Origin of the sequence: Planomicrobium sp. MB-3u-38, assembly GCF_002836425.1 — a bacterium.
Taxonomy (GTDB): domain Bacteria; phylum Bacillota; class Bacilli; order Bacillales_A; family Planococcaceae; genus Planococcus; species Planococcus okeanokoites.
The window spans coordinates 1-115343 of record NZ_PJBO01000034.1; the positions used below are offsets into that span (position 1 = coordinate 1).

Sequence of the window (115343 nt, forward strand, 5' to 3'; positions counted from 1 at the left end):
GTATAATTAATACAATTAAGCCATAAATTTCTGAAGGGAAGTGAAAATATTGACTATAATTCTGGAAAAGAAATACATTCCTTTAGCAAATTACTTTTCATCTGCCACAAATCCAACAATCAAGCTAAGCTTCAATGAAATCGAACAGATTATGGGCCAGCAATTGCCTAACGCTGCTTATTTGAATAGAAGCTGGTGGAAAAAGACCAAAGCGCCTGCCAAGCATTTCCACGCCTGGATGGATGCCGGTTATTTTGTCAGTGAAGTGGAGACGAATCGTTATGTCGTATTTGAAAAAATCGATTCTTCCAAAGGTAAAAATGCTAAGGATGGCAATGGTGATGAAGATATCCTATTGATCCGCAATGCTGAACACGGCGACGCACGCTCCCTTGCCGCTTTGATGAAAACGGTGGAAGCTGAATCCGAGTTTATGCTGTACGGGAAAGACGAACGTACCCAGTCCACCCAAAAAGTCCGCAAACAAATCATTGAATGGCGCCAAAGTGGCCATTCCACAATCTTTATCGCTATTTTGAACGGTGAACATGTGGGCTTTTTGACAATCATCGGCAACGCAGCGAAGCGCGCAGCACATCGCGCTGAAATGTGCGTAGGCGTTCAAGCGGATGCCCGCCGCAAAGGCATTGCCACTAAACTGCTTCAAAAAGGCGAAGAATGGGCAGCTTCGAAAAACATCAGCCGCCTCGAATTGACTGTGGTCGAGAATGATAAGCCAGGCAGGAAATTATTCGAAAAAGCCGGTTATGTTTCCGAAGGGATTCGACAGGATTCCATGTTTATCAATGGTAAATATTATGATGAAATCTATATGGCTAAGTTTTTGGATTAAGCAAAAGAAAAGCGGAAGTGCCTGTTCAGCTCTGACGGGTATAAGACGAATCAGCGTAGTGGCGATCTTTGCCACGCAGCTGGTTTGACTTATATCCCGAAGAGCTAGGCACTGGAGACTAGACACAAAGTGGCTTATGATCCGAAGAGCTGGGCCGCTGGAGTCTGGACAACGTAAAAACAGGCACTCTATTTCTAGGGTGCCTGTTTTTTTATTATCAATAAAGTGAACCGATTTCACTTTTACTCCCAACTTCTATCGGTTTATTCCCAACTTCTATCGGTTTATTCCCAACTCTCCCGCTTTTATTCCCAACTCCGCCAAAAGGCCAAAAGAGGTTCACCGTAACAGGTGAACCTCTTTTATTTATTTAGTTCAGGATTGTCAGCCACAAATACAGGCCAGTCAACGTGATGAACAATGTCGGAATCGTCAGGATGATCCCGATTTTGAAATAATAACCCCAACTGATGGTGACGCCCTTTGTTTTCAGGACGTGCAGCCATAATAATGTAGCGAGCGAGCCGATCGGCGTGATTTTCGGACCGAGATCCGAGCCAATGACATTGGCATAGATCAACGCTTCCCGCACGACGCCTGTCGTATTGGTTTCAGCGATGGCCAACGCATCGATCATGACGGTCGGCATATTATTCATGACTGACGAAAGGATTGCCGCGATAAAGCCCATGCCGATTGTCGCTGCATATAGTCCGTGCCCCGCCGTCCACTCGATTGCAGTTGCCAAAACCGAAGTCAAGCCGACATTGCGCAACCCATAAACGACTACGTACATACCGATCGAGAAGAAAACGATCGCCCAAGGCGCACCCTTCAGCACGGTCATCGTCTCGACTGCTTCACTTCTGCGCGCAATGGCCAGGAAAATGATGGCGACCGCTCCCGCGATGAACGAGACCGGAATATCCAACGTTTCGCTCGCAAAATACCCGATCAGCAATACCGCCAGAACCACCCATGACAGTCGGAACATTTTCAGATCCTTAATAGCCGAGGCAGGAGTTTTCAATACACTGGCATCGAATTCTTTCGGAATATCTTTACGGAAATAAAGGTAAAGAACCAGCATGCTGGCCAGGATACTGAACAAGTTAGGTACAACCATGCGAATCGCATATTCAGTGAATCCGATATTGAAAAAGTCCGCTGAAACGATATTCACCAAGTTACTGATGACAAACGGCAATGATGCCGTGTCCGCAATGAACCCGGAAGCCATGATGAACGGCAGAATCATCGCTTCCTTGAAATTCAAAGCTCTCACCATCGCCAGAACGATCGGCGTCAAAATCAATGCCGCTCCGTCATTGGCGAAAAGCGCCGCAACAATGGCGCCAAGAACTGTCACCAGAAAGAACATCCGAAGGCCGCTCCCTTTAGCCAAGCGGGCCATATGTAATGCCGCCCATTCAAAAAATCCGATTTCATCAAGTATTAAAGAGATGATGATCAAAGCGACAAACGTCAATGTCGCATTCCAGACGATGCCGGTCACATCCCAGACATCACCGAAATCAACCACTCCGAATAATAATGCTACCACTGCGCCGGCAATCGCCGACCAGCCGATTGACAACCCGCGCGGCTGCCATATGACAAAAATTAATGTGACGATAAAGATAAAACTTGCTAATCCAACTTCCACTATCCAAACAACTCCTTATTCACAAACTACTCTTTTTCCTTCCGCTTCCAGAGATTCCACTGTAATTTCCGGTTCAGGAAGCAGGCTGAGCAAATGGATCAGCATCGGATAAAGCGCATGACGAACGTTCAGTGACCAAATGGTCCAACGCCCCCGCTTTTCTTCAGTCACCAATTCAGCCGTTTTCAACTTGCGCATATGCTGGCTCACAGCCGGCTGCGTCATATCCAGCAATTCCGTAAATTCACATATACAAAGTGAGTCTTTCGACAAGTACTTCAGTATCAGCATCCGATTATGATCGCTGATTGCCTTCAAATAGGATTCCATGTATGAATAATCCAAAGCATTCACCTTCTTTCAAGAGTTCCGTCACCCATTATATAAGTGTTTACTTATTTAATCAAGGTAAAATCCAGTGGATTTGCTGTTGTTTGTGCGATAGCAGAGGTTGTTTGCGGGATAATTACCGTTGTTTGCGTTATAGCCCCGATTGTTTGCGTTAACCCGGATTTTCCGCACCCAAAAACCCCGGCAGCCGAAGCTGCCGGGGTTTCTTTACCTAGATTATTATTTTGACGAATACTGTTCAAGTACACGCAATGATTCACGGTTGAATGCCGGGATGTCATCCGGTTGGCGGCTTGTCACCAATTGATCCTGGCAAACGGCCACTTCTTCATCCACTAATTTGGCACCGGCGTATTCCATATCTGTTTGGATCGATTTATAACCTGTCGCCTTGCGGCCTTCAAGCGCTTTTGCTGAAATCAGCAATTGCGGACCGTGGCAGATGGCAAATACCGGTTTCTTCGCATCCATGAACGCTTTCGTGAAATTCACGAAACGATCGTCCGCACGCAATTGGTCCGGCGAAAATCCACCAGGCAGGAACAGCGCGTCATAATCGTCCGGATTCACGTCGTCGATGCCCTTATCGATAGACACAACAGCTTCACCCTGCTTGCCTGTCACTTCCTTGCCTGCTTCTTTTTCAATCGTGAAAACTTCGTGACCTGCATCGTTGAATGCTTTCGATGGGTCGGTATATTCTACATCCTCAAACATATCAGTAATTAGCGTTGCAATTTTTGCCACTGTCTTCCACTCCTTTAGTTTAATACTCTCCCTTATTATTCCACATAGAGAAATTACTAAACATGGCGCTTACCGGAATTTCGAGACATAAGGATTGTCCTGTTCCCAAAATCGATATGGGTAATGGACAGCTTCCTGCGAATTGCCGATGCCGACCCTCGGTCCGACAGATACGGCATGCACCGGATCTCCTTCAGCGATATACAATGGACGCTCTGTAAAATGATGGCCATAATAATCCATTGAAATCCCCATCGCCTTTGTCAGTTTGCCGGGACCGCTCGTCCATTGCTTGATCGGCAGGTGCCGTCCGCGCAGTTCCGCCATCAAATCGATTCCTTCGACCGGTTCCACTGCCCGGATCAGAATGGCGCGCGGCGTATCAATCGGTCCGCTCACAACATTGATCAGCGTATGGGTATGCATTTGATACGTATAGACAAGCCCTGCTTGCCCAAACATGATTTCAGTCCGTTTGGTGCGTCTATTGCCGAAGCTGTGCGCCGCCCGGTCCTCCGCCCCCATATAGGCTTCCGTCTCAACGATCCGTCCCGCGACGATCCCTTCCGGAAGCTCGTGTACAAGCAGCTGCCCCAGCAGGTTGCGCGACAAATCAAGAGTGGGCATATCAAAAAAATCAGCTGTGACTGGTTTGAACATCTTACATCCCTCCGGCATCCATTATACCGGGTTGCGCTGGGTCACTGCATGGATGAGGGGTTCGATGTCTTCGATTTTATTGTCGTGAAAAGCTTTAACAATCGCCGACCCCACGATGAATCCGTCGACGTCATCCCGCAGCATTTCAATATGTTCAGTTTTCGAAATCCCGAAACCCGCGTAAACCGGCACGGGGCTCTTAGAGCGCACCGTTTTCATGAATTCCCGCACTTCTTGCGTCATTTCGTCACGCACACCGGTGATGCCGGTTACCGTAACGGCATAAACAAATCCTTCAGCCGCCGCCAAGATGTCTTCGAGCCGATTTTCAGTGGTGGTAAGCGTAACAAGCTGGATCAGTGTGATGCCGGTCTTTTTCAAATAAGGTTCGACCAGCTGCTGGTGCTCAAATGGCAGATCCGGGATGATGACCGCTGAAACGCCGGTCTCCCTGCAGGACTCAGCGAACCGCTCCGCGCCGTAGCGGATGACCGGATTTAAATATGTCATGACGATCAATGGGATCTTTAAGTCGAAATCCCAGCTCTCCATTTCGAGTAAAACCTTATCCAGTGTCACACCTTCCGCGAGCGCACGGTTTCCTGCTTCTTCGATGACCGGTCCATCTGCGACCGGATCGGAAAAAGGAATGCCGATTTCGATCGCTGTTACACCTGTCGTCTGCAGATACTCCACTTGGCCGCGCAATTTATCGAGTCCTCCATCTCCCGCCATGATATAAGCGACAAATGCTTTATCTCCATTATCTTTCAAATCCTTCAAGCGTTTCATGCCAGTCCCTCCAATTTTTCCGCGTAGGTCGCCATGTCCTTATCACCACGTCCCGAAACGCAGATGATCAATATTTCTTCCGGCCCCATCGCAGCGGCTGCCTTTTCCGCTTCCGCCACGGCGTGCGCCGATTCAAGCGCCGGAATGATGCCCTCGAGTCTCGACAGCTTGATGACCGAAGCCAGCGCTTCTTCATCTGTTACCGCCTTATATTCAACTCGGCCGATGTCTTCCAAATGGACATGTTCAGGGCCTACACCCGGATAATCCAAACCAGCCGAAATCGAGTGCGCTTCCTGAACCTGTCCGTTGTCATCCTGCAGAAGCTTCATATAGGCTCCGTGCAGCACGCCTTCTGTTCCTTTTGTCAGTGTCGCGGCATGCCGGGCCGTATCAACGCCTTCGCCTGCCGCTTCCACTCCGATGAGCCTCACGGATTCGTCTCCCACAAAAGGATGGAACATGCCGATTGCGTTTGATCCGCCGCCGACACAAGCCAGGATGACATCCGGCAAGCGCCCTTCCTTGTCGAGAATCTGCTCACGCGTCTCACGGCCGATCACACTTTGGAAATCGCGGACCATTGTCGGGAACGGATGCGGTCCGAGTGCAGAACCGATGAGATAATGAGTATCTTCCACATTCGTCACCCAGTAGCGCAGCGCTTCATTCACCGCATCTTTCAAAGTGGCACTGCCTTTTGTGACACTCTCGACTTTCGCTCCCAAAAGCTTCATCCGGAATACGTTCAATTGCTGCCGTCTGATGTCTTCTTCTCCCATGAAAATGACGCATTCCAAGTCAAGCAGCGCACAGATTGTGGCTGTCGCCACACCGTGCTGGCCGGCGCCTGTTTCCGCGACAATTTTGCGTTTGCCCATCCTGATCGCCAGCAGCGCCTGACCGATTGCGTTATTGATTTTATGGGCCCCGGTGTGATTGAGGTCTTCCCGTTTCAGATAAACTTTCGGGCCGCCCCATGTTTCCGTCAGCCGCGCCGCATATGTCAGCGGCTGTTCACGTCCGACATATTCTTTTAAATACTTATGATAATCGGCCTGGAAAGCGGCATCTTCTTTCGCTTCCGCATAAGCCGCTTCCAGCTCCTTCACAGCTTTCATCAATGTCTCCGGCACAAATTGGCCGCCGAAACGCCCGAAAAACCCTGTTACGTTCTCTGTTCCCGTTGCTTGCCGCATCGAATCACCCTTTACAGTTTTTATGAAACTTTTTATTTTATCTGCGTCTTTCTTGCCTTCAGTTTCGACTCCACTGGATACATCGACCATATACGGAGCCAGAGAGCCGATTGCCTGTCCAACATTTGCCGAATCCAGTCCGCCCGCCACAATCAGTCTTGCGGGATCGATCGAGGATTTTTCCAGCAAGCTCCAATCGAAGGTCCGCCCGCTCCCCCCGCGAAAGTCGATTCCAGGTGCATCAACCAGCACATAATCCGCAATCGATTTTTCAAGTTTTTTTACATCTTCAATGTCACGGACCGAAAATGCCTGTATGACTTTTACGGGAATACTGCGAATAAACTCATCCGTTTCATCTCCGTGCAGCTGTACCATCGTCAACGGGACTTCTCGAACCGCTGTCAGCACTTCATCCAGTTCCGCATTTACAAAAACACCTATTTTTTCTACTGATCCGGGCAGCTCGTCAGCCAGGCGGGCAGCCTGTTCCACCGTTACCCGCCTGCGGCTCGGCGCAAAGACGAATCCTGCCGCATCAGCAGCCGATGCAGCGCGGACATGCACTTCTTCCTGCAAGCCGCATATCTTCACCTTCGTCATTTCCCCACCTCCAGCGACGTCACCGCTGTAATCCAGCCACCTGCATCTTCCGACCGCATCAGCGCTTCACCGACCAGAATGCCAGCCGCACCTTTGCCGAATGCAAATGCCGCGTCGTCTTCTGTAAAAATACCGCTCTCACTGATCAATAAAGCGTTGCTGTCCGACGGGAAACATTCGGCGATTTCCGCTGTCTGCTGCAGTGATACTTCGAACGTTTTCAAATTCCGGTTGTTGACGCCGATCAATTCGGCTCCCAAGTCCACTGCAGCCTGAAGTTCTTCGGTGTCATGCACTTCGACGAGCACTTCCAGCCCTTTTGTCTGCGCATATGAAAACAGGCGCTCAAGTTCTACTTGCTGAAGTGCCGCAACGATCAAAAGAATGATCGTCGCTCCCGCATCTTTCGCCCGGTCTATCTGAATTTCATCTATGATAAAGTCTTTACAAAGCACCGGCACTGAAACGAGCTGCGCCACATTTTTCAAATCTTCAATCGATCCTTTGAAATAAGATTTATCCGTTAAAACCGAAATCGCGGCAGCTCCTGCCTGTTCGTATTGCTTCGCCTGCCCCGCGACATCAACGTCCAGCCGGATATCGCCTTTTGACGGTGAAGCCCGTTTGATTTCCGCGATGACACCCGGCCCTTGCCGCAATCGTTCGGCCAAGCGGAATTTCTGAGGAAATGCACTTTCTTCCACTCGTTTAACTGGTGAATAACTTTTTATTTCTTCACGTTTTGCCACAATGATTTCATCCAATATATTCATACCAACACCCCCACTGCCTGACGGTGGGCTTCAAACACACGACCTGTTTCTCCGGAAAGGATGGATTTTCTTGCCGCATGTACACCTTCCGCAATCGTGCCCGCTTTGCCACTCGCGAAAAGTGCGACTCCCGCGTTCAGCGCCACTGTATCCAGGTATGCACTTTCGCGTCCTTCCAGCACTTCCATAAAAATCGCCGCATTGCGTTTGGCGTCTCCGCCTCGGATTGCCTCAACCGGCGCCAGCTTCAAGCCCGCTTCTTCCGGATGAAACTGAACCACCTTCTTGCCATCTTCATCAAAAAACAGCAATTCATTGGTGCCCGCCAGCGAAAGCTCGTCCATGCCGCCTGCTCCGTGGACCATCACACCGCGTTTTCTGCCGAGCCGCATCAATGCATCCGCCATCGGCTCCAGCATATCGCGCCGGTACACGCCGGTCATCTGCACTTCAATCGGTAACGGATTGGCGAGTGGCCCGACCAGATTGAAGATGGTCGGTGTCGCGATGCTCTTCCGCACTTCCCGCAATTTTCCGAGCGCCGGATGGATAGCTGGCGCGAATAAAAACGCGATTCCCGTTTGTTCAATCAATTCAGGAATAATTGCCGGATCCGCTGTCGTCCCAATCCCCAGTTCTTCCAGCACATCCGCGCTGCCCGTCTTGCTCGAAACACTGCGGTTGCCGTGCTTCGCCACTTTCATGCCGCAACCCGCAAGTACGAACGCCGTCAGCGTGCTGATATTAAAACTGAACGAACGGTCGCCTCCCGTGCCGCATACATCAATCAGCAGCCCCTCCGTTTCCGGCAAAGCAACCGCTTTTGAGCGCATCGCTTTTACAAGGCCCACCATCTCGTCAGCCGTTTCTCCTTTAGCATGCAAAGCCACAAGAAACTCCCTGATTTCACAGTCTTCCATCCGTCCGTCCAATATTTCCATCGATTTGCTGTACATTCTGTGCTCACTTAAATTCTCTGCTCGTCTCATCTTCATCTCTCCTCAGCTCTTTTGGAATACAAAAATCCCCGCAACCGGAAATAGATCCGGTTGCGGGGACGGGTTTAAAAAACCGCGGTACCACCACGCATTAATGCATTTCTGCACTCACTCAAACAGGCTTTTCGCCTTTCCCTTTAACGCAGGGCATACGTCTGCCTTACTCATTTCCATTTTCAGGCCAGCTCTCCTAAGTCCATTCGCGCAAGAATTCCAATCAGCTCCCACCAGCCGCTGACTCTCTAAATAGAATCCATTGCCTACTCGTCTCAATCCTCGATTTTGCTCTCTGCTATTCTAGTCTTCTCTGGGCTCTTCTCTCAAATAGACTTGCCGCTCTTCCAACAAGTTGATGTTCAGATTAAATTAGTTTGTTTATTCTGTCAAGCAGAAGGTTCAAAGACCCATCCGCTTCGCGACAATCGTTTTCATGATTTCATTGGATCCGGCATAGATCGCTGCCACCGGAATGTCGCGGTAGCGGCGGGCGATTTTGTATTCTTCCATATAACCGTAGCCGCCGTGCAATTGCATGCATTCGCCCGAGATTTTTTTTGCGGTATCCGTCAGCCAGTATTTGGCCATCGATACTTTGGACACGATATCCTTGCCCGCCATATGCTCTTCGATCAACGACTCAAGGAATGAATGCCCCAGTTCCACTTCAGTAGCTATTTCAACCAACTTGAATTGCGTGTTCTGGAAAGCGCTGATCGGCTTGCCGAATGCCTGTCTTGATTTTACATAGTCGACGGTCATTTCCAGCATATCTTCTGAAGCCGTCTGGGCTGCCATCGCCACCACGAGGCGCTCCTGCTGTAATTTTTCCATCAAATAGGTGAAGCCTTTGTTCTCTTCACCGATCAAATTCGCTGCCGGCACGACACAATCCTCAAAATATAATTCGGATGTATCCTGTGCGTGAAGGCCGACTTTATCCAGTTTGCGCCCTTTTGTAAAGCCCGGCATCCCTTCTTCGATCATCAGCAAGGAAATTCCACGGTGCTTCGGCTCCACTTTTGTATCGGTTTTTACGACAACAACCACATGCGTCGAATTGATGCCATTGGTGATAAAGGTTTTTTGGCCATTGACGATATAATTATCACCGTCACGTACAGCCGTAGTTGATATATTAGCCAGGTCAGAGCCCGCTCCAGGTTCCGTCATCGCGATCGCCGTGATGTAATCCCCTGAAATGCAGCCAGGCAGCCAGCGCTGTTTCTGTTCTTCATTGCCGTAGGATTCGATATACGGCACAGTGATATCGTTGTGAAGTCCGACACCGGTGAGGCTGGCTCCAACCCGCTCCATCTCTTCGCCGATGATGACGGCGTAACGGAAATCAAGCCCGAGGCCGCCATACTGCTCTTCAACCTGCGGGCATAGGAAGCCCATGTCCCCAAGTTTCTTCCAGAATGATTTCGGAATCAGGCGATCCTGTTCCCATTGCTCATATTGTGGCACCGCTTCTTTTTCAAGAAATTTCCGCAGCGACTTACGGAACATGATATGGTCATCTTCTTCAAAACGATATTTGCCCATTTTAATGCCCCCTATTTCGGCTGCATGCGGATTGCTCCGTCCAGCCGGATTGTCTCACCATTCAGCATCGGATTCTCCACGATGCTTTCCACTAATTGCGCATATTCCTCCGGCCGACCCAGCCGCGCCGGGAATGGCACCGCCGATTCAAGAGACGCGATTGCCGCTTCCGGCAGACCGTCAAACATCGGCGTCTTCATAAGCCCCGGCGCAATGGCCATAACCCGTATGCCATCGCGCGCAAATTCTCTCGCAATCGGCAAAGTCATGGAGACGATGCCGCCTTTCGATGCGCTGTAGGCTGCCTGGCCGATTTGTCCTTCATACGCCGCAACAGAAGCAGTCGAAATGATGACGCCCCGCTCTCCGTGTTCATTCGGTTCATTCTTTTGCATGGCAGCTGCAGCCACGCGCAGGACGTTGAAACTGCCGATCAGGTTAATGCGGATCACTTTCTCGAATTGTTCGAGCGGCTGAGGCTGTCCTTTGGAAACGACCTTGCCGGGTGTCCCGATCCCCGCACAATTGACCACAACATTGACGTAACCGAAGTGTTTCACGACAGCGGCTGTCCGTTGCTCAATCTGTGCTGCATCGGTGACATCCGTTTCCGCATACCATACGGATTCTTCGCCAAGTTCTTCAATAAGCTTCGCTGCTTTGTCACCGTTCAAATCAAAAATCGCCGCTTTCCCGCCTTTTTCCACGATGCGGCGGACGGTTGCCTCGCCAAGCCCCGATGCTCCGCCCGTGATGATCGCTTTCACTTCATTGGTTTTCATCTCTTTGCCCCCGAACCTTTTATAGTCGTTCAATGATTGTCGCGTTTGCCATACCCATGCCTTCACAGATTGCGAGCAGTCCGTAGCGTCCGCCGCTGCGCTCCAATTCATGCAATAAAGAAACCATCAGTTTCGTGCCGGTCGCGCCCAGTGGATGCCCGAGCGCAATCGCCCCGCCGTTGACATTCAATTTTTTAGGGTCTGCTCCGATATCATGGAGCCATGCCAGCGGCACAGGCGCAAATGCTTCATTCACTTCATAGCGGTCCATATCCTCAATCGCAAGACCTGCTTTTGCCAGCACTTTTTTCGTCGCCGCAATCGGCCCAGTCAGCATCAAGGTCGGATCCGAACCGACTACGGCGCGGGCAATGATGCGCGCTTTCGGTTTCAGTCCCAATTCATCCGCTTTTTCACGCGCCATCAAAAGAACCGCTGATGCCCCGTCACTCATCTGGCTCGCGTTCCCTGCTGTTATGACGCCGTTTTCATCAAATACCGTTTTTAAACTGCCAAGAACTTCCACGGATGTTCCCGGCCGCGGCCCTTCATCTTTATCGACGAGGCGTTTTTCACCGTTTTCATCCTGCACTTCAACACCGATAATTTCCTTGTCATATCGGCCGGAACTGATGGCATCAATTGCCCGTGCATGGCTCTGTACCGCAAATTCATCCAGTTGCTGACGGCTGAATCCCCATTTTTCTGCGATGCGTTCTGCAGACAGCCCCTGGTTGATGATTTCGTATTGTTCGGTCAGCTTCGGACTCGGTTTGGCGCCTTGCATATTTGAAAACATCGGCACCCTTGTCATACTCTCCACACCGCCCGCAACGACAATATCCATGTCTCCCGCAAGAATGGCCTGCGCGCCGAAATGGATTGCCTGCTGGCTCGATCCGCATTGGCGGTCAATGGTTACGCCTGGCACATAATCCGGAAAACCGGCAATCAATGCAGCTGTCCGCGCAATATTTCCGCCTTGCTCGCCTGATTGCGAAACGCATCCGAGAATGACATCTTCCACATCTCCTTTGCTGATGCCTGCCCGCTCCACCAGCTCATCCAGAACCAAAGCTGCCAATTCATCCGGCCGCGTTTCAGAAAAAGAGCCTTTTCTTCGGCCAACTGCCGTTCTTACCCCTTCAACGATTACCACTTCCCGCATATATATCCACCCCATCATCATTTATCGTCAATTATAAAATCATTTTAAATTGAATGACTATTCATTCAATTTAATTGTACTCGAATTCCTTCTTTGAAACCATATAAAAATCCCGCAGAATAATCTGCGGGATTACCTCGTTATTCTTCAATTAAACCCTTTTCAATCAAAAAGTCCCTCGCTATGTCCTGCGGCTGGTCCTGGTCAACATCGACACGCGCATTCATCGCAAGCATTTCTTCTTCACTGATCTGCCCTGCAAGTTCATTAAGTAAATCTTCAAGTTCAGGATATTGTTCCAAAGCTTCCAAGCGCACTACAGGCGCCGCATCATATTTCGGGAAAAAGGACAGATCATCTTCGGTCGTTTCCAGGTCGAATAACCCGATCCGGCTGTCCGTCGTAAATGCCGGGATGACATCCACCTCGCCGTTACTCACTGCTTCATACATGATTGCCGGATCGAAGCTCTCAGTGGCCGAAAATTCAAATGGGTAAGTAGCGATCAGATCGTCATAGCCATCTCCCTGGCGCTCATAAAATGGATGCGGTGCACCGAAACTCATGTCTTCAGACTGCGAAATCTCCGCCAGATCCGAATAGGTTTCGGCATCGTAGCCGCTGTCTTTCGAGTAGGCTAATGTATAGCCATTTTCAAAACCGAGTGGTTCAAGCCATGTCGCACCCAGTTCTTCCTCGTATCCCTCACGCACGCGTTGCAATACTTCTTCGGAAGACTGGCCAGGTTCTGATTCCTGCTTCAATACGTCTTTTAACCCCGTTCCGGTATATTCAACATACAGGTCGATGTCCCCCTGCTCCAGCGCCGGAGTCAAGATGGAAACTTCTCCGAGCCCTTCTTCATATTCAACCGTATAATCCGAGTTCGCTTCGATATACTGTCCCAAGATATGCGGAAGAATGTATTGTTCCGTCCACGGCTTCCCGCCAATCACAATCGGCTCTGATTCCTCGCCGCCCGTCGAGCCACATCCCGCCAAAATCAAAGCGCCTGCTGCGAAAACACCAATCAATTCTTTTTTCATCCTTCTATTCCCCCTTTTAATTTTTCAAGCCTTTCGGCGTAGCCCTTTTCTCAATCCACTTAAGGATCAGATCAAAACCGATCGCCAGCAATGCCACCGGCAGAGCACCGGCCAGGACCAATGAATTATTATAGGACTGGAGTCCGCGGTAAATGATATCCCCCAGTCCGCCTGCTCCTACAAAAGTTGCCAGCGTTGCAATTCCCACCGTCAGGACAGTCGCTGTCCGAATCCCAGCCATGATGAACGGCAATGCCAGAGGCAATTCAATTTGCCTCAGTATCTGGGTGCGTGTCATTCCCATACCGCGTCCTGCTTCGATAGTCGAGCCGTCAACACCCGTTATGCCAGTGTATGTATTCCGCAGAATCGGCAATAATGCGTAAATAATAAGTGCAATCAAAGCTGTCGGTGAACCGATTCCAAGAATAGGCACTAAAAAACCGAATAACGCGAGACTTGGTATGGTTTGAAATATGGCGGTCACACCGATGACCGGTTCCGCGTACCGCCGATAGCGGGCGATGATGATACCTGTCGGCAAAGCGATTGCTATCCCGATTGCCACAGCTACGAAAGATAAGTAAATGTGCTCCAAAAAAGCATCCTGGATCATGTCCTGGCGGCTGACCAAAGTATCAAAAAAGTTTCTCACACATTTTCAACCTCCTCTTTTCGGAGAGCCGCTTTTACAAGATCGCGGTCACTGGCATAGGCCAATACCCTGCCATCATCCACTATCTGCAAATTGGCGTATCCGCTTGATTGGAGTTTGGAAAATGCCTCATCAATTGTCGTTTCCAATGAAACCTGCAATGCGTCACCGATCGGTTCCATTCCAAAAACAGATAGAAATTCCTTCAGTTTGCGTTCGCCGAATGTACGCTGCCGATTAATGCGATCCAATCCGATAAAACTGCGTACAAAATCATTGGCCGGCTCATTGATCAATTCTTGGGGAGAACCTGTCTGTTCAATTTTTCCATCGCGCATCACGACAACCATGTCGGCTATTTTCAGCGCTTCATCCATATCATGCGTGACAAATACGATTGTCTTTTGTATTTCCTGCTGTAAATTACGCAAATCATCCTGCAATTGTTCACGGCTGATCGGATCCAGCGCAGAAAATGGTTCGTCCATCAGAATAATATTAGGATTTCCTGCCAATGCCCGGACAACCCCTACCCGCTGCTGCTGGCCACCGCTCAATTCCAGTGGATATCGCTCCTTATACACTTCCGGTTCCAATCCGACCAGCTTCAGCAGTTCTTCCACTCTTGCCGCCGTCTTTTCTTTGTCCCATTCCAGTAAACGCGGCACTAACGACACATTATCTTCTATTGTCATATGGGGAAATAGCCCAATGCGCTGGATGACATAACCGATCGACCTGCGCAGCTTCACTTCTTCAAGACCAGTAATCGACTCTTCATCAATAAAAATATCGCCCGCAGTCGGCGTTTCCAACTTATTGACCATTCGCATCAGCGTCGTTTTTCCGCAACCACTCGGTCCGATGACGACCGTCAATTTGTGGGTCGGAAATACCACTGATACATCTTTCAAGGCTTCTGTCCCATCCGGGAACTTTTTTGTAACTCGCTCAAAACGGATCATAGCATCCGCCCCTTCCTGTAACTTTCCTACTATCTTTTCCATTACCCTATTTGCTTTGACTGTAAGCGTGCATTTTTCGGAAACCCGCCTTAATAACCAATAAACTCTACAGAGGGTGCAGACAGATCTCATAAAGAAAAAAAGCGGCTGCATGAACGCAGCCGCTTTTTGAAGGCAGTCGAAAACCTATATCAACATTTTCAATTTATATCCACTTACTATCCAACTCCATTTTAAGAAGACAAATAGCGATATGGAGCAAAACAGCGAAGACTCCCAGGTGACTAAGCGAAGTGCTGAGATCCACTCGGTCGAAGTGGAACGAGACCGAGTTAGCTCAGTGCAAGCCACCAGGAAAGCGGAGCTGTTTTGCGGAATATCGGATTCCTAGTTTTCTTTCCCAACAATCCGTAAAAAGCGGCTGCATGAACGCAGCCGCTCTTTACACTAATGATTATTTTTTCCGATCATCTTAATGGAAGCAGTCAATTCATTAAATCGCCGGTCCAATCCTTCATACTCCTTGTTCACCGGTGTCATGAAGCTCAATTTCCCCAACACTTCCTGCCTTTCCCTCTCCAGCTGCATCAAATCCAGCCGCTCCGCAGCACTCTCCCGATCCATCCACTCTGAGTAGCCGCCTTCATATTTAGACAATGTGCCTCTTTCGAAAACAAGTAATTTATCGCTCAGCTTTTCCATAAAATAGCGGTCATGGGTAGCAATCAGCATCGTCCCCCCAAAAAAGCTGAGCGCACGCTCCAATTCTTCCCTGGAAGGTAAATCCAAATGGTTCGTAGGTTCGTCCAGCAGCAATACATTACATTCCGACAACATGAACTCCATCAGCTTCAGCTTGACGCGTTCGCCCATGCTCATATTCAGAATCGGCTGGTCCCAATGCACTTTTTCGAAACCCAGATGATCCATCAAATTGCGGATCTTGCCTGTTTCTTCATAACTCGGAGCCCAAAACAGCTCAGAAGGCGTCTTTTCTTCCGGCAAGTCAAAAACATCCTGGCTTAAATAGCCGATTTTCATGCCTTTGCTCAACCAGACCTCCCCGTCGTGTCCACCACTGCCGAGCATCATTTGAAGGAGGGTCGTTTTCCCGCTGCCATTAGCGCCAAGCAAGCCGACCCGTTCACCATGCTGTATGGTGAATGTGGCCCGGTCGAACAGCAGTCTGTCTCCATAGCTTTTGCTTACATTTTTCAAGGCGATGACTCTGCGTCCTTTCTTCGCAGCATCATTGATATCAAATGAAATTTGCAATTCTTCTTTCGGCTCAGACACCTGCTCCTGGTCCAGTTCCGCCTGAAGACGCTGTCGTTTGCTGCGGATTTGAATATCTTTTTTCTTCGCTTTCATACGGAAATATTCTTTTGCACCATCTTTTTTCGTTGATTCGGCATGCGCTTTGTCAGACCATGATTGTAATTGGACAATCTGGTTTTCCACCTGCGCAATTTTCGCCTGTTGTTTATCGTATTTGCGTTTCTGCGTATGCCGCTGGTGCGCTCTTTCCACTCTGGATGCAGAATAATTCCCTTCATACTCAATCAAAACCGCGTCTTCTATTTCCCAGACATGCGTTGCTACCCTGTCGATAAAATGGCGGTCATGTGAAACAAAAATCACTGTTCCTTCCATTTCTTTAATGCTGTCCGCCAGGGTCTCCAGACTTTCTGCATCCAAATGATTGGTCGGTTCATCCAGCAGATAGATATCTCCACTCTGCGCCAGCGCATTCGCGAGCCTCAGCTTCATGGTTTCCCCGCCACTCAGTTTATGCCGTTCGGCAGGAACACGCCACTTCCTTTCCATCGCCCTTGTTTCCGCATCCAAATTTGCCTTCTCGACATCTCTGACCTCTTGCCCCATATAAACAATTTCAGGGTCACTTCCCAGCCAATGGACTCCTTGCGCACCTCGCGCTATCGCTTCAAGAACACTGGTCTTTCCTGAACCGTTTGCTCCGATCACAGCAATTCTTGATTGCTCATGGATAACGGCTTTAGCTTCTTCTACAATCACTCGATCCATATAACGGATGGTCAATTTGTTTAATTTGCCTACGATGGCCATATCAATCTCTCCCTTTTCGGAGAAATAAAAAATTCCTCCGATTGATTTTCGGAAGAATTCGGCAACCCAAATAAACTGCATTAATTCGGATTAAATAAAAATTGGGCAGACGAATCCTATTTCTTTCAAGCTGAAAAAACTTCAGTTGCTCAGAAAAAGGATTTTATTTCATCGTCCACCCGTCACCTCGTTTTCATTGATATTGATATTTTACCATTATTCAGATTAATTGCCACCCTTATTTAAACCGCAAGTGGACCGGGTTGGCAATTTGTTCATAGCCGATTTCACTGTAGATCTTATTGGATGTCGGATTTTTCAAGTCTGTGTACAGCATGACGAAGTCGAATTCCAGCAGCAATTCTTCCGTCACTTCTGCCACCAGTGTCCGTGCATACCCCTTTTTTCTGTATTTTTGTGGTGTAAACACAAACCCCACTGAGATTCCGTGCTTCGAAGGCCGTGATTTCTTCATGCAGGAAACCACTTCCCCTTGGACTTCCCATACATAAATTTCTTTGTCATCCAGAAACTGCTCGATTTTCGCCGCCGCTTCTTTATGGCTCGATGAACCAATGCCCGTGTCCCTTTCAAATAACAGATACCATTCTTCCAATAGATCAGCATCACGTTTATTGGCGACCCGCCAAGTGCCGGGACTTTTTTCGAGACCTTTTGTCACCGCATCAATGCGGTACAGCCCTTCATCCATCTGCAGTTCAATGGCAACTCCTGCTTCAGCTGCCCATGCTTCCGCAAATTTCTGCGTCGCAGCCTTATCGCCGATCACTCCCGGAATATCCGCATTTTCTTTTTTCAGCTGTCTCGCAAGCGATGCCGCTAACTCCGGTGTTTCATTCAAAATGATCAATTGCAGCGGGTGCGGCGGTGTCATCATCACTGCCGCCAGCACCTGAGCGCCTTCGGTTGCCAGACCCAGGAAATATTCCTCGTATCTGCCGTTTCTTATCTGGCTGAGTATCCCAAGGAACAGGCTGTTCCTGTCTTCACCTTTATACAGCAGACTTTCAATCTGTTCACTGAAAGCCATTGGATCTTCGTATCTTTTCCAGTCCATAAATCCACACTCTTTTCTTATTAATTCATTTGTTAAGTATTGGCTATCGCCTTAATTTTTCCTGCCGGTTTCCGGAAAAAAATAAAAAAAGCCGCCGGCAGCTTATAGACTGCCGGCAGCCGTTCAGAAATTTCATTCCAATTCTTTCTGCTTGGTTTCAGTGCCGAGAAAAGCCACCGCCAATGCCGCAATAATGATGGCAGTGCAGAATATCGCAAATATCACATTGACACCGATTCCTGCGGTCAGCATGAATCCGACGAGGAGCGGCCCAAAGATACCGCCGATACGACCGAACGAAGCGGCCATACCCGTACCCGTTCCTCTTATGACTGTAGGATATTGTTCCGGTGAATAGGCATACAGCGCTCCCCATGCTCCGAGATTGAAGAAGGACAGGAAGGCGCCCGCTGCAATCAGCATCGCAAGCGACTCCGCGTTGCCGAATGCAAGCGCACTTGCCGCTGTACCCAGCAAATAAGTGACGAGCACAAATTTACGGCCGATTTTTTCAATTAGCCAGGCTGCCGTGAAATATCCCGGGAGCTGTGCCAATGTCATAATCAGGACGTACTGAAAACTCTTGATCAACGTAAAGCCTTTCAACACCATGACGCTTGGCAGCCACAGGAACATTCCGTAATAGGAAAAGACGACCATGAACCATACAATCCAAAGCATTAATGTGGCTTTGACATATTTCTTCGACCAGACATCTTTGATATTCACCGAAATTGAGCGAAGCACATTTTTCTTCGCCGTAAATTGCGGAGAATCAGGAAGATTGATCCGGAGGTAGAGCGCATAAAGAGCCGGCAATGCCGTGATCAATAATGCGATTCGCCAGCCATATTCTGAGGCAGGTATAACAAAATAAGAAATGATTGCCGCAAGCAGCCAGCCGGCCGCCCAAAAACTTTCCAACAGAACGACGACACGCCCGCGCTCTTTTGCAGGAACACTTTCCGACACTAATGTCGAAGCCACCGGCAATTCACCGCCGAGTCCCATGCCAACAAAGAAGCGCAAGATCATAAACGCTGCCAAAGTCGTTGTAAAAGCGGAAATGCCGCTTGCCAACGAGAACAACAGCAACGTGATGATGAATATTTTCTTTCTTCCCACACGGTCCGCATAAATTCCGAAGACGAACGCACCTACAGCCATTCCGATGGAATTAATGCTGCCGATCCAGCCCATCTGATCAGTAGACAGATTCCAATCCTGCTGGAGAGCTGCGATGATGAAAGACAGAATCCCTACATCCATGGCATCGAACAGCCAGCCGAGCCCAGCTACCCATAATAATTTGTTGCGCGAAATCGGCGCAGTACTTTTTTCATTGCTTGTAATTGCAGACATTTGCATTCTCCTTGTCATAAGCATTCACTTAGGTGTCTTTACACCTTATTACTATAACCGTAAGGAGAAAATGACACAAGTTTACATTTCTCTTCATCTCCACATAAATAAAAAAAACGCTTCCGCGCTCCAGAAAAGGAGACGGAAGCGTCCAGATTTGTCAAACCAATAACACAAGACTCACAGCCATCACGGCCATACCGGCCACCAGGCCATAAATCGACAGGTGAGCTTCATCATACCGTTTCGCCGCCGGCAATAATTCATCCAAAGAGATGAAAACCATAATACCTGCCACCGAGGCAAAAACGATACCGAAAAGGGTGTCACTCAAAAACGGCATCAGGAACAGCCAGGCTGCAATTGCGCCAACCGGCTCCGAAATCCCGGAAAGCACACTATATAACAATGCCTTCTTCCGGCTGCCGGAAGCATAATAAATCGGCACAGAAACCGCAATACCTTCCGGAATATTATGGATGGCTACAGCGATGGCTATCGCAATGCCGAGCGCCGGATCCTGGATGGCAGACATGAATGTCGCGATTCCTTCCGGAAAATTGTGGATGCCGATGGCAAGAGCCGTAAAGACCCCCATTTTACGGAGTCTGGCATATTCGTCATTGCTCGGCCCTGTATCCATATCTTCCACCGTTTTAACTTCGTGCGGATTCCCAAGCTGCGGCAGGAGTCGGTCCAGCAGGGCCATGAAGACCATCCCGCCGAAAAAACCAGCCAGCGTCAACCAATAACCAGTCGCTTCACCATGCGCCCCTGTTAAGGAATCTTTTGCTTTAAAGAAAATTTCAATCATCGATACATATATCATTACACCCGCTGAAAAACCCAACGAAACTGATAAAAATTTTGTGTTGGTCCGCGATGCAAAAAACGCCAGCAAACTGCCGATACCGGTAGCCAAACCGGCAAAAAGCGTAAGCCCCAAAGCAAATAAGACCGTATTGTCCATATTCCATGACTTCCTTCCACTTCTGCTGAATATGGTTATTGTACGCCTAAAGTTTCCTTAGTGCAACATTTTTTAACAAAGAAAGATATTCGACTATTCCTTCATCTTTTCAACTTAAGAATTTCACCCAGTTTCCGCCAATCGTCTTCTTTTAAATAGCGTACAGGCGGATTATAAAAAACACTTGCCGGATGGAAAGTGGGGAAAATGTGGTAATTCTCCATGGTTTCCTTGAAAGCCCCTTTTTCTTCATCCCACCTTAAGATTGGCGTTTCCAAAAGCACGCCATGCAATTCTGTCACTTTTGCCTGAGAGCCGATCAGGCGTTGCAGGCCGACATTGCCCAAAGTCACAATCAATGGCGGCTGGATATCGCTTATTTCCGTATCGAGAATCGGCGCATGGGCGATAATCTCTTTCTTCGTCGGTGCACGATTGTATTTTCTTTCTACAGTTTCCCCGTTCCGCTTTTTCTTCGTTCCCCATTTATAGGGCCGGCTTCTTACAGCACTTGTTATATAGACATCATCCCGGCTCAGGCCGACACTCGATAAAGACTCCATCAATTCTTTTCCTGCTCTGCCTGTAAAAGGGATGCCGGTTTCCAGCTCATTTTCACCAGGAGCTTCCCCTACAAGCATGACTGCCGGCTTCAAGGGGCCGCTGCCTCTGACAAACCCTTCCACTGGAAAGCCTTCTATTCGCTTCAATCCAAGAGCGACAAGTTCTTCACTGATTTTATACATAAGAATCACCTCAATTTCATTTTATCATATCCATTATGTTAACTTTCCTAACGTTAATTTAAATTAAAACTTGATTTATCAGAAATATTTATATAATATGTTAAGAAACCTAACATTAGTTAGAAGATTATGAAAAAGGAGGAGAAGAATATGAAGAAAATCGAGACAATTATTCGACCGACCGTCTTTGAAAATGTTCGGCAAGCTTTGGCTCTTGAAGGTATTGATGGCCTGACCGTCACTGAAATTGCCGGCATCGGCAAACAGGAAGGGCGCATCGGCATGTTTCGCGGAAATCCTTATAAAATGGAATTTTCACCAAAGCTGAAACTGGAAATGGTGGTGGAAGATGCTAAAGTCGAAGCTATTATTGAAGCAATACTTGAATATGCAGGCACAGGCGAAGTCGGTGACGGAAAGATATTCATCTACCCAGTGGAGGAAGCGATCAGAATACGAACGAAAGAACGCGGCAGAGTCGCGATCGGATAAGGAGGAGATTGGATGGAAGCAGTTCAAAGTTCAGTAGATATGATTTGGGTGATGCTCGGAGCCATGCTCGTGTTCTTTATGCATGCAGGCTTTGCCATGGTGGAGACCGGCTTTACGCGCTCTAAAAACACATTGAATATTTTAATGAAAAATCTGATCACCGTTTCACTTGGCTCTATTTTATATTTCATCATCGGCTTCGCTTTAATGTTCGGAACTTCCGCTTTCGGTTTGATCGGCACCGAAGGATTTGCGATGCTCGGGCGTGAAGACGTCGGCTTCTTCGTGTTCCAGGCGGTGTTCGCCGCAACTTGCGCAACGATTATTTCCGGCGCCGTAGCCGAACGCATGAATCTCGGCGCCTATATTTTATTGACAGTCGCCATGACAGCGATCATCTATCCGATAGTCGGCCACTGGGTTTGGGGCGGCGGCTGGCTGGCTGAAATCGGCTTTATCGATTTTGCCGGTTCGACTGTAGTTCACTTGACCGGAGCTGTTGCAGCTTTTGTTACTGCCTGGAAAATCGGTCCACGGATCGGCAAATACAGCGGCAAAATTGTCAATTCCATTCCCGGCCACAATATTCCTTTAGGCGCTTTGGGCGTTTTCATCCTTTGGCTTGGCTGGTTCGGATTCAATGGCGGAAGCACATTGGCTGCAGATCCGGCACTCGTGCCGCCAGTCATCGCCAACACGCTTCTTGCCGCATCCGCCGGCGTACTGGCGACAGCGGGTTACACCCGTTTGCGCTACGGCAGAATTGATCCATCGCTGACTTTGAACGGTGCACTTGGCGGTCTCGTCGGCATAACTGCCGGCGCAGCCAATGTCTCATTTATCGGAGCAATCGCCATCGGCCTGATTGCGGGCATCATCATGACCGAGGCCATCCACCTTCTCGACACAAAAATTCGCATCGACGATCCCGTCGGCGCAATTTCGGTTCACGGCATCGCCGGAATCTGGGGCACACTGGCAATCGGACTCTTTGACACAAGCGGCGGTCTTCTTTACGGGGGCGGTGCAGAGATTCTGGGCATCCAAACACTCGGTGTTCTGGCAGTAGTCGCCTGGACCGCCGCTGCCACTGGACTAGGCTTGCTACTGATAGGAGCCATTATCCCACTGCGCGTATCAGCGGAAGATGAAGAAAGCGGATTGGATTTTGCCGAACACGGTTCACAAGCTTATTCCATGCAGGGTGTATTAAAAGGAAATTTTGCAGCACCGGAAAACTCTTTCGCTCACCGCTTGAATCAATTGGGCGATGATCCCGAAGTCCAGAAATCCTGAAGATTGGGAACTTAAGAAACAGAAAAAGGGCGACCCTATAGCGGTCGGCCCTTTTTTCAACTTATTCAAAACTTTCTTCTTCAATTTCTTTTTTGAAACTTCTCTCCCTCATCTCATACCAAACCGCTACGGCTGCAAACAGCGAATAGCCGATAAACCAGCCAGCCAGCACATCTGAAAAGAAATGCTGTCCGCTTGCAACTTGAGATAAGCCAACAGCTGCAACGAATAATGTTGTGAAGATCCAAATTGCCCAGCGGACACCATTATTGCGAATGAGGCCAGTTATGAAATAAACGGCTGTGAACAAGTATAATAGCCCAACCATTGCATGGCTCGAGGGAAAACCGAACGTTTCAAGCCCTCTCGGAAGGTCGGCTCTTTGCTCAGTAAAGAAATATTCCATCAGCTGACTCAATGCGTTTCCGATACCGACTGTCAGGAATACAAATAGCATGCCCCTGTAATTCTGTCTTTTGAGCCAAAGGAAAACCATCAAGCCCAAGCTGACAATAAAAATCATCCACCGTTCTCCAAAAACCGACAACGCATCCAGAAAAACGTTGCCATGGAGCCATTCCATCGTACGCAGATCAAGTTCCTGAAAACCATCGTTCGTATAACTCATCAAGATTGCAAAAAAACCGATCAAAGTCGCCATTCCCAGTGCGTAGAATAGACGTTTGATAGCCTTCACCCTCTTTCTTCAGTATATTCAGTTTATCACAGAAGGACTTCCGCATCATTTATTGAGACAAAAAGGCGAACCGGATCTTCCTTAGCATCGAGTAAAACCGATATTTCGCAAAACAGCTTCGAAGACATTAGCCGAAGCTGCGCGAGGCTAAGTCTTTGCGACGAAGCTAGCGCAGCGATGCAGGAGCACGGGGGTTCACCCTACCCTGTCTTCGCTGTTTTGCTTCATATCTCAGATTGTTTTCTAAAATGGAATAAGGGTTTAAGTTCATGATTTAAAGGTAATCCTGCCCTTAATAATGAGAATTAAGTGGAGCGGAATGAATGTATTCTTTCTAAAAATTTCATTACAAAAAGGCGAATCGGAAATCCGGTTCGCCTTGTGTTTTATTCGCTTGCTCATCCATGTACATGGTAAGTGTTTTGGGTGACTTCAATAATGTGGTCTGGTTTCGGCTTGCCGATTTTCGCTTTATGGCCAGCGATATGGTCGGGGTGCTTCTCCCAGTTCTTCCAGTCCTCTTTGGATTCCCATCGCACATAAAGGACCACTTCTTCATCGCCGCGGCGAACATCCTTTTTCAGGATTGTACGATCAATAAACCCAGGCTGCTCCGCCAATTTATTCTCCCCCGCAAAACGATCCAGCACAATCTGCGAAGTTCCTTCTTTTACAACAAAGGTTTTCATTTGCACGAACATTATAGTGTCCCCCTATTCATAAATGCAGAAAATATTTCCTCTGCAATTTAAACTAATTTTTTAGTAGTCGATATTCCGCAAAACAGCTGCGAATACATTAGCCGACGCTTGCGAGGCTAAGTCTTTGCGACGAAGCAGCGTAGCGATGCAGGTGCAGGGTTTTCGCCTTCGAGCTAACTTACGAATAAACTCCGAGTGGATCTCGCCCTTCGTCGAAGCGGAATATAAATGTTATTAATTCGATTAAATATATTTAGCTAAAACAATACTCAGCGGTAAGCAGCCCGCTGAGTATTGTTCGCTCTTATTCGAATGCAGATTGGATTTCTTTAACCATTTCGCTGACAGATTGCAGTCCGCCACCAGAAAGGTACCAGTAATCCGGATCAAGGTAGATGATTTTATCTTCTTTATAAGCAGTTGTTTTTTGCACCAATTCATTTTCAAGAGAGTCTTTCGCACTTGCATCTGTACCGACTGCAGCGTTGCGGTCGACGACAAACATCATATCCGGGTTTGTTTCAAGGATATATTCAAATGAAATGCTTTGTCCGTGAGTGGAAGCTTCGATGCCTTCGTCCGCTTGTGCCACACCGAAAACATCGTGGATGATTCCGAAGCGCGAAGCCGCTCCGTATGCACTTACTTTGCCTTCATTCGCCAGAACGATCAAAGCTTTTTCATCTGTTGCGCTTGCTTTAACCTCTTCAATTTGTGTTTCAATTGCAGCCAGTTCTTCTTTCACTTCATCTTCTTTACCGAAGATTTCACCAAGCGTGTTCATATTGCTTTCAAATGACTCCATGTATTTCGTCGTATCCACACCCAAGTGGATTGTTGGCGCGATATCAGTAAATTCTTCATACATAGCGGCCTGACGGCCAGAGATGATGATAAGATCCGGATCCATTGCATGGATCGCTTCAAAATCAGCTTCTTTTAAAGTACCGACATTTTCATATTTCTCAGCGTCAGCGTATTTTTCAAGGTATGAAGGTATGTTTGCCTGCGGTACACCCGCTACAGCTTCGATGCCCAGTTTATCCATCGAATCAAGGATACCGAAGTCGAATACGACGACTTTTTCAGGATTTTTATCGAAAGTCGTTTCTCCAAGTTCATGAGTAACTGTTACCGTTTCAGTGCTGGCTTCTTTCGTATCTGCCGCTGCTGTTTTTGAATCCGTCGCTTCTTCGTCCGCCCCGCATGCTGCAAGGAAAGCAGCCATCATCAATGTGAAGGCAATCAATAATAATTTTTTCATTTTTTGTCGAGCTCCTCTTTTTTAAGAATTAAAATACACACAAATCCGGCAATTGTTCATCTGCTGAATTGGAATATCCATATCGTAGATTTCTTTTAATGCTTCGCTTTGGATAATTTCTTCTGTCGGCCCGTCTTTTACGACACGGCCATTTTTCAACGCGACAATCCGGTCCGAATAGACCGAAGCGAAATTGATGTCGTGCAAAACGATGATGACAGTTTTGCCTAACTCATCCACAAGACGGCGCAGAATTTTCATGATTTGTACTGAATGTTTCATATCCAGGTTGTTCAACGGCTCATCAAGAAGCACGTAATCCGTATCCTGGGCTATGACCATGGCGATGAATGCACGCTGGCGCTGGCCGCCGGACAGTTCATCCAGATAGGTATGCTCCATTTCAGCCAAATCCATGTATGCAATTGCCTGATCGACCATCCTTTCGTCTTCTGCGTTCAAGCGCCCCTTGGAATAAGGGAATCGTCCAAATGACACCAACTCGCGTATCGTCAAACGTACATTCATGAAATTCGACTGTTTCAAAATCGATACCCTTTTTGATAATTCACTGGATTTCATCTTTTTCGTATTAGTCGAATCGATCAAAACTTCACCGGTGTCGGCATCCAGAAGCCGGCTGACCATCGATAAAAGCGTTGATTTCCCCGCTCCGTTCGGACCGATGAAAGACGTGATCTGGCCCCTCCGGATATCAACAGAGACATTTTCAACGACTTGTTTTTTTCCGTAAAGCTTGCTCAATTCACGAACTTGGATCATTTAGCCCGACTCTCCTTTAATAGTAGATAAATAAAGTAAATTCCGCCGATGAAGTTGATGATGACGCTGAGCGTCGTGTTGAAAGTGAAGAGCCTCTCCACTACCCATTGTCCGCCGACCAAGGCGAGAACACTGATGACGATGGCGCCCAACAGCAACACTGAATGTTTGTAAGATCTGAAAAATTGATAGGACAAGTTCGCTACGATCAAGCCGAAGAACGTAATCGGTCCGACCAGCGCTGTGGCAACTGCGATCAATACCGCGGACAGGATAAGCATGTAGCGGACAAGCGAATCATAATCGACTCCCAGGTTGAGCGCTGCATCCCTTCCCAGTGATAATACGTCCAGTGACGCGTTATGCCGCCAGGCAAAGGCGACCAGTATGATGATCACCAGCAGAGACAGCCAGACCAGATCGGAATTGACATTATTGAAGCTCGCAAACATCTGGTCCTGCACAATCTGGAATTCATTCGGGTCGATCAGGACTTGCAAAAAGGTTGAAATACTTCCGAAAAACGTACCGAAGATGATGCCGATCAATAACAGGAAATAAATCGGCTGGTTCCCTTTTTTAAATAGGAAATGATAGAACAATAAAGCGAAAACGACCATGGCCGCTATTGATAAGATGAAATTGACTTGTCTGTTCATGATGCTGACGTGATCGGACCCCAGGAAGAAAATCAGCAAAGTTTGGAGCAGCATGTAAAGCGAATCGAGCCCCATGATACTCGGTGTGAGGATCCGGTTATGCGTTATGGTCTGAAAAACCACTGTGGCATAGGCAATCGCTATTCCTGTCAGCACCATGGCGAATACTTTGACGCCGCGTCTCGGCAGTGCATAATCGAAACTTCCATTCAGGTCATGGAACAGGTAAACACCACAAGCCACCAGAGCCATGGCCATTAATATGAGCATCTTATGTAAATCACGCATACGCCTTCCTCCTAAACAATAAGAAGAGGAAGATGAAGCTTCCAATAACACCGACCATCAGGCTGATTGAAATTTCATACGGGTAAATTAAAACTCTTCCTAAAATATCGCACATCAGCAAGAAGATAGCTCCGAGCATCGCTGTATGCGGCAATGTTTTCTGCAGATGGTCGCCTTTGAAAATTGAGACGATGTTCGGGATGATCAACCCAAGAAATGGGATGATGCCCACTGTTAAGACGACTGTCGCCGTTATGAGGGCCACAAGGACCAAGCCGATATTGACGATGCTGCGGTATTTCAGTCCAAGGTTCTTCGAGAAATCCTCACCCATTCCGGCAACTGTAAAGCGGTTGGCATACAGATAGGCGATGATGAACACCGGGACGCTGATATAGAGCAGCTCGTAGCTCCCTTTCATGACCATCGAAAAATCTCCCTGCAGCCAGGCGGACATATTCTGGATCACATCCGCTCGGTAAGCGAAAAACGTTGTAATGGAAGAAAGGATATTACCGAACATTAAACCGACCAATGGAATGAAAATCGCATCTTTGAATTTGATGCGGTTGAGAATTTGCATAAAAAGGAATGTACCCGCTAAAGCAAATACGAAAGCTACAGCCATTTTCTCAATCATGGACGCATTGGCGAACATGAGCATTGAAACGAGAATTCCGAGCCTTGTAGCATCGAGCGTACCTGCTGTCGTTGGTGACACAAATTTATTGCGGCTCAATTGCTGCATGATGAGTCCTGCCATACTCATCCCTGCACCCGCCAGCAATATGGCAACCAGCCTTGGCAGACGGCTGATCAGGAAAATCTGTGTTTCTTCCGATCCGAAATCCAGCAGATCGAATGGACTGATACTGCTGACTCCGACAAACAGCGAAATGACAGACAGTATGAATAATGCTGGTATTAAATATCTTTTTTTCATGACTGACCCTCATCCGTGTCCAGTAAAAACTTACTTGACTGATTATGATAGTGATAATCATTATCACTCTCTCACAAATTTAAGTATAGCAGTTGGAAATTAAGTGTCAACGATTAAATGAGAATTATTTTCATTTAGATGAGAAAAAACCATTTGTCGTTCTTTTGCCACAATTGCCAGGCAATAGAAAAGACCGCGTGCTCACCGTATATGGTGTGACACGCGGCCATTCGAACCGTTTTCTTAGTAACTATTCATTTCTTCGGCATTCTCAATTACTTCTGCCGGTACAGTAATCTCATCAATTCCATTGAAATTGCTGTATTCCGCTTGCATATCGCTTTGGATATTTACGGACTCGCCTTCCATTTCCATGTCAAAATCCATCGTCATATTAATCGTATTTGGCTGGTAAGTTTCTTTATCAATGAAAATCTCGTAATAGATTTTATTGATATTCATGCCATCCATGATTTCCTGCGCTTCGACGTCAAGTTCGCCAAGCATCTGGCCCATCTCTTCAGTAATGAGCTTTTCGTATTCTTCTCCCGCAGCGTCCAGCGTCAAAACGAATTCATCTCCGGTCTGTTCGAATGTGAAATCATCCTGAAAGGCTTCCAGCTGTTCCAATTGACCCGCCAGGTCGCCTGATTGCTGCTCCATCATCATCAATGCCTCCAGATCTTCCATCTCATCCGCCGGCAATTTGACCCACATATCCATCATCGGATCGTAACTGAAGAGACCATCAGCCGTGTAGTACATTTCTGTTTCCATGGCCGGCATATCATCCATGCCTTCCGAGACAAAAGTGGACTGGGCTTTTTGATAGAATGCCAGTGGCTCGACAGTCATATCCATGGAAACGTCCATTTTCATGTCCATATCCATTTCTGGCCCCATTGCCATGGTCTGGTTGGTCACCATATCCATGTGAAAACTTTTCGCTTCTTCAGATGCTGCAGTCGTTTCGGCAAACAATTCTTCCAATGTGAGATCGCTTGTCTCATTCGGATCTGTTTCTTCAGACGGTTCCGCCGATTCACCGCAACCAGCCAAAGTCAGGGCAATGGCACCCGCTCCCATATAAGCTATCCATTTCTTCAAATCGCTCATCCTTTCCAATTTCTGTGTTACTGAATAATACGAAGCAAACCTCAGGAAGTTTCAATAAATAATTCTATTTCCGAAATTTCAATCGTTTATTTTCCTTATTTGGACTATACTTTTCTTTGTGAGAAAAAATTTCAGCATTCAGATTCCCGTTCTGCGGGCTGTTAAATAAACACAAGAGGTGAATTTTTTGAATTTAAAACATTTTTTCAAGTACTACAAACCGCATAAACGTCTGTTTATCGTCGATTTCACGAGTGCTGTGATTGTTGCGATTTTGGAATTGGCTTTTCCGGTAGCCGTCCAATATTTTATCGATGAATTATTGCCGAGCGGTGAATGGAGCACTATCGTTACCGTAAGTATTCTTTTGCTGGCCGTATTCCTGCTCAGCACTTTCCTGCAGTATGTCGTCAGCTTTCTCGGACACAAGCTCGGCATCAATATTGAAACCGATATGCGTGAAGAACTTTTTACTCACGTACAGCGGCAGTCTTTCCGCTTTTTCGACAATATTAAAACCGGCCATATCATGAGCCGCATCACCAATGACTTATTTGATATCGGCGAACTTGCCCATCATGGTCCCGAAGATTTCTTCATCGCCATCATGACGTTCTTTGGCGCTTTCGGCATCATGTTCTGGATCAATCCGAAATTGGCTCTTGTTACACTGATTGTAGTGCCATTCCTGATTTGGCTGATCACTTATTGCAACATCAAGATGAATTCGGCATGGAGCAATATGTATGGCAAAATCGCCGATGTCAACGGACGGGTGGAAGACAGTGTTTCCGGCGCCCGCGTCGTGCAATCCTTCACCAATGAAGAATTTGAAATCAACCGTTTCAAAAAAGACAACGGCAGTTTCCGCCTTGCCAAGCTTGTCGCTTATAAAGTGATGGCTGCAACCCATTCCAGCATCTACATGATGACACGTCTTTTGACATTGATCGTCCTGGTTTACGGCGCATGGCTGAATTATCAAGGCGAATTAAGCTATGGTGAACTCGTCAGTTTCGTGCTGTTCCTGAATGTACTGATCAAGCCGATCGATAAAATCAGCGCGCTGCTTGAACTGTATCCGAAAGGAATGGCCGGCTTCAGCCGCTTCCGCGAACTGATTGATCAGGATCCCGATATCGTCGATAAGAAAGGCGCCAAGCCGATTACAGGTTTGCAGGGCAATATCACTTTCGATAATGTCCATTTCGGCTATGACGAACATAAAAAAGTGCTCAACGGCATCGATTTGAACCTGCGCGCAGGCGAAACGATCGCTTTTGTAGGCCCATCAGGCGCCGGCAAGACGACCATCTGTTCATTGATCCCGCGCTTTTATGACATCCAGCAAGGCTCGATCGCCATTGATGGAATCGATATCCGGGATATGACCAAGCATTCCTTGCGTTCCCATATCGGCATCGTGCAGCAGGACGTTTTCCTGTTCACAGGTACAATCCGCGAGAATATCGCATACGGCAGACAAGGCGCGAGTGATGAAGAGATTCTTGCCGCGGCCCGCAAAGCCCATCTTGAAGACTTCGTCAATAAATTACCGGAGGGCTACGAAACCCAGATCGGTGAACGCGGACTGAAATTATCAGGCGGCCAGAAACAACGGCTTGCCATTGCGCGCATGTTCCTGAAAAATCCACCGATCCTGATTTTGGACGAAGCGACTTCCGCGCTGGATACGGAAACTGAACGCGTAATCCAACTGGCTCTCTCTGAGCTTGCCGAAAACCGCACCACTTTGATCATCGCCCATAGACTGGCAACGATACGCGACGCGGACCGTGTCATCGTCGTAACAGAAGACGGCATTGCGGAACAAGGCGGCTACAGCGAACTCCTTGAACACGATGGCATCTTTGCAAACCTGCACAGGATCCAGTTTCAGCAATGAAGAAAAGCGACGGCACCCGTTAAGCTCTGAAAGGCATAAGACAGAATAGCGCAGCGGTCCTGACCGCGCAGCTAGGCTGGCTTATGACCCGAAGAGCTGGGTCGCCGGAGTCTGGACAATGAAGAACAGCGACAGTGCGACCGGTCCTTCCGGTCGCGCTTTTTTGCTGGTTGGGCGTATTCCCTTTGAAGTTGGGCGTATTTCAAAAATCAATCAAAACAAAAGCAGACTTCCGCGTGCGGAAGCCTGCTTTTTCGTTTTCATTTCCCTACAACGAACTCCTGGTAGCGGTCGTAATCCGCCCGGCTAAGTTCCACCCGCAGCGAAGTGCCTTCTTCTTCATACTCCGTTTCCCGGATGGTGGCTGTCTCGTTCAGGTAGGCGACTACATCACCGCGGTCGAATGGAATGACCATCCGGCAAGTCACGTAATCGGCGAAAATGCGCTGTTTGACCATTGCCAGCAGTTCATCAAGGCCCCTATCGTTTTTCGCCGAAATCCAGAGCCCGTCCCCGTTTGTCCGTGGATGCGGGATACCGGCAAGATCTGATTTATTATAGACATATATCGTTGGTATGTTTTCAACCCCCACTTCGTGGAGCGTCCGGTTGGTGACATCCATCATGTGGCGATGTTCCTCGTGGGAAACGTCAACGACATGGAGCAGCAAATCGGCATTGCGCGCTTCTTCAAGCGTCGAACGGAACGCGCGCACCAAGTGATGCGGCAGTTTGCTGACAAACCCTACCGTATCGGTAAGGAGGAAGCTCTTATTATCATTAAGCAAAATCTGGCGGACAGAAGTTTCCAATGTAGCGAAAAGCATGTCTTTTTCAAATACCTGCTTATCTTCCTGCTGTCTCGTTTTCTTAAGCAATTCATTCATTACAGTAGATTTCCCGGCATTCGTATAGCCGACAAGCGACACGACCGGCATGCCTTTTTTCGTGCGCTGTTTGCGCTGGGTCACACGCTGGTCTTTGATATGCTCAAGTTCCTTATGAAGTTTGGAGATCTGGTCTTCAATTTTCCGGCGGTCAAGTTCAAGTTTCGTTTCACCGGCACCGCGGTTCGCGACTCCCCCGCTGCTGCTGCCGCCTTGGCGGCCAAGCGAAGCGCGAAGTCCGATCAGCCTTGGCATCATGTATTGCAATTGAGCCAATTCCACCTGCACCTGCGCTTCACGTGTTTTCGCGCGGCGCGAGAAAATATCAAGGATCAGCATGGTGCGGTCGATGACCTTGCATTCCAGATCTTCCTCGAGATTCCGGATTTGGGAAGGAGATAATTCATCATTGAATATGATGAGATTCGCTTCAGTTTCCTCATAGAATGCTTTGAGTTCATCGACTTTCCCTTTCCCGACATAATGGGACGGGTTAATACGCTCCAGGTTTTGGGTAATTTCACCGAGCACTTCGACGTTGCAGGCTTCCGCCAGATTTTTCAGTTCATCCATTTCGTAATCGAAATGAGTGTCTTTCTGAAGCTGAACACCGACAAGTACCGCTTTTTCAATCAATGTATCCATATGCACATTCTCCTTTACAGCCGCTCTGCGATGCAGATTCTGTTCTTCCCATCTTATCACATGAGTCAGGGTCTTTAAATTCAGCCCGTTAAACCAGGTAAATTCCTTTTTCGTATACTATCTGTTCTTTACCATTTTGATAATGGACTTCTTCCAGCCGTTCTTTCTGTCCCGTCCGCTTACGGAATTCTATCAGGCAATTCGCCAATTGCAGGTTGCCACCAAGAAGTTTTTTCCACTTTTTGACCGCTGCCTTTTCATCATCCACTCCAAATATACAGCGCTGCAATGTCCGGTTTTCATCTGCCGGGGCAATAGCGCCCACAGCACGCAGTCCCGCGTATCGCTCATCATCCCTTTCACTCCATTCAATGAAGAAGGGGTTCGGCAGGCGGTCCGAAAATTCCTCATCGATGAACAGCATTTTCCACTCAATAAGTTTCCCTTCCGTTGTCCGCCGGCTGCCGTCTAGAATTCCACTTGTCTGAAAGCCTTCTGCCGTTAAGCGCTCTTCCAGGTCTTCAATGGATTCAACGCGGAAACACACGGTGCCAAAACCAGCTCCATTATGAAGCAATAATTTCGTCAACGGATGGGAAGCGGATTCAGCAATTCGCCGGTTCTCCAGTGACAGCCATTCAATATAACTGTCTTTGCCATACCTTAAGGCGTTCCGGGTTCCCCAGTTCTCATGGCGTCCGCCAATTACTGCATGCTGATTTTTTTGTTGCCAAAATTCGACTGCCTGTTCCGGTGTTTCTTCTATAAAATGTATGACGTGATCAAATTTCATCGTTTCCACTCCCTTTACGCTGTTACTATAAGCTTTCGCCATGTTCAGTTAAAAACCTTCCGGCTGATTCCTGTCCATCGATTTGGGCGATATACCACCTTTCTTGCCATATGGGTGGTTTTCAAGCGTTATTTTCGATAGGCTGGGGTATATAGAAAATATCTTTTCATTAACTCAGGAGGTCGACATGGACAAAAAATTATGGACAAATCCCGTTTTTCTGGTTTCAACAGCCGTGATTCTGTTGCTGGTGGTGCTCGGCGCACTCGCCAACGAACAATTCCAATCAGTATCCGACACGCTTTTCAACTTTACCACCAATAACTTCGGATGGTTCTACCTGCTTGCTGTATTCATCATTACCCTCTTCCTCATCTTTATATCCATCAGCAAATACGGCAATATCCGCCTTGGGGCAGATACGGATCGCCCCGAATTTCCCTTTTTCACCTGGATTGGCATGCTGTTTTCAGCCGGTTTCGGTGCAGGCCTTGTGTTTTGGGGCGTCGCTGAACCGATGAGCCATTTCTTCACCACCCCTTTTGGCAATGAAGCGCAAACGCCGGAAGCGGCCCGCATCGCAATGGGCTATTCCTTCTTCCACTGGGGCGTCAGCCAGTGGTCCGTGTTCGCCATTGTCGGACTCGTCATCGGCTTTCTGCAGTTCCGGAAGAAAAAATCCGGATTGGTTTCGACCGCCCTTGAGCCGGTGACCGGTTCAAAACCACTGATCAAGCAATCCATCGATTCCCTGGCCGTCATCGCAACCGTCATGGGGATTGCCACATCTCTGGGACTCGGTGTCCTGCAGATGAACGGCGGGTTGAACGCCGTCTTCGGCATCGAGAATTCATTCACCATCCAATTGATCATCATCGGCGTCATGTTTGCCGCCTATACGCTATCGTCATCGACCGGACTGCATAAAGGCATCGCCTATCTCAGCAATTTGAATCTTGGCCTGGCCCTCGTGCTGATGGTATTCGTCTTTTTCGCCGGCCCTACTGTGTTTATCATGGAAACCTTCACTCTTGCTTTGGGTGATTACATCACCAACTTCGTGCAGTACAGCCTGCGCATGGAACCATACGCGGACGGTGAATGGGTCCGCGGCTGGACCATCTTCTACTGGGCCTGGGCCATCGCCTGGTCGCCGTTTGTCGGCGCCTTCGTTGCCCGCGTTTCACGCGGGCGCACAATCCGCGAGTTTGTGCTCGGCGTGCTGGTCATTCCGCCAGCCATCGCATGTGTGTGGATCGCCGTCTTCGGCGGCACCGCTTTGTATTATGATTTGAACAACGGCACAGGAATCGCGGAAGCGGTCAATAACAACCTGACTTCGGCGCTATTCCAGACCTTCAGTGTCTTGCCACTGACTACGATTATGTCAATTCTCGCGATTCTTTTGATCTTTACATTCCTGGTAACGTCTGCTGACTCCGCCACTTACATCCTGGCGAGCATGACGAGCCACGGAAGCCTGAATCCGCCAACTGCTTTCAAAATGATCTGGGGCGTATTGATGGCTGCCATTGCAGCAGTCCTTCTTTACTCAGGCGGACTCGAAGCGCTGCAAACCGCTTCCCTGATTTCGGCCCTGCCGTTCACCGTGCTGCTCCTGCTCATGGTATGGTCGTTCGTGAAGCTGCTGCGCGATGAAACACCGCCGATTCGCAAATCGGATTTGCGCCAGTTTAAAAAGATGGAACGCGAAGCCCGCAAGGATCAGCGAAAATAAAAGAAATTAAAAAAGCTCAACCCTTTCCAAACGGAAGGGTTGAGCTTTTTTGTGGTCAGATGCGGCCCGGCTTAACGGGTGCCGTCGCTTTTCTTTGTCCAGACTCCAACGGCCAACTCCTCGGACTTAAGCTGCCCTTCCTGTGCGGCAAAAGACGCCGCTTCGGAAGTTCGTCTTAAGCCTGTCGGAGCTTAACGGCCGTTTCCGCTTTTCTTTGTCCAGACTCCGGCGACCCAGCTCTTCGGGTCATAAGCCACTTTGGCTGTGCGGCTGGAAAAATGCCGCTTCGCCAAATCGTCTTATGCCTTTCAGAGCTTAACGGGTGCCGTCGCTTTTCTAATTACTTATCTTCATTGATCAAACGTACAGTTTCATCGAACTCTGTTTCAATCTCAGGGTTCGGTTTGTAAGTGACAAGACTCACCAACCAGGCAACCAATAGACAAAGGATGAATCCTGGAATGATTTCATAGACACTGCCGATGAAATTAGTAGTCGCTGTTGCGCCAGCATCTTCTGGAGTCGTACCTACCAAATCCCAGATGATGACAATTGCGGCACCGACGATCATGCCAGCGAGTGCTCCCATGCTCGTGAACTTACGCCAGAATAATGACAACAGGATCAGCGGACCGAATGCGGCACCGAAACCTGCCCATGCGTAAGCAACCAGTTCTAAGATGGTTGCATTCTTTTCCCATGCAAGTACAGCAGCTAACAAAGCTACGATCAATACACCCGCACGGCCAAGATTTACTACAACTGTATCTGAAACTTTCTTTTTGAATGCGATTTTATACAAATCTTCTACCAGTGCCGAAGAACTTACAAGCAATTGCGAAGATATTGTACTCATAATTGCCGCTAGCACCGCCGCCAACATCAAACCGGCAATTAACGGGTGGAACAGGATCTGTCCAAGCGCGATGAATACCGCTTCCGGATCCGTCAGTGTAGCACCTGGATTCTGCTGGAAATATGCGATACCGACAAGCGCTGTTGAAACAGCTCCGATAAGGCTCAGAATCATCCAGCCAATACCGATGCGGCGAGCAACACGGACTTCTTTCAAAGTCTTGATCGCCATAAAACGGACGATGATGTGGGGCTGTCCAAAGTAACCAAGTCCCCATGCTACAGCTGAAATGACACCGACAACTGATACACCGGTAGTGAAGTTAAGCAAAGTCGGATCTACTGCACGAATGCTGTCTGCAGTTCCTTCAAAACCGCCAGTCGAAAAAATTCCGATGGACGGGATTGCGATCAATGCCAGGAACATCATGATTCCTTGGACAAAGTCAGTATAACTGACGGCAAGAAATCCGCCGAATAATGTATAAGCTACAACTACTGCGGCTACGATGACCATCCCAAGCTGATAGCTCAGCCCGAATGAACTTTCGAAGAATACGCCTCCTGCCACCATACCTGAAGAAACATAGAAAGTGAAAAATATCAAAATGATTATGCCTGAAACAATTCTTAATAATCTTGAAGAATCTCTTAACCTGTTTTCCAAAAAGCTTGGAATGGTAATGGAATCTTTTGTAACAAGCGAATAAATACGTAAACGTGGTGCTACGAAATACCAGTTCAAATAGGCACCGATCGTCAAACCGATCGCTATCCAAACTTCCACTAGGCCTCCTACGTAAATGGCACCCGGAAGACCGAGCAATAACCATCCCGACATATCGGATGCTCCTGCACTGAGTGCGGCTACGGCAGGTCCAAGACCCCGGCCACCCAGCATGTAATCTGACAAATTGACGGTTTTACGATAAGCATACCATCCGATGAACAACATAGCGATGAGGTAAATAATTAGCGCTATGATTTGATAAGTTAAATCTGACATCTTATCTCCCCCTTCCACACCATTGTAACATCCTGAGTCTTTAATACCAGTAAATATTTGTTTTATTTCCTATTAAAATGGGGAAATGAGAGGCAAGGAGGCGATTATTGTGCCATGGAATAAAGACGATTATCCGGATTCATTCAAAAATTTGAACGCTGATGTACGCAACAAAGCAATTGAAATCGCTAATGCGCTCCTCAGAGATGGGTATGAGGAGGGGCGTGCAATTTCAATTGCCACAGCTCAAGCTCAAAAAAATGTGGAAGGGGAAGGGGACCATCCCATTTACGAAATCCGCTCCCACGATGATGGCTGGCAATTGAAGAAAAAGGACAGTAAAAAAGCAATATTAATTGAAGAAACCAAAGAGGAGCTCATGGATGAGGCAAAACGCTATGTCACCAAGAACCACGGTGAACTCCATATCTATACTAGTTCCGGTGAGCTTCAGGACACACTCTACGAAGATTAAAACGACTATAAAAGCCGCTGTCAATTGACAGCGGCTTTTCATTTAAACCAGCCTTTTTCCTTGAAACGCGAAATGGCTTCAATCCGGTTACTGACTTCCAATTTATCAAGGATAGTGGAGATGTAGTTCCGTACTGTCCCCGATGTGATAAACATCTCTTTCGCGATTTCGTTGGTGCTGCGGCCTTGCGCGATCAGCTCCATCACTTCTCTTTCCCTCTCTGTCAGGGGATTGTCACCCGCATAAGCAAGATCTACAAGTTCAGGAGCATAAATGCGCCGCCCTGCCATGATGCTGCGGATCGATGTGGCGAGATCTTCACTCGGACTGTCTTTCAGCAGATAGCCGCTGACTCCAGCGTTTCTGGCACGTTCAAAATAACCCGAACGCGCAAAGGTCGTCAGTATGATGACTTTGCAGGGATGCTCTTTCAGATGTTCAGCTGCATCCAACCCGCTTTTCAATGGCATCTCGATATCCATGATGCATATATCCGGATTCAGCTCTGCTACCAGGTCGATTGCTTCCTGACCGTTCGCAGCCATCCCCACCACTTCCATATCTTCTTCAAGATCAAGCAGGGAGCCTAAAGCTCCAAGCATCATTCGCTGATCTTCAGCCAATACGATTCGGATCATACCATCTCCTCCTTGGAATTATGAAGAATTACATTAGGGACGCGTATATTCAAAGTCATCCCCTCAGTACCTTTTATATCCGCTGAGCCGTTGATGAATTCAAGCCGCTCCCTCATTCCGGCCAAGCCATTGCCTTGCATGAATCCACCGGTTTCCGGCAAGCCGACGCCATCATCCTGCACCTGCACCAGCACTTCCTGCGGTGTTTGCTTGATAAGGATGATGCATCTTGTGGCCCCGCTGTGCTTGACGACATTATTAACTGCTTCTTTCAGGCACATGCTGAGGACGTTTTCCACCAGTAAAGGCGTGTTCTTAAGTTTCGGGCTGCCGTACATCACAAAATCGATTTCAGCGGCTTTCAGGATTTGCTGCACCCGCAGCAATTCATCTTCCAATTTCGTCCCTCGCATATCCGACACCAGTTCACGCACTTCTTTCAACGCCGTACGCGCTGTTTGCCTGACATCATTGATTTCATTCAGCGCAGCTTCCGGATCCCGGTAAATCAGCTTGCTCGCCAAGTCACTTTTCAGTCCCATCAAGGATAGTTTTTGACCGAGCGTATCGTGCAGATCCCGGGCGATGCGCTCCCTTTCTTCTATAATGACCAATTGCGAAATACGCTTGTTTGCATCTTCCAGCTGCCCTTCCAGCTTTTCACGTTTATTGCGGTTATATGTGTTGAACGGCAAAAGGATGACCCCGAGAATTGTCAGTACAATGAAAGGCAATTGGGACATGAACAATACGCTGTGGAAGGCGATGCCAAAAGCCACAGCCGTGATCGTGGTGCCAATATGAATCCCATAAATGATGAAGAAGCCTATTTTATTGCGGATATTGCCAATGAAAAACGCTACGAAGATCGCCAGATAAACATAGCCGAACAGGTAGGTCAGGACGATATTGACCGCCATCTCCATGCTCACCCAGACATAGACAAAACCGGTTCTCGAATTTACAGACAGGCGATAGGCCAAAAAGAACAGCCCTAACAGGGCGATGCCTACAAAAATTTCGATTGCCGATGACGAACGGAAAATGAAAAAGAAAGGCAAAATACAAAAAATCACCCAAGCATAAAGGCTGAGCCATGGGTTTTTCGGAAATAATTGATACCAGCTTTGCATAAGCTCCTCCTCGTATTGCTATTATTATCCATCATACCAAAAACTGAATCAAAGAAAAAACCATTCCGGAGAGGAATGGCTTTTCAATCTTTAGTTGGCAGCTGTCTTCTTGGAATCCTCCAGAAGATGTTTAATGTCGCCAAACGTAACAAAGGTTTTATTTTTTGCGTCATATACTTTATAACGCAGTGATTTAAGACTGGATTTAATGTTAATCGTTGTCGCCTGGTGAAGAGGCGGAGTTGAAACATGCGCTTTTTCCAAATTGTAGTTCGGTACACGCGGGCTTAAGTGATGTACATGGTGGAATCCGATGTTTCCTGTCACCCATTGCAAAACTTTTGGAAGCTGGTAATACGAACTTCCTTCCACAGCAGCTTTTACATAATCCCATTCGCTTTCATCTTCGAAATACGAATCTTCAAATGTATGCTGTACGTAGAACAGCCAGATGCCTAGTGCTCCGGCTACGAACATTGTCGTGCCTTGGACGATCAGGAATGCCTGCCAGCCGATTGCCCAAATCAGCAGTGAATAAATCACCACTAATGAGATGTTGATCAGGTAAGTATTGTTGCGTTCCTTTTTGCGAGCGTCTTTGCGGTTGAAACGGCTCGAAATCAATACAAGGAATAATGGCCCTAATCCAAACATGACCAGCGGATTACGGTACATGCGGTATTTGAAACGTTCCCATTTTGATGCTTCAACATATTCCTCGATCGTCATAACCCAGATATCGCCGACTCCCCGTTTGTCGAGGTTGCCGCTTGAAGCATGGTGAATTGTATGTTCGCGTTTCCACTTTTCAAACGCGAATAATGTCATAATGCCTGTGATTGTGCCTACAATGGCATTCGCTTTTTTGTTTTTAAAGAAAGATCCATGTGTACAATCATGGAAAATGATGAACGTTCTGATTACAAATCCTGCGGCTACGATGGATGATGCAATGCTCAGCCAGATCGACACGTCCAATGCCTGATACGCAAGGAACCAGAACAGGATGAATGGAGGTATGGTATTGACCAATTGACGGACGCTTGCTTTCACATCTGCCTGCTCAAAAGGTTTCACGAATTTACGGAGTTGCGCTGTTTTTTCTTTACTCATGATTTTCCTCCTTATTCGGACATTTGGAGTCCGCATAACTTATTGACCTAATCATAAAGAAAGAATCAGGTATGAATAAGTCATAAACGCACGGATTTATACATGACACTTGTCATGTATGTCACTTACACGTGAGTTTTCTTTCCAAATAAGCAGGGTATTATAAGATTAATATGAATACATAAACTGGACATGACAAAACCTTTCAAACAGCAATCTTAAAAGACGATAACTCCTTTACACATTAAAGAAAGAGGTGGATTCCATGATTTATCTGGTTGCAGTCATTATGATCTTTTCCATACCGTTAGCCGCGATCATCACATCACATTTGGAAACGCAGACCAAACTGAAACATAAGATGATCGAAAGCGAAGTTGAGCTGGAAAAGCTTAAGCATGAAAACTATGTTATTGAAACGCAAAAATTGCGGTTGGAACTGGAACAGATGAGACTGGAAGACGCGAAAAAGGAGCAGGATTTTTTAGCGAAATAAAAAGGCAGAGCTGAAAAATCAGCCTTGCCTTTTTTAAATTTATGCCATTACTTGCTGTTCAATTTCCTTCAATCCGTAAAAATAGCCTTTGCTTCGCATCAATTCATCGTACGATCCCTTTTCCATCAGCTTCCCATTTTCAAGCACAATAATCTGGTCCATCTTTTCAAGTCCGGTCAAGTCGTGGCTGACAATAATAAACGTTTGCTCTGGATAGTCATTGAAAAGGCGTTCATATATAAGCTGCCCGGTTGCAGAATCGACAGAAGAAACGGGTTCATCCAACATCCATACTTCCCCTTTTTTCAATATCGCTCTTGCTATTGCCAGACGTTGTTTTTCGCCGCCTGAGAAATTCTGCCCTTTTTCCTCAACATCCATTTCAAGGGAGAACCTGCCAAGTTCCACCCTTTCCAAAGCCGCTGCCAATTGATCATCGTTTGCTTTCGAATCGGCAATCTTCAGGTTGCTGCGCAATGTACCTTGGAAAAAGTGATTTTCCTGCAGCACCACGTTCAAGCTCTGCCAGATGCTTTCCTGTGAAAATTTTTCTGAATTCGCACTATTAATCAATACCTGGCCACTTCGCGCCGGCAATATATCCATTAACACAGCCAGCAAAGTCGATTTCCCTGAGCCACTCGGTCCGACAATTGCAGTTTTACTGCCTCGCGGCAAATCAATGGAGACATCATCGAGCGCCGGCCGCTGCTCATCCGGAAATACATAAGACAAATTCCTGGAGGAGATTGAAAGTCCACCTTCCGGCAAATCTGAACTTCCCTTCACGCGTGGCATTTCATCGACTATAGAGTCCAAACGGACTGCCGCTTTGCGGCTTTCTTCGAAATGGGATGGGAAGGCCGCCATAGGTGCCATATTTTCAAAAACGCCGAGCGAAATCATCACCAGCATAGCAAGGAATAAACCATCCAATTCTCCGGCCGCTGTAAAATAAGCTCCGCTTGCCAGGATGGCCAAAGAAATTACCAATGCGATAAACCCATTCATCGATTGGCTGTAAACTTCTTCTTTGCCTTCATTTCTCTGCTCTTCATTATAGAAATCGATCAAATCGGATATTTGCTGTTCTTTGCCAGCCAATTGCCGGTGAATCTTCAAATCCCGGAAGCCGTAAAGGAACTCAGCTGCTTCCGCTGATAATGCCCCCCTGCTTTCTCTCGTCCGCCAATCACGACGACGCTTTCGCCAGGCAAAATAAGCTGGAACCGCGACCGCGGTCAATAGATAGCCGATCGCCAGCAGGATCGCTGTGTAGATTGAAAAGTACACTGTAAAAAGAATCGTTCCCATAAATACAAGCAACAGGACGACTGGCGGATAAAAAACACGCAGCAGGAAATTCTGCAGGCTCTCAACATCCCCGATAATCCGCGCCAATAAATCTCCGCTCCGGTATTTACTGTAAAGTTCCGGCGCTAATGGCGATAGCCGCTCAAAAAACGAAACCCTTAAATTTCCCAGCATAGTAAAGGTTGCTCTATGAGAGAACAGTCTTTCTGAATAACGGCTGACTGCTGAACCGAGACCGAATAACTTCAGGCAGGCGCCTATTACAATCAATACGGTCATTTGGCCGGTCAACGCCGCTTTGGAGATCAAGTAACCACTTGAAGCAAGCAATGCTACACTGGCCAATCCTGCCAGCACACCAAAAACGATGGCCAGTGAGACATCCCTTTTTTCGCGTAATGTAAGTTTCAGCACGTGCGTCAATTCACTCATCGCATTGCACCTCCTGTTTGAAGCGGCAGAAGATTTTGATATGGCGTGAAGTTTGCAGCCAGCTCCTCATGTGGACCGACAGCTGCCACTCTGCCGTTATCAAGATAAACGATCTGGTCTGAATCGCGGATTGTATGCAACCTGTGCGCCACCGTTATAACTGTCGCGTTACGTGAAAGTTCAGCAATCGATTGTTGCAGAATCCGTTCTGTCTGCAAATCCAAACCAGTCGTCGGTTCATCGAACAGGATTATGGTCGGTTTTTTCAAGAAGGCGCGGGCCAGGGCGATACGCTGTTTTTCCCCACCCGACAAGCCGCGTCCCCCTTCGCCAACACGTGTATGGTAGCCTTCAGGCAATGACTCGACCAGTTCGTGTATCCCCGCTTTTCTCGCAGCTTCATCAATTTCTTTCGCGCTCGGATTTCCATTGACTCCAATTGCGATATTTTCTCTGATCGTACCGGCGAAAAGATAAGGGGATTGTGAAATATAACTAAGTTGTTTAAACCAGGAAGATTCATCGATTTCTTTTCTCGGTTTTCCATCAATCAGGATATCGCCATCATCAATCGGCAATAATCCCGCAATCAGGTTCATCAGAGTGGTTTTCCCTGAACCGCTTTTTCCGATAACCGCAATTTTGCTGTAAGGCTTTATGGCCAATGAAATATCGGCCAGTTCAAATTGCTGGCCATATGAAAAACTCAAATGTCCGATATCCAATTGAGGGACTTTCCCATCCGGCAATTCGATATCCCCCCACTCCACTTGTTTACGTTCTTTCGAAAATTCTTCATTCATCATTTGTGAAGCAGAGACACTTCCGCGCGCTGTATGGAACGCGCTGCCGAAATCTTTCAGCATCGTAAAGAAATCAGGAACCAGGATCATGATGAAAAACGCACTGAAAAAAGTGAGATTATCGAATACAACCAGCCGCAAACCCACTTCCAGGGCGATGATCCCGATACTCAGCATCGAAATATATTCAAGGGTCAATGAGGACATAAATGCCGACTTCAGCACATCCATGGTTGAATCCCGGAAATTTTTGCTGCTTTCTTTTATTTTTTCTTTTTGTTTTTCTCCTTGACCGAATAGGCGCAAAGTCGTCAGCCCTTGCAGGATATCAAGAAAAGTTCCGGAAAATCTGTTGAGCTGCACCATCTTTTCATCCGCTTTTTCTTTTGTCCGCTTACCGACAATTGCCATGAAGACCGGGATAAATGGAGCTGTCACCAAAATAATCAAACCGGTCGTCCAGTTTTGTGAAAAAATAGCGGCCAACAGCATGATTGGAATAATATAACTTTGAATCAACTGGGGAATATATTTACTGAAAAAGCCATCCGTCTCATCCACCGCATCCATCAATAAGCTCACTTTTTGGCCGGAATGGCTTTCAGTTGAAGATAGTAATGGATCTTCTTTGAACGATTGGATCAACCTTAAACGAAGCTGCTTTTTAATCGAAGCTGCCATATCGACACCCGTCCGACCGATCAGATAGCCTGTACCGGAACGGATGATAATGGCAAGTAATAATCCGATCAGAAACGGAGTGATTTCTTCAAAAGAACTATTTCTTATAAAGACGCAATCTACAACAAGAACGAAAAATACAGCCTGACCAATCATTGCGGCTCCTCTAAGGGCAGACATCACAATCAGCAGGCTTATTGCACTTTTTTGTTCGAAAGCAAGTTGTTTCAAGTCTTTCATGCCGCTCTTCCTCTCCATTCGTATACCCCTATTATAAAGCATAGCCGGTTATATTCCGTTCCATGCGCCTGTCTTGCAGCTATAAATCCCCGATTTTGTTACAGCCTTGTTAACAAACTTCCTGTGTTTTATTTCCTGGGAAATAGTATCATTTATCGCAAAGAAAAAACCCACAACAATGTATGTTTGCGGGTCTTCAGAATATATTGTCTTGTCTATCCAATTCATTGCCGGAATTTGAAATCACTTTTTGAAGCAGGGCTATATCCTCTCTGATTTGCTGGCGCATGGAGAGGTCAGTGCATTTCCGATATTCGTGCTGCAGCTTATCCAGTTCGTAAACGAAAACGACTTTTTCCTCTTCTTTAACCATAATGGCCACCTCATAGTATAGTAGTTTTAAAGGCTTATACTATAGTACCTATTTATTTGAGTTGAATTATACCCTACCTAGTGATAAATTGCTATCTATTTGCTATTTTTTAAATTAATAGAAGTACTACAGAGTATGATAGCATTCCGATTCCAAAAGAGACGAAACTGCTTTCACGCTCTTCAGGCAGCTCTTCTTTCATTACGTTAAGAATGACGCCGCCTGCCAACAGCGCTACAAGAAAGGAAACCACGACATCCGACACTTCTGTAAAAATACCTGTCAGCCAGCCGACGACGATTGCTGCAGTCAACAGCCATCTGCCGTATTTGTCATAATCCGCTTCATGTGAGCTTCGCAAAGCTTTGTCGTTCGTTATAAAATGGAGACCCATCGCCACGAAATAAAAGAAAGTGCCCCAGCTGTTTTCAAAATGGTCATGAACCAATAAATATCCAATCAGTGAATTATATAACGTGAAAGAACCGATATGGATCCAGAAAACCCCGGAGCCTCCCTTCACTTCGCCGCCTTCACTTTTTTTCGATTTTTTGACCATCACTTCCAGCCCGTAAAAGATTGCGAGTCCGATCATTGCAACAATATAGATATGGCTCTCAATGAAAGCCCAGGCGCTGCCTTCCAGTTCACCTTCCAGCTCACTTTGGAAATGGCCAAGCTCCGGAAGAAGATGCAGAAACACATAAGCTACTGAAATGCCGCCGGCAACGGACAAAAAACGGCTGCGTGGAACAACTTTAAGAAACTTCATATATTTTGAAAATAAATGAATAAGTACAAAACCGATAATATAAATAAGAGTAGTCCAAAACATCTGAATCGCTCCATTCGTATCTTGACAAGAGGTTATTCCCGTCTAGCCGATGGGATGAAATAGATTAAAAGAAGAAAAACAGGTGAGGATTTTTAAACTCACCTGCTTGCTATACAAAGCTGCCCTTACTGCTGGCCGCGTCCGTTCTGAATCCATTGTGCCACTTCGACAGTGTGCTTCGCCTGGTAATGGACAGCATCCTGTACATCTTCGACCATATTGCCGTCCTGATCGACTGAAACACTTGTGCCGTATGGGTTTCCTCCAGCTTTAAAGAGAACGGGATCTGCATAACCCGGTGCCGCCACTATTGCGCCCCAATGGAACATTGAGGTGTACAGTCCAAGAATCGTAGCTTCCTGCCCGCCATGCGGATTTTGCGCGGAAGTCATCGCACTGACAACTTTATTCGCTAATTTCCCTTGTGCCCATAAGCCGCCGGTCGTATCAAGGAATTGCTGGACCTGGGACGATACGTGGCCGAAACGAGTTGGCACACTGAAAATAATGGCGTCTGCCCAATCCAGCAGATCGACTTCTGCTGTAGGTACATCCGTTGTTGCATTTAAATGTTCACGCCAGGCAGGGTTAGAGTCGATTGCTGCATCCGGTGCATTTTCTCTCACTTTCGCTACCTTCACTTCTGCTCCTGTTTCCTTAGCCGCTTCTTCAGCCCATCTGGCCAATTGATAATTGGTCCCTGTCGAGCTGTAATAAATGATTGCCAGTTTCACATTTGCCATTTTGAACATCTCTCCTTTAGATAAGTTTTCCCGTGGCAGTTGCAGTCCAATTAAATATCCTGCATTCAAGATATTTGTTACTCTATCAGTTTCCCCTGTATTGATTTCAATTAAACAAATTTTCACTGTTTTCATCACAGAAAAAGGCGCCGCAAAAAAAATGCGGCGCCCTTTTTCCTTCGATTCCCAATATGGCTCAAAGTGGATTCCTTATACCCCGCTCCTCTGTGTAAGTTCCACTGACAGTTCGCGCAGTTTGAATTTCTGGATTTTACCGGATGCCGTCATCGGATATTCTTTGGTGAATTCAAAATAACGCGGAATCTTATGGCGCGAAATCTTTCCTGTGCAATAATCCCGAAGCTCTTCCGCGTCCAGACTTTCGCCTTCTTTTAAAATGATCCATGCCATCAATTCTTCCCCGTATTTCGGATCCGGCACGCCGACTACTTGGACATCCTGGATAGCATAATGGCTGTAGAGGAATTCCTCGATTTCACGCGGATAAATATTTTCTCCTCCGCGGATGACCATATCCTTGATCCGGCCGGTGATGGCAATATATTCGTCTTCATCCTCCACCGCAATGTCGCCCGTGTGCAGCCAGCCTTCCGGATCGATCGCATTTCTGGTCGCTTCTTCATTTTGATAATAGCCCTTCATTATATGGTAGCCTCGTGTGCACAATTCACCTGGCACACCAGCAGGCACCGTTTCACCTGTAGCAGGATCGATGATTTTCACTTCGACTTCAGCATGCGGTTTGCCGACAGTGGAGACCCGTTTCTCGATATCATCGTCTGCCCGTGTTTGTGTGATGACCGGTGAAGATTCCGTCTGGCCATAGGCAATGGTGATTTCTGATGCCCCCATATCACTGATCACTTTCTTCATCACTTCGATCGGACACGGTGAACCGGCCATGATGCCAGTACGGAGAGTCGACGTGTCGAACGATGCGAAATCCGGATGGTTCAGCTCAGCGATGAACATGGTCGGTACACCGTGCAGCCCTGTGCATTTTTCATCTTGCACCATTTGCAGCACCTTTTTCGGTTCAAACTGTTCAGCAATGACCATCGTCGTCGAATGCGTGACGGCCGCCATCGTTCCGAGAACACAGCCGAAACAATGGAAGAAAGGCACCGGGATACACAAACGGTCATGCTCGGTCAGGTTCATCGTATCACCGACCAGTTTACCGTTGTTGACGACATTCAAATGTGTCAGCATGACTCCTTTGGGGAATCCTGTCGTACCGGAAGTATATTGGATATTGATGACATCATCCGGATCCATCGATTGGAATCGCTCTTCCAATTGTTCGTCTGAGACCCTGTCTGCGAAAGCTTCGAATTCACTCCACGTAAAAATACCGGGATTTTGATTTTCGCTCATGACGATGACCCGCTTGAATTTCGGCAGCACTGCGCTGTCAATTTCGCCTTTCCGGGATTCTTTCAGTTCCGGACAAACAGTATTAATAATATCGATATAATTATTCCCTTTGAATTCTTCCCCTAAAATCAATGTCGTCGAATCGGATTGCTTCAATAGGTATTCCAGTTCGCTCGACTGGTAGCTCGTATTGACGGTCACCAGCACACCGCCCATTTTGCCTGTAGCAAATTGGCTCAACAGCCATTCACGCTTATTATCCGACCAAATGGCGACATGTTCCCCTTTTTCAATGCCGATGCCCATAAAAGCTTTGGCCAGCCTGTCCGTTTCTTCATCAAATTCCTTGTACGTTTTACGGATGTTATGCTCCGGATAAACATAAGCCTCGGTATCGGGATGAAGAGTCGCCCGCTCACGCACCACTTCTCCTACGGTCTGTTTTAAAATCGCCATTTCCATACCCCCATGTTGTAAACGTTTTCAAATTCCTTATTATTTTATCATAAAATTCTAAATTATTTTAACCCTTTAGTATATAAACTCTGATCCTGTTCATCTATTTCCCGCCAAACAGTTGCTGTCTCATTTACTAAATTCCATGATAAACTTGTAGTATCATGAAACAGGAAAGGAACTGCAATGGAATTACAACAAATGCATCAAAACCTGGCTGAACGAATCGGCCGGCAGGAACTTGTTTCTGCGACCATCAGCCAGCCGCGGCAGAAATCGAACGATTTGAAACGCGTTAAAATAAAGCCTGTAGAAATTAAAAATGATTATCATATACAATTCGAATACCAGCATGAATATGTATTGAAACACAAAAACATGACGACGGAAGAAGCGACAGCAGAACTGGAGAATTTATTCACGGAGTTTCGCCAAGGGCTTTTCCAGTTCACTGAAGAAAAAGTGCAGCTCCAGCTTTCCAAGAAATTCAAAGTGAGCTGGAAAACCGAAGCAACCGAAAAAACAACAGCACAGCTATCGCATAACCGCAAAAAGCAATATCTGCTTGAAGACGGCATCCCATACCCATTTCTTGTTCGCCTCGGTGTTCAGAATCCCGATGGCAGCGTCAAAAAGCAGAAATACGATAAGTTCCGCCAGATCAACCGGTTCATCGAATTCATCGACGACGCACTGATCCATCTTCCAAAAGACCGGACTGTACGCATCCTTGACTTTGGTTCCGGTAAATCATATCTGACATTCGCACTCTATCATTATCTGCGGGTGGAAAAAGAGCTTGACCTGCGGGTGACCGGCCTCGACCTGAAAAAAGAAGTGATCGAAGAATGCCGGGGAATTGCGGAAGATCTGAACTATGAGCAATTGGAGTTTCTTGTGGGAGACATCAATGATTACAACGAGGAGTCCGCAGTCGATATGGTGGTTACATTGCATGCTTGCGACACTGCAACAGATATGGCGCTGTCCCGGGCGGTTAAGTGGAACGCGAAAGTCATTTTGAGCGTCCCTTGCTGCCAAAGCGAACTGAATCACCAGATTGACGCGCCGGAACTCGGCATCATGCTGCAGCATGGTTTGATCAAAGAACGCTTCAGCGCCTTGGCGACCGATTCCATTCGCGCTGAACTGCTGTCGCTCGTCGGTTATGAAACGCAATTGATGGAGTTTATCGACATGGAGCATACGCCGAAGAATATCCTGATCCGCGCCTATAAAACCGGACGGAAACCCGCAGACGGCCAGTTGGAACGCTATCGCCAGTTTACCGGCATGCTATCGGCAAACCCCTATCTTGAAAACGAATTGAAGGAGCTGCTATGAAAAGAATCCACATTGTCAACGGCATCATTTTAGCATTCTCCGTCATACTGGTACGCTATATCGATATGCACGTCTATGATATGCACATCATACTCAACTTGCTCGTTTTGGTCGGACTGATTGTCGGCGGGATGAAAATCGCCGAGCGCTTTCCGGCACTCGATTACGACGTCAGCAGAAAAACCGGCATGATCATCAACACGATTGTCGTACTTACGATTTTCCTGGCGTTTTTCGTTTTAGAATTAGGATGAAAAGAAGCATCCCTCCGTTTTTCGGAAGGATGCTTCTTTTCTGTTAAGGCGAATTTTCATTCGGCTTTTTATCTGCCTGTTCCTGAATGACTTCCATTACATATTCTTCAACAGGCTTCAAAGTGAACTCCAAGCCGCTCGTCTTCAAATTATTTTCAAGATAATCCAATTGATGGTCTTCAACGGACTCAGACTGAAGATTCAAGGCGTTGTTGACGTATAGCATCCCTTCATTGGTTGCCATCGGGCTGTCCACCCCATCTTCTTTTTTGCGGGCTTCCGCTTTTTCGATGCCGAATACCAGCCCTTCACCTTCCAGTTCCTTCATCGCTTTTTGATAACGTTCTTCACCTATCGCGCCGGACAGCCGCTTATCAAGATTTTTTACGTCATCCAGTGTAGCGCCTTTGAAATATTGCGCATAATAAGCGATTAAGATCTGCTCTTTATCCTGCAATTCCTTCATTGCAATTCCTCCCACATGAAAGCTGTTTACACCTCCTTTCCCCCTTTGTCGGTTCATTAGACATTTATTTGGAAATTCTGTTGCAATCAGCATTGTCTCGGTGTACTATTTAATTAATACAGTAAGACAAGGAGAGGTAATTATGAATCAATTGCGCGGCTTATTCATGAAAGACTGGACCATCATTAAAGGTTATCTATTAATAGCATTGCTATTGGATGTCCTTATACCATTCGGTTCAGCGATGCTGTTTCAAGTGGAGTTTTTTGAAGGTTTGCTGGTTTTTTCGGGTACAGTGATGGCATTGCATGCACTGCTGCCGATTGTCCTGCTTTCCATTCTTTTCACGAAAGATATGGACCGCCCTGATATCTTCTTTCATTCCAGTGCGTCGATACACACAATCAATGCCAGCAAATTTGCCGCGGTTCTTTTGGCTACAGCCATTTCGCTGGTCTGGATCAGCTTACTGACATTCGTATTCCTGCTTTTTGCACCTGATTTGGAGGAAATGAAGAGTTTTATCCCTTCCGGCGCCGCTTTTGCAGCAGGAATCTTATTTTTCTCATTATTGATTACAATTATCTATTATTTCTATCTAACAATGTTCTATACCATGAAACCAAAAATTGGCGGTTTTGCCTATATTGTCACGTTTGGCCTGTTTATCTTCGGCCTTGAAATGTGGGATCGCTTCATGGCGACGGATCTGTATGCCACTGCCACAGATTTTTGGGTAATCCAGCTGAACGAGTCTGAGCTTCTGACGAATATCGGGCGGGGCATGATGATATCTTTCGAAAATCAGCTTACGCTGCACGTCGGCCAATTACTGGTCAGCACTTTATTATTGATCCTGCTATACCTGATAGCGGCTTACTGGTTCGAGAAGAAAGTGAGGGCTTGAGATGGGGCTCGATTTTGAAAAAGACAAACCGATCTACCAGCAGCTGATCGACCGTCTGTCAGGCGATATCATCCGTCGCGTAAGAAAACCCGGCGATAAACTCCCTTCTGTGCGGGAATATGCAATCGACGTCGGCGTCAACGCCAATACCGTGCAACGTGTATACAAGGAGATGGAATCGATGGAACTTATAGAAACCAGGCGCGGCCAAGGGTCATTCATAACTGAAAATGAAGAGCGCCTGCAGCTGCTGCGCGACAGTAAAAAAGAGGATTTGGTCAAATCGTTCATAGCCAATGTGGAAGCCTACGGTTTTTCGAAAGATGAAATCGTGGAACTCGTCAGGAGGGAAATAAAATGATTGAACTGAGCAACGTAAAAAAAGCGTACGGATCCACCAAAGCCCTGAACGGCATCAATCTGCGCCTTGAACCAGGAAAAATCATTGGCATTGCCGGTGAAAACGGCAGCGGTAAGTCGAGTCTGCTGAAAGCAATCGCAGGTGTCAGCAAAATCAGCAGCGGCTCTGTTTTAATTGACGGAAAGCCGGTCTCCCGAAAGGATGCGGCACGAATCGCCTATCTCCCTGACGCTGATATGTTCTATTCTTATTTTACCGTCGGGCAATTGTTCTCCTATTATAAGAGCCAGTTCGCCGATTTCAATGAAACGAAGGCGAAGGAAGTATTGGATTTTTTGGAAGTTCCGCTTTCTTCGAAAATGAAGAATCTGTCCAAAGGAATGCGCGGACGGGCAAAAATGGCTGCAACTTTAGGGCGTGAAAGCCGTTATTATTTAATGGACGAACCTTTCTCCGGACTTGACCCGATGGTGCGAAGCGATTTGATCAAAGGACTGATCCGATTTACAGACCTCGAGCGCCAGACCCTAATCTTGTCGACGCATGAAATACGCGAAGCCGAAACTTTGCTCGATGAATTGGTTTTATTGAAAAACGGCAAGGTTCTGGCACACAGGCATTTGGATGAAATCCGCGGAGAAACGGGAATGGATACAGTGGAATGGATGACAAAAGAGACGAAAGCAGGTGCGGCTGGATGAGTGAACAAGCATTGGTGCAGATAAAAAATCTGTCAAAGACAATCGGCAGCAAGAGGATCATCAAGAACTTGAATCTCGATTTGTACAAAGGCCAGATCACGGGATTTCTGGGCCCGAACGGAGCAGGTAAAACGACGACGATCCGGATGATGGTCGGACTGATGAAACCATCTGAAGGCGATGTGCTGATCGACGGAAAATCAGTGAAGCACAATTTTGAAGAGAGCATCGAAAAAGTCGGCGTGATTGTCGAAAACCCGGAAATGTATAAATACATGTCCGGTTATAAGAACTTGCTCCACTTTTCAAGAATGCATAAAGGCATTTCAAAAAAACGGATTGATGAAGTGGTCCACCAGGTCGGCATGAAAAACCGCATCAATGAAAAAGTCGGTTCGTATTCACTCGGCATGCGGCAGCGCCTCGGTTTGGCACAAGCCCTCCTGCATGACCCGAAATTTCTGATTCTCGATGAACCCACCAACGGACTCGATCCGGCCGGCATCCGGGAATTCCGTTTATATCTGCAGAAAATTGCACGTGAGAACGGCGTGGCTGTTTTTGTTTCCAGCCATTTATTGTCAGAAATCGAATTACTGTGCGACCGGATCGCCATTATCCAAAATGGTGAGTTGATCGATATCAAAAACGTAAAAGAGCTTCAGCAGTCCCGCTTCCTCTTTAAAGTTGAACCTCTGGATGAAGCGGAAGAAATACTGACCGGCATAGGCTTTCCGGTTTCACAATTCGAAGGTGGATTATTGGTCGAAACAGAGGCGGAACATGTTCCCGGGGCAGTGAAGATCCTCGTGAATGCAAACATTTCAATATTTGCTGTCCAGCCTTTCAAGGCGACTTTGGAAGATCAATTCCTTGAAATGACAGGAGGTGGAGACATTGCTCAAGCTCACTCAAAATGAATGGATGAAATTATGGAGCCGTAAATCCTCCTGGATCATGATCATCCTATTGGCCCTCATCCTGCTGGCATCTGCCGCCATCACCAAATGGGTCGATAACTCGATGGATATGAACAACACAGAAAGCTGGCAGGAAGTAGAAACCAATGAAATGATATACAACCAAAGCATGCTGGAAGACAACAGCCTGAGCGAGGCGCAGCGCGAGTTTTACGAAGGTGAAGTGGCCATTTCCGAGCACCGCCTCGAGAACGATCTGCCTCCGTATGAATACGACAGCATGCAGCAGGGCGTCATCGACTCGCATATCATGATGTCAGTTGTCACTTTGTTCACTGTCATCATCGCCGGCGGCATTGTCGCTGCGGAATTTTCGCAAGGCACCATCAAGATGCTCTTGACGCGACCGGTAAAACGCTGGAAGATTCTGACCTCAAAATATATCGCCACAATGCTTTATGCAATTCTGCTGGCGATAGTTTTATTCATCGTCACCGCCATCGCCGGATTGATCTTTTATGGCATCAGCGACGGGACATTCCTGACGTGGAACGGTTCTGAAGTTGTTGAAGGGTCGTTTTGGCTGGAAGGACTGAAAATGCTTGCACTCAGTTTTGCGAGCGTCTGGATCATCGGCACATTCGCCTTTATGCTGGGCACTGTATTCCGCTCCAGCTCGCTTGCCATCGGCTTGTCGATCTTCCTGATGTTCACGGGGATCCAGGCAGTATTCCTGCTGGCAAATTACGAAATCGTCAAATACTACCTCTTCACCCATACTGATTTGACACAGTATTATACTGGCTTCATGCCTGTTGAAGATATTACGATGACGATGTCGGTGATTGTGCTGATTGTGTATTTCATCATTTTCATGGCGATCAGCTACCTGACGTTCAGCAAACGGGATGTTACAGCTTAATATAGAAAAGCGACAGCGAAGAGATGGCCCAGATTTTTGGGTCCATCTCTTTGCGACGAAGCAGCGCAGCGATGCAGGAGCAGCCTTTGGCTGGCTTATGACCCGAAGAGCTGGGCCGCTGGAGTCTGGACACAGAAATACCCTTTCCCAACAATGTTAAACTGAAACAAACTAATCCGCGCAGGCAACGATTGCCTGCGCGGTTTTTTCGGTTATTTTGGCGAGTTGGGCATATATGAGGTAAAGTTGGGCATATCCTGATGAAAGTTGGGCATATTTCACCCTAACTTGGGCATAAATAAAAACAGCCCGAAATTTCCAGGCTGTTCCCTTATCAATATGCTATACCGACACGGCTCCGGACAAAAGTGGATTCCTCCAATTGCCGATAAGCGAATTCACCGGTGTCGCCCGTGCTGATTTCCTTGCCGCCTTCAGGCAGAAAGTCTTTCTCGACGCGGTAGCCGCCTTTCGCTTCGCCGTCCGGAAGATATGTCGGACAAACGATGGTCCATTCAAGATTCGACTGCTCCAGCAAGCGGAAAGCTTTTTCGTGCTCTTCGGCCGCAAAAGTCATTTTGCGGTTCGAGTCGCCGCCCTGGTACCGGAGTTTACCTTCTTCAAGCCGGCTGTCCAGGATGCCGGCTGTGCCGATTGTGATAATCCGGTTGATGCCATGACGTTCCATCGATTCGATGATGAACGGCAAAGCATCGGTCAAAGTGGTCGTCTTATCTGTTCCCAATGCGCTGAAGACCGCATCCGCCCCCGTTATCACGCGTTCAATATCTTTTCCTTCCCTTACATTGCCGAATACAGTTTCAAGGTTCGGGTGTTTGTCGAGTTTAGGAGAACGCTGCAGCGCCGTAACTTGGTGCCCGTCCGCCAAAGCGCGTTTCAGGATTTCACTTCCGACTCTGCCTGTTGCTCCGAATATCGCCAGTTTCATCGTATCGCCCTCCTTGCAGATTATTTGAAACTATACCCTTTTCTCGCTAATACTTCTTTAATATCCGGACGGTGCGGTTTATTCAAGAAGTTGGCCATTTGCTGCGACCAAGTCGCCGTCTTCTGATTGGAACCGCGGCTGCCGTAATATTCCTCTATGCTCTTGTCGTATTCAGGCAAAATCGTTTCGTATTTCTTCTCATCATAATCATTTTCATGAAGAATCGCTTCCACCGGCAAGCGCGGTTTCACGCCATTGCTTTCATTCGGTATGCCGACCGTCAAACCGTAGACAGGGAACACGCCTTCCGGCAAACCGACCAGCTCGCTGATGGCTTCCATATTATTGCGGACGCCGCCGATATAGCAGATGCCGTAGCCTTTCGATTCCGCTGCAAGTGCCAAATTTTGTGCCAGTAAACCTACATCCGTCACAGCGACCAGCAGGTTTTCAGCCTGGTCGAATACAATCGATTCCCCTTGCATTTCAACGGCATGTTTCAAACGGTTGTAATCCGCGCACATCAGGAACACCGCACCGGCGCCTTCCATTTGCTTCGGATTTTTCGAGAGCTCACCAAGCTTCCGGCGTTTCTCCGGATCTGTCACCCAAACCACTGAATAAGCCTGGACAAAATGTGAAGTTGCCGCGTATTGCGCCGCTCCGATCAGCTCTTCCACTTCTTCTCTTGTTAATTGTTTTTCTTTATAATCACGCACTGAAGCATGCGATTTCATCAATTCGATCACCATATGTATTCCTCCTTAACATTATTGCTTCTATCGTACCAAATTCTTTCCGAGGATACTGTTCCAACGATTTTTGATAAAATAAAATCTATAAGAGGTGATGGATAGTGAAAAACGCAAAAACCGCATTTACAATACTTTTTCTTTTACTGCTTGGCGGTTTTTTGTTTATTTGGATTCAGCGGGAAATTGAGTTCCGTGAAGAACTGGAATCCAGGCCATTGCCTGATTCTCTCCATCCTATAGTAGCTGAAAAGAGCCGTGAACTGGTGGATGCCGCCGAAGAGATCGGCATCGATATCGTCATCACAGACGGCTTCCGTTCGTTCGAGGAACAGGACGCCCTCCACCAGCAGGGGCGGACATCAGACGGCAATATCGTAACTTACGCGGAGCCCGGCGAATCTTATCATAATTACGGGTTGGCCATCGATTTCGCTTTGAAGCTCGATGACGGTTCAGTCGTCTGGGATATTGAACGCGACGATAACGGCAACAGCCGGTCCGATTGGTTCGAAGTGGCGGAAATCGGCAAAGAGCTCGGCTTTGACTGGGGCGGGGATTGGAACCGCTTCAAGGATTACCCCCATCTTGAAATGCCTTTCGGATTATCGATTCGCGAGCTGCAGAAAGGCTGGCGTCCGGAAGATACGATGGAAAAATGAGTGTAACTCTTTTCCCCGCCACTACGTCTTCTTCAGTAAAGAGGGGTGACGTCTCAATGAAAAGACTTTTACATTTCCTGTTGCTGCTGTTAACCCTGCTGCTTACTGCATGTGGAACAGCGGAAGAACCTGCAAATGGAGATTCATCTGCAAGTGTTGAGTACTATACAGTCAAAGCCACCGAAGCTGAAGCAACCGAAGGAGATTTCATTTACCGCCTGGTTTCTGAAAAAGAAGAATACGCGAGCGGTGGTCCTGTCGAGCTTTATGCTGAACTGGAATATATCGGCGATCTGGAGACCATCGACATTTTCCATGCCGCTTCCCCTTTCTACTTTCCCATGGAAGAAAAGACACGTAGTTATGAAATACATTACGGAATGGAAGAACCTTTGATAACGACAACCCTGACGAAAGGGGAGCCTCTTCGTGAACAGTATTCCGGCAGCGGAGGCTATAGCGCCGAGGAGGACAGTGCTTATATCGAGTTCACTAAAAATATAATCGATATGCAATTTCCTGAAGGCTATTATGTAGTCGATGGCTATACCGACTTTTACACAGAAAATTCCGCTACCGCACAAACCAAATATGAAATGCATGCTGAAGTTGATTTCAAGGTATTAGACTAACAGTTAGAAGCGCGCTCCCAGCCGGGAGCGCGCTTTTACTTTTATTCCACTACATTTCCTGCCTCAAAGCCTGAATAACATCAATCTGCGTCGCTTTTCGTGCCGGGCGCCAGCCTGATACCATCGCCACCCCGATGCTGATAGCGGAGGCGATTACGACCAATTGCCACGGGATTGTCGAGATGACAATCGATATTCCGGCAGCATCCTCTTCTCCCAGCGAACTCAAAATAATGATCGGTACCAGCCAGTTCGCAAGCACACTGATGCCATATGAAATAATCACCGCCAATGCCGTTCCGATCAGGCCGATTGCCGCACTTTCCATGAGGAATAATTTACGGATCAGTTTTGGTTGTGCACCAATCGCTTTCATGACTCCAATTTCACGTGTACGTTCTGTCACTGCCATCGTCATTGTATTGAAAATACCGATGGAAGCGATCAGAACCGCAATGGTGCCTACAAAAATGAGACCGGCTTTCAATGCGGTAAAGAAGACATTCATCGTCCCTAACTCTTCCGTTACGGAATAGACGTAAAAACCGTCTTCTTTCAAAGCATCTGTGATTCCCCCGACATTCTGCAATTCGTCAGCATAAACCAGGATATTCTTAAAGCCTTTCTCCAGTCCCAATTCTTCATTGAATATCGGCACCCATGAACTGTCTGCATAAATAGCAACATCTGTCATCCATTCCTTTGCCGGTTCTTTGGCAATGCCCGTTACGACAAACTCCCACGTTGACGATTCCGTTCTTTCTTCGCCTTCATTCAAAAATGGCGTCAATTCCAATTCAACAGTCTGGCCAATGAGGCTGCCGGCAAATCCCTCGACCTCTTCGCCGTTCGCTTCCTTTTCCATTTCCGCTTCTGTCAGCAATCGTTCGGCCATATGATAGCCTACTACGACTTCTCCAGCTTTAGCCGGCATCTTCCCTTCAGAAAGAGCAAAGCCCGCTTTTTGTTCTTCTTCCATACTGGATAGCACAACTTGCGAATATGTACTGCGATTGCCAATCATAATTTCCGCTTCCGCTTCAGGCTGGTTGCGCTCCACCACCGCTATGACATGTTCCATCCCTTTGATCTGCTGAAGTTCAGCATCTGGTATGTCGGCCGGAGCAAGTTCTGTGTCCCCATCCGTTTTACCGGCAACTTCAATTTGTGTCACCATATTATTATCCAGGACATCATCCGTGATGGTCTGGTGCAGCCCAAAACCGACGGAGGCCAGGACGATCAGAAAAGCGCAGCCCATTGTCGCAGCCAGAATCGTTGTAGCGACGCGCAGTTTATTGCGTTTCATATGCTGTCTGATAAAGTCGATCTGATCTTTAAACTGCATGGCGCTGCTCCCCTTTCACTAATTCGCCGTCGTGCAGACGGTATTGACGGTCAGCCACCGCTGCCACTTCTTCGTCGTGTGTGATGATGACGAACGTCAAACCCAGTTTTTTATTCAACGATTGAATCAGCAATAAAATCTCTTTTTCCGTTTCCGAATCCAAACTTCCGGTCGGCTCATCAGCCAGGATGATCGGCGCATCCGTTATTAATGCTCTTGCAATACTGACCCGCTGCTGCTGTCCGCCGGAAAGTTCGTTCGGATAATGGCCGGCCACTTCTTCGAGCCCCACTTTCTCAAGCAGTTTCTGTACTTTCATTTTGCGTTCCGTTTCTGCCATCCCTTTTATTTTCAATGGCAATTCAACGTTTTCGAAAGCATTCAATCCGGGCATCAACTGGAAATTCTGAAAGATGAAACCGAAATTCGCCAAGCGGAAGCTCGCTTGTTCCGCTTCCTTCAGAGCCGCTGTTTCCTGGCCGTTGACCACGACAGAGCCTTTTTCCGGAGACATGAAGCCCGCCAGTATGTGGAGCAAAGTCGATTTTCCCGAGCCGCTTTTACCGAGGATAGCGACAATTTCCCCTTTTCCTATTTCCAGTGTGACACCTTTTAACACTGGCACATGCCGTTCGTTCCCTTTTTTACCGATTTTAAAATGATGCTGTAAATCCTTTATTTTTATCATTCTTTATTCCCCTTTCCCTGATAACATTAGTATAGGAATAAAATCTTAATAATTATGAAGCAGGTTTATGAAGATTTCCTTAAGATGCTGTGTGAAAGCGCCGCTGCTTGGGTATTCTTATATATATGCACTTATAATCAGCGCTATACTTAACCGTACGGACGATTCATAAATTGGGGTATTCCCTGCAAATCAGCAGGACCGGAAAGGAGGTCATACATGAATCAATTCGCTATTATTATTCCAGCATACAAACCAGATCAAAAATGTCTGAATACCGTCGAGAAAATCATCGACACCGGCTTCGACCGGGTCATCATCGTTGATGACGGCAGCGGAACAGAATACAAACATATTTTCAATTCACTCGAAACATTTGAAGAAGTGACAATCCTAAAACACGCCGTCAATAAAGGAAAGGGCCGCGCCTTGAAAACCGCTTTCCAATACATACTCACCAATCAATTTCCTCTCCAAGCCGTCATAACTGCGGATGCGGATGGCCAGCATCTGGCGAGTGATATGTTGAAATTGTCTGAACAACTGCTGGAAACGCCAGATAAAGTTGTACTTGGCGCCCGTGATTTCAGTAAAAAGGAAATTCCGTTCAGGAGCCGGTTCGGCAATCGCTTTACGCGATTATTGTTCAGGCTGTCGACCGGCACCGTCCTCACTGATACACAAACCGGTTTAAGGGGCATTCCGGTTAAATATCTGCCGCAATTATTGGAGGTCAAAGGTGAACGTTTTGAATACGAAATGAATATGCTTGCCTCTTTGCGGAAAAATGAGGTCGAGGTAACAGAAGTAACGATTGAAACCGTTTATATCGACGACAATAAGTCGTCGCATTTCAACCCTTTGCGTGACTCCTATCATATTTATAAGATTTTCATTTTCTATGGTTTATCAGGCGGAGCTTCTTTTGTGCTCGATATCGGCTTATATTGGATATTCATCCAGCTGCTGCGGGAACCTGCCCCCATTCTTTTCATCATCATGGCAACAATTGCAGCACGAATCCTGTCCTCCTTATTCAATTACTACATCAACCGGAATAAAGTCTTTAAGCAGGGATCCAGGAAATCATTGATCCGTTATTTCGCTTTAGCCGCATTCATCATGCTCACTTCAGCCGGTTCTGTACATTTGTTATACGCAGAATGGCTTGGACGCGGAGAAGTGATTTTAAAAATACTGGTGGATACAATCCTCTTTATATTCGGATTTGTAGCTCAGCGTGCCTGGGTGTTCCGTAAGGAATGAGTTGACAGTTTCCATATCCCCGGACAGAAAAGAACTTTTCTGTCCGGGTTTTTTACGACTCAACAAATCGACAGGAAAGTTTGCTGAATGAAGCCCATTTTTTACATTATTAGGCTATACTTGAAATATAAATTCAAGTAAAGGTGTGAAGGGTATGTCAAATGTCGATCAATTTTCTTCATATATCTCTGAAAACGCCCATTCCATTTCAAGAGAAATAGTCGAATATGTGGCAGACCACTGCAAGCCGTTGATATCAGACGAAGAAAAAGAGATGGCTTTATCCATGTATGTAAAGCTTTTGGGCTTTTACAGCGAATCGCTGAAAAACAAAGACGAAAACTTTATACCAGACCATTTAATCGAATGGAGTAAAAACAACGCTCAAATGCAAGTAAGCAATGGTGGAAAACTTTCTGATATCATTGTGCGCTATCCCCTGACCCGCGATGTAGCTACAGAAATAGTGATCCGCATAAGCCTTGAAATCGGCCTTACTACCGTTGATACAGCGACTGTATTAAAAGGGATCAACCAGATACTTGATGTCAGCCTTAACGAAACTGTCTTTGCATTCGAACAGCTGTCCGAACAAGCGAAACAGGAATTGCAGGAAGAACTGATTTCATTATCAGCCCCAATCGTCCCTGTCCACGATGAAGTGGTAGTCATCCCTTTGATCGGTTATATTGACGAAGACAGAGCCGCTTTCATCATGGACTCGGTGATTCCTCAGATTGCCGAGATGAATGTCGATTATGTGATTCTGGATTTCTCCGGTGTGATGACCATTAATGGGCATGTCGCGGAATCACTTCACCAGATTGGCAGCGTCTTTCGGATAATGGGGATAAATATCATCATTACCGGTCTGCGTCCCGAGCTCGTGCAAGTCGCCATCAGCAGCAATATCAGAATTTCATCCGCCTATGCTTTCAGCACTGTCAAACAGGCGCTTGAAAACATCGGAAAATAATAGAGATTGATCAGCTTCTCCTAACAGGAGGAGCTTTTTATTATTTTTTTACTTTTTGAAGAATCTTTAATTGAGCGGAACAGAACAAGATGCTATACTCAAACAGCAAAAGTTTTTAATGCCGACAAAAACTATAAGAATTAGGGGAGATAAATCATGAAGAAATCACTTTTATTTATTTTGATGTTGCTTGGAGCAGTTCTTATACTTGCTGCATGCGGAGATTCATCAGAGGACACCACTACTGAAGAGAACCCGGAAACTGCCGGTTCTTCCGAAGATTTATTGGCGAAAGTACAAGAAGAAGGCAAATTGGTTATTGGGACTGAAGGAACTTACCCTCCATTCACTTTCCACGACGATTCTGGCGAATTGACAGGCTTCGATGTTGAAATAGCACGTGAAGTGGCTGAACGCCTTGGCGTTGAAGCGGAATTCCTTGAAACACAATGGGATGGAATGTTCGCAGGTCTCGATTCCGGAAGATTCGATATGGTGGCAAACCAAGTCGGTATCCGCGAAGACCGCCTGGAAAGCTATGATTTTTCAGATCCATACATCACTTCAGCAGCTGTTTTGGTAACTAAAGAAGATGAAACAGAAATTACATCATTTGAGGATTTGGAAGGCAAAACATCAGCCCAGTCACTGACCAGCAACTATGCCGATATTGCAAAAGAATACGGTGCTGAACTGACAGGTGTTGAAGGATTCAACCAAGCCATCGAATTATTGGTATCAGATCGTGTCGATGCAACAGTAAACGACAAAATTTCTGTGCTGGACTTCATGAATCAGCGTCCGGATGCACCAATCCAAATTGCTGATGAATCAGATGAAGCTTCACAAAGCGGACTGCAATTCAGAAAAGACAGCGGCGCAATCGTAGATGAAGTGAACAAAGCACTTGCAGATATGATCGAAGACGGCACGTACGACGAAATTTCACAGAAATGGTTTGGCGAAAATGTACTTGAATAGTATTTTCACAAATCCCGAGAGATTGGAACGGTTACTGGACATTGCCCAGTCATCGTTCCTTCCTTTGTTGGAGGGAGCTATCCAGTACACGATTCCTTTGACTTTGATTTCATTTACAATAGGACTTATTTTGGCTACATTGACGGCATTGGCACGAATATCCACTGTAAAATTCTTTCAGATCATCGCGCGGATTTACGTTTCCATCATCCGGGGCACACCTCTATTGGTTCAATTATCCATTCTGTTCTACGGCCTTCCGACAGTCGGCATTACACTGGAGCCTTTCACGGCAGCCATTCTCGGATTTTCGCTGAACGTTGGAGCCTATGCTTCCGAAGTCATACGGGCGGCGATCCTGTCGATTCCGAAAGGCCAATGGGAAGCCGCCAATACAATCGGCATGTCCTACAGCCAGGCCTTGAAGCGGATTATCCTTCCCCAGGCGTCGCGCGTATCCATTCCACCGCTGTCGAACACATTCATCAGTTTGGTAAAAGATACGTCTCTTGCTTCTTTCATCCTTGTGACAGAGATGTTCCGCCGTGCACAGGAAATTGCCGCTTTCAACTACGAATTCCTGCTGCTGTATTCACAGGCCGGCCTTCTTTACTGGATTTTCTGTTTCCTTCTGTCATTGGTACAGGGACGCCTGGAGAATCGTTTTGACCGTTATGTATCGAAAGCTTAATGTATGTACCCAATAAATTCAGAAAGGAGACTCCTATGATTGCCATAAATAACCTGCATAAAAGCTTCGGGGACCTCGAAGTTTTGAAAGGCATAGACCTCAACGTAGAAAAGGGCCAGGCTGTCGTTGTCATCGGTCCTTCGGGTTCCGGCAAGACAACATTTCTTCGCTGCCTGAATATCCTGGAAACGCCTACCGCTGGAACAGTGGCGATTGACGGCCATATGGCTGATTTCTCGAAATCTTTGCCCAAGAAACAGATAATGGAATTCAGAAAACAATCCGCTATGGTGTTTCAGCATTATAACCTCTTTCCACATATGACCGCCTTGGAAAATGTCATGGAAGGCCCTGTCACCGTCCAGAAAATCGACCGTGCGGAAGCACGTGCGAAAGCGGAAGAATTGCTGACAAAAGTCGGTCTGAAAGAAAAAATGAATGAATATCCTTTCCAGCTTTCCGGCGGCCAGCAGCAGCGTGTCGGCATTGCCCGAGCGTTGGCGCTCGAGCCGAAAGTGATGCTGTTTGATGAACCGACTTCAGCGCTCGATCCGGAACTCGTCGGAGAAGTGCTGCAAGTAATGAAAGAATTGGCTCTCGAAGGCATGACGATGGTCGTTGTCACGCACGAAATGCGCTTTGCTAAAGGCGTGGCGGATGAAGTCCTGTTCATGGATGCGGGCCGCATCATTGAGCGCGGCACGCCACAGCAGATCTTCGACCACCCGAAAGAAGATCGGACAAAACAATTTTTGAACCTCATCCAAAATGCCGATACCATCTAAATACAGAAAGACAAAAAGAACCAGGTCCCGTTTGGGGGCCTGGTTCTCAAATTTGGTGAGAAACGTCACCTGCTGCTGCACTTTATCTCAATGGTAACGTATGAATATCCTTCTCACAAAACCAAAATAATTAGACTACTTCTTTATAGAAAGCGATTCTGAGATATGAAGCAAAACAGCGAAGACTCCCAGGTGGATAGGGGGAAAAACCGTGCTCCTGCATCGCTCCGCTGCTTCGTCGCAAAGACTTGTCCTCGCTAGCTTCGGCCAATGTCTTCGAAGCTGTTTTGCGCAATATCGATTGTTTACATTTATCTTTTTCTCAACGAACTGAAGAACCAGGTTCCCGCTACGGAAACCTGGTTCTCTTTTTCTTATTAAATGTTAATCGTAACTTCCGCGCCTTCGCGCAGTTCAGCCACTAATGCCTGAACCGCTTCGTTCTCTTTTTGCTGCAGAAGCTGTGCTTCCAGCTCTGTTTTGATGTCTTCAAGCGGCGGCACTTCTTCGCCGCCCATTTCTTCCTGCTGTGCTTTCACTTGATCATAGAACTCCTGAAGTTCTTCTTCTGAAACTTCAGTGTCTCCTGTTTCTTCAGCAATCAATTTATCCACTTTCACTTGTGAAGCAACTTGTTCTCTGACTTCTTCCTCCGAAAGATCCTGCTCTTCAAGAGCAGCTAAAAACTCTTCCGATGACGCCATGCCATTCTGTTCTGCCAAAGTAGTCAAGGTTTCATCGACTTCTTCTTCAGAAGCTTCGATTCCGCGGTTTTCCGTTTCCTGAACCAGCAGCTTCTGGCTGACCAGACTTTCGGCAATCTGCTCTTTCAATTGCGCCTGATCAACTTCCTGACCGGACATTTGTGCCTGCATAGCCATTTGCTGGAACTGGCCGACGTATGCCGTTTCAAACTCCTCTTTTCCGATCTCTTCACCGTTTACTTCAGCGACAACATCAGGAACGCCTTCCAAATCAGGTTCCGGCATTTCCGGCTGTTCAGCCGTTTCACCATTTTCTTCAGCTGCCTGCTCTTCTGTTGCTTGTTCCTCTGTTGCTGTTTCTTCTTCATTTGTATTTTCATCCGCATTGCCGCATGCCGCCGTCACAAGGACTGAAGCACCGATCAATAGGCTCAAAAGCATTTTCTTAGTCAAAATTCATTCCCCTTTCAATCATAATGGACGTAATTGTATCACATACAGGCTCTAAGTAAACTGAAAACCCTTGTGACCACTATGCTTTGAGGGGCGAACGATTATCGGGTACATACTTTTCCTTACTTGTCAGTCCCCATGCGCCCAGGCAATCCGCGGATCTATTTTACGGGACATCCTGATCATGAAAGGTTCAAATCCAAGCTGCGGCCAGAAATAGGAAGCAATTTGGTTCGGTGTATGCCAATCCGCGTAGAGGTAATCGAAACCTTCTTTTTTCATTTCTTCAAAACAATGATTGGCAAGTACACGGCCAATTCCTTTGCCCCGCATGTCGGGGTTAGTGGAGGCTGCCGGCAATACCGCACAATTTGGCGGCGCAGACAGGCTGGTCCCGTCTTCTTTCCGGAAATACACATGGAAACCGGCAACGCGTTCACCCAGTTCCGCGATCCATAGAAATGCCTCTTTATCTTCAGACAAATCCATATAGCTTTGTTTGATATTTTCCATCGTTTCTTTAGTAATCGGATGCCAGGAGGGAGCAGCAGCTTGATGGATGCTGTTCCATAGGGCCACTTTCTTAAGCAAAGGAGCATCTATCCGGCCGCCTCTGCGGATTGCCACTTTATCGTGTTCAAGATTTTCTGGCGCTTCAAAATCCTTTAATTGGAGGATTGCGTATTTCTGTTCATAACTGAAGCCCTGCTCGAGCCATTGTTCCACCAAAGCCTGTTCTCCGAGCGGAATCATCATGACATGCGTGAAGTAGCCATGCTGTATCCATTCGGCTCCGGCATCCGCATACAGCAGCCGCAGCAGGCTCGGATGCTCCTTATCACTGATTGCGACAGATTCATAGTTCATCAGTATATAACGTCCACGATCGGTATCTTCCTTGAATTCATAGAGCAGGTAGCCGATGACATCAATTCCACGCACAGCCACAATTCCGCTGACAAAAGGTTTATCAAGCTCTTTACGGATTACATTTTCAGCCTCATCGATTTCTTCAAATATCTGCGGCAAATATGGGAAGACCCTCCGTTCTTTCTCATGCCTTTTTGCCAATAAAGCCGACATCTGTCGAATGTGAATTTCTTCGACTCCCACAAATTGAATCATAGCCCCCACTCCTCTTATTGAAGTTTCACTTCCAGCACCAGATATTGACCTGCCTCTATCACTTCACCGAAAACCGCCGGAACCGCTTCGACGAAGATCGGTCCATCAACTATGACTGTATGGAATTCCCCTTCTTCACCACAGGCATCGATTCCGAGAGCCTCCAGCTCTTCAATCAATTCCAGCGTAAACTCCCTGCCAAGGAATTTCGGATCCATTCTCGCTGTATCCACCACCGTTATCACGGCTTTGAATCCTTCCGCAATCAATTCCTCCAGCAGATTCCTTCGAGGTTCCCCCCAAAGCGGATGGCTGACTTCGATATCCGCTTCCTTACTGACTTTCTGCACCCAGGCCCTGTGATCTTCCAGATCGATATCACCATATACGCCCATATCGATGCCTTCGCTTTTAAAATTCTTTAAAAGGCTGATGAATTCCTTCTCATAATTATTCCAGTCTGCCTTACCGATTCTTAACGGCAGTCCCATCCGTTCTGCCTGCGCTTCCATAATCTCGAGCGGCAGGCCGTGCGATCTCGATTTTGATCCATCTTCCTCGAACATTGTCAGTAAAGCCACCGGCACATTGCCATCCAGCACAGCCCGGTAATATGCGAGCGCAGAATCCTTGCCACCGCTCCATGACATCACAAAAGTTTTTTGCATAATGCACCTCTTCCGTAAATTCTTACCTGTTAATAAACTTCGACAATCGCGGAATAAACCCTTTCCACATCGCATAAACATAAAAAGCGGCCGGAAAAGATTCCGGCCACCCCAATTTCTACTTATTTCCCAACCATGTTTTCCGGTTTAACCCATTCGTCGAATTGCTCAGCTGTCAGATGTCCGCTCTTCACAGCAGATTCTTTCAATGTTGAGCCTTCGTTGTGGGCCTGTTTTGCAATTGCCGCCGCTTTTTCGTAACCGATATGCGGGTTCAATGAAGTCACGAGCATCAATGAATTATTCACATGGTTTTGGATAACATCAAGGTTCGCTTCGATGCCCACTGCGCAGTGGTCGTTAAAGCTGACAAGGCTGTCTGCCAGCAAACGGACCGATTGCAGGAAGTTATAGGCGATGACCGGTTTAAACACGTTCAATTCGAAATTCCCCTGGCTGGCAGAGAAACCGATTGTCGCGTCATTACCCATCACCTGTGCCGCAACCATCGTCAACGCTTCACTTTGTGTCGGGTTAACTTTCCCAGGCATGATGGAGCTTCCTGGCTCGTTAGCTGGAATCGTAATTTCACCGATGCCGCTGCGTGGTCCGCTTGCCAACCAGCGTACGTCGTTGGCGATTTTCATCGCGTCTGCCGCAAGCGCTTTGATGGCTCCGTGCGCATAAACCATTTCATCATGGCTTGTCAGAGCGTGGAATTTATTTTCAGCTGAAGTGAACTCGGAACCAACCGCTTCCGCGATGAATTCTGCCACGTAACCGCCGAATTTCGGATCTGCGTTGATGCCGGTTCCGACCGCAGTACCACCGATAGCCAATTCGCGCATATAATTGACGCTTTCGCTGATCATGCGCTCACTTTTCTCGAGCATATGTTTCCAGCCGCTGATTTCCTGGCCCAATGTCAACGGTGTCGCATCCTGAAGATGCGTACGGCCGATTTTGATGATGTCATCGAATTTCTCCGATTTCTCAGCCAACGTGGCTTTCAATTTCTGAACAGCAGGGATCAATGTTTCGGTTACAGCCAATACGCCCGCAACGTGCATTGCCGTCGGATAAGTGTCGTTTGAACTTTGGGACATGTTTACATCATCGTTTGGATGAAGTTTTTCTTCGGAATTCTGTTCCGCTAAAATTTCGTTTCCGCGGCGTGCCAGAACTTCATTCATGTTCATATTCGACTGCGTTCCGCTTCCTGTCTGCCAAACTACCAATGGGAAATGATCGTTCCATTTGCCCTCGATTACTTCGTTGGCTGCAGTTTCGATCGCTTTCATCTTCGCATCAGAAAGTTTTCCAAGTTTATGGTTAGCTTTCGCTGTCGCTTTTTTCAATTGGGCAAACGCAATTACCACTTCATGCGGCATACGCTCAGTACCGATTGCAAAGTTCTGAACACTGCGCTGTGTCTGAGCTCCCCACATTTTGTCGGCTTCAACCTGAATTTCACCAATGGTGTCTTTCTCTGTACGATATTGCATTCCATTCACTCCAATTCTTATGTCTAATTAAACCTTCTCTTCTATTAAACACAAAAAAACGGGAAAAAGCGACTTCTGTATAAGAAAAGTCGCTTTAAGTCGTATGAAAAAAATATGTTTTAACAACCGATATTACACAAACCAGCTTTAAACACCTTTGCTCCTGTCTCTGCATCGCTGCGCTAGCTTCGAGACATGAAAGTGCGTTGCATCGCTACGCTGCTTCGTCGCAAAGACATTGATCTCGCAGGCGTCGATCAATGTTTTTGCTGCAAAAAGAATTCCTCAATAATCTCTTCATCCGAATGCGGGATATATTCACCTTTAATAATTTGCGCACCGTTGATGCAACCGCTGGATAACAGGACGATGTCATCCGGTCCGCTCGCTTTCAGCGCTTCTATTACAGCATCCCTACGCGAAGGAGCCGTCACCACTTCCTGTTTATAAGGGATTGTAAAACCTTGTACCACAGCTTCCACCACTTCGTTTGGATCATTGTATCCCGGATGGTCCACCGTTACGACGATCGTATCCGCTTTGCCTTCCGAAGCTTTCGCCATTTTCGGCATCTTGGAAAAATCCCGGATTCCAATACCCGCAATCATCGCAATAAGTTTGCGATGCGGCAGTTTTTTCGCTTCCTTCAACACCAGATCAATAGCAACCGGTGTATGGGCATAGTCGAGGATGATTTTTCTGCCCTCAGGTCCGGCAAGCACTTGGAAACGTCCTTCCACTTGAGGCATATCAGGTAAAACGGCCAATATTTCATCGATGGCCTTGCCTGCCAATAAAGCCGCGGCAATCGCCGCAGCCAGGTTCCCGGCATTATACTCACCAAAAATGGGAACCTGGACTTGCCGCGAAATGCCTTGATAGATCAAATCAAAAGCCAGTCCGGCGTCCAGTGTCCTGCAATTCCCCCAAATCAGATCCGCTCCCGAATTCGGGTCAGCACTGTAGGTAAGACAAGGATATTGTATAATCTCCAATATCTCACTAGACATGCCGGCATCATCCAGATTTACGACAGCAGACTTCGCCTGCTTGAAAAGTTCCAGTTTTGATTGGAGATAATGAGTGAAAGTTTTATGGTATTCCATATGCTCCTCAGAAATATTCGTGTGGATTGCTACGTCAAAGATGATTCCTTCCACCCTTTTCTGGTCCAGGGCAATAGAAGAAACTTCCATTGCAGCAGCCACATCTCCTTGGGCATCAAGCTGCGAAAAGATGTTATGTATGTCAGAAGAGATCGGTGTAGTCGGGGTGCTTTTCTTATAAGCAAGCTTGCCCGTTGATGACCAAATCCCAGTTGTGCCTAAAAATCCGCAAGGCAAGTCCAATAAGTTAAAAAGGCTGTAAACAAACGTGGCTGTTGTTGTTTTACCATTTGTCCCTGTAACACCCACCTTGATCAACCGGTCCTGTGAATTGCCATAAAAGTAATTGGAGATATGCGCCATGGCCACTTTCGAATTTTCCACCTCTAAAAATGTCACTTGCGGTGCCATTGCGGAATGATGGTCCAATATCTCTTTATTCGCACCGATAATGGCGCATGCACCATTTCGGATGGCTTCTTCAATATATAAGTGGCCGTCCGTATTTTCTCCGGTCACGCAAAAGAAAGCGGATCCTTTTTTCGTCTCCACTGAATTATAAACGATTGAAGTGATTTCCTGTGATTCTGGTCCGCTTACGGAAAGAGGCGTCAGATGAGGTATTTCTGTAAATTGTATGTTCATAGGGTGCTCCTTAAAAAAATGTTTTTATCACGAAATTATCATTTAAAAGATATTACCATCAAATTCTACCACCCTAATTAAATCTACAAAATGACAGAGAAGCAACAATCCAGCATAAATGATAATTTCATACTATATCGTCTATCTTTTCCCTCTCAGCGGTTCTCTGAAACCAAAAACCAGCCACAAAAAGCAAAAGCTTTTTGTGGCTGGTTCATATTGGAAATATTCAATGTAACTATTTTCCTTGCATACAAATTAATGTATGTGAAATTGTATTTACTTAACAGGTGCTTCTTTTTCCGCCAACTCATAGCGTAATTGTTCAATTGTAGCTGCATAGTCAGATTTGCCGCTCATATTCTCGAGCATCTCACGGACATCGATGCCGGAAGATTCCTTCAGCGTCTCCTGAAGTGATGACATCAGGTTCGTTGCATAGGACGTCACTTTATTGGCGCCGCCGCCTTCACCGCTTCCAGTGTCCACAACTGTAATTTTATCGATGTTTGAAAGTGGACTGGCAATCTGTTTGGCATATTCCGGCAGCATCTTCACGATCATATCGAGGGTAGCGGCCTGGCCGTACATTTCGAACGCTTCCGCAATTTTACGCTTCGCTTCAGCTTCGGCAAGACCTTTCAGACGGATGACATCCGCTTCCGACTCACCTTGTGCCCGCTGTGAATCAGCTTTCGCCATACCATCCAGCCGGACTTTCTCTGCATCAGCTTTCGCCATCGCTTCCACACGGTACTTCTGGCCATCAGCATCTGCAAGCTGTTTCGACTTCTCAGCTTCAGCTGCCTGCTCCACAGCGTAACGGTCAGCATCCGCTTTTTTCTTCACTTCCGAGTCGTATTGCCGCTCACGGCGCTGAATTTCTTTTTCTTCCAACTCAATTTGCTTCTGGCGTTCGATGATGCGGATCTGCATTTCCTGTTCGACCACTTCCTGTTTCGAACGCGCTGTTTCCAGTTCATACGCCTGATCGGCACGGGCTTTTGCACTGTCCTGCTCACGACGGTATTCTGCCACTTTCAACTGATTCTCTTTTTCTGCTTCGGCGATTTCAGTCGCACGCTGAATCTCCGCACGCTGCGCTTCTTTGCCGGCTTCAGCACGTTTAATGCGTGTTTCCATTTCCGATTCGGCGGTAGAAATATCCGCATCCCGTTTCACTTGTGCAATGCGCGCTTTCCCCAATGAATCCAGATAGCCGTTTTTATCGCGCACATCTTTAATGGTGAACGATACGATGATCAAGCCCATTTTCGCCAAATCATGCGACGCTACACGCTGCACTTCCTGTGAGAACTTATCACGGTTCTTATAAATTTCTTCTACTGTCATCGATCCAAGAATCGAACGAAGATGCCCTTCCAGAACTTCTTTCGCTTCATTTTCCCGGTCTTCTTTGGATTTCCCTAAAAACTGCTCGGCAGCTGTCGCGATTTCAGAAATGGAACCGCCGATTTTGATGATTGCCGTACCGTCCGCCATAACCGGAACACCTTGCTCCGTATAAACTTCCGGTGTCGTCACTTCTAATTTACTGGATAGTAAGCTGAGCGGTGCCGCTTGCTGAAACACCGGCAGCAGGAACGTGCCTCCGCCTCTGATAATCTTGATGCGATTGCCTGAATCGTCGGTATGTACATTTTTCGATCCCAGATAACTTCCCGTTACAATCAATGCTTCGTCCGGGCCTACTGTTTTGTATTTCGTGACATAAACTCCGATCAGCGCCAGTAATATAGCTGCCACTACTCCAATAACGATCCACACTTCCATTCTGATTCCCCCTGGTTTTTCTATTTTTTATTTCTTAATACAAAAGGCTCGTATTCCCTGACATAAAGCGTGCCGTCAGCGATTTCAATGATCAGCACCTGTTCATCCTGCGCAATCGGCTCGTTATCGTACCCGGCCGCCCGTTTCGAAATCATGCCGCTGTATGTTTCCAGCACCACTTCGCCGTAACCGTCGACAGGAATCGGTATAATCACCCGCGCCACTTGGCCGAGAAGCGATTCTTCAGTATAGGCGATCGAAGATTCCGCAGACTTCAACGGCAATAACACAAAGAAATAAAGAAGGAAATCCAGCACTGCGGCTGCTGTCGCTGAAATCAGGATGATACTGGCACTGTTGAGTCCACCCGCTTTTTCAAGCACGAAAGCGGTGGCGAAAAACAAAGTGAAGAATGCCAGGAGGACAGCTGGATTCAATAACGGAAGCCCTTCACCGGCATCTGCCATATCGCCGAACAGCACATACAATAAAGTCAGCCCTGCCGCAATCAGCAAGCCGTACATATAAATTTGCTCCACTCCAACACCAAACAATTCCATCCCAATACCTCCCATTCCCGGTAGCTCTTTTCCATCTTATCTTATATACGGTAAAAAGGGCGTGAAGTTTCAGAATTATTTATTATTTTTACTTTAATAATTAGAAATATTAAAACCGATATTCCGCGAAACAGCTCCGCTTTCCTGGGGGCTTGCGCTAAGCTAACTCGGACTCGTTCCACTTCGCCCGAGTGGATCTCAGCACTACGCTCGAACCGGAGTTGGAAAATCAACTCCGGTTCTACTCCCCTGGGAGTCTTCGCTGTTTAGCTTCATATCTCTAATTACTTTCTATAATAGAGAAAGTTTAAACACAATATTCGTTTTAAAAGTAATCATTTCACTTCTTCAAGGTTATAAAATGAAGCGGAAAGCGTCCGCCTAGAGCTTAATTGTTAGAGAAGTAAAAGTTCTCTAGACTCTAAAAAAACCCATTCTATTTAAAGAATGGGTTTTACAAATTGGATTTCATGGAAACCGTTTTTCATTTGAAAGTTGATGCCCACATACCCGGCATCGAATAGTTGATGCTGCCTGGTGAAGTCGTCCAGTTTGGCTGCCGCATATTCCTCGTAGCTCATTGAAGGATTCTCCAGGTCTTTTACACAGACATAGCGTTCTTTATTGCCATACTTCTCAGTCAAGGCACCGATGTACATGTCCTGCGTGAATTTGTCTTTCAGGCTCGGAATGTTCATCGGGGCGACGGTGCAGCAGACATACCTGAAGTTCCCCGGAAGTTTCGGCAGTTCTTTCATGATGACATCCGCCAGTTTCTGCTGCAGACGATTCCCCCTGAAAGCAGGCAGCACAGCCGAAATCTCCTGATAAATCACTCTTGGCAATTCTTCTTCAGCCAGGCCGATATCGTAGCCAAGATGCTCTTCATCGATTTCAGGGATCAGCAATGCGCGGAAACCGATCAATCTATCTTCCGCATAGGCACCAACCATCAAGCCGCGTTCATTGAGGATAAAAAGGAATTCTTCTGTCGATAAAGGCTGTAAAGCTGTTTTTTCCGGCATCGCCGCAACCACTGCTTCCTGTACTTCTTCAATAGCCGGCAGATCTTCAAGATAAAGCCGTTTCATGTGCAGAGGCAGTTTTTTCCGAAGAACCTGGTGAGTGATAGTACCTTCATATAAAACTTTCATCTCCGCTCCCCCAACCGTTCAGATTTGTACTTTTATGATACCATTTAATTTTTTCTATGTAAGTGAATATTTTAATTTTTACGGCAAATTAGATAATAATTTGATATCCACTTCTGTAAACAGGTATCTATTTCAAGAAACCGTCTATCTGCTTTTGTGTTTGCAGAATTACCGACTGGCGGTCAGGTCCTCGGCCAACAAAATCTTTAGCCCGTTGCCTCATCTCAATTTTTCTGTCTGCATACGTAGTGATGATGAACTTCAAAAACTCCTTGTCCATCTTTTCTGGGCAGCCCTCCGCCATATCAGGGCGGGTCTTTCCGTAGTGCAGCACCCACCGTTTCAATGCTCGGTAGAGACAGACCCTCAGCGGCAGCTCCAAATAAATGAACGTATCCGCTTCTGCCAGCCGGATTTCCATGGAACTGGCATAGTTCCCTTCAATGATCCAGCTGTCTCCTTGAACAAGCTGACGCTGCTTGTCCCTGAATTCCTCCGTATCCCTTTCCACCCATCCCGCTTTCCAATAATAAGAATCCAGATGATGCACAGGCATTTCAAGCTTTTCCCCCAGCTTTCTTGCAAATGTGGATTTTCCGGCACCCGCTGAAACCCCGCACACAATGATTTTCTTCATCTTGCCACCCCTTTCCTCTCTATCATTCTACCAGTATAATTAAATATAAGATTTTAAGCCCGAGACCCAATTTTTACATAAAGCTTGCATTTTTAATATACCCGTGTTATTCTAAGGAAGAATTATTTTTGTTCGGATAACTTTTAAAAAGTGTCAGATGTTCATCTGCAAGATTTGAGCAAGGATAGTAATACAATGTATGCTTACGCATACGAGGAGGAAACACACATGGAACAAGGTAAAGTAAAATGGTTTAACTCAGAAAAAGGATTCGGCTTCATCGAAAGAGAAGGCGGCGACGATGTATTCGTACATTTCTCAGCAATCCAAAGCGAAGGCTTCAAGTCTCTTGACGAAGGCCAAGAAGTAACGTTTGATATCGAGCAAGGCCAACGCGGTCTTCAAGCTACTAACGTACAAAAAGCTTAATCTAAATATATTAATGGATTCTTCTTCGGAAGGATCCATTTTTTTATTTATTTTCCAAAAAAAATTTTTAGCTCAGATTTTTATTCCATCGATCAGGGAGCTAAAATACATTTTCAGAAAAACATTAATATCCATGACAAAACAAGAGGTGATCCAATTTATGCGGATCACCTCTTGTTTTTTTATCAATTCAGCATGAAATACAGCTGGAAAACCACGAAAATCAATACGGCTACGCCAATAGTGCCGAATATAATGGATAACGCCAGTTTTTTACCGCTCATGGACTTCTACTCCTTTACGATTGCCAGTTCATTTTTTCCTGTTCGATCAATCGGATAACATCATAGGCACCCGCGCTTTTATTCGATAATACCGTTAATGTGCTGCCGTTGGAAGGATAAAATCCTGAATGGAAACTGACGCCAGGGTCGTAGCCCATTACATGATATTTAAGAACTTCGCCTTCTTCTTTTTTTATCCAGACCCCGTAGCCGTAATGACTTTCTTCATCTTTTGCATGCACTTTCAGTAAATTCCGTGTCCCTTCCTCGGAAAGCAGGCTGAAATTCATTAATTCCTGCCAAAAAACTGACATGTCCGCCGCCGTCGTATACGCGCCGCCGTCAGCGCCGCCCTTGATCGGAATGGCGTATTGGTTGGTGCGCCATTCCGACCCTTCATCTATATAACCCGTTGCCGTTTCTGCCGGCAAGCGGTCCATTTGAAAATAACCCGATCGTTCCATGCCAGCGCGCTGAAAAATCCGATCTTCGATTACATCCGTAAATTTTTTGCCGGTCAACTTCTCAACCACCATGCCGAGCGCAATAAAGCCAGCATTATTGTACTCGAAGTTTTCGCCCGGTTCAAACTTCTTCGGCTTATCCTTGAATAAAGGAAGAAAGTCTCTCGTGTTTTTCATCCGATACATCGGCAGCTCCTGCCACAGTTCTTCAAAGTCATCCATGACGGACTCATCGAAATAATCCGGAATCCCTGACGTATGTGTCAGTAATTGATGGATGGTTACAGGAAAATTCGAAAAGTCATCGGGAAGCAGGTCAGACAGGACATCATCAAATGACAGTTTTCCGTCCTCGACCAATTGCGCAATTGCCACTGCGGTGAAAATTTTGCAGCCGGAAGCAATTCCGAAACGGGTATTCACTGCATTCGGCCGCGCATTTGCCCGGTCAGCCATACCCTTGGCTATCGCCCATTCCTCATTCGTTTTCAGCATGGCAGCTCCTGAGAACTCCATTTCCTCCAGACGGTCCGACAACGGATTTTCCGAAACCGCTGAACGGAAGTGCCCGCCGTCATCAATATCAATTTGACGGCCGTCCGTCAATTCTATCGACACCGGATGGACTTCACTCTTCTTCTTCGAGAAATACCAGGTTCTTTTCGGTGCAACGAGAAGGATGAACGCCGCTCCCTGCCCAAGAAAATTCAACGAAGCAGGGTCTATGCCTTTATTGCCGCGGACCGGAATATCCATATCTTCGATTTGTTTGCCGACTTCCGCTACATGCGCGGTCGTGATACTGACTTCACTGATATTCAGCAATGAATCCACCGTGAAGTTCCCCATTCTGTCGGTATTCCGGCGTCCGAGAAATTCCACGATATTTCCGGCGGGATCTTCAAAGTAAAATGCATCCGCATCGAAATTCGAGTAGTAGATTTCATCCATCCCTTCCTGGCGGTTCAACTCCACACGCGAACTTGCCCAGCCTTTGGCGAGAGTGAACTGATTGCCTGGTATGTTGAAAGCAAAGTGATAAAACGCCGGCCGATCGGATTCGCGGAATATGAGCTGGGATTCCCCGATTGCCAGCATAAAGCTAAATTCGTCTTCTTCAACAATCCGGAAACCCAATTGATATTCGTAAAAGCCTTTTACTTCGTTAAGCTTATTTGTATACAAAGTCACTTTCTTGAACATGTCATCACTCCTTGCTTCAAGCATACCGAAATTCTCCGTTTTTTTCCTCTTTTCCTGATTGTTTTTTGCATGAAAAAAAGGAGCGCCTGGGCTCCTTTACAATGATCCTATAAATTGAAGCTGCGCTACATCCTGTTCATCTGTCCGGCCATCCATTATGGCTGCAACATCTGACAGTGTCTGTTCAAGCGGCACTGTTTTCCCTGCTTGCCCTGTGAATTCTTCTGCTACATAAAACGGCTGGGTAAAATAGGCTTCCAGCCTTTCCCCTCTGCGATAAGTCTCCACTTCTGCGGACGGCAGGCGTCCTTCGCCTTGCGACTGCACAATCGACCGCAGCTCACGGTAGCGCCGGAGTAAATTACGTGCACGTTGACGGAGTTGGAAATGCTGTTCATCCGCGTCTCTCTCATCAAGAATTGATGAAGCTGAATATAGCGGGCTGAGCGCTGGATATTGATGGCGCGCAGCCAAATCAGCATCCAATTGCCACACTGTTTCAAGAGGTCCGAATGGGAAATCATCGTCTGATACTTTGCCTGAAAGGTCGACCAGCAGAGTAGTGGTGCTGTCCTGATTACCCAATGCCTCCTGCAGCTCAAATAACAATCCGGAATCTACATGCTCTTTGTCGGTAACCAATACAGCCTGCTCCCCGAATCGGCGGATTGCTTCAAGTGTATCTTCAAGTCCGCGGGTGATTTGATCCGCCAGTTCAATCGTCCCTTCAAGTTCAGGATGCTCATCTGTCGGCGCCAGAAAAACCGTTTTTAGCTCTGTTCCTTTAAAGCGATGCAGCAATTCTGCCAGTATCACTACCTGCCCCATGCCCGGACGAGCTACAAGCCCTGTCGTCCCGCCTTTTACCAATGGCGCAAAAAAATCCAATGCTTTAATCTTCGTTTCAATCATTTTCCTCTTCTCCCCTCGAATGATCAGGTCGTCGATTTTGCAATTAGCCAATTCCGCCAACCCTACCAACGTTTTCACTTCCGCTTTTCCTAAATCAATTTTGCCGGTGCATAGATTTGAAACAGTAGCCGGACGCATTCCCGCATTTTTGGCCGCAGTGGTCAAATTGGGGACACGCTTTCTAAGTAAACTGACATTTAATCTGATTTCTTCCATCCAATCCCTCCTCGTTACTTTATATAGTAAAATAAATTACTTTTAAATGCAATAATTATTACGTTTAAAAGTAAATATATTTTCTTTTAAATGTTTTTGAAGGAGGATAATGATTTTTATCGGCGATTTTCTGAGGTTTATCGGCGATTTTTTTGCTTTTATCGGCGATTTTTCATAGTTTATCAGCGATTTTTTGAGGTTTATCGGCGATTCTCTATTTATCGCCTTGCTTCCCCTAAACAAAAAACTCTTCCCCGAAAGGAAGAGTTCACATTAAAAAGTATAAACCAGCCGGATCATGTCGCGGCACTGGATTCCGTTTTCAAAAATCGGTTCCGGATAATTTCGCGTAAAGAAATCCCGGTCAATCGAGTCGATGCGAAAGCCGCATTTCTGATACAGCATCAGCTGGTCGACACTTGAATTGCCGGTGCCTATTTCGACATTACCGAAGCCTAAGCGTTCCGCTTCAGACAATGCATGCTGGATCAGCCGTTTGCCATAGCCTTGTCCTCTCGCATCTTCTGCGACTGCGATATTCTTGATTTCCACGATTCCGTCCGTTAATGGCAATAAAACATATACTCCCATCAATTCATCATCGACAGCCGCTTCATAGACAAAGCCGTTGCTGCAGTATTCCCTGACAAGTTCTTCAGAAGGATCCGCTTCCAGCAGCAAGTTCATGGGCAGATCAGCACCATCATTCAGCAAGCGAATCTCCATTATTTCGGCTCTTTGAAACCTTGATCGATCAAATAATCTTCGGCATCATCAAACGTGCCGAAGCTTTCTTCCAGGTTTTTGCCGGTGTAGATATTCCAAAAAGGCTCTTCATAGACCAGATCCAGTTTCACATTGTCGCGGTTCGACCAGGTTTTGTCGTAAGGCGGTTCCGGCTCCAATGACAAATAATCCAGTGCATCAGCCAGGATGCTGCGCAATTCTTTTTCAGAGAATTCCCGGATATTGACGAAGCCTTTATTGTCCGCCTCGTACTGCGGCAAGTTGCCGACATAGACAAAGCCGTTGCCATTCGGATGCAGGTGATAGACGACGATTTTCTTGTCGTACAGGCTTTCTTCGTAATGGAAATTGACGCGCTTCATCGACACGTCTTTGCGTGCCAATTCCGGAAACGATTCAATGATTTCCAGTTTTTGCTCAAATGTAAGCATAGTGCATATACCCCGTTTCATTTTTTCATTCTTTCCCCATTATAGCATGGCTGCTATAAATCCTTCATTAACAGAAAAAAGCTGCTGGTGCACTCCCATTTCAGGTGCCCCCTGCAGCTTCAATCTATTATTCATCTTTATTTATGATCGCGTTTACGATTGCCGAACGGCCACCAGACCCCGCGGTCGAATGACACCGAAATTGCCGGAATGAGCAGCGGCAATACGACTAAGCCATAAAGCAACAGACCCGTCACGACAATTGTCGCAATCTGCACAAGGCTCAATACACCGGAAGGCATCATTGCACCGAACGTGCCGGCAAGGATGATGGCTGCCGTGATGATGACTGTTCCCATTTTCGCCATCGATGTGTACATCGCTTCACGAACCGAAATGCCGTTGAAAGATTCTTCACGGAAACGGTCGAGAAGGAAAATGGAATAGTCGACCCCAAGAGCCACCAGCATGACAAAGCCGAAGAACGGCACGGCCCAGCTGATGCCGTCAAAGCCAAGTCCGTTGACGAAGATCAATTCCGCAATGGCTATGGACGTATAATACGTCAGCAGCAATGAACCGATCATGTATAAAGGCATGATCAATGAACGGAACAGGATAGCCAGTACAATGAACAAGCTGACAAGCATGATGATGACTGTGTTTGTAAAATCGTTCGAAGAAACATCCTGCAAGTCGCTGTTGATGCTGGCGATTCCGCCGAACGCAACATCTGCTTCTTCAAGAGGTGTTGCCGCTATGCTGCGATTGACGGTGTCTTTAATTTCCGCTACGGTGTCGATCGCTTCCGGCGAATATGGATCTTCAGCAAGGATGACTTCCATCATCACGCCCGTTTCATCAGCGAATGTATAGCGGTCAAAGACCTGTTCGAACCCTTCTTCATCCAGTGTTCCTTCGGGAATGAATAAACCCGTCGCACGAACGGATTCACTATCGCTCATCGACTGCATCATATCTGACGCTTCTGTAAGGCCGCCTTCGATTTCAGCGAGTCCTTCGTTGGCGGATGCGAGACCTTCAGCTAATTGACCGAGACCTGCACCAAGCTCCCCTGTCTGGCCGGCTGCTCCTTGGAGGCCTTGCTCGATTTCAGTAAGGCCGCCGCTGATTTGCGTCAATGCGCCAACCGTCTGCTGGATATTTCCAGTCTGTTGCAGCCCCTGTGTAACTTGACCGAGCTGGTCGTTCAACTGGCCAAGGCCTGCCGCAGCTTCACCAAGTCCATCCGAACCGCCAGCCTGGCCGGCAATGTTGGCCAGATTGGTTTCAATTTCCGTAAGACCTGCCTGGACTTCGCCCAGACCGTCACGGGCTTCAGTCAATCCGTCCGCCAGCAAGCCCAATTGTTCGTCAACATACAGTTCCTCAATTACATCGCCCGTCGGACGTGTAATGGCACGGACTGAATCGACGCCGTCAATTTTTTCAACTTCACGGCTGACCAGTTCAAAATAAGGAATCGTATCTTCATCCGTCAGAGCATCATCGGATTTGAACAGAACCTGGACCGGCAAAGATTCGCCTTTGCCAAAGCCGTCTTCAATAGCGCGAAGGCCTTTCACCGATTCGTATTCTCCGCCGATTTCATCAACGGTGTTGAAAGACAGATCGTTATCATAAGTAAACAATAACGGTACAGTAATGATCGCTACAACCAACATCGACAATAACGGCCGGTTGATGGACAGCTTGCTCATCCAGATCCAGATTTTGCTGTCCGAATGCGAAGCTGATTTTTTTGAAGGCCAGAATAATTTTTCCTTCAAAACTGCCATGAAGAATGGCACGACGGTAAACAGGACGATCAGCAGGACGAAAATCCCGACTGCGACAGCTACCGCTGATTTAAAAATCGGAAATTCGGCAAAACCGATGGCAGAAAATCCGATGAATACAGCAAGTCCACTGATCAGCAATGTACGTCCTGCAGTTTTATAGGTATTGATGATTGCTTCTTCAACGCCATGCCCGGATGATAATTCCTCCTTGTAGCGGCTGAGCAGCAAAATACAGTAATCGGTCCCGATCCCGAACAGGATCGCCACCAGGAAAATTTGTGTATAGTTTGAAACCGGGAAGCCGAACCAGTCAATGAAAAACGCCACGATCGATTGGCTGAGCAAATACGTAATCCCTACTGCTACAAGCGGTATGAACGGTGTGACAAACGACCGGAAAACTGCCAGCAATAAACCGAAAATCAATACAACTGTAATGATTTCAGTCCGCTTCAAGCCTTCTTGGGCACTGATATTAACATCATTATTAATGATTGCTTCCCCTGTAATATAAGCCGTTAAATCTGAAGGGATGACATTCTCACGAATTTCATCCGCCACTTGATTCACTTCTTCATCGGAACCATCCAAGGTGATGGGGATCAGGATCGTTTCCCCATCTTCCGAGATCAATTGCTCTTCCAGCTCTTCACTTTCGACCGGATTCAATACGGATGTTACCGGTTCTCCGATTGCTTCGATATCGGCAACCATCTGTTCCAGTGTATCGCGCGTCGAATCATCCAGTTCCGAATCCATCGGCACGACAACTGAAATGGTTTGCGCGGCAGCTCCTGCATCCGCCAGAATATCAGCGGCCTGCTGTGATGATGCGTCGTCAGACAGCTGGAAAGATCCCGCTTCTTCCGCCTGCTCGGTCAAGTTCGGAGCCAACAGGAAAAGAACGGCTGTTAAGACGATTAAACCGATCAGGATCGGCCATTTGAGTTTTAATACTGTTTTCACAATTTACACTCCATCCATTTTTAGTATCTTCTTAAGCTTGCGGAAGATGATCAGGAACTCATCTATTTCTTTGTCCTCAATCTGCTCCGACATCAGCTTTTCAATGTAGTCGGTCAAAGCCTTGTCCGACTGCGCCAGCACTTCCTCGCCAGCGTCTGTTATCTCAAGCATCTTCGTCCGCCTGTCATCCGTTTCGGCAATGCGGATCAGCTCTTTTTGCAGCAGCTTTTTTATCCTGCTGGAAATTGCTGATTTATGTACGGATTGCAGCACTGCAAGACGGCTGGAAGTGACACGTTTCTCCTTGCTGATCAGTTTCAGCATCTGCATCTGTTCAGGTGAATACTCTTTCCACAGCGGATGATCGACTGATTTGATGACTTTTTCTGTACCGTAGACCATCACATCCGTGAAGAGATCCACCGCTTCCTTTATTCGTTGATCCAAAATAGTCTACCCCCTCAACTATTAACAGTTTAGGGGGTAGACTATTTTTCGTCAAGACATTACCATCACAAAAATAAACCCTCATGAATAGTTCATTCATGAGGGTCCTCTCAAACATCTTTTGTAGCTGTCTCCCTAATTTCCTGCCGTCGCGCATACACATTTTTGGCAATCGACTTGAGCACGGCGTAAGTTGGAATCGCAAGGATGATTCCCCAAAGGCCAGCAATGTTCCCCGCTGCCAGTATCAGCGTAATGACTGTTAAAGGATGAACATCCAGCGCATTCCCCATGACATTCGGCGTGATCAGATTGCCTTCGATCTGTTGGGCCACCAGCATGATGACCAAGACCCAGATTACTTTAACGGGATCCGTCACCAATGCGATGATAATAGCCGGAATGACTGCGATATATGGTCCAAGGAAGGGGATGACATTGGTCACCATGCCTATCAGTGCCAATAACAACGCATATTCGAGACCAATGATCCAATAACCGATCAGCAGCATGATCCCCACCAGGAAACTGACGAATAACTGCCCCTGGATATAAGATCTCAACGTACGGTCTATGTCCTGCAAAGTCTTGATAATCCAGGATTTTCGTTCACCTGAAAAGAAACCGGAGACGAACGGCACAAATCTCTTATGGTCTATCAACAGGTATATCAGGAAGAACGGCACCAGAATAAGTGTCACCAATCCCGATATCAAACCTGTTATAAAAGAAAGCATCACAGAACCGATATTGGATGCCCAATCACCGATGCTGCTTGTCATTCCATTGATTTGTTCCTGAATGCTGTCTGGCAGCCGGCTTCGTTGATCCAGCAGATATTGTGCATAGTTTTCAACATCTTCAACAATTTCCGGCGCATTGTCCACCAGTGAATTTACTTGCTTGGTCACCATCGGTCCGATCATTACATAAAAAAGCCAAAAGACTAATACAATAGCAAGAATGATGCTGATTATGGACGCCCATTTCGGCAATCCGCGCTTTTCAAGAAAATAAAGAATGGGACGTGTCAGGTAAAACAGCACGCCGCCCAGAAGCAGCGGCACAAAAATCGTTTTTGCGATAATGAACAGCGGGTCGAATATCCCTTGTACCTCTATAAATAGACGAATAATGACTAAAGCCAGGATAATTCCGACTCCTGCTTGGAACCAAAGTTTATTTGTCAAAAGTTTCCCTCCTTTTATTTCTTCGGTATACCCAGTTTAACATGAAATTATGTTATTATTGTTCTTTGTGAAAGCGAACTTTACAGTTTCTGTTGCGTCTATACCAATGCCCATACATAATCTTAAACATGCAGAAGGAGTTATTTTCAAATGGAACAATTATGGCTTACCATCAAATTTTTATTGCTTGGCTTATTTCAAGGATTGACGGAACCGATTCCGATTTCATCCAGCGGCCATTTACTGATCGCCCAATACTTCCTTGATGTTGAAATCGAAGGCAGCGTCTCCACATTTGCGCTGCTCGTCAACACGGCATCGCTTATCGCTGTACTCATCATCTACCGCGAAGATATCCAGCGCCTGATCGTCAACGGCCTGAGATTCTTCAAAGTAAAAGACGAAGAAACCACACGCGACTTCATGTTCATCGTTTACCTGGTGGTGGCCACCATTCCAGCAGCCATAATCGGTGTGCTCTTCCAGGACACGATTGATGATTACCTTTCCACTATCGTAACTGTCGGCATTACGCTGGTCATCACCGGTGTCGCGCTCTGGCTGATCCGCGACATCCACGGCAAACGCAAAGACGGCAACATGACGATGAAAGACGCCATCATTATCGGCTTGGCTCAATCGGTGGCACTGATCCCCGGAATCAGCCGCAGTGGTGCTACAATCGTCGCAGCCATGGCACGCGGCATCAATCAGGAAACAGCATTGCGTTTCTCTTTCCTGCTGTTCATCCCGATCAGTCTTGGAGGCGCCGTTCTCAGTATTTCCGATATTCTGAACGATGACAATCTTGCCACGTTGGCCGTACCTTACATCATGGCTTTCATCGGTTCACTGATCGCTTCGTACTTCTCCCTGAAATGGTTCATGAACATCATGGCCAAAGGGCAGTTGAAATACTTCGCTATCTACTGCTTCATCGTCGGACCGCTTGTCGTACTGGCATGGTTCCTGCTTAACTGATGAAATAAACGATTTGTTAGCTGACCTTTTGACAAAGGTCAGCTTTTTTATGTATTAGACACTCTTGTCATACGCTTCTGACAGGCAATGGTTTCAAACCCCCGATAATTTTTGTCGATTTTCAGTTTATGCCCAACTCTGGTCCGAATATGCCCAACTTCGGTCGAAATATGCCCAACTTCAGCTAGTTTATGCCCAACTTTCACTTAAATACGCCCAACTCGCTAAAAGCACGCCAAAAGAGCCGATCCGCTAAGCGGACCGGCTCTTTGCCACATTGTCTAGACTCCAGTAGCCCACCCCCTCGAGTCGCTTCGGTCTTGCCAGCAATGGCAAAGATCGCCAAAAAATTTATTGGGCTTTAATGCTGCTCCTGCATCGCTGCGCTGCTTCGTCGCAAATAGATGGCTCAAACTTCCTTTTAGCCATCTATTGCTTGTCGGGGCTTAACGGGCACTGTCGCTTTTCTTTATTATCTATTAAAGAAATTAGCTGTATAAAACGGCTGGTTGTCGCTGTTGAAAGCCGCACCGACACCAAGATAGCCAAAATCCGGTTTGACGATATTTTCACGATGGCCCATGGAATTCATCAGCCCCTCGTGTGCGAAGATGCTGCTGTATTGGCCATAAGCGAGGTTTTCACCAGCGACGAAAAAGTCGATGCCGTCATCAGACATCCGGTCGAATGGTGACTCCCCTTCTTTATTGGTATGGCTGAAATATTCTTTTTCAGCCATATCCTCACTGTGCTTCCGCGCAGTCAGCATCGCCTGCTCATCCCATTTCAAAAGAGGCAGCTCCCGCTGGATGCGGGCAGAATTGGTCAACTCGTATAATAGGAATTCATAGCCTTCACGCAGATCGTCATCAGGTGCGGCATAGATTTCCGGCCGGTCTTTCTCCAGATCTTCATGGATGACCTGCAGGGCAGTCACTGTGTTTTCCTCATGGATATCGTAGAAAACCGTGATATACAGATCGCCGACTTTGAATAAATCGTATTCTTCGCGGGTGTCGAGAATGTACTGTACATTCCCTTTTTGAAGGCTTTTCAGCGGAACCCCCAATTTACTGCGTACTTCTTCTTTATTGGAGGTCATCGTAATGCCTTCAGTGGAGGAAATTAAATTCTGGTTGGTGAACATGCCATTGACATTGCCGTCTTTATCATAGGCCAGCAACACGTAATTCTGGAAATTTGTATGATAACTGTGCCAATCGGTTCCATATTCATTCTTCATCAGCCGAAGCGGCAACCCCACTTTGACCTGAGCTTCTTCTTTTGACATCCCAAGCGTCACATTATGGATGGCGAACAGAGAATCAGTTTCGGACAGTTCAGGTTTTTCGACAGCTTCCGGCATTTCAGCCGTATCTGACCTCACCAGTGATTGCAATTGGCTCGCGAAGCGTGTGGTAAATTCCTTCGCCTCGTCGAGCGCTTCTGTTACATCCGGGCCGTCAGCGAGATTTCCAACAGCGTTTTCAATGGTATCAAGAAAACTCAAATCCACATACTCGCCGACCGGTTCTTCCCAAAGCGGCCGTGCGAAAAAAACCAGAGCGACAATGACCAACAATAAGAATAATTTTCGCACGCGCAATCACCTCTTCTGTTCAGTTTAATCTCTCCATGCCGTTCTATAAAGCGAAAAGAACTTTGAAGAAAGAGGAAAACGTAATATAGAAATAAAAAGATAGATATGCCCTCTTTTATTTCCAAATAATTGAATTGAATCTTATCAAAATAAAAACTCTCTGCCTTTTAAAAGGCAAAGAGTTCATCTTATTCGATCGCTTGAATCTGCAGCACTTTGACCGGCAGGAATAATTCACCTGTATCAGCATAAGTGATGTTCACTGCGTCGCCGGCCTCGAGATAAATCGCCAGCGGATTGCTTTCAGATGACACGATATAATTCGTTCCGTCCTCAAGCAGGAACGACACAATCGTAAAGTCGCCCGTCTTTTCCTTGAAGACACGCTCGACAGTACCTGCGGCTTCCGCTTCAGGTGCCTCCGACGCGCCATCCACTATGCTGCCGCCTCTTTGAAGAGCAGTCTGATATAAACGCAGCGCTTCGTTCGGCGTTTCCGCAAATACGGAAATTTCCGGATTGGCCGCTGAGACGATGAAATAATTCTGCAGGAAGCCGTTGGAATCCAGGACCGGCGTCAACCAGCTTGCTTCCCCGTAAAAATTATATAGGACAGGCATTTCACCGGACCATTCCTTCTCGATGAATTGCTTTTCAATGATCTGCAGATTCCCCTGCGAATCCATATAGGAATCTTCCAGGCTTCCAGTGAAGAAAGTCGAAGAACCCGTGCGCGCATTCGTCAGCGAGTAGCCGAGCATTGAATCCACGCCTTCTTTCGGACTGGTGAAATCCGTGAAATAGTACATTTCCCCATCAGCATCGAAGATCGGGCTGACGTTCGCTTCCGTTCCTTCATCGGAAGGCAGCTTGACGTCTTTCTTGCTGAATTTGCTGTTCCAGAATCCATTCGCGTAATTGCCGTAATAACTGTTTTCAAGGCTGACCGATTCCGGAGAAACCGCTCCATCAATAAAACCAGGCACATCTTCCAGCGCATAATTCACGTTTTCACCGGTTACCGGGTCGACTACAGCGATCCCCTTCACATCAAAACCGTTTCGCGCTGAAATGAATTCTCCGTAAGACCGGATGTAAAAGGGTTTTCCTTCTTCGTCGACTTCCAATTGCGGCTCCCCGTAAAATACGGCTCGAGGATTTTCGCTGCGCATTTTCCGTTCGATGTTTTTCCCGAAATAGGACGAAGGTGTATAGTTCATTTCTTCTTTGATGAACTTCGGGTTTGCCGCGGCGTCTGTAGCGCTCATGGTGAAATAACCCGGTGTGGAATCGGCATTCCACCATTTAAAGAAACCGGAAAACTCGACCGGTGCAATATAGACATATTCGCCGCCCACTTTTTGGATCTGCAGGTTGCCGAGTTCATAATAACTGGTGTCCGGCACTTGCCCAAAGGCTTTCTTCATTTTATTGCGCGCAAACTGCGGAGGCACGCTCGCCGGTGTTTTTGTTTCATCGAACGCTTCGAGCTCGACTTCCTCTTTCATTTCCACTGACTCAAATTTTTCCGTCGCGTTGAACAGCGGGGCTGCCAGGATATAAGCGGCTGCCCCCGCTGCGCCTACCAGCAGCAGGGCTTTTGCTTTCTGCTCGGTTCCTTGGGCAAACATAGTGCCCAGAACCGCGGCCGCCAAAGCAATTGGCCATAATGATGTGAGATTGCGATCCACATTAAAAATATAATAGTATATTCCAATAGCAAGAAACGCCGTTACGAAGACAATGGCAAACATCGCAAAAACAGCAGAAGTGTTTCCCTTGCCTTCTCTTCTCCCTGCAGTAATCGGCGTAATGATAACTGCCGCCAGTAAAGCGCTAAGAGCGCTGAATAATAGAATGCTGCTCATAATAAAACCTCTCGTCTTTTTTAAAATTTTTCTTATATAGAGTTATACGGATACAAAGACAGGAAGTTTCAAAAAAACAGCCCTCTGCTATCAGAGGGCTGTCCTTATTTATTGCTTAATCTGTAATGACGGTTTTCTTCGGTGAACTGAACAGCAAAGTGAAGACCAATCCGACAGTGAAGGTGATCAGGCTTGTCACCAAAGTCATCGTATCAGAAGCGAATCCTGGGAATACGACAAACAATGAACCCAAGATCAGCCCGATAATGGCCGCATATGTCACATACGTAAAGTTTTCCAGCAAATAGCGGATTGCTTTACTGCTGACGATAAATCCGACAATGACACCGGCACCGATCGCCAATGCAACAGGAATATTCAAAGTGGACAAAGCGTTGATCGCTGTCGTATAGACTCCCAGCAGCAAAAGGATGAACGAGCCGCTGATTCCCGGTAGCAGCATTGCCATACTGGCCAGCCAGCCGGAGAAAAAGAGGGTGAAGAAGACCGGCACGCTCAATTGCTCGATCGGCGCTACATCTTCGTTTGTCCCGATGAACGCTGTTGAAGCCAAAGCGATTCCGATCAGGATCAGAACAGCGAAATGGCGTTTCGTGAAATTCTGTTTTACCTCAGCCTGCTTCATGATATAAGGGATGACACCTAATATCAGTCCCATGAAGAAGAACTGAGTCGCTTCGTAATGATGCTCGAGCAAAAATTCGATGACCCGGCTGAAAAGAAGCAGCGTCACGCCAACTCCGATGACGAGCGGAATCAAAAAGCCAAGGTGTTTTTTCCATTCCCGGCTGAAAAACCCGCTGATCGCTTCAAGCAGACGATCGTAAATCCCTAAAATAAATGCGATAGTTCCTCCGCTGACGCCGGGAATCAAGTCACTGATGCCCATTAAAATGCCGCGGTATATATTTTTCCATTCCATTTAGCCAATCTCCTCTGTTTAAAAAATCACATGTATAAGTATAGCATGCCCGCCCGGATATTCCTGCAGAAATATGCTGATGCCAAAGCGCTATTCTCCAATGATGCAGCGGGCGTCCTCCATGATTTCGCGAATCATTTCAGCTGCCGGCGATTTGCTGTTTATAAGTCTGAGTGATTGCCCTGCCCACAAGGACATGAATTCGCTGTTGCCTTCTTTAGCGGCAGCTGTCCGAATATCTCTCGTAACTGTATTATGAGACGGAAACGGCAGTGGCCGGGTTCCCGTTTCTTCAAATTCTGCCAGAAAGCGATTTTTTATGGCGCGTGCGGGACGCCCCGAGAAGCTTTTCGTTATTATTGTATGTTCTTCATTCGCATCAATGACTTTTTGCTGGTAGGCAGGATGCGTACCTGCTTCTTCAGCCAGCAGAAAGCGCGTCCCGATTTGCACGGCCTCTGCGCCGAGTGCCAGTGCTGCGATAAGACCACGACCATCAGCGATGCCACCCGCTGCAATGACAGGGATTTTAACGGCATCAACTATTTGTGGAACGAGCGACATTGTGCCGATCTGTGCACCTGCCGGATGAGCTTTGAGGGAAAATGTCCCCCTGTGGCCACCCGCTTCACTTCCCTGTGCCACCACTGCGCCAACTTCTGCTTTTTCAGCCAGTTGCGCTTCCTCCACAGTTGTCGCCATAGCGATTATTTGTATGCCCGCTGCTTTGGCCGCCTCCATCTGTTCCTTTTCCAATAAACCAAAAGCCGTGCTGACGACAGGCACCTCCATTTCCAGGCAGATGTCGAATTGCTGACGGCTCCAATCTGATGAGCTTGTGATGTGAGGTTCTTCAATCTTCATTTCTTTACGGAATGGAGCTAATGCGCGCTGCACCTCCACCAGGCGGGAGAAATCGTCTGTGTCTTTGGAGGCAAAGATATTGACCGCAAATGGCTTGTCCGTGGCTTTTTTTATGTCAGCGATGGCCTTGCGCAATGCTTCCGGCTCCATATAGGCCGCCCCCAATGTCCCCAGACCGCCAGCTTCACTCACAGCCGCAGCCAGCTTGGCAGTTGCTGGGCCTCCAGCCATACCAGCCTGGATGATGGGCACGTCGATGCCGAATAAATGACAAATTCCCGTTTGCAATGACAGCAAACCGATTCCCCCTTTTACTGATTGTATTTGCTAAAATAAGTATCACCCATTCAGCGGTATACATCAACATGGAACCTTTATCTTCGGTATACGTTCCATATAATAAGCAAACACAAGAAAGCGGGGTTTCACATGAAGGGGTTCCTTTCATTTTTGGGCATCACTTTAATCACCGTTGCATTTGGATCAATCCTGCTTTTGTTCTACGGCAACCCGTTGGAAGAGTTAAAGAGTCAGGAACGCCAGCTGGCCTATCAGGAAATGCGTGCGAATTCCTCGGATGACACAAACCGTCATGCAATCTCTCAATTATCAGCTGACAACGCTGACGATATATTTTTCATGGAAGATGGCCAAAGCTGTTCGAAGCTTTCTTTTGGCCAATAGAAAAGGTATGCGCCTGATTTGGCGCATACCTTTTTTATATTTTCATTCATAATTAGGGCGTTTCTCCATTCTTCAAGCTATTGCATTTTTAATCAGATGATTTTTCGAATGAAAAAAGCCAAATACATGCTTTTCGCAAGCGAAAAGCGACCGGGCAGAGATTTGTGATCGGCTACGGACACTTTGTGATCGGCTACCAACCATTTGTGATCGGCTACGGACACTTTATGATCGGCTACCACTCATTTGTGATCGGCAAAGGTAATTTCTCCTCAATTTGACTGCTTAACCCGATATTTCCGCACTTTTTGCTCACCGATTTTCTCCATGTCATATTTCAACAGGATTCTGGAAGCGGCATGGCGGGATTCCAACAGCGAGAATTCCCTTAGTTCGCTATTGGAAATCATGTGGCTTACCAATGAAAAGTATTCTTTTATTGTATTATTCATCGCCTGTGCATCAGCATGACCGCATATATTGCAATACCAATAAATTCTTTTTATTGTGCCGTTCCCAAAACTTCCGCATTTCACACAGCGAACACCTTTGATCAAAATTGCTGGATCAATGCGGTAATAATCGCAAAGAGAGATTCTTTTATAAGGAGTCTGCTCGCTTTCGATTATTTTTTTGAGCTTTTTCAGATTGACTGATGGCTGTTGGGAGCTTGCACCAAGCATGCTGTAGAGATAATCGTGAAGTTGATATGTCTTGCAGACGGGGATTTTCTGCGGTTTAGAGATGAATTCGCATTCTTTAGATGTAAAAACGATAAGACCTTTTACTGAAAGGTCCAGTTTCTTTGATTTCAGCCAAGCATCGAAAAAACGGATATTTCTTTTCAATTGGATCGCGGGGTTCTCCATCACCGTCTTTTTACCATCATTATCGTAACGGTAAAATTCGCCGGTGGAGTCGTCAAAATGGATTTTCCCATGAATATTTTTCGATTCAATGATGATTGCTTGCGAATGCGTCAACAATAAGCTGTCCATCTGAATCTTTACATCACTTCGGCTTAAACTGACATCTGGAAGGATTAGATGGTTTTCCTTCCAATTAAATTCAGCCAATTTTTTAAGCAGTTTCTCCTCCCCTCGCTTACCAGCACTTGTCCGGTGCAATTCCACTTCCAAGAATTTCTGATAAGAATGTTGTGCAGGCAATCGGCTGATTAGGGCCTCAAGCGCTTTTACCTCCGGCAATAAAACCGCATCAAACTTTCCCATTCCACACCCCTTTCATTCGGATACAGAAAATTATAGCATCTTCTCCTCCAGTTTTTTAAACTTTCAGAAAATATAATCCAATAAAAAAAACCCTGCTCAAAGTCCAACTGAGCAGAGGCAACACTATATTTCATTAAACTGCCATTCTGATTTTATTGCCGGACGGATCGCGCGTTTCCCAGTAATCCGCTGCTTCTGTCACTTCTGCGCCAAGTGCGCGGAGGCGTTCAGCGGTTTGGCTTCGCTTCGTTTCATCAGCGAAAACCAGTGTGTAGAAATCCAGGCCGGCTGCTTGTTCCGGAAGAGCCGGTATGCCGGTGCCGTTCCAGACATTGAGGCCGATATGGTGATGGTATTTTTGGTCTGACAGGAATAATGCCTGGCCGCCCATTGAAGTCACAATTTCAAAACCGAGACCATCCGTATAAAACTCTTTCGCTTCGTCAAGGTTTGAGACATGCAGATGGACGTGGCCCATTACAGTGCCTGATGGCATGCCGCTCCAGCATTCATTGGATAACGCTGCTTCCTGCACCACACCCTCAGCATCGATCGGATCGACCGCCATCGCCACTTCACCGTTGTTCCAATCCCATTCTTCCGAATCGCGGTCGCGGTAGATTTCGATGCCATTTCCTTCCGGGTCCGATAAATACAGCGCTTCGCTCACCAGATGGTCGGATGAACCCAAGCGAATCCCTTGCTGATGGAGATGCAGCAGAATTTTCCCCAGTTCTTTGCGGCTCGGCAATAAAATCGCGAAATGGTATAAGCCGGCGTACCGATCCTGTTTCGGCTCCACCCCTTCACGGGCTGTTAATCTGATAAGGCTTTTCCCGTCTGTGCCCAGACGCACTTCGCTGACCTGTTCGGAAATCACTTGAAAGCCGATGATGTCCTGATAAAACTCCTTCATCCCCGCCAGATCCAATACTTTTAATCCTACTTCATCTGTATAAGTCACAGGTTTTTGGTGAAAATTCATGTTACAGTCCTCATTTCATTTTAGTTAGTTACTTTATGTAACCAATTTTAATTTAGTTACTATAAAGTGTCAAGTAACTTAATTCTTTTAAATTAGAAGTGAGCTGTGCTATTATATGAAGAAAGGAGTGAGCATTCATGGACACATCTGTCATCTGTCCCCGTTTCGAATCTGCCATTTCCATCCTCAGCCAGCGTTGGACAGGTTTAATCATCTATCAGCTTTTATCCGGTCCGCAGCGCTTCAGCCAATTGACCGAAGTGATCGGCATCAGCGGACGTCTGCTTTCCGAACGTTTGAAAAATCTTGAAGTCCAGGGACTCGTTTCACGCACTGTCTATCCTGAAACACCGGTCCGCATCGAATATGAACTGACCGAAAAAGGAAAATCACTGAAGCCGGTGATGGATGAAATCCAAAGCTGGTCCCAAGAGTGGATTGAAGCACCTGCAGAAACAAAATAAAGCGGCACATCTGAAATCCAGATGGCCGCTTTTTCTTATTTCATATTGAGAATATATTTTTCAACGGCCAGCAAACCGCGCTTGGTTTTCGCCGCAGAATATCCGCCTTCGAAGCGTTCAATCTGCTGATCATGGAGCCAGTAGGTCACCGGGAACAATTTATCCAGGAAATAGCGGTCATGCGAAACCGCGATAATCGTGCCGGGAAAATCCGCCAAAGCCTCTTCCATAACTTCTTTCGCTTCCAGGTCCAAATGGTTCGTCGGTTCATCCAGCACCAGCAGGTTATGGTTCATATGCATCAATTGCGCGAGACGGAGCCTCATCCGCTCGCCGCCGCTTAATTGCCGGACCGGTTGGAAGACCATATTGCCAAAGAACAGGAATTTCGCCAATAAATGCCGGGCTTCAAACTCGGAAACCGGCACTGCATCCCTGAATTCGTCTATGATGCTCCGGTCGTTGTCCATTTCAAGCGTATGTTGCGATAAATGGCCGACAGATAAGCTGCTGCCGGTTCTGATTGTACCGGCATCTATCTCTTCTTTGCCAAGTATCAGATTAAGCAAGGTCGTTTTGCCTGTTCCGTTGGAGCCGACAATTGCCACACGTTCGCCGAACCGGATATGGAGTGAAGCATCGTGGAAAAGGATACGGTCACCATAACCTTTCCAAACGTCTTCCATCAAAACCACATCCCGGCCGCTTCGCTCGCCGGATTGAAAATCGAGGGCCATCTGTTTTCTTGAAAGAACCGGCCGGTCGAGCACTTCAATACGCGCCAATGCCTTCTCCATGCTTTTCGCTCTTCTGTGCATGCCCGCATTCGGCGGATTGGCCCGGTTCGCCCATTCTTTCAGCCGCTTGATCGTTTCCTTCATTTTCTGGATCTTCTTCTGCTGATCCTGGAACTGTTGGAACTCGATCAACAACCGAGCTTCCCGCTCTTTCACGTAAGCGAAATAATTTCCCGTGTATTGGATCAGGTCCCCCTGATCCAATTCCCATATATGCGTAACGGTCTCATCAAGAAAATAACGGTCATGCGAGACAAGGACGACAGTCCCTTTATAATGGCTGATGAACGAGCCGAGCCACTCTATCGCTTCCAAATCAAGGTGATTTGTCGGTTCGTCCAGCAGCAACAGATCCGGTTCCTGCAGCAATAATTTTGCGAGTCCCACTTTGGTGCGCTCTCCGCCGCTCAGGTGATCCCAGCTTTCATGCTTCAAATGGATTATCTTCAAACCGTTCAATACCTGGTCGATCCGGACATCGATTTCGTAGCCGCCGCGCCGGATAAACTCATCCTGAACACTGCCGTAACGTGACAGCAGCTTTTCCAGTTCCGCCGGCGCTGCCGTTTCCATCCGCTTCTCCATCATCTTCAATTGCTCCTGGGTTTCAGTGAGCTCCGCAAATACAGCAGTCAATAAATGATGGACCGCCATATCCCCCTGTTCATCAGGGGTCTGTTTCAAAAGACCGACGACACTCCCTTTTTTCCAGGTCACTGTTCCTTCTTCCGGTTCAAGAGCGCCGGCCAGAATATTAAGCAACGTCGTTTTCCCTTCGCCATTGCGGCCGACAAGACCGATTCGTTTGCCTTCCGCGACTTCCCCTTTTATATGGTTGAATAATTTATGTGTGGCAAAATGGCATTGTAAATGTTGAAATTGGCTGATTATCATAGTTCTCTTCCTTTCGTCTATGGAAGAGACGCCGGCCAAAACAAAAAAGGCATGCAAAGACGCATGCCTTTTGGTAATTCCGTTTGCAGGCAGATGTCTCTTACTGGTAAATTTCACGTGATTCGATTAGCTGAAAAAGGACAGACTCCTCCCTTGCATCGATTCCAGTGAAAGTGACGCCATGCAGAATGTAAAGATATTCCTGACATTCCGTCATGCGCTTACCAGTTTGATTCATCATACCCACCTCCTTCGTTCATTTGTTCCATTTTACCTGAAACCGGCGAAACCGTCAATCTGAAATCAGAATATTCCATACAGTAAGATATTGCGAAAACAGCCGGCAGGATCATCCCCGCCGGCTGTTTTTGATCGAACTGTCATCTTTGAATGACTGGAGGATATCCCCGGTCCAGCCTTTGCTTTTCAGGTAATAATAGAGTATGCCTGTCGATACAATAATAAGGATCAGCGAAGCAAGGTAGCCGAATGTCCACTTCAGTTCGGGCATATGTTCGAAGTTCATGCCCCACAGAGCGCCAAATGCCATGACAGGAGTGAATAACGTAGTCAGCACCGTCAGTGTCTTCATGATTTCGTTGCCCCGGTAATTGGCAACGACATTTTCCATGTCCACCATATTATTCACTTCATCCTCGTAAGCGTCGATCAGCATGCTGATCCGGTCGATTCGTGCGGCAGTCCGGTAATATTCAGGGCCATCCGAGATTTTCCTGCCGAAGGTTTCGGGCATCACCAGTTTCATTTCGACAAATCCAAGAATGATATTCTTCCACAGCAAAATTTCATGCCGGATATTTTCGATTTCCGCCAGTGTCTGTTTATTATTCTGCTCCCTGATTTTCCATAGCAGATTGCGGAGCCTTTCTTCAAAACCGTCAATTTTATGCAGTAAAGACCCCGTCATCGCGCCGAGCAAGACCATCAGCAACTCCAAAGGCGTCTCGGCATGGTCCATTTGCTGAAGAATTTTTTCTTTGTCCATATCTTCGTCTTCATCATAATCGAGTTTATTCGTCAGCAAAATTTCTGTTGATAAAAAGAAATGCAATGTCCTCAAGTCATTTTTATCGTTGGGGTTCTGCCTGTAAATCAATGATCCCCAGATCGCTTCTTTCCCTCGCGTTGCGGTGTCGGCGTGGAGTATATTGACTGTCATTTCCTTCGATTCATCGCGCCAGGAATGGCTGCGTATGCTTTCCGGCAATAACTCCATAAATCCTTTTTCCGCTTCGGACTCTTCTTCATGCCAAACCGCATGTCTGAATGTATATTTCGGCACGGCCACCCCTCCTCCATTGAACAACAGTTTGAGTATGTAACAGCTAAAAAAAGCAAGTCCGCAAAGACCTGCTTTTCCAATCATCATTAATTTTGGTCTCTATATTTTTCATTGGAGTTTTCTTCATACTCCAATTCACGATCCGGCATCGGATCCATTTCTTTATCTTTTGGCGCATTTCGACGGGGCTCGACTTCAGGAATCAATTCTTCACCTTTGTGATTTTCTTTATCCTTCTTCATGCCTTCCCCTCCTTAAAAAATTCCTTACTATAATAAATTACCCGCTTCCCGAATTTCTAACCCTTCACTTAACAGAAACAAAACCGGTGGATTCCACCAACTTCTGCCCCTCTTCCGAAACAATCCACTCAATGAAGGCTTCTGCATTCGGATTGTCAGACCCTGCCGTTACCGCATAGAATTCCGAAGCCATCGGATATTCATCGGAACGAATCGTGTCAATGGTCGGCTCTACACCGTCAATCGCCAACAATTTGATTTTATCGTTCTGCACCATATCCACTGCGAAGAACCTGAATGTATAACCAATGGCATTCTTATAGTTCCTGTAGCTTGCCACTTCACTGATGATGCCGCCCATACCCGAAGCCATTTCTTCTATTTCCGGCTTCTGGACAGGAGTATCACTCATGAATTTCAGGAAAGTGGTCTGGCTGCCGCTGTCGACCGGCCGTTGAAAAGCATGGATTTCATCATTCTTCCCGCCAAGTTCTGACCAATTTGTCATTTCCCCTGAGTAGATCCCCTTAATTTCTTCGCTCTTCAAACCGTCAACCGGATTTCTCGAATTGACGAAAAAGACAAAAGCTTCCCGGCCGATCGGTGTCATTTTCAGTTCAACCCCCAAGTTCTCGGCTTTTTTTAATTGGCCACTGGACGGGCCGGCAACGAAAATGATATCTGCCTTGCCTTCGATGAGTCGGTCATACGCTTCAGGAGTAGTCGTGGAAACTACTTTGCTGAAAGCGGGATCATAAGGCGGATATTGTCCTCTTGGATAGACTGCTTCAGTAAATGCAGCATACAGCGGATAAAGCGCTGTAGCACCGTCAAGCTTCGGCAAGTCGTTTTCTATTTTAAAACTGGATGGTGAATCCGGCTGCGCCAATTTTTCGCTGTCTGTAAAAGGCTCATATTCATAAAGATCCACTTCCCCGTCGACCTTCGCAAAACTTTCCTTATAATAATGGGGAACAGAAAATGCAGCTCCAATCAATAGACAAAAAGCGATAATTCCTGTTGCAATTCTCTTTCCATTCGGCTTTTTATACAAATCTATATCTACAAACAGATACAGCAGCCACAATGAAATTACGACAGCAATCACAAGGCCGATAAACTGGAAGTCGCCATTCAGTGCTACGATCAGCAACACCGGGAGTCCCATCGCCCCGATCAAAGCACCAATAAACAACGCCATCATTATGCGTCCGAACATCTCCAAAATTTCCATCCCCCATATTCCATCTCTAATTTTCGATTACAGATTTGATCAGTGCCGCTTCGTCAGGATCTGCGAGGTTCAATGATTCCAGCTCTTCAATCGGCTGCCACACAATATCCTGAATCCAAGGATCTTCTTCTGGCATAATGATTTCGCCCCTGAGAACCTCCACCAGAAAATAATGCAACTCTACAGATACATCAGCGTTGTCAAAACTGTCATTTTTCACTCCCGCGCTTTTAAGCACTCGCACCTCCAGCCCAGTCACTTCAAAGAATTCACGAACACAGCTTTCTTCCAGTGTTTCGTTTCCTTCCGGCGGTCCTGAAGGCAACCCCCATTTCTTTTCCTCTTCCGGCGGCCCTTGCAAAACCATCAAAACTTCCTGCTGCCTATTGAAACAAATTCCGGCAGCACCTTTCCAATTCGACATCTCCATCACGTTTCACCTCTGGCGTTTTTTTCGATGCGGGCAACCAATCTTTCTTTGCCTGCAATGTATTGTTCGATATCATATGGGAAATCATGTGCCAGTTTCTTTTTCAAGATACCATATTCTTCCGCCTCTTGGGGATTTTCCCTTAAATAATTCCTGAATGCTAAATGCCTGTCTATTTCAGGATTCCCTGCGGCATAAATATGGACGTGATGGGTGCGTTCATCGCCGCCCCGCTGGAAATACCTGCGGCCAGGCAATCCGTTCTCTCCTTTTGATTCATAGCCCCGCTTTTCCATTTCACTTATCAATCCGTCAACAACTTCTATTTCACGTACCACCGGCATCAAGTCAATCACCGGTTTAGCCGCCATTCCTTCTATTGAAGTGCTGCCAATATGATGAATTTCAATGCATTCCGCTCCGAATAATTCTCTCAGCTCTTTTGCCGCAAGCTGAAACTGCTGTCTCCATTCGGGCTGGTAATCTGTTACCGTCACTTTTCTCATATTTCATCTCTTTTCATTTTTTATAAGCGAGTTGTTATTTCAATAGTATTGATTTATATCTAATTAATCTATATGCAAAATGAAAAAGCTGCCGAAAGTTTCCGGCAGCTTTCAAATTTACACTGATTTATTTCGCTTCTTTGGAGAATTCATTATCCAATACAATATGATGTGTAACATCAGGCATACCGAGATCGCCGGAGAACCCGTTCGCCCTGTAAAAAGCGTCCGCAATGGATGAATCAGTCCGGACAACGATTTCACTGAAATGGCCTTGTCCATAATTTAAGATCTCTTTCAGCAATTTCGTGCCTATGCCTTGTCTGCGTGCATGCTCAGAAATATAAAATCTTCTCAGTCTGCCGATTCCGCTTTTATCCGAATAAGGATCTCTGTTCAATCCGCCGATTGCCACCAATTCCCCTGCCGGATCCCATACACCGTAAAGCACTTCACCGGCTTTATTGAATGTATTGGTCCCATCTTCATATTGCTTGACCAATCGTCTCAGGAATCTGTAACCTTCCGCTTCGCTCTCCTCCACCAGTTTGGAAACATCCAACTTGTTTAAATCCTCAATCACTTTAATATCCATCGCCATGCTGCATCCTCCTATGGTACATATTTTTTCCCATTTACGGATTCTACTTCATTGCATCTTCGTTCTCTTCCAGTGTATCGAATTAAACAATTGAATTCCACTAAATATCGGAATCTTCTTACAAATTAATCATCCGTTTTAACACAAACCGGTTTTTTTCCATAAAAAAAGGCCAAGGGAATGGTCACCTCGGCTTTGTAGCTAGTTTATTCTATTCAAGAATTTTGATTGTTACGTTTTTGCGGCCCCATTGAAGAGCTGCATCTCTTGACGGGATGAACACGTCAATTTTGTTTCCTTTGATAGCTCCGCCAGTGTCTCCAGCGATTGCTGTTCCGTAGCCTTCAACCCATACTGTAGATCCAAGTGGAATAACTGTTGGGTCAACAGCGATTACTTTTTGGTTCGGGTTCGCACGCAAGTCGATGCCAGTTGCAGTAACACCTGAACATCCTGTGCAGAATGCTGTATATGCTGTTGCAGATACTGTCATTTCTTTACCTGATTGTGGTGCTTTAGCAGGTGCAGATGATTGTGCCGGTGCAGTTGACTGCGCTGGCGCTGGTGCTGAAGTTTGTGAAGTCGCCGGTGCTTTAGGAACGGAAATTGCTGTTCCGCCGCTGACTACCAATTTGTCACCAGGATAGATCAAGTGGCCTGTTATGCCGTTCCAGCTCATCAGCTGGTCTAAAGAAATGCCATGATTTACTGCGATGCGGTATAACGTGTCACCGCTTTTAACTGTATAAGATGATTTCTCTGTTGCTGCTTCTTGCTTTTCTTCGCCAATGCTAAGTTGTTGTTTCGGGAAGATCAAATCTGACGAAAGATCGTTCCACCCTTTTAACTCACTTACTGATACATTGTTCGCTTGTGAGATGCCCCACAGAGTATCACCGGATTTGACTGTATACGTTGAATCAGCGCTTGCCGTTGTTGCCGCGCCTACACTAAGAGCTGCGATTGCCGTTAGTGTCACGATTTGCTTTTTCATATAATGAAATTCCTCCTTTTCACTAACACAAGACAAACTATAACACCTAAACATTTCAGGACAATGACAAAACGACAGTTCTAATTTAACAATTACGTTACGTGAAAGTGCCATATATTACAGCTTGTAATAAAACTATTTATTCGGGGTTCGAGATATTTTACTGTTTTCCTTAATTCCCCATTTCATTATTTGCGTTTACCGCTGCAGAAAATAGGCTAAAGCAAGTAAGAAGCAAACCCTTTATACATAGCATCGATTTGCGTTTTCAGGGGTTTTTTGCAAGAATACAGTTCAGCTGTAATTTTGAAGGTTTTGTTTGGTCAGAATATTTCCAGCAGGTATTCCACTGATCAAATATCCTTATTAAAGGAGGAGTCAATTTGAGAAATGTTACATCCGTGTTCTGGATTTCTTTAGCAACCTGTATTGCCCTTGTAGCTTGGGGCTTCATCGCTCCCGAAAACTTCAAGGAAATGACAGGGAATCTGACGGCCGATATCTCAAGCGTGTTCGGCTGGTACTACTTAACCACTGTTTTCATCATTCTTGTTTTCTGCATCTACCTCATCTTTTCACGCTTTTCTTCTATTAAACTGGGAAAACAGGACGATGAGCCGGAATTTTCGCTGCTTTCCTGGTTTGCCATGCTCTTCAGTGCCGGAATGGGAATGGGGTTGGTTTTCTGGACCACCTCAGAACCGATATCACATGCTTTCATCAGTGCTCCCCGTGCTGAAACCGGCACTAACCAAGCAATTACTGAAGCCATGCAATTTTCATTTTTCCATTGGGGCTTGCATGCATGGGCTGTTTACGGCCTGGTCGCGCTGGTATTGGCGTATTCGAAATTCCATAATGGCGCTCCCGGTCTTATCAGTGCTACCTTAATACCTTTGTTCGGTAAAAAAAGCATGGCCGGACCGCTCGGTAAACTAATTGATGTGTTGGCGGTCTTCGCCACCATAGTAGGTGTCGCTTCTACACTCGGCTTCGGTTCAGCCCAAATCAATGAAGGCATGCACTTTCTGTTAGGAACCCCCAATACCTTTCCGTTTCAATTATTGATACTGGCAGTCGCAACTGTTTTATTCATCATCTCTGCCTGGTCAGGAATCGGCAAAGGGATTAAATACCTCAGTAATATCAATATGGTGCTCGCTTTTGCCCTTGTCCTCCTGTTATTGATTGTCGGACCGACGCTCTATATAATGGATACTTTCACAAACAGCCTGGGTGGTTACTTATCTAACTTCTTCTCGATGAGCTTCCATTTGGAACCATTGAATACCGATCGGCGCGCTTGGGTGAACGGTTGGACAATCTTCTACTGGGCATGGTGGATTTCATGGGCGCCTTTCGTCGGAATATTTATCGCCCGTATCTCCCGTGGGCGCACAGTAAAGGAATTTGTACTTGGCGTCTTATTCGTTCCTTCTATAGTATGTTTCATTTTCTTCGCCGTATTCGGTGCATCAGCACTGAACCTGGAGCAGAACGGGATTGCTAAGATTTCCGAATATAGCCTGGAAACAGCCACTTTCGGTGTTCTGCAGAATTACCCGCTTGGAACCGTGATGTCGATCATGACCCTATTCGTAGTCGCCATCTTCTTTATCACTTCTGCGGATTCCGCCACTTTCGTATTGGGCATGCAGACGACCGGCGGGATGATCAATCCTCCGAACCTTGTGAAAATCACATGGGGACTGATCCAATCGGCAGTCGCAGCAATCGTCATCTTCTCTGGCGGTACACAGGGATTACAGAATATCCTGATTATCGCGGCCTTGCCGTTTTCCGTAGTCGTCCTGCTGATGGGCATTGCATTCTTCAAAGCCGCTTCGCAGGATCCGTTGGTCAATAAAACCAAGAGAGTCAGAAGACAATAAACAAAAAGCATTTCCGCTTCATCAGCGGAAATGCTTTTTGTTTTTTCGTCATTCTTGTCAATTAATCACCGTTTAAGGCAATAACGTCTCCGATAAATTGAATTTCGCCGTCCTCTACGATCAGGCCATCTCCATCATTTCCCGCATAGACTATGGTTCCGGTTGCTCGGACATAGTCTTGTACCTGCTCCTTAAATGTCTCATTCCACCGATTATAATGCGGAAGGAACTCAAAATCGACGAATCGCAATGCTTCCAGCGTTTCACCGGAATCATCAGCATACAGCTGAAATAATTTCGTCGACTTGCCGAATTGCACAGCTCCGGCGCTTACTCCCGCCAAAACTCCACCTTGATTGAAATACGCCTTTAAATGTTTGTCCATTCCCGTGCGACTCAAGGCTTGATGCAGTTCAATCGGATTTCCAGCAGAAAGGTGGATGATGTCACATTGCAGCAATTCATCAATTTCCCCCGAATCAAATTCACTGTACAGGTCGAAAAACATCATATTGCGAATTCCATAGCTACGGTAATATTCCGCTTTTAACGTGTAATACTTTTGTTCTTTATCTTCCGTGGAAGGAATATAGGCTATTTTGGCCGTTTCTGGGTCCAAGCCCTCCAGAAGCCGTTCATCCAGCCTTCTATTCCCGGGTGTTTCAGCTATCTGATCACTGTAAAAGAAAAGTTTCCCCATATTAACCGCCCTTGTCATTAAGTTATTGCTGGTTGTGGCATGAATGTTTTTTACTTATTATAACAATTTAGTTAAAAAGAAAATATTGAACTGAAGTAAGATTCATCATGGCTTTTTGATTTATTTTGCATTTCCATTGAAGTTCTTCAGATTTTTAAGCCTGTTAGGGCAGCATTCTTCAATTTAAGCGATTTTTTGTATAAAAAACTTAAACGCACAGCTTAAAATGTCCGGCAGATGAGTTTATGATCGGCTACGGGGCGTTTGTGATCGGCTAGCAGCTGTTTATGATTGGCTACGGAAAATTTGTGATCGGCTAGCAGCTGTTTATGATCGGCTACAGGATTTTTCATTGTCCTGCGCTACTTCAAGAGCCCTTTCGATTAAATCTCCTTCGCCTATAAAAAAACATTCCCGCAAAAGGCGGGAATGCTCCTTATTATTTAAACACGCTCGTACTGTGAAGCGGTTGGACTTTGGATTTCGGATCAAGATAAGCTTTGGCGTTATTGATGGCCGTCGGCGCTTCACCAAATCCTACTGCAATCAATTTCACTTTACCTTCGTAAGTGGCTACATCTCCGGCAGCATAGATGCCTTCGATGCTTGTCTCCATTTTGGAATTGACGACGACAGAGTTTTTCTCCATCTCAAGGCCCCATTCTTTCAACGGTCCAAGAGACGTAATATTTCCGTAGTTGACGATGACGTGGTCAACTTCAAGACGCTCTTCGTTGCCTTCTTTATCGATCAGTACCAATTCGCGGATTTCTCCATTTTCACCGACCAATTCCTGGACGCCATATGGCTTCATGACATTTACAGTTGATGCCATCATTGTATCCACATTGGCTTCGTGAGCCGTCATTTTATCGCGTCGGTGGCTAAGTGTCACCTGATCCGCTACATTTTCAAGCATCATTGCCCAGTCCACTGCAGAATCTCCGCCGCCAAGGACGACGACTTTTTTGCCGCTGAACAATGTCAGGTCCTTCACTCCGTAATGCAGCGTTTTTCCTTCAAACTCTTCAGCGCCTTCAACTGCCAATTTCCGCGGCTGGAAAGCCCCGACTCCCGCAGTCAACAGGATCGTTTTCGAGTAATGTTCCCCTTTATCGGTACGGATCACAAAGTGGTCTCCGTGGCGTTCCGCCGCTGACACTGTTTCTTCAAGGCAAATTGTCGGATCACCGTAGTTGGCTTGAACAGTCAGGTTATCCACCAGATCTTTCGCCAGTACTTTGGAAAATCCTCCGACATCGTAAATATATTTATCAGGATAAAGTTCAGTCAATTGGCCTCCGAGTTGCGGCAGGCTGTCTAGAATCTTCACCTTCATCTTGCGCATACCGCCATAAAAGGAAGCAAACAAGCCTGTTGGCCCGCCGCCGATAATCGTAATATCAAAAATTTCGCGTTCTTCCATTTAAAACACTCCCATTAGTATCAATATTTATATCCTATCATATTCTATCCTATTTCACGCTATTGGACTATTGACGGAGATATACGAAGGAAAATTCAGAATTCCAGCACGATTGAACTGCAATATGCCACTTGATTCGGTAAACTGGGAATTGTAGATTAAATGGAAAGGGTGAAGAACAGATGGATTTGGGATTGAAAGATAAAGTGGTGGCGGTCATGGCATCTAGCAAAGGACTTGGAAAAGCGACAGCGATGGAATTTGCCAAAGAAGGCGCCATCGTTTTCATTTCAAGCAGAAGTGAAGATAAATTGCGGGAAACTGCGGAAGAAATCAAACAGCAATCGCAGAACGATCAAGTCTTCTTCAAGTCGTGTGATATGACAGATGAAAAGGACATTGCGGATTTCTTTGCATTCGTCGCTGATAAAGCGGGACGCGTGGATGTTCTGATCAATAACACCGGCGGACCGAAAGCAGGCGGATTTGATGGCGTAACGGATGAAGATTGGCACAAAGCTTTCGACCAGAATCTGCTCAGTTACATCCGCGCATCCCGTGCTGTTCTCCCTTATATGAAAGAACAGCAATTCGGGCGCATCGTGAATGTATCATCTTCGTCGACGAAAGAAGTTCTGGACGGACTTATTTTATCGAACACCTTCCGCGCGGGAATGGTCGGTTTCGCGAAAACCCTGGCGCGTGAAGTGGCTGGCGATAACATCATGGTCAATACAGTCGGACCGGGCAAAATCTCGACGGACCGGGTAGCTGAACTCAACCAGATTGCCGCTGACAAGCAAAATCTGACGGTTGAACAGGTCGTTGAAAATACCGAGAAACAGATTCCGAGAGGACGTATGGGGGAACCTGAAGAGTTCGCGAAAATCCTTGTGTTCCTTGCTTCTTCCGCTAATTCTTACATGACCGGCCAATCACTGATTGTCGACGGCGGATTGCTGAAAGCGCTGTGACCGTCAAATCATTATACACAGACCGTCAAAATCGCTATACTTGAGAATGAACAAACCGAAAAGGAGATGTTTTTAATGGCGAAAAAAGGCCACATCCACATGGAAAACGGCGAAATCATCAATTTCGAACTTTTCCCGAATGAAGCACCAAACACTGTAGCAAACTTTGAGGAACTGGCTAACTCCGGTTTCTATAACGATGTAACATTCCACCGCGTTATCCCTGGCTTCGTAAGCCAAGGCGGCGACCCGACTGGAACAGGCGCTGGCGGCAGCGGCAAAACGATCAAGTGTGAAACTGACAACAACCCGCATAAACACCAGGCAGGCAGTCTGTCGATGGCACACGCCGGCAAAGACACTGGCTCAAGCCAATTCTTTATTGTACATGAGCCTCAGCCGCATCTTGACGGCGTTCACACAGTGTTCGGCCAAGTTGACGCTGCAGGCGTGGAAGTTGCACGCGCAATGAAAAACGGCGACAAAATGACGAAAGTACATGTGTTTGACGAAGAATAGAAAAGTGACGACGCCCGTTCAACTCTTCGGAGTCTGAACACAGAAAAGCGACAAACAAAAAATCCTTACCGAAATCTCGGTAAGGATTTTTTCTGTCTATAAAACTTTGCTCAAGAAAGCTTTCGTCCGTTCGTGCTGCGGATTGCCGAATAATTCCTTCGGAACGTTCTCTTCAACGATGTATCCGCCGTCGATAAACAGGACGCGGTCGCCCATCTCGGCAGCGAAGCCCATTTCGTGGGTTACAACCACCATTGTCATGCCTTCCCGCGCAAGTTCCTTCATTACATCCAGTACATCCCCGACCATTTCGGGGTCAAGCGCAGATGTCGGCTCATCAAACAACATGATTTTCGGGTCCATAGCCAGTGCCCGTGCAATCGCGACGCGCTGCTTTTGGCCGCCTGAAAGTTCACCCGGATAAGCCTGCGCCTTTTCGCGCAACCCTACTTTATCGAGCAGCTCATTCGCTTTTTTCTCAGCAGTGGCTTTATCCATGCCCTTCAGCTTCATAGGAGCCAGGACAATATTCTGCATCACGGTCTTATGCGGAAACAGATTGAATTGCTGGAACACCATGCCGACGTCCTGCCGGATTTTATTGATGTTATTCTTTGGATCGGTAATATCGACGCCTTCGATATAGACATGGCCGTCCGTGATCTCTTCCAGCCGGTTCAAACAGCGAAGAAAAGTACTTTTGCCTGAACCGGACGGGCCGATTACGCAAATGACTTCCTTTTCTTCGACCACTGTACTCATATCTTTAATAACTTCAAGGTCGCCGAATGATTTTTTTAGGTTTTCAACTCTGATCATAGTCATCGTAATACAAACTTCCTTTCTACAAAGCTCGCCAGCATGGAGAGCAAGTATATGACGATGAAGTAAATGATACCAAGAAGCAAGTAGATTTCAAACGCCTGGAAAGTCGCACTTGCCTGGATACGCCCTTCCTGGGTCAAATCTGCAACACCGATTACAGAAAGAAGAGATGTATCTTTCAAGGAAATGATTGCCTGGTTGGTGAAAGTCGGCAGCATCCGTCTGAATGCCTGCGGCAAAATGATGTGGCGCATGTTCTGAGTCGAATTCAACCCCAGTGAACGAGCCGCCTCCGTCTGCCCTTTATCGATTGATTGGATCCCGGCACGGATGATTTCCGAGAAATAGGCCCCGGCATTGATTGCTACGGTTACAATCCCGGCTGTGGTATTGTCCATCGAAATGAATTCCAGAGAGTTCAATCCGAAATAAATGAAGAACAATTGAACGATAAACGGCGTACCGCGAATCGCATCAACGAAAATCTTGGCTATCCAGTTCAATATCTTGAACGGCGACAAGCGCAGCAAAGCCATAAGCAAACCGATTAAAAATCCGATAATGATGGCGATGAAGAAAATATAAAGTGTAATCTGCAAGCCTTCCAGTAAATATGGCAAGGCATTAATCCAAGTTTCCATTCACGTTGCCCCTTCCATAAAAAAGCGAAAGCGTCCGTTAAGCTCTGACAGGCATAAGACGATTTGGCGAAGCGGCGTTTTTCAGCCGAATAGCCGAAGTGGCTTATGATCCCAAGAGCTGGGCGCTGTAGTCTGGACAAAATCCGCTCCCTTTAAAGCTTTCTTAAACTTAGAAATGTACAATTTCTTATCCTATAAAAAACGCAGCGCGCATCTGCGCGCTGCATCCCCTGTGTTATTCAGAAATGTATTTGTTCAAAATTTCGTCGTACTCGCCGCTGTCACGCAATGCCTGAAGACCAGCATTGATCTGTTCAAGCACTTCAGCATTTTCGCCTTTCAGCACTGCGATACCATATTGGTCACCAGTCAGGCGGTCACCTACAGTTTTCAGATCAAGACCACTTTCAGCAATCGCATAAGCGATGACAGGGTAGTCTTCAAGAAGGACATCCGCATTTCCGTTCGATACTTCCTGGAACATGGATGGGCTGTCTTCGAATTGTGCAATTTCATAACCATATTCTTCTTCGTTATCACGGGCAAATTGTGCTCCCGTTGTCCCGCTCTTAACCGCAACTGTTTTGCCTTCAAGATCTTCCATAGAAGTGATCTCCGAGTTATCCGATTGAACAACAAGCGTCAATCCTGCATCGAAATAAGGATCAGAGAAATCCACTACTTCTTTACGTTCATCCGTAATACTCATCCCTGCAATCGCAATATCCAATTGACCGGCCTGCAAAGCTGGAATGATTCCGCCGAAGTCCATCGGGTTGAATTCGATATCAAACCCTTGATCTTCAGCAATCGCATTGATCAGGTCAATATCAATCCCTGTATATTCCCCGTCCACTTCATATTCGAACGGCGGGTAAGTCGTATCTATTCCCACTTGATATGTTTTGCTTTCGCCGCCTTCAGTACCGCTTCCTTCTCCCCCGGAAGTCGATTCATCATCGGATCCACATGCCGCGATAAACAGCATCAATGCTAAAAGCATCACAATAAAACTGAACTTTTTCATCATATTTCCCCCTTTGTATAAATTAAGTACATTACTAATATATCATAATATTCTCAAAATTAATAAGATGATCATATATTTCTCTGTGGTCAGTCAGAACTTTGTGCAACTTCCCGTTTCTTTCTCAGCCTGATAAAAAGCCTGAAATTATGAACCAGTGTTTTTACAACGGCATACAGCGGGATAGCAATCAAAAGTCCGATAAATCCATAGAGGGCTGCTGCGATCATCAACAAGAGGATGATCGTCAAAGGATGAATATTAAGGCGGTTACCCATGATGTTCGGCGTAATCAGATTGCCTTCCAATTGCTGAACAACGAGCAGAACGAGTACAACTTTGACCGCCATCAATGGTTCGCCATTGACCAGAGCTACGAATATGGCAGGAATGATGCCCAGAATCGGTCCCAAAAAAGGAATGATGATAAGGAACATTGCAAAGATTGCCAGTGTCAAAGCGTAATCCAGTCCGATGATGATATAACCGATGTACATCAGCACACCGACAGTCATTGCCACCAGTGCCTGTCCGACGATATAGGCGGATAAAGTCGCATCCACATCGCTCAATAATTTCCTGCCTTCCGGTTTATGTTCTTCAGACAGATATTTCGTAATATGCGGAACAAGTTTTTCGTCATCTTTCAATAAGAAGAAAAGTATGAATGGCACGACGATGATGACGACTGCAATATTCACCAATGCAGTTAAGATGCTGGCAACATTGTCGACCAGCCCGTCCGAAGCGGATTGTATATAAGATAATGCCCTTGCGCGAATTTCAGATCCCTGGAGCCCCATGAATTCGAATCTCGCCATAGCTGTTTCGGATTCCTCTGTCACTTCCTCCACTTTTTCCGGCGCCAATTCCAAAAAGCTCTCTACCTGCGCCTTGACTGTAGGTCCAAAAAAATAGATTCCAATTGCAAAAATGGATGCGATGACAGCAAAAACAATGGCGATGCCAGCTAATTTCGGTACATAGCGCCTCAGCAGATTCACCAGCGGACGAAGCAGATAATAAAACAGGCCAGCGATTAAAATAGGCGCAAAAAGTGTAGTAATTATAACTTTGAACGGCCATAGCGCATAATCGATCTTGCCAAGGAAAAATAGGATGATCAATATCAGCAATGCGCCTGTGGCATACTCAAAAAATGGTTTTCTAATCCACAAATGGCTTCCTCCTCCCTCTAAATGAAACCGTCAAAAAGAGCGAAAGTAAAAATCTCTTTACTTCCGCTCTGAAAATCCATATATTATTTGTCTTTTTCCAATTCTTCAAGCTCTCTGTGTGTTTGCGGGAAAGCATTAGCCTGCCATTCATCACGGTAGGCCGAATCCAATTGAGTCAAACCTTTTTCCGCGTCATCTTCATCCGCTTCAACACTTTCGCGCTGGTCGATTTCCTTGCTGTTATGCATATGCACATCTTTATCGAGCGCTTCCTGCTTCGCTTTTTCCTGATAGGATTTATACACAAAAATCCCGGCTGCAGCCGCAAAAGCACTGGTCAATAATGAAATCATTGTTGAATTTTTCATCGAATCCCTCCAAATAAAACTTTATATTTCCACTATATAATGTTGTATACCCTTAAAAATTAAGTTTAATTAGGAAAAACGAAGATTTTTCATCTTCACAGTACATAGACGTCTTCATTTTCTTTCTGCCTGAATGTTTCAAGCTGTTTCAGCAGCTTCAGGGCAACACCTTTTGCTGAAGCCGGATTCTGGCCGGTTATGAGTCTGCCTGAAACCACTGTGCAAGCGGCCATGGGTACAGAAGCTTTTTTATAAAGCCCGCCTCGCTCCTTCAATACCTGTTCGAGAGAAAAAGGGATATGCTTATACATGCCCAGCGCTTTCTCTTCCACATCCGAGAACCCGGTTACGACATGGCCCGAAACCAAAAGCCGGCCATTCGAAAGCCGCACGTTCTGGATGCCGCTTGGCCCGTGGCAAACAGCGGCCACATAGCCGCCCTGTTCATAAATCTCACGGGTCAATTCCTGTAAATCTTTGTCGTCCGGAAAATCCATCATCGTACCGTGCCCGCCGGTAAAGTAGATTGCTGCATAATCTCCAGGATCCACTTGTTCAGGCAGCAACGGTTTTTTCAGCTGGACCATGAAATCATCATCCATATAATAATTCCGTGTCTGCTTATGTGTCACAGCCCCCACCAAGCTTCGCGGATCAATCGGAACCCGGTCAGCTGCTGTGCTGACGATATCCACTCCATAACGGTCTTTGACTTCATGGTAAAAATCCGTAAGTTCTCTCAACCATAATCCCGTTTTCTTCCCTTTTGGTCCCAGCGCCGAATGATTTGTCACGACAATCAATATTTTATCCATGCCAATCCCCTTTCGGATAATTTCCGTATTTTTTACATTATTCCCTCTTCAAAAGTTTTTACTCCCTGCAAATGAAATGAAAAACGATGGGACAGCCTATGCAAGGCCATCTCCATCGTTTAACGTGTTCCTATCTTTTCAATCAACCCTTCCAGGTTCATCGTGAATTTTTCATTGTCTTCCGGTTTGCGCTTTTTCGGACCTTTCATCCGGCCACCACCCTGACGGATCTTTTTGGCAATATGCCGGCCATGCAAAAGCTGGTCAATGTTCTCTTCCGAGTATAGCCTGCCGTTCTGATCAATCGGATAGCCCTGCTTTGCCAGTACCATCGCAGCCAGGCCATAATCCTGCGTCACGACTATATCCCCTTTTTTCACCCGATTGACCAGCACGAAATCGACGGCATCCGGACCCTTGGAGACAGTGACCGTTTCAGCGCCTTCCCTGTACATCTCATGTGACGTATCACATAACAGAATCACATCCATCTTATATTTCCGCGCAGCAGCGATTGTCTGATCCACTACCGGGCAGCCGTCTGCATCGATCAATACTTTTACCATCAGGCCTCTTCCCCTTCCACCATTTCATCGACCAAAATTTCAGCCGCTCTTCTGTAAAGATTGCTCATATGGACGAGCGACGCAATCAGCAGCACTTTATCGATCTCTTCGCGGTCATCGCCGAAATCCGCCGATTCCGTTTGCGCCTTTTCCATCTGCTGCTCCACATTCTCTTTGAAAATTCCGTCGTTGTATCGCTGAATCTCCAGATAACTTTCATAAAAACCGCTAAGATCGATTTCTTTCTGTGCCGCTTTTTCATTGATGCCCGCAAGCACTTTTTTTACATCATTGATCGATAATGCGCTTTTCATCTGATAAATCAAGTTGATTAACATTACATGATTCCGGGAATATTTTTTATTGGTCACCGGATAGAATAATTTCCCTTTGGCATAATTATTGATCATGGTCTTGGTCAGGATTTTCTCCTCCGGATTCCTCTTCGTTTCAGCAAAACCTGTATCAAACAATTGAATGACTTGATCAATGTACAAATCTATTCTGGGAATTTCTTCGACCGGAATTTTTTTCTCCAGCGCGAGCTTGTCTATTAACTGTTTGGCATCCGCCATATTCGAATCCCCCCTCATCAAAAGCGATTGCTTTAATTTTATACTATGATCACCGAATAGCCAAACTTGACTAGCAAAATAACTACTTATATTATATTAAGTAGTTAATAAAACTACGTAATGAAGAGGAGATATTTTATGGATACATATTTCAGAGAACCTTTTAACGCTATATCCCATCTAATCGGTGGTGTCCTTTCCATCGCGGCCCTATTAGCTATGGTCATCAAAGCAAGCTCCACTGGACTGCCGACTCTCCACATCGTGTCAGTCATCATTTTCGGTGCGAGCTTGATCTGCCTCTATACGGCCTCGACTGTTTACCACGCGGCAAAAGGGAAACCGGAAACCATTGCATTCTTGAGAAAATTGGATCACTCGATGATATTCTTGTTGATCGCGGGCTCATACGCTCCTTTCTGTCTGATTGCACTCGACGGCTCACTCGGCTGGACCGTATTCGCTCTGGTGGCTGTTCTTGGAATCAGCGGCATCCTCTTTAAAATGGTCTGGTTCCACTCACCACGCTGGCTTTCGACGGCTATCTACATTGTAATGGGCTGGATCATCGTATTTGCTGTTGTGCCTTTGGCAGAAAATCTGTCAGCGGTCGGCTTATCCCTATTGGTCGGCGGCGGTATCATGTATACAGTAGGCGGCATCATTTACGGGTTGAAACCAAACTTCCTGTCTTTCAAATACGCCGGCTTCCATGAAATTTTTCACATCTTCATCCTGCTCGGCAGCCTGTGCCATTTCCTGGCCGTTTATTACTATGTACTTTAAATGAAAAAACCAGCCACGAGATTTAACTTGTGGCTGGTTTTTAGGCTGTCGAGAAAGATCATCTGCTTCAATCATTTCGCTGCATATCTTTTAATGTCTCGAAGCTAGCGAAGCGGTGCAGAGACAGACGGACGCGTTCCGCAGGGAGCTGCCTGAGCCTCCTCGTGAGCTTCGCTCTCTGCGGGGTCTCAGGACTCGCTCTGTTTCCTGCAGGAGTCGCCGTCTGCTGCTACATTTTATATCTATAGAAGCAAGTGAATATTTTTCTCAAAAACAAAAATAGTTAAATTACTTCTTTATAGAAAGCGTTTCTGAGATATGGAACAAAACAGCGAAGACTCCCAGGTGACTAAGCGAAGTGCTGAGATCCACTCGGACGAAGTGGAACGAGACCGAGTTAGCTCAGCGCGAGCCACCAGGAAAGCGGAGCTGTTTTGTGGAATATCGCTTTCCTAATTTTCTTTTTCAACAAGCCGAAAACCAGCCGCAAGCGTTAACTTGTAGCTGGTTTTTTTCTATCCTTGAGTCTCCAAAGCACGCATCAGGTTTGCGTGGACTTTGATGTCTTTGAAATTGATGCCCAATGTAATGGCGGTCTGGGCAATTTCCGGACGGATGCCTGACAACACCGACTGCACACCGATGATTTTCAGCGACTCCATCACTTGGAAAATTTGCTGCGCCACCATGGTATCGATGATGGCCACTGCCGATAAATCGATGTAAAGCGTATCGAGTTGCTGTTTCACGCTTTGTTCCAGGGCGGTTTCCAAAATGATTTTAGCGCGGTGGGTATCGATATCTCCCACTAACGGCAGGATGCCGACCCCTTTTTTGATCGGAATGACAGGACTGCTCAGTTCATAAATCATCTGCCGCTGACTCTGGAGCATCCGCTGATCGGCTTCGTAATGCCGGATGGCGAAACGCTCGATAATGTAATCGAAAGAGTCGTTCAAGACTTCTGCCCAGTTTAACGCATCGTCACTGTTTGCATCAAAATCCTCATTGAAGAACTTGCGTACATAGCCCCAGTAGATTCCGCGGAATACCCGGATTTGCGCAATCACTTCATGCAATGGCACGGATTGGCGGGCACGTGCTGTCGCGATTGTTTCCACCCATTCTTCCAGTTCCACAAGAAATTCATCTTCACTTTTGATGAAAACGGAAGTCACCGCTTCTATAAAAGCATCATTCTGTTTCTTCAATTGTTCTTCCACCTGAGAAGAGACATTACTCGAATACATGGAGCCATCCGCTTTTTTCCGGCTGCCCAGCCATTCCTCCGTCAGCTTTTCTTTATTGCTAAGTATGTAATTATATAATTCCTCATTTTTTTGTCCCATGAAAAACAAAAACCCCTTCTGCTTGCAGACTATCTTTTCAGTATAATGTATTTTCCATATTAAATAAAACCTGACCCGGTTCAGCTTCTTGCAGAACCGGCAGTTCTGGCGCTTATCCATTTATAATATACACCGATCAGCAAGACAAAAATCGCCAGGGTCAAATACAGTTTCGAATAGCCGAGAGCAGAAGCCATCACGCCGAGGGCAACCGCTCCAATAGCAATACCGGTATCATAAAAGGCGAAAAAGGTGCCTGTAGCGTATCCGCTCCGGTGTTTATCGGCAGCCTCGATCGCCAGCGTCTGAAAACTCGGCAGCAAAGTCCCATACCCCAATCCGATCAATGCCCCCGACAACAGCAGCATCCAGGAAGATGTCGTATAACTGAGCGTCCATAAGCCGATGGCGAAGACGATGATTGAAGGAATGATGACATAATCCGGGCCTTTTGCGTCAAACAGCCGCCCAGTAAACGGCCGTACCAGCAGCATCGCCACTGCATAGACGACGAAGAAGAAACTCGCCGTCTGTAAAAGATTTAGCGCATCGGCATAGACCGAGATGAATGTGATGATGCTGGCATAAGCGAAAGAGATAAGGAATCCGACACTGGCAATCGGCATACTTTTCGTTTCCAGAAAATTGCTGAGGGCAAGCTTGCGCCGAGCCGCTGTTTCTTTCGGTATCTTCTGCACCTGGACCAGCAAAGCGCAGACAAAACCAATAACCATGATTGCCCCGAAAATGATGAAGATAACCCGAGAGGACACCAGCGGCTGCAAAGTCAGCGCGATGAACGGTCCTGCCACCACAGCCAGGTTCATGGCAATGGCATAATAACCCATGCCTTCACCGCGGCGCTCAGGCGGAATAATATCAGCTGCGATTGCACCCGCCACCGTGGTTACAAGGCTGAACCAGATGCCGTGGAAAAAGCGCAGAAGGAGCAGCGCCGCAAATGTGCCGATGAAGATATAGAGAATCGTACTGATGGTAAACATCAGTACTGAAAACACGAGCACTTCTTTATTGCCGAATTTATCGAGAATCATTCCCGCAGCCAGACGCATGATGATGGCACTGACCAGGAACACGGACGTGGCCATGCCGCCTTCCGCCACCGTACCGTTTAAATCTTCCAGCACATACAGCGGCACAAATGTCAGCAACGCGTAAAATACTGTAAAAATAAAAAAAGTGCTCACAGATATATTGATGAAGCTTTTTGTCCAAATCGGTTTTCTCTCAATCATTTGTTACATCCTTTTCAGTCCGCTCTGCAGAATGGATCTTTTTCAGCAAAGCTTTTAATTGCTGCTGTTCTTCCCTGCCTAAATACGAAAGCATGCCATTTTCAATCGCCGTGACCCGTTCTTCGATTTCAGCAACTTTCGATTCTGCCTTAGCTGTCAGGCAGACAATGCGCTGGCGTTTGTCGCCCCCTTCTTTCCGTTCGGCCCAGCCGCTTTCCTCCAGCTTTGAAACGGTCCGGGTAACGGTCGGTGCCTCCACGTTCAAGTACTGCCAAATTTCCTTTTGTGTCATCGGGCCAAATTGCTTCAAGCAAAATAAAATCGACCATTGTGCACTGTATAATTCATATCCCTTCAGAACCTCATTGACTTCTTTAATCGCCAAGCGGGATTTCTGATGGATTTCATGAAACAAAAGATTCTCCATGCAAACCGCTCCCTGTAAATTATTTACCTAAGTAAGTATATTGGGTTTTACAGGGAAAGTAAAGGTTGTGTCTTGGGCTGTGAAGCGCTGCAACCTCATCGGGC

General features: G+C 46.6%; 116 protein-coding genes, 1 pseudogene and 1 other annotated feature. Of the genes and pseudogenes, 29 read left to right on the forward strand and 88 right to left on the reverse strand.

From position 1 onward, the window contains the following. Positions 1-40 precede the first annotated feature (40 nt). Entirely contained in the window at positions 41-853 is an 813-nt protein-coding gene (locus CXF70_RS07445) for a GNAT family N-acetyltransferase (RefSeq protein WP_233208568.1), read from the forward strand. 370 nt (positions 854-1223) lie between these two features. On the opposite strand, the gene CXF70_RS07450 is transcribed toward CXF70_RS07445, so the two are convergent. From CXF70_RS07450 to CXF70_RS07540, 20 genes and pseudogenes are all read right to left on the reverse strand, one after another. Then, positions 1224-2519, reverse strand: a complete 1296-nt coding sequence (locus CXF70_RS07450) for an arsenic transporter (RefSeq protein ID WP_369916929.1) — start codon at positions 2517-2519, stop codon at positions 1224-1226. A 15-nt stretch (positions 2520-2534) separates the two neighbouring features. Further along, positions 2535-2873 carry an ArsR/SmtB family transcription factor gene (locus CXF70_RS07455; RefSeq protein ID WP_233208569.1) on the reverse strand — a complete coding sequence of 113 codons (339 nt, stop codon included), beginning with the start codon at positions 2871-2873 and terminating at the stop codon, positions 2535-2537. A gap of 216 nt (positions 2874-3089) precedes the next feature. Then, positions 3090-3617, reverse strand: a complete 528-nt coding sequence (locus CXF70_RS07460; RefSeq protein ID WP_101802116.1) for a type 1 glutamine amidotransferase domain-containing protein — start codon at positions 3615-3617, stop codon at positions 3090-3092. Between the two features lie 69 nt (positions 3618-3686). Further along, positions 3687-4277, reverse strand: a complete 591-nt coding sequence (locus tag CXF70_RS07465; RefSeq protein ID WP_101802117.1) for a DNA-3-methyladenine glycosylase — start codon at positions 4275-4277, stop codon at positions 3687-3689. Positions 4278-4298: 21 nt separating this feature from the next. Beyond that, positions 4299-5069 carry a tryptophan synthase subunit alpha gene (gene trpA, locus CXF70_RS07470; RefSeq protein ID WP_101802118.1) on the reverse strand — a complete coding sequence of 257 codons (771 nt, stop codon included), beginning with the start codon at positions 5067-5069 and terminating at the stop codon, positions 4299-4301. Continuing rightward, positions 5066-6268, reverse strand: a complete 1203-nt coding sequence (gene trpB, locus CXF70_RS07475) for a tryptophan synthase subunit beta (RefSeq protein WP_233208574.1) — start codon at positions 6266-6268, stop codon at positions 5066-5068. The genes trpA and trpB overlap by 4 nt, the downstream gene beginning before the upstream one ends. A 66-nt stretch (positions 6269-6334) precedes the next feature. Beyond that, positions 6335-6871, reverse strand: a pseudogene (locus CXF70_RS18435) (phosphoribosylanthranilate isomerase); the annotation flags it as partial. Next, positions 6868-7644: an indole-3-glycerol phosphate synthase TrpC gene (trpC, locus tag CXF70_RS07480; RefSeq protein WP_101802120.1), complete on the reverse strand. Its 777-nt coding sequence runs from the start codon at positions 7642-7644 to the stop codon at positions 6868-6870. The gene trpC and the pseudogene CXF70_RS18435, both read right to left, overlap by 4 nt. Further along, positions 7641-8633 (reverse strand): anthranilate phosphoribosyltransferase, encoded by a 993-nt coding sequence (gene trpD, locus CXF70_RS07485; RefSeq protein WP_101802121.1) that lies wholly within the window; start codon positions 8631-8633, stop codon positions 7641-7643. Before trpD ends, trpC begins: the two co-directional genes overlap by 4 nt. A gap of 61 nt (positions 8634-8694) precedes the next feature. After that, positions 8695-8928 (reverse strand) — a binding site (T-box leader). A 110-nt stretch (positions 8929-9038) separates the two neighbouring features. Further along, positions 9039-10187 carry an acyl-CoA dehydrogenase family protein gene (locus CXF70_RS07490; RefSeq protein WP_101802122.1) on the reverse strand — a complete coding sequence of 383 codons (1149 nt, stop codon included), beginning with the start codon at positions 10185-10187 and terminating at the stop codon, positions 9039-9041. Positions 10188-10198: 11 nt separating this feature from the next. Continuing rightward, positions 10199-10969, reverse strand: a complete 771-nt coding sequence (locus CXF70_RS07495; RefSeq protein WP_101802123.1) for a 3-hydroxyacyl-CoA dehydrogenase — start codon at positions 10967-10969, stop codon at positions 10199-10201. Positions 10970-10988: 19 nt separating this feature from the next. Beyond that, positions 10989-12137, reverse strand: a complete 1149-nt coding sequence (locus tag CXF70_RS07500; RefSeq protein WP_101802124.1) for a thiolase family protein — start codon at positions 12135-12137, stop codon at positions 10989-10991. A 140-nt stretch (positions 12138-12277) separates the two neighbouring features. Beyond that, a complete protein-coding gene (locus CXF70_RS07505; protein ID WP_084243089.1) occupies positions 12278-13183 on the reverse strand; it encodes a glycine betaine ABC transporter substrate-binding protein in 906 nt (301 codons plus the stop codon). Between the two features lie 16 nt (positions 13184-13199). Next, positions 13200-13838 carry an ABC transporter permease gene (locus tag CXF70_RS07510; RefSeq protein ID WP_276310422.1) on the reverse strand — a complete coding sequence of 213 codons (639 nt, stop codon included), beginning with the start codon at positions 13836-13838 and terminating at the stop codon, positions 13200-13202. Continuing rightward, positions 13835-14803, reverse strand: coding sequence for an ABC transporter ATP-binding protein (locus CXF70_RS07515; RefSeq protein ID WP_101802125.1), 969 nt, complete (start codon positions 14801-14803; stop codon positions 13835-13837). Before CXF70_RS07515 ends, CXF70_RS07510 begins: the two co-directional genes overlap by 4 nt. Before the next feature lie 447 nt (positions 14804-15250). Next, positions 15251-16891, reverse strand: a complete 1641-nt coding sequence (abc-f, locus tag CXF70_RS07520) for a ribosomal protection-like ABC-F family protein (RefSeq protein WP_101802126.1) — start codon at positions 16889-16891, stop codon at positions 15251-15253. Positions 16892-17129: 238 nt separating this feature from the next. Then, on the reverse strand, positions 17130-17969 hold the full coding sequence (locus CXF70_RS07525; RefSeq protein WP_101802127.1) for a GNAT family N-acetyltransferase: 840 nt from the start codon (positions 17967-17969) through the stop codon (positions 17130-17132). Between the two features lie 132 nt (positions 17970-18101). After that, entirely contained in the window at positions 18102-19331 is a 1230-nt protein-coding gene (locus tag CXF70_RS07530; RefSeq protein WP_101802128.1) for an MFS transporter, read from the reverse strand. Between the two features lie 160 nt (positions 19332-19491). Then, positions 19492-20301: a zinc transporter ZupT gene (gene zupT / locus CXF70_RS07535; protein WP_101802129.1), complete on the reverse strand. Its 810-nt coding sequence runs from the start codon at positions 20299-20301 to the stop codon at positions 19492-19494. Positions 20302-20402: 101 nt separating this feature from the next. Then, a complete protein-coding gene (locus tag CXF70_RS07540) occupies positions 20403-21047 on the reverse strand; it encodes a uracil-DNA glycosylase (protein ID WP_101802130.1) in 645 nt (214 codons plus the stop codon). A gap of 150 nt (positions 21048-21197) precedes the next feature. On the opposite strand from CXF70_RS07540, the gene CXF70_RS07545 reads away from it, so the two are divergent. Together CXF70_RS07545 and CXF70_RS07550 are read left to right on the forward strand one after the other, a co-directional pair. Next, the gene (locus tag CXF70_RS07545; RefSeq protein ID WP_101802131.1) at positions 21198-21539 is read left to right on the forward strand and encodes a P-II family nitrogen regulator; all 342 of its coding nucleotides are present in this window, start codon (positions 21198-21200) and stop codon (positions 21537-21539) included. Between the two features lie 12 nt (positions 21540-21551). Next, positions 21552-22835 carry an ammonium transporter gene (locus CXF70_RS07550; RefSeq protein WP_101802132.1) on the forward strand — a complete coding sequence of 428 codons (1284 nt, stop codon included), beginning with the start codon at positions 21552-21554 and terminating at the stop codon, positions 22833-22835. A 61-nt stretch (positions 22836-22896) separates the two neighbouring features. On the opposite strand, the gene CXF70_RS07555 is transcribed toward CXF70_RS07550, so the two are convergent. The 7 genes from CXF70_RS07555 to CXF70_RS07585 form a co-directional block, all read right to left on the reverse strand. Continuing rightward, positions 22897-23532, reverse strand: a complete 636-nt coding sequence (locus CXF70_RS07555) for a phosphatase PAP2 family protein (protein WP_101802133.1) — start codon at positions 23530-23532, stop codon at positions 22897-22899. A 398-nt stretch (positions 23533-23930) separates the two neighbouring features. Then, complete coding sequence (locus CXF70_RS07560) at positions 23931-24233, reverse strand: antibiotic biosynthesis monooxygenase family protein (protein WP_101802134.1); 303 nt, start codon at positions 24231-24233, stop codon at positions 23931-23933. Positions 24234-24537: 304 nt separating this feature from the next. After that, a complete protein-coding gene (locus CXF70_RS07565) occupies positions 24538-25497 on the reverse strand; it encodes a siderophore ABC transporter substrate-binding protein (protein ID WP_101802135.1) in 960 nt (319 codons plus the stop codon). 21 nt (positions 25498-25518) lie between these two features. Continuing rightward, positions 25519-26280, reverse strand: a complete 762-nt coding sequence (locus CXF70_RS07570) for an iron ABC transporter ATP-binding protein (protein ID WP_101802136.1) — start codon at positions 26278-26280, stop codon at positions 25519-25521. Beyond that, positions 26277-27227: an iron chelate uptake ABC transporter family permease subunit gene (locus CXF70_RS07575; protein WP_101802137.1), complete on the reverse strand. Its 951-nt coding sequence runs from the start codon at positions 27225-27227 to the stop codon at positions 26277-26279. Before CXF70_RS07575 ends, CXF70_RS07570 begins: the two co-directional genes overlap by 4 nt. Then, positions 27220-28170, reverse strand: coding sequence for an ABC transporter permease (locus CXF70_RS07580; RefSeq protein WP_101802138.1), 951 nt, complete (start codon positions 28168-28170; stop codon positions 27220-27222). Before CXF70_RS07580 ends, CXF70_RS07575 begins: the two co-directional genes overlap by 8 nt. A gap of 243 nt (positions 28171-28413) precedes the next feature. After that, a complete protein-coding gene (locus CXF70_RS07585) occupies positions 28414-29277 on the reverse strand; it encodes a DUF6612 family protein (protein ID WP_101802139.1) in 864 nt (287 codons plus the stop codon). A gap of 196 nt (positions 29278-29473) precedes the next feature. On the opposite strand from CXF70_RS07585, the gene CXF70_RS07590 reads away from it, so the two are divergent. Continuing rightward, positions 29474-31192: an ABC transporter ATP-binding protein gene (locus CXF70_RS07590; protein WP_101802140.1), complete on the forward strand. Its 1719-nt coding sequence runs from the start codon at positions 29474-29476 to the stop codon at positions 31190-31192. A 260-nt stretch (positions 31193-31452) separates the two neighbouring features. On the opposite strand, the gene hflX is transcribed toward CXF70_RS07590, so the two are convergent. Then, complete coding sequence (gene hflX, locus CXF70_RS07595; RefSeq protein WP_101802141.1) at positions 31453-32724, reverse strand: GTPase HflX; 1272 nt, start codon at positions 32722-32724, stop codon at positions 31453-31455. 88 nt (positions 32725-32812) lie between these two features. Next, positions 32813-33517: a VOC family protein gene (locus CXF70_RS07600; protein WP_101802142.1), complete on the reverse strand. Its 705-nt coding sequence runs from the start codon at positions 33515-33517 to the stop codon at positions 32813-32815. Positions 33518-33704: 187 nt separating this feature from the next. On the opposite strand from CXF70_RS07600, the gene CXF70_RS07605 reads away from it, so the two are divergent. After that, entirely contained in the window at positions 33705-35255 is a 1551-nt protein-coding gene (locus CXF70_RS07605; protein ID WP_101802143.1) for a BCCT family transporter, read from the forward strand. A 340-nt stretch (positions 35256-35595) separates the two neighbouring features. Here the strand turns inward: CXF70_RS07605 and putP are convergent, their stop codons facing one another. Further along, a complete protein-coding gene (putP, locus tag CXF70_RS07610) occupies positions 35596-37116 on the reverse strand; it encodes a sodium/proline symporter PutP (protein WP_101802144.1) in 1521 nt (506 codons plus the stop codon). 109 nt (positions 37117-37225) lie between these two features. Between putP and CXF70_RS07615 the strand changes: the two genes are divergently transcribed. Continuing rightward, positions 37226-37591 carry a DUF2188 domain-containing protein gene (locus tag CXF70_RS07615; RefSeq protein WP_084243110.1) on the forward strand — a complete coding sequence of 122 codons (366 nt, stop codon included), beginning with the start codon at positions 37226-37228 and terminating at the stop codon, positions 37589-37591. 38 nt (positions 37592-37629) lie between these two features. On the opposite strand, the gene CXF70_RS07620 is transcribed toward CXF70_RS07615, so the two are convergent. From CXF70_RS07620 to desA, 3 genes are all read right to left on the reverse strand, one after another. Continuing rightward, a complete protein-coding gene (locus tag CXF70_RS07620; RefSeq protein ID WP_084243111.1) occupies positions 37630-38229 on the reverse strand; it encodes a response regulator transcription factor in 600 nt (199 codons plus the stop codon). Beyond that, positions 38226-39362 carry a sensor histidine kinase gene (locus CXF70_RS07625; RefSeq protein ID WP_101802145.1) on the reverse strand — a complete coding sequence of 379 codons (1137 nt, stop codon included), beginning with the start codon at positions 39360-39362 and terminating at the stop codon, positions 38226-38228. Before CXF70_RS07625 ends, CXF70_RS07620 begins: the two co-directional genes overlap by 4 nt. A gap of 90 nt (positions 39363-39452) precedes the next feature. Then, complete coding sequence (gene desA, locus CXF70_RS07630; protein WP_084243113.1) at positions 39453-40475, reverse strand: Delta(5) desaturase DesA; 1023 nt, start codon at positions 40473-40475, stop codon at positions 39453-39455. Between the two features lie 265 nt (positions 40476-40740). Here desA and CXF70_RS07635 point away from each other — a divergent pair, with 265 nt between their 5' ends. After that, positions 40741-40971, forward strand: a complete 231-nt coding sequence (locus CXF70_RS07635) for a hypothetical protein (protein ID WP_084243114.1) — start codon at positions 40741-40743, stop codon at positions 40969-40971. Positions 40972-41010: 39 nt separating this feature from the next. Here the strand turns inward: CXF70_RS07635 and cydC are convergent, their stop codons facing one another. The 6 genes from cydC to CXF70_RS07660 form a co-directional block, all read right to left on the reverse strand. Beyond that, entirely contained in the window at positions 41011-42717 is a 1707-nt protein-coding gene (gene cydC / locus CXF70_RS07640) for a thiol reductant ABC exporter subunit CydC (protein WP_101802146.1), read from the reverse strand. Then, entirely contained in the window at positions 42714-44459 is a 1746-nt protein-coding gene (gene cydD / locus CXF70_RS07645; RefSeq protein WP_369916930.1) for a thiol reductant ABC exporter subunit CydD, read from the reverse strand. The genes cydC and cydD overlap by 4 nt, the downstream gene beginning before the upstream one ends. Positions 44460-44637: 178 nt before the next feature. Next, positions 44638-44814, reverse strand: a complete 177-nt coding sequence (locus CXF70_RS18345) for a hypothetical protein (RefSeq protein WP_165850171.1) — start codon at positions 44812-44814, stop codon at positions 44638-44640. A 109-nt stretch (positions 44815-44923) separates the two neighbouring features. Beyond that, positions 44924-45649: a hypothetical protein gene (locus CXF70_RS07650; protein WP_084243116.1), complete on the reverse strand. Its 726-nt coding sequence runs from the start codon at positions 45647-45649 to the stop codon at positions 44924-44926. A gap of 125 nt (positions 45650-45774) precedes the next feature. Further along, on the reverse strand, positions 45775-46392 hold the full coding sequence (gene wrbA / locus CXF70_RS07655) for an NAD(P)H:quinone oxidoreductase (protein WP_101802206.1): 618 nt from the start codon (positions 46390-46392) through the stop codon (positions 45775-45777). Between the two features lie 210 nt (positions 46393-46602). Beyond that, complete coding sequence (locus CXF70_RS07660) at positions 46603-48246, reverse strand: AMP-binding protein (RefSeq protein WP_199172805.1); 1644 nt, start codon at positions 48244-48246, stop codon at positions 46603-46605. Positions 48247-48432: 186 nt separating this feature from the next. Between CXF70_RS07660 and CXF70_RS07665 the strand changes: the two genes are divergently transcribed. Together CXF70_RS07665 and CXF70_RS07670 are read left to right on the forward strand one after the other, a co-directional pair. After that, on the forward strand, positions 48433-49590 hold the full coding sequence (locus CXF70_RS07665) for a class I SAM-dependent methyltransferase (RefSeq protein WP_101802147.1): 1158 nt from the start codon (positions 48433-48435) through the stop codon (positions 49588-49590). Next, positions 49587-49844: a hypothetical protein gene (locus CXF70_RS07670; protein WP_101802148.1), complete on the forward strand. Its 258-nt coding sequence runs from the start codon at positions 49587-49589 to the stop codon at positions 49842-49844. Before CXF70_RS07665 ends, CXF70_RS07670 begins: the two co-directional genes overlap by 4 nt. A gap of 43 nt (positions 49845-49887) precedes the next feature. Here CXF70_RS07670 and CXF70_RS07675 read toward each other — a convergent pair whose 3' ends face one another. Further along, positions 49888-50310, reverse strand: coding sequence for a hypothetical protein (locus tag CXF70_RS07675; protein ID WP_101802149.1), 423 nt, complete (start codon positions 50308-50310; stop codon positions 49888-49890). A 142-nt stretch (positions 50311-50452) separates the two neighbouring features. Here CXF70_RS07675 and CXF70_RS07680 point away from each other — a divergent pair, with 142 nt between their 5' ends. From CXF70_RS07680 to CXF70_RS07700, 5 genes are read left to right on the forward strand one after another with little or no spacing between them, the layout of a single operon-like run. Then, entirely contained in the window at positions 50453-51217 is a 765-nt protein-coding gene (locus CXF70_RS07680) for a hypothetical protein (protein WP_101802150.1), read from the forward strand. A 1-nt stretch (position 51218) separates the two neighbouring features. Further along, positions 51219-51578 carry a GntR family transcriptional regulator gene (locus CXF70_RS07685; protein WP_084243122.1) on the forward strand — a complete coding sequence of 120 codons (360 nt, stop codon included), beginning with the start codon at positions 51219-51221 and terminating at the stop codon, positions 51576-51578. Continuing rightward, positions 51575-52279 carry an ABC transporter ATP-binding protein gene (locus CXF70_RS07690; RefSeq protein ID WP_101802151.1) on the forward strand — a complete coding sequence of 235 codons (705 nt, stop codon included), beginning with the start codon at positions 51575-51577 and terminating at the stop codon, positions 52277-52279. Before CXF70_RS07685 ends, CXF70_RS07690 begins: the two co-directional genes overlap by 4 nt. Further along, on the forward strand, positions 52276-53199 hold the full coding sequence (locus tag CXF70_RS07695) for an ABC transporter ATP-binding protein (protein WP_084243124.1): 924 nt from the start codon (positions 52276-52278) through the stop codon (positions 53197-53199). Before CXF70_RS07690 ends, CXF70_RS07695 begins: the two co-directional genes overlap by 4 nt. Then, positions 53168-54121 carry an ABC transporter permease gene (locus tag CXF70_RS07700; RefSeq protein ID WP_233208570.1) on the forward strand — a complete coding sequence of 318 codons (954 nt, stop codon included), beginning with the start codon at positions 53168-53170 and terminating at the stop codon, positions 54119-54121. The genes CXF70_RS07695 and CXF70_RS07700 overlap by 32 nt, the downstream gene beginning before the upstream one ends. A gap of 334 nt (positions 54122-54455) precedes the next feature. On the opposite strand, the gene CXF70_RS07705 is transcribed toward CXF70_RS07700, so the two are convergent. After that, positions 54456-55070: an NAD(P)-dependent oxidoreductase gene (locus tag CXF70_RS07705; protein ID WP_101802153.1), complete on the reverse strand. Its 615-nt coding sequence runs from the start codon at positions 55068-55070 to the stop codon at positions 54456-54458. A 20-nt stretch (positions 55071-55090) separates the two neighbouring features. Further along, positions 55091-55822, reverse strand: coding sequence for an oxygen-insensitive NADPH nitroreductase (nfsA, locus tag CXF70_RS07710; protein ID WP_101802154.1), 732 nt, complete (start codon positions 55820-55822; stop codon positions 55091-55093). Positions 55823-55926: 104 nt separating this feature from the next. On the opposite strand from nfsA, the gene CXF70_RS07715 reads away from it, so the two are divergent. Together CXF70_RS07715 and CXF70_RS07720 are read left to right on the forward strand one after the other, a co-directional pair. Then, complete coding sequence (locus CXF70_RS07715; RefSeq protein ID WP_084243128.1) at positions 55927-56484, forward strand: M15 family metallopeptidase; 558 nt, start codon at positions 55927-55929, stop codon at positions 56482-56484. A gap of 56 nt (positions 56485-56540) precedes the next feature. Beyond that, a complete protein-coding gene (locus CXF70_RS07720) occupies positions 56541-57116 on the forward strand; it encodes a hypothetical protein (protein WP_101802155.1) in 576 nt (191 codons plus the stop codon). A 49-nt stretch (positions 57117-57165) separates the two neighbouring features. Here CXF70_RS07720 and CXF70_RS07725 read toward each other — a convergent pair whose 3' ends face one another. After that, positions 57166-58464 carry an ABC transporter permease gene (locus CXF70_RS07725; protein ID WP_101802156.1) on the reverse strand — a complete coding sequence of 433 codons (1299 nt, stop codon included), beginning with the start codon at positions 58462-58464 and terminating at the stop codon, positions 57166-57168. Beyond that, positions 58454-59152, reverse strand: a complete 699-nt coding sequence (locus CXF70_RS07730; RefSeq protein WP_101802157.1) for an ABC transporter ATP-binding protein — start codon at positions 59150-59152, stop codon at positions 58454-58456. Before CXF70_RS07730 ends, CXF70_RS07725 begins: the two co-directional genes overlap by 11 nt. A 219-nt stretch (positions 59153-59371) precedes the next feature. Here CXF70_RS07730 and CXF70_RS07735 point away from each other — a divergent pair, with 219 nt between their 5' ends. The 5 genes from CXF70_RS07735 (at position 59372) to CXF70_RS07755 (ending at position 63851) form a co-directional block, all read left to right on the forward strand. Then, positions 59372-60418 (forward strand): bifunctional glycosyltransferase family 2/GtrA family protein, encoded by a 1047-nt coding sequence (locus tag CXF70_RS07735; protein WP_101802158.1) that lies wholly within the window; start codon positions 59372-59374, stop codon positions 60416-60418. 154 nt (positions 60419-60572) lie between these two features. Next, on the forward strand, positions 60573-61394 hold the full coding sequence (locus tag CXF70_RS07740) for an STAS domain-containing protein (RefSeq protein WP_101802159.1): 822 nt from the start codon (positions 60573-60575) through the stop codon (positions 61392-61394). A 156-nt stretch (positions 61395-61550) separates the two neighbouring features. Further along, positions 61551-62375 (forward strand): amino acid ABC transporter substrate-binding protein, encoded by an 825-nt coding sequence (locus tag CXF70_RS07745; protein WP_101802160.1) that lies wholly within the window; start codon positions 61551-61553, stop codon positions 62373-62375. Beyond that, a complete protein-coding gene (locus CXF70_RS07750; protein WP_084243135.1) occupies positions 62362-63066 on the forward strand; it encodes an amino acid ABC transporter permease in 705 nt (234 codons plus the stop codon). The genes CXF70_RS07745 and CXF70_RS07750 overlap by 14 nt, the downstream gene beginning before the upstream one ends. A 35-nt stretch (positions 63067-63101) precedes the next feature. Beyond that, positions 63102-63851 carry an amino acid ABC transporter ATP-binding protein gene (locus CXF70_RS07755; protein ID WP_101802161.1) on the forward strand — a complete coding sequence of 250 codons (750 nt, stop codon included), beginning with the start codon at positions 63102-63104 and terminating at the stop codon, positions 63849-63851. 377 nt (positions 63852-64228) lie between these two features. On the opposite strand, the gene CXF70_RS07760 is transcribed toward CXF70_RS07755, so the two are convergent. From CXF70_RS07760 to CXF70_RS07800, 9 genes are all read right to left on the reverse strand, one after another. Continuing rightward, positions 64229-65008, reverse strand: coding sequence for a SurA N-terminal domain-containing protein (locus tag CXF70_RS07760; protein ID WP_101802162.1), 780 nt, complete (start codon positions 65006-65008; stop codon positions 64229-64231). Between the two features lie 129 nt (positions 65009-65137). Then, a complete protein-coding gene (locus CXF70_RS07765) occupies positions 65138-66133 on the reverse strand; it encodes a GNAT family N-acetyltransferase (RefSeq protein WP_101802163.1) in 996 nt (331 codons plus the stop codon). Between the two features lie 14 nt (positions 66134-66147). Beyond that, positions 66148-66801, reverse strand: coding sequence for a Dph6-related ATP pyrophosphatase (locus tag CXF70_RS07770; RefSeq protein WP_101802164.1), 654 nt, complete (start codon positions 66799-66801; stop codon positions 66148-66150). A gap of 122 nt (positions 66802-66923) precedes the next feature. Then, positions 66924-68306, reverse strand: a complete 1383-nt coding sequence (gene fumC, locus CXF70_RS07775; RefSeq protein WP_101802165.1) for a class II fumarate hydratase — start codon at positions 68304-68306, stop codon at positions 66924-66926. A gap of 257 nt (positions 68307-68563) precedes the next feature. Further along, entirely contained in the window at positions 68564-70057 is a 1494-nt protein-coding gene (locus CXF70_RS07780) for a UDP-N-acetylmuramoyl-L-alanyl-D-glutamate--2,6-diaminopimelate ligase (protein ID WP_101802166.1), read from the reverse strand. Between the two features lie 279 nt (positions 70058-70336). Continuing rightward, positions 70337-71851 (reverse strand): flotillin lipid rafts scaffold protein FloT, encoded by a 1515-nt coding sequence (locus tag CXF70_RS07785; protein ID WP_101802167.1) that lies wholly within the window; start codon positions 71849-71851, stop codon positions 70337-70339. A 20-nt stretch (positions 71852-71871) separates the two neighbouring features. Continuing rightward, on the reverse strand, positions 71872-72411 hold the full coding sequence (locus tag CXF70_RS07790; protein WP_101802168.1) for an NfeD family membrane protein: 540 nt from the start codon (positions 72409-72411) through the stop codon (positions 71872-71874). Positions 72412-72851: 440 nt separating this feature from the next. Continuing rightward, positions 72852-73565 (reverse strand): hypothetical protein, encoded by a 714-nt coding sequence (locus CXF70_RS07795; RefSeq protein WP_084243144.1) that lies wholly within the window; start codon positions 73563-73565, stop codon positions 72852-72854. Between the two features lie 127 nt (positions 73566-73692). Beyond that, complete coding sequence (locus tag CXF70_RS07800) at positions 73693-74202, reverse strand: P-loop NTPase family protein (protein WP_101802169.1); 510 nt, start codon at positions 74200-74202, stop codon at positions 73693-73695. Between the two features lie 228 nt (positions 74203-74430). Here CXF70_RS07800 and CXF70_RS07805 point away from each other — a divergent pair, with 228 nt between their 5' ends. Then, positions 74431-74631 (forward strand): cold-shock protein, encoded by a 201-nt coding sequence (locus tag CXF70_RS07805; RefSeq protein ID WP_006830093.1) that lies wholly within the window; start codon positions 74431-74433, stop codon positions 74629-74631. A gap of 298 nt (positions 74632-74929) precedes the next feature. On the opposite strand, the gene CXF70_RS18555 is transcribed toward CXF70_RS07805, so the two are convergent. From CXF70_RS18555 to CXF70_RS07840, 7 genes are all read right to left on the reverse strand, one after another. Continuing rightward, complete coding sequence (locus CXF70_RS18555; RefSeq protein ID WP_101802170.1) at positions 74930-76582, reverse strand: serine hydrolase; 1653 nt, start codon at positions 76580-76582, stop codon at positions 74930-74932. A gap of 96 nt (positions 76583-76678) precedes the next feature. Further along, positions 76679-77710 carry a F0F1 ATP synthase subunit beta gene (locus tag CXF70_RS07815; RefSeq protein ID WP_101802171.1) on the reverse strand — a complete coding sequence of 344 codons (1032 nt, stop codon included), beginning with the start codon at positions 77708-77710 and terminating at the stop codon, positions 76679-76681. 273 nt (positions 77711-77983) lie between these two features. Beyond that, positions 77984-78436 carry a GNAT family N-acetyltransferase gene (locus tag CXF70_RS07820; RefSeq protein ID WP_101802172.1) on the reverse strand — a complete coding sequence of 151 codons (453 nt, stop codon included), beginning with the start codon at positions 78434-78436 and terminating at the stop codon, positions 77984-77986. After that, a complete protein-coding gene (locus CXF70_RS07825) occupies positions 78436-78888 on the reverse strand; it encodes a hypothetical protein (protein ID WP_084243149.1) in 453 nt (150 codons plus the stop codon). Before CXF70_RS07825 ends, CXF70_RS07820 begins: the two co-directional genes overlap by 1 nt. 137 nt (positions 78889-79025) lie before the next feature. Continuing rightward, positions 79026-81656: an MMPL family transporter gene (locus CXF70_RS07830; protein ID WP_101802173.1), complete on the reverse strand. Its 2631-nt coding sequence runs from the start codon at positions 81654-81656 to the stop codon at positions 79026-79028. Positions 81657-81659: 3 nt separating this feature from the next. Then, a complete protein-coding gene (locus CXF70_RS07835) occupies positions 81660-82103 on the reverse strand; it encodes a MarR family winged helix-turn-helix transcriptional regulator (protein WP_084243151.1) in 444 nt (147 codons plus the stop codon). A gap of 110 nt (positions 82104-82213) precedes the next feature. Then, positions 82214-83293 (reverse strand): AI-2E family transporter, encoded by a 1080-nt coding sequence (locus CXF70_RS07840; RefSeq protein WP_101802174.1) that lies wholly within the window; start codon positions 83291-83293, stop codon positions 82214-82216. Positions 83294-83443: 150 nt separating this feature from the next. Here CXF70_RS07840 and CXF70_RS07845 point away from each other — a divergent pair, with 150 nt between their 5' ends. Then, positions 83444-84274 (forward strand): undecaprenyl-diphosphate phosphatase, encoded by an 831-nt coding sequence (locus CXF70_RS07845; protein ID WP_084243153.1) that lies wholly within the window; start codon positions 83444-83446, stop codon positions 84272-84274. A gap of 472 nt (positions 84275-84746) precedes the next feature. On the opposite strand, the gene CXF70_RS07850 is transcribed toward CXF70_RS07845, so the two are convergent. From CXF70_RS07850 to CXF70_RS07865, 4 genes are all read right to left on the reverse strand, one after another. Then, positions 84747-85874: a CAP domain-containing protein gene (locus CXF70_RS07850; protein ID WP_101802175.1), complete on the reverse strand. Its 1128-nt coding sequence runs from the start codon at positions 85872-85874 to the stop codon at positions 84747-84749. A 188-nt stretch (positions 85875-86062) separates the two neighbouring features. Next, complete coding sequence (locus CXF70_RS07855; protein WP_101802176.1) at positions 86063-87742, reverse strand: hypothetical protein; 1680 nt, start codon at positions 87740-87742, stop codon at positions 86063-86065. Between the two features lie 115 nt (positions 87743-87857). After that, complete coding sequence (locus tag CXF70_RS07860) at positions 87858-88685, reverse strand: DUF368 domain-containing protein (protein ID WP_084243156.1); 828 nt, start codon at positions 88683-88685, stop codon at positions 87858-87860. Between the two features lie 90 nt (positions 88686-88775). After that, positions 88776-89846, reverse strand: coding sequence for an NAD(P)H-dependent flavin oxidoreductase (locus CXF70_RS07865; RefSeq protein ID WP_101802177.1), 1071 nt, complete (start codon positions 89844-89846; stop codon positions 88776-88778). A 132-nt stretch (positions 89847-89978) separates the two neighbouring features. Here CXF70_RS07865 and CXF70_RS07870 point away from each other — a divergent pair, with 132 nt between their 5' ends. Further along, positions 89979-90233 (forward strand): hypothetical protein, encoded by a 255-nt coding sequence (locus CXF70_RS07870; RefSeq protein ID WP_084243158.1) that lies wholly within the window; start codon positions 89979-89981, stop codon positions 90231-90233. Positions 90234-90505: 272 nt separating this feature from the next. On the opposite strand, the gene CXF70_RS07875 is transcribed toward CXF70_RS07870, so the two are convergent. Then, complete coding sequence (locus CXF70_RS07875) at positions 90506-91465, reverse strand: nuclease-related domain-containing protein (RefSeq protein ID WP_101802178.1); 960 nt, start codon at positions 91463-91465, stop codon at positions 90506-90508. A 133-nt stretch (positions 91466-91598) separates the two neighbouring features. Beyond that, positions 91599-92450 (reverse strand): VOC family protein, encoded by an 852-nt coding sequence (locus CXF70_RS07880; protein WP_101802179.1) that lies wholly within the window; start codon positions 92448-92450, stop codon positions 91599-91601. 137 nt (positions 92451-92587) lie between these two features. Between CXF70_RS07880 and CXF70_RS07885 the strand changes: the two genes are divergently transcribed. Next, complete coding sequence (locus CXF70_RS07885) at positions 92588-92914, forward strand: winged helix-turn-helix transcriptional regulator (RefSeq protein ID WP_101802180.1); 327 nt, start codon at positions 92588-92590, stop codon at positions 92912-92914. A 35-nt stretch (positions 92915-92949) separates the two neighbouring features. On the opposite strand, the gene abc-f (CXF70_RS07890) is transcribed toward CXF70_RS07885, so the two are convergent. From abc-f (CXF70_RS07890) to CXF70_RS07920, 9 genes are all read right to left on the reverse strand, one after another. Next, the gene (gene abc-f / locus CXF70_RS07890) at positions 92950-94605 is read right to left on the reverse strand and encodes a ribosomal protection-like ABC-F family protein (RefSeq protein WP_101802181.1); all 1656 of its coding nucleotides are present in this window, start codon (positions 94603-94605) and stop codon (positions 92950-92952) included. A gap of 100 nt (positions 94606-94705) precedes the next feature. Then, positions 94706-94843: a hypothetical protein gene (locus CXF70_RS18135; RefSeq protein ID WP_158241163.1), complete on the reverse strand. Its 138-nt coding sequence runs from the start codon at positions 94841-94843 to the stop codon at positions 94706-94708. Between the two features lie 111 nt (positions 94844-94954). Continuing rightward, entirely contained in the window at positions 94955-95908 is a 954-nt protein-coding gene (locus CXF70_RS07895; protein ID WP_101802182.1) for a magnesium transporter CorA family protein, read from the reverse strand. A gap of 86 nt (positions 95909-95994) precedes the next feature. After that, positions 95995-96150 (reverse strand): hypothetical protein, encoded by a 156-nt coding sequence (locus CXF70_RS18350; protein ID WP_199172806.1) that lies wholly within the window; start codon positions 96148-96150, stop codon positions 95995-95997. 64 nt (positions 96151-96214) lie between these two features. Further along, positions 96215-97384 carry a PstS family phosphate ABC transporter substrate-binding protein gene (locus tag CXF70_RS07900; RefSeq protein WP_233208571.1) on the reverse strand — a complete coding sequence of 390 codons (1170 nt, stop codon included), beginning with the start codon at positions 97382-97384 and terminating at the stop codon, positions 96215-96217. 16 nt (positions 97385-97400) lie between these two features. Then, positions 97401-97814, reverse strand: a complete 414-nt coding sequence (locus CXF70_RS07905) for an NUDIX hydrolase (protein WP_233208572.1) — start codon at positions 97812-97814, stop codon at positions 97401-97403. Further along, positions 97814-98320, reverse strand: a complete 507-nt coding sequence (locus tag CXF70_RS07910; protein ID WP_101802183.1) for a GrpB family protein — start codon at positions 98318-98320, stop codon at positions 97814-97816. The genes CXF70_RS07905 and CXF70_RS07910 overlap by 1 nt, the downstream gene beginning before the upstream one ends. A gap of 127 nt (positions 98321-98447) precedes the next feature. Then, on the reverse strand, positions 98448-98921 hold the full coding sequence (locus tag CXF70_RS07915) for a GNAT family N-acetyltransferase (protein ID WP_101802184.1): 474 nt from the start codon (positions 98919-98921) through the stop codon (positions 98448-98450). Between the two features lie 211 nt (positions 98922-99132). After that, positions 99133-99915: a LysM peptidoglycan-binding domain-containing protein gene (locus CXF70_RS07920; protein ID WP_084243168.1), complete on the reverse strand. Its 783-nt coding sequence runs from the start codon at positions 99913-99915 to the stop codon at positions 99133-99135. A 383-nt stretch (positions 99916-100298) separates the two neighbouring features. Here CXF70_RS07920 and CXF70_RS07925 point away from each other — a divergent pair, with 383 nt between their 5' ends. Further along, positions 100299-101807 (forward strand): BCCT family transporter, encoded by a 1509-nt coding sequence (locus tag CXF70_RS07925; RefSeq protein WP_084243169.1) that lies wholly within the window; start codon positions 100299-100301, stop codon positions 101805-101807. A 61-nt stretch (positions 101808-101868) separates the two neighbouring features. Here CXF70_RS07925 and CXF70_RS07930 read toward each other — a convergent pair whose 3' ends face one another. Both CXF70_RS07930 and CXF70_RS07935 read right to left on the reverse strand, forming a co-directional pair. Next, positions 101869-102507, reverse strand: a complete 639-nt coding sequence (locus CXF70_RS07930; protein WP_158241164.1) for a Type 1 glutamine amidotransferase-like domain-containing protein — start codon at positions 102505-102507, stop codon at positions 101869-101871. A gap of 439 nt (positions 102508-102946) precedes the next feature. Next, complete coding sequence (locus CXF70_RS07935) at positions 102947-103933, reverse strand: NAD(P)/FAD-dependent oxidoreductase (protein ID WP_084243171.1); 987 nt, start codon at positions 103931-103933, stop codon at positions 102947-102949. 182 nt (positions 103934-104115) lie between these two features. Here CXF70_RS07935 and CXF70_RS07940 point away from each other — a divergent pair, with 182 nt between their 5' ends. Together CXF70_RS07940 and CXF70_RS07945 are read left to right on the forward strand one after the other, a co-directional pair. Continuing rightward, complete coding sequence (locus CXF70_RS07940; RefSeq protein WP_101802186.1) at positions 104116-104907, forward strand: SDR family oxidoreductase; 792 nt, start codon at positions 104116-104118, stop codon at positions 104905-104907. 75 nt (positions 104908-104982) lie between these two features. After that, entirely contained in the window at positions 104983-105426 is a 444-nt protein-coding gene (locus CXF70_RS07945) for a peptidylprolyl isomerase (RefSeq protein ID WP_084243173.1), read from the forward strand. A 96-nt stretch (positions 105427-105522) separates the two neighbouring features. Here the strand turns inward: CXF70_RS07945 and CXF70_RS07950 are convergent, their stop codons facing one another. From CXF70_RS07950 to CXF70_RS07985, 8 genes are all read right to left on the reverse strand, one after another. Further along, the gene (locus CXF70_RS07950) at positions 105523-106251 is read right to left on the reverse strand and encodes an amino acid ABC transporter ATP-binding protein (protein ID WP_084243174.1); all 729 of its coding nucleotides are present in this window, start codon (positions 106249-106251) and stop codon (positions 105523-105525) included. Then, positions 106248-106892, reverse strand: a complete 645-nt coding sequence (locus CXF70_RS07955) for an amino acid ABC transporter permease (protein WP_084243175.1) — start codon at positions 106890-106892, stop codon at positions 106248-106250. The genes CXF70_RS07950 and CXF70_RS07955 overlap by 4 nt, the downstream gene beginning before the upstream one ends. A gap of 235 nt (positions 106893-107127) precedes the next feature. After that, positions 107128-107919 (reverse strand): transporter substrate-binding domain-containing protein, encoded by a 792-nt coding sequence (locus tag CXF70_RS07960; protein ID WP_101802187.1) that lies wholly within the window; start codon positions 107917-107919, stop codon positions 107128-107130. A gap of 89 nt (positions 107920-108008) precedes the next feature. Beyond that, complete coding sequence (locus tag CXF70_RS07965; protein ID WP_101802188.1) at positions 108009-109097, reverse strand: AI-2E family transporter; 1089 nt, start codon at positions 109095-109097, stop codon at positions 108009-108011. A gap of 83 nt (positions 109098-109180) precedes the next feature. Continuing rightward, entirely contained in the window at positions 109181-109465 is a 285-nt protein-coding gene (locus tag CXF70_RS07970) for a hypothetical protein (protein WP_084243178.1), read from the reverse strand. Positions 109466-109560: 95 nt separating this feature from the next. Next, positions 109561-110280 (reverse strand): type 1 glutamine amidotransferase domain-containing protein, encoded by a 720-nt coding sequence (locus tag CXF70_RS07975; protein WP_101802189.1) that lies wholly within the window; start codon positions 110278-110280, stop codon positions 109561-109563. 119 nt (positions 110281-110399) lie between these two features. Continuing rightward, positions 110400-110846 (reverse strand): YaiI/YqxD family protein, encoded by a 447-nt coding sequence (locus CXF70_RS07980; protein ID WP_101802190.1) that lies wholly within the window; start codon positions 110844-110846, stop codon positions 110400-110402. Beyond that, a complete protein-coding gene (locus tag CXF70_RS07985; RefSeq protein ID WP_101802191.1) occupies positions 110846-111421 on the reverse strand; it encodes a DUF1836 domain-containing protein in 576 nt (191 codons plus the stop codon). The genes CXF70_RS07980 and CXF70_RS07985 overlap by 1 nt, the downstream gene beginning before the upstream one ends. A gap of 138 nt (positions 111422-111559) precedes the next feature. On the opposite strand from CXF70_RS07985, the gene trhA reads away from it, so the two are divergent. Then, positions 111560-112207 carry a PAQR family membrane homeostasis protein TrhA gene (trhA, locus tag CXF70_RS07990; protein WP_101802192.1) on the forward strand — a complete coding sequence of 216 codons (648 nt, stop codon included), beginning with the start codon at positions 111560-111562 and terminating at the stop codon, positions 112205-112207. A 515-nt stretch (positions 112208-112722) separates the two neighbouring features. Here trhA and CXF70_RS07995 read toward each other — a convergent pair. The 3 genes from CXF70_RS07995 to CXF70_RS08005 form a co-directional block, all read right to left on the reverse strand. Further along, positions 112723-113556, reverse strand: coding sequence for an STAS domain-containing protein (locus CXF70_RS07995; RefSeq protein WP_158241165.1), 834 nt, complete (start codon positions 113554-113556; stop codon positions 112723-112725). Between the two features lie 80 nt (positions 113557-113636). After that, positions 113637-114812, reverse strand: coding sequence for an MFS transporter (locus tag CXF70_RS08000; protein ID WP_101802194.1), 1176 nt, complete (start codon positions 114810-114812; stop codon positions 113637-113639). Further along, entirely contained in the window at positions 114805-115239 is a 435-nt protein-coding gene (locus CXF70_RS08005; RefSeq protein WP_101802195.1) for a MarR family winged helix-turn-helix transcriptional regulator, read from the reverse strand. Before CXF70_RS08005 ends, CXF70_RS08000 begins: the two co-directional genes overlap by 8 nt. Between the last annotated feature and the right edge of the window lie 104 nt (positions 115240-115343).

What these genes read in the sequence shown, in the direction of transcription:
- CXF70_RS07465 (WP_101802117.1), bottom strand. Translation starts at nt 4,277, where the DNA reads ATGTTCAAACCAGTCACAGCTGATTTTTTTGATATGCCCACTCTTGAT.
- trpA (WP_101802118.1), bottom strand. Translation starts at nt 5,069, where the DNA reads ATGAAACGCTTGAAGGATTTGAAAGATAATGGAGATAAAGCATTTGTC.
- trpB (WP_233208574.1), bottom strand. Translation starts at nt 6,268, where the DNA reads ATGCGGCAAGCAACGGGAACAGAGAACGTAACAGGGTTTTTCGGGCGT.
- trpC (WP_101802120.1), bottom strand. Translation starts at nt 7,644, where the DNA reads ATGAATATATTGGATGAAATCATTGTGGCAAAACGTGAAGAAATAAAA.
- trpD (WP_101802121.1), bottom strand. Translation starts at nt 8,633, where the DNA reads ATGAGACGAGCAGAGAATTTAAGTGAGCACAGAATGTACAGCAAATCG.
- CXF70_RS07490 (WP_101802122.1), bottom strand. Translation starts at nt 10,187, where the DNA reads ATGGGCAAATATCGTTTTGAAGAAGATGACCATATCATGTTCCGTAAG.
- CXF70_RS07495 (WP_101802123.1), bottom strand. Translation starts at nt 10,969, where the DNA reads ATGAAAACCAATGAAGTGAAAGCGATCATCACGGGCGGAGCATCGGGG.
- CXF70_RS07500 (WP_101802124.1), bottom strand. Translation starts at nt 12,137, where the DNA reads ATGCGGGAAGTGGTAATCGTTGAAGGGGTAAGAACGGCAGTTGGCCGA.
- CXF70_RS07505 (WP_084243089.1), bottom strand. Translation starts at nt 13,183, where the DNA reads ATGAAAAAAGAATTGATTGGTGTTTTCGCAGCAGGCGCTTTGATTTTG.
- CXF70_RS07515 (WP_101802125.1), bottom strand. Translation starts at nt 14,803, where the DNA reads ATGATCCGTTTTGAGCGAGTTACAAAAAAGTTCCCGGATGGGACAGAA.
- abc-f (WP_101802126.1), bottom strand. Translation starts at nt 16,891, where the DNA reads ATGGCCATCGTAGGCAAATTAAACAAATTGACCATCCGTTATATGGAT.
- CXF70_RS07525 (WP_101802127.1), bottom strand. Translation starts at nt 17,969, where the DNA reads ATGGACTGGAAAAGATACGAAGATCCAATGGCTTTCAGTGAACAGATT.
- CXF70_RS07530 (WP_101802128.1), bottom strand. Translation starts at nt 19,331, where the DNA reads ATGTCTGCAATTACAAGCAATGAAAAAAGTACTGCGCCGATTTCGCGC.
- zupT (WP_101802129.1), bottom strand. Translation starts at nt 20,301, where the DNA reads ATGGACAATACGGTCTTATTTGCTTTGGGGCTTACGCTTTTTGCCGGT.
- CXF70_RS07540 (WP_101802130.1), bottom strand. Translation starts at nt 21,047, where the DNA reads ATGTATAAAATCAGTGAAGAACTTGTCGCTCTTGGATTGAAGCGAATA.
- CXF70_RS07545 (WP_101802131.1), top strand. Translation starts at nt 21,198, where the DNA reads ATGAAGAAAATCGAGACAATTATTCGACCGACCGTCTTTGAAAATGTT.
- CXF70_RS07550 (WP_101802132.1), top strand. Translation starts at nt 21,552, where the DNA reads ATGGAAGCAGTTCAAAGTTCAGTAGATATGATTTGGGTGATGCTCGGA.
- CXF70_RS07560 (WP_101802134.1), bottom strand. Translation starts at nt 24,233, where the DNA reads ATGTTCGTGCAAATGAAAACCTTTGTTGTAAAAGAAGGAACTTCGCAG.
- CXF70_RS07565 (WP_101802135.1), bottom strand. Translation starts at nt 25,497, where the DNA reads ATGAAAAAATTATTATTGATTGCCTTCACATTGATGATGGCTGCTTTC.
- CXF70_RS07570 (WP_101802136.1), bottom strand. Translation starts at nt 26,280, where the DNA reads ATGATCCAAGTTCGTGAATTGAGCAAGCTTTACGGAAAAAAACAAGTC.
- CXF70_RS07575 (WP_101802137.1), bottom strand. Translation starts at nt 27,227, where the DNA reads ATGCGTGATTTACATAAGATGCTCATATTAATGGCCATGGCTCTGGTG.
- CXF70_RS07580 (WP_101802138.1), bottom strand. Translation starts at nt 28,170, where the DNA reads ATGAAAAAAAGATATTTAATACCAGCATTATTCATACTGTCTGTCATT.
- hflX (WP_101802141.1), bottom strand. Translation starts at nt 32,724, where the DNA reads ATGGATACATTGATTGAAAAAGCGGTACTTGTCGGTGTTCAGCTTCAG.
- CXF70_RS07600 (WP_101802142.1), bottom strand. Translation starts at nt 33,517, where the DNA reads ATGAAATTTGATCACGTCATACATTTTATAGAAGAAACACCGGAACAG.
- CXF70_RS07605 (WP_101802143.1), top strand. Translation starts at nt 33,705, where the DNA reads ATGGACAAAAAATTATGGACAAATCCCGTTTTTCTGGTTTCAACAGCC.
- putP (WP_101802144.1), bottom strand. Translation starts at nt 37,116, where the DNA reads ATGTCAGATTTAACTTATCAAATCATAGCGCTAATTATTTACCTCATC.
- CXF70_RS07620 (WP_084243111.1), bottom strand. Translation starts at nt 38,229, where the DNA reads ATGATCCGAATCGTATTGGCTGAAGATCAGCGAATGATGCTTGGAGCT.
- CXF70_RS07625 (WP_101802145.1), bottom strand. Translation starts at nt 39,362, where the DNA reads ATGCAAAGCTGGTATCAATTATTTCCGAAAAACCCATGGCTCAGCCTT.
- desA (WP_084243113.1), bottom strand. Translation starts at nt 40,475, where the DNA reads ATGAGTAAAGAAAAAACAGCGCAACTCCGTAAATTCGTGAAACCTTTT.
- CXF70_RS07635 (WP_084243114.1), top strand. Translation starts at nt 40,741, where the DNA reads ATGATTTATCTGGTTGCAGTCATTATGATCTTTTCCATACCGTTAGCC.
- cydC (WP_101802146.1), bottom strand. Translation starts at nt 42,717, where the DNA reads ATGAGTGAATTGACGCACGTGCTGAAACTTACATTACGCGAAAAAAGG.
- cydD (WP_369916930.1), bottom strand. Translation starts at nt 44,459, where the DNA reads ATGGAGAGGAAGAGCGGCATGAAAGACTTGAAACAACTTGCTTTCGAA.
- CXF70_RS18345 (WP_165850171.1), bottom strand. Translation starts at nt 44,814, where the DNA reads ATGGTTAAAGAAGAGGAAAAAGTCGTTTTCGTTTACGAACTGGATAAG.
- CXF70_RS07650 (WP_084243116.1), bottom strand. Translation starts at nt 45,649, where the DNA reads ATGTTTTGGACTACTCTTATTTATATTATCGGTTTTGTACTTATTCAT.
- wrbA (WP_101802206.1), bottom strand. Translation starts at nt 46,392, where the DNA reads ATGGCAAATGTGAAACTGGCAATCATTTATTACAGCTCGACAGGGACC.
- CXF70_RS07660 (WP_199172805.1), bottom strand. Translation starts at nt 48,246, where the DNA reads ATGGCGATTTTAAAACAGACCGTAGGAGAAGTGGTGCGTGAGCGGGCG.
- CXF70_RS07665 (WP_101802147.1), top strand. Translation starts at nt 48,433, where the DNA reads ATGGAATTACAACAAATGCATCAAAACCTGGCTGAACGAATCGGCCGG.
- CXF70_RS07670 (WP_101802148.1), top strand. Translation starts at nt 49,587, where the DNA reads ATGAAAAGAATCCACATTGTCAACGGCATCATTTTAGCATTCTCCGTC.
- CXF70_RS07675 (WP_101802149.1), bottom strand. Translation starts at nt 50,310, where the DNA reads ATGAAGGAATTGCAGGATAAAGAGCAGATCTTAATCGCTTATTATGCG.
- CXF70_RS07680 (WP_101802150.1), top strand. Translation starts at nt 50,453, where the DNA reads ATGAATCAATTGCGCGGCTTATTCATGAAAGACTGGACCATCATTAAA.
- CXF70_RS07685 (WP_084243122.1), top strand. Translation starts at nt 51,219, where the DNA reads ATGGGGCTCGATTTTGAAAAAGACAAACCGATCTACCAGCAGCTGATC.
- CXF70_RS07690 (WP_101802151.1), top strand. Translation starts at nt 51,575, where the DNA reads ATGATTGAACTGAGCAACGTAAAAAAAGCGTACGGATCCACCAAAGCC.
- CXF70_RS07695 (WP_084243124.1), top strand. Translation starts at nt 52,276, where the DNA reads ATGAGTGAACAAGCATTGGTGCAGATAAAAAATCTGTCAAAGACAATC.
- CXF70_RS07705 (WP_101802153.1), bottom strand. Translation starts at nt 55,070, where the DNA reads ATGAAACTGGCGATATTCGGAGCAACAGGCAGAGTCGGAAGTGAAATC.
- nfsA (WP_101802154.1), bottom strand. Translation starts at nt 55,822, where the DNA reads ATGGTGATCGAATTGATGAAATCGCATGCTTCAGTGCGTGATTATAAA.
- CXF70_RS07720 (WP_101802155.1), top strand. Translation starts at nt 56,541, where the DNA reads ATGAAAAGACTTTTACATTTCCTGTTGCTGCTGTTAACCCTGCTGCTT.
- CXF70_RS07725 (WP_101802156.1), bottom strand. Translation starts at nt 58,464, where the DNA reads ATGCAGTTTAAAGATCAGATCGACTTTATCAGACAGCATATGAAACGC.
- CXF70_RS07730 (WP_101802157.1), bottom strand. Translation starts at nt 59,152, where the DNA reads ATGATAAAAATAAAGGATTTACAGCATCATTTTAAAATCGGTAAAAAA.
- CXF70_RS07735 (WP_101802158.1), top strand. Translation starts at nt 59,372, where the DNA reads ATGAATCAATTCGCTATTATTATTCCAGCATACAAACCAGATCAAAAA.
- CXF70_RS07740 (WP_101802159.1), top strand. Translation starts at nt 60,573, where the DNA reads ATGTCAAATGTCGATCAATTTTCTTCATATATCTCTGAAAACGCCCAT.
- CXF70_RS07745 (WP_101802160.1), top strand. Translation starts at nt 61,551, where the DNA reads ATGAAGAAATCACTTTTATTTATTTTGATGTTGCTTGGAGCAGTTCTT.
- CXF70_RS07750 (WP_084243135.1), top strand. Translation starts at nt 62,362, where the DNA reads ATGTACTTGAATAGTATTTTCACAAATCCCGAGAGATTGGAACGGTTA.
- CXF70_RS07755 (WP_101802161.1), top strand. Translation starts at nt 63,102, where the DNA reads ATGATTGCCATAAATAACCTGCATAAAAGCTTCGGGGACCTCGAAGTT.
- CXF70_RS07765 (WP_101802163.1), bottom strand. Translation starts at nt 66,133, where the DNA reads ATGATTCAATTTGTGGGAGTCGAAGAAATTCACATTCGACAGATGTCG.
- CXF70_RS07770 (WP_101802164.1), bottom strand. Translation starts at nt 66,801, where the DNA reads ATGCAAAAAACTTTTGTGATGTCATGGAGCGGTGGCAAGGATTCTGCG.
- fumC (WP_101802165.1), bottom strand. Translation starts at nt 68,306, where the DNA reads ATGCAATATCGTACAGAGAAAGACACCATTGGTGAAATTCAGGTTGAA.
- CXF70_RS07780 (WP_101802166.1), bottom strand. Translation starts at nt 70,057, where the DNA reads ATGAACATACAATTTACAGAAATACCTCATCTGACGCCTCTTTCCGTA.
- CXF70_RS07785 (WP_101802167.1), bottom strand. Translation starts at nt 71,851, where the DNA reads ATGGAAGTGTGGATCGTTATTGGAGTAGTGGCAGCTATATTACTGGCG.
- CXF70_RS07790 (WP_101802168.1), bottom strand. Translation starts at nt 72,411, where the DNA reads ATGGAATTGTTTGGTGTTGGAGTGGAGCAAATTTATATGTACGGCTTG.
- CXF70_RS07795 (WP_084243144.1), bottom strand. Translation starts at nt 73,565, where the DNA reads ATGAAAGTTTTATATGAAGGTACTATCACTCACCAGGTTCTTCGGAAA.
- CXF70_RS07800 (WP_101802169.1), bottom strand. Translation starts at nt 74,202, where the DNA reads ATGAAGAAAATCATTGTGTGCGGGGTTTCAGCGGGTGCCGGAAAATCC.
- CXF70_RS07805 (WP_006830093.1), top strand. Translation starts at nt 74,431, where the DNA reads ATGGAACAAGGTAAAGTAAAATGGTTTAACTCAGAAAAAGGATTCGGC.
- CXF70_RS18555 (WP_101802170.1), bottom strand. Translation starts at nt 76,582, where the DNA reads ATGTTCAAGAAAGTGACTTTGTATACAAATAAGCTTAACGAAGTAAAA.
- CXF70_RS07815 (WP_101802171.1), bottom strand. Translation starts at nt 77,710, where the DNA reads ATGGAAGAAATCAGATTAAATGTCAGTTTACTTAGAAAGCGTGTCCCC.
- CXF70_RS07820 (WP_101802172.1), bottom strand. Translation starts at nt 78,436, where the DNA reads ATGGAGATTCGCTTGCTGAATGATGGTGCTGATCTGCCCATGAACTTG.
- CXF70_RS07825 (WP_084243149.1), bottom strand. Translation starts at nt 78,888, where the DNA reads ATGCTTACATTTGAGCAAAAACTGGAAATCATTGAATCGTTTCCGGAA.
- CXF70_RS07845 (WP_084243153.1), top strand. Translation starts at nt 83,444, where the DNA reads ATGGAACAATTATGGCTTACCATCAAATTTTTATTGCTTGGCTTATTT.
- CXF70_RS07855 (WP_101802176.1), bottom strand. Translation starts at nt 87,742, where the DNA reads ATGAGCAGCATTCTATTATTCAGCGCTCTTAGCGCTTTACTGGCGGCA.
- CXF70_RS07860 (WP_084243156.1), bottom strand. Translation starts at nt 88,685, where the DNA reads ATGGAATGGAAAAATATATACCGCGGCATTTTAATGGGCATCAGTGAC.
- CXF70_RS07870 (WP_084243158.1), top strand. Translation starts at nt 89,979, where the DNA reads ATGAAGGGGTTCCTTTCATTTTTGGGCATCACTTTAATCACCGTTGCA.
- CXF70_RS07875 (WP_101802178.1), bottom strand. Translation starts at nt 91,465, where the DNA reads ATGGGAAAGTTTGATGCGGTTTTATTGCCGGAGGTAAAAGCGCTTGAG.
- CXF70_RS07880 (WP_101802179.1), bottom strand. Translation starts at nt 92,450, where the DNA reads ATGAATTTTCACCAAAAACCTGTGACTTATACAGATGAAGTAGGATTA.
- CXF70_RS07885 (WP_101802180.1), top strand. Translation starts at nt 92,588, where the DNA reads ATGGACACATCTGTCATCTGTCCCCGTTTCGAATCTGCCATTTCCATC.
- abc-f (WP_101802181.1), bottom strand. Translation starts at nt 94,605, where the DNA reads ATGATAATCAGCCAATTTCAACATTTACAATGCCATTTTGCCACACAT.
- CXF70_RS18135 (WP_158241163.1), bottom strand. Translation starts at nt 94,843, where the DNA reads ATGAATCAAACTGGTAAGCGCATGACGGAATGTCAGGAATATCTTTAC.
- CXF70_RS18350 (WP_199172806.1), bottom strand. Translation starts at nt 96,150, where the DNA reads ATGAAGAAGGATAAAGAAAATCACAAAGGTGAAGAATTGATTCCTGAA.
- CXF70_RS07900 (WP_233208571.1), bottom strand. Translation starts at nt 97,384, where the DNA reads ATGGAAATTTTGGAGATGTTCGGACGCATAATGATGGCGTTGTTTATT.
- CXF70_RS07905 (WP_233208572.1), bottom strand. Translation starts at nt 97,814, where the DNA reads ATGGAGATGTCGAATTGGAAAGGTGCTGCCGGAATTTGTTTCAATAGG.
- CXF70_RS07910 (WP_101802183.1), bottom strand. Translation starts at nt 98,320, where the DNA reads ATGAGAAAAGTGACGGTAACAGATTACCAGCCCGAATGGAGACAGCAG.
- CXF70_RS07915 (WP_101802184.1), bottom strand. Translation starts at nt 98,921, where the DNA reads ATGGCGATGGATATTAAAGTGATTGAGGATTTAAACAAGTTGGATGTT.
- CXF70_RS07920 (WP_084243168.1), bottom strand. Translation starts at nt 99,915, where the DNA reads ATGAAAAAGCAAATCGTGACACTAACGGCAATCGCAGCTCTTAGTGTA.
- CXF70_RS07930 (WP_158241164.1), bottom strand. Translation starts at nt 102,507, where the DNA reads ATGGGGAAACTTTTCTTTTACAGTGATCAGATAGCTGAAACACCCGGG.
- CXF70_RS07935 (WP_084243171.1), bottom strand. Translation starts at nt 103,933, where the DNA reads ATGGAAGAACGCGAAATTTTTGATATTACGATTATCGGCGGCGGGCCA.
- CXF70_RS07940 (WP_101802186.1), top strand. Translation starts at nt 104,116, where the DNA reads ATGGATTTGGGATTGAAAGATAAAGTGGTGGCGGTCATGGCATCTAGC.
- CXF70_RS07945 (WP_084243173.1), top strand. Translation starts at nt 104,983, where the DNA reads ATGGCGAAAAAAGGCCACATCCACATGGAAAACGGCGAAATCATCAAT.
- CXF70_RS07950 (WP_084243174.1), bottom strand. Translation starts at nt 106,251, where the DNA reads ATGACTATGATCAGAGTTGAAAACCTAAAAAAATCATTCGGCGACCTT.
- CXF70_RS07955 (WP_084243175.1), bottom strand. Translation starts at nt 106,892, where the DNA reads ATGGAAACTTGGATTAATGCCTTGCCATATTTACTGGAAGGCTTGCAG.
- CXF70_RS07960 (WP_101802187.1), bottom strand. Translation starts at nt 107,919, where the DNA reads ATGAAAAAGTTCAGTTTTATTGTGATGCTTTTAGCATTGATGCTGTTT.
- CXF70_RS07970 (WP_084243178.1), bottom strand. Translation starts at nt 109,465, where the DNA reads ATGAAAAATTCAACAATGATTTCATTATTGACCAGTGCTTTTGCGGCT.
- CXF70_RS07975 (WP_101802189.1), bottom strand. Translation starts at nt 110,280, where the DNA reads ATGGATAAAATATTGATTGTCGTGACAAATCATTCGGCGCTGGGACCA.
- CXF70_RS07980 (WP_101802190.1), bottom strand. Translation starts at nt 110,846, where the DNA reads ATGGTAAAAGTATTGATCGATGCAGACGGCTGCCCGGTAGTGGATCAG.
- CXF70_RS07985 (WP_101802191.1), bottom strand. Translation starts at nt 111,421, where the DNA reads ATGGCGGATGCCAAACAGTTAATAGACAAGCTCGCGCTGGAGAAAAAA.
- trhA (WP_101802192.1), top strand. Translation starts at nt 111,560, where the DNA reads ATGGATACATATTTCAGAGAACCTTTTAACGCTATATCCCATCTAATC.
- CXF70_RS07995 (WP_158241165.1), bottom strand. Translation starts at nt 113,556, where the DNA reads ATGGGACAAAAAAATGAGGAATTATATAATTACATACTTAGCAATAAA.
- CXF70_RS08000 (WP_101802194.1), bottom strand. Translation starts at nt 114,812, where the DNA reads ATGATTGAGAGAAAACCGATTTGGACAAAAAGCTTCATCAATATATCT.
- CXF70_RS08005 (WP_101802195.1), bottom strand. Translation starts at nt 115,239, where the DNA reads ATGGAGAATCTTTTGTTTCATGAAATCCATCAGAAATCCCGCTTGGCG.